The organism is Paenibacillus sp. sgz302190, assembly GCF_059820445.1.
This window is the reverse complement of record NZ_JBZYAO010000002.1, coordinates 288,358-377,286: the sequence shown is the minus strand read 5'-3', so window position 1 is coordinate 377,286 and position 88,929 is coordinate 288,358. Positions and strand designations below refer to the sequence as shown.

Below are 88,929 nucleotides of genomic sequence, written 5' to 3'. Positions count from 1 at the left end.
GGACATCGACTGCCTCCAGTGACTGGCGGACGAACGCCGGGTCCGGCATCGTCTCGAGAAAATTGCCGCCGGATTTGTAGAACATCCGGAGCTTGCGCTCCTGCTCCTCGGGCAGGAGCGCGTTCTCCAGGGTGACGCCGACGATGTCGCCCTGCCAATCCGGCAGCTCGAAGCCCCAGAGCTGCCCGATGCGCTTGCGGTCGGCGGCGCTGCTGAATTCGCCGCCGGGGAGGCTGAAGGGATCGGCGCCCATTTCGCCCGATCCCTGGACGCCGCTGTGGCCGCGGATGGGCATCAGCCCGCAGTGCGCGCGGCCGAGAAAACCCCGCAGGAGGGCGAGATTCGCCACCTGCGAGATGTTGTCCGTGCCGAAGCGGTGCTGTGTGAGCCCCATGCTCCACACGAATACCGCGCTCCCGGCACGGGCCAGCAGCTCCGCGAACTCGCGCATGCGCTCGCGGGAGAGCCCGGACGACTGCTCCAGCGTCGTCCAGTCCTGCTGCGCCGCATGGGCGCGCAGCTCTTCGAAGCCGTTCGTGTGCGCCTGCACGAACGCGTGGTCGATGGCGGAGCCCGGCTGGCGCTCCTCCATCTCGAACCAGTGCTTCATGACCCCGTTCATGAAGCCGATGTCGCCGCCGATGTTCACCTGGTACACATCGTCGGCCAGCTTCGTCCCGAACAGCGCCGATTCGGCAATGGAGGGAATCCAGTACTGCTCCATGGACGGCTCGTAGTACGGGTTAATGACAATGATTTTCGTCCCTTTGCGCTTGGCCGCATACATATACTTCGTCGAAACCGGCTGGTTGTTCGCGGCTACGCTGCCCCAGAATACAAGGACGTCCGTGCCGATCCAGTCCTTGTAATTGCAGGTCGAAGCGCCTACGCCGATGGAGCGCTTGAGCGCCGTCTTCGACGGCGAGTGACAGATGCGCGAGGCGTTGTCGATATTGTTCGTACCAAGGAATCTGGCCACCTTGGCCGCGGTATAATACGACTCGTTCGTGATCCCTCGGGCGGTCAGATAGAACGCCATCTGCTTCGGATCGATCGCCCGGATTTTGGCCGCGATTGTATCCAGTGCTTCATCCCACGTCGCGCGGCTGAACTTGCGCTCTCCGGCCCGCCGGATAAGCGGATACGGAATGCGGCCGAGCGCTCTGAGCGCGGTGCTGTCCATGCGCCGCAGCTCATCGATGTCGGCGTGCAGCACCTCCTCGCGGATCGCGGGCATCGTATTCAGCCGCAGCACGTTGAGCCGCGTTGTGCAAAGATGCGGTCCGTCGAGCGTCTGGTCGTACAGCCCGGATACTCCCAGCGCGCAGCCGTCGCAGACGCCCTGCGTCAGAATCCGGTACGCGTACGGCAGATTGTCCCTGTTCTGCCAGGCGATTTTTGCCGTCTCGCGGATATGTTGCGGTTTGATTTTACCGAGCCCGAACGGAACAGCGCTGACCCACAGCTTGGGATTCGGCATGGCAGGCAGCTTGATCGGCCCGGTATGTTTGGTTGTACCCATGTTCCTCTCTCCTCGTATAGTTATAGGGACCGGACTTTTCCTTCGGCGCAATTGCTGCTTTTTCACAAAAAAACCACCGCAAAACCGCCTATCTGGTTCTTAGGTGCAGATCCAAATAAGCAGCTTCACAGTGGTTAGTCTCCGGCAGGTTCGCTACCAAGCGCCAACAGCACTTTATGCATGTATATAATTGTTTTGGGGCTTTACTTGCAAAATTTCCGCTCGATGTCCTGATCGAACACAAAGACCGACATTCCCGTATCTTCCAGGATATCGATATCGACGAACAGCCGGACAAATTGGGCGCCCAGCAGTTCTTCCATTTCTACGGGCGGATGATCGCGGTACATTTCTTTGACCATTTCCGTGCGAGCCGTACGAAGCATCTGTCTGCCATCGTCGGTTTTCGCGATAAATTTTTCCACGGGGGACAAATTGCCCTCCATCTCGCAAATGGCCCAATGTTTGCAAAAGGTCGTCTTGATCCGTTCCGGCCCCTTGCCCATGTGCCGTTTGCGGTAAGCCTTCACGAGGTTGCTGAATTCCGCCTCGGTTCGGTTCATGAGTCAGCCACCTTCATTAATCTCTTCAGGGCGTCGCACCGCTTGCGCGCACATATTCATCTTAATGGAAGGAAGGCTTTTGTTCAATAAGAAATCGTTCGATTACCGGTCCCCGGCCACGATTTGCAGCAGCTCTCCGACTGTTTCCATCGCATACTGGGCTTGCCCGCAGGAACGGGCTTCCCCGACGGCAGCCGCCTTCATGCCCGCGCGCAAAGCTGCCTCCACTCCGGCTTCCGCATCTTCGACGACAAGACAATGCTCCGGGGCAATGCCCAGCATGTCCGCCGCCATCAGGAACACTTCCGGATGCGGCTTGCTTTGCGTAATGTTATTTCCGTCCGAAATTGCATGAAAGGAGCCGTCAAGTCCGGTTTTTCTCAATATGAGCGGAGCGTTCTTGCTGGAAGAGCCGATGGCGATTTTGATGCCCCGCTGTTTCAGCGCTTCCAACGTTTCTTTGACGCCCGGCAAAAGGTCCGCTTCCGTCAAAGCCTCAAGAAGTTCCTTGTACGCTTCGTTTTTTTGCTCCATGAGCTGCCGTTTCTCCTCTTCGGAATACATTCTTGACGCCCGTTCGAGGATGATGTTCAGGCTTTCCATGCGGCTTACGCCCCTCAGCCGGTGGTTGATCTCCCGGTTGAATTCGATATTTTCACGCTCGGCAATTTGCTTCCACGCTATGTAATGATAATGATCCGTAGACACGATTACGCCGTCCAAATCGAAAATAACTGCCTGATAGCGCATTGGAACCCTCCTTGCCGCTTCTTTTTATAGTTTGGCTTCCCAGTAATTGCAGTATGGATCGATCGGGTTCACGCCTTTGAAAGGGGTGCGGCCCAGCAGCTTGTCCACTACGGCGTCGACGACATACTCGCTGCTGGAATAAGCGTTGACGAACGTTTTGATCTGCGGCACATCCTGCAAATGGTACGGGCTTGCCAAAGAAATGAAAGCTGTCGGCACTTCGTGGATCAGGAACGGCATATCCAGGCCCATCGGCGGCGCCCAGGTGATGCGGACGACCGTCTGGTTGCTCGCGGTTTCGATGCTGGCGTAGTACAGGACGAGGTCGTAATTGTCTTTGTAGTCTTGAATCGGCGCAAACCTGTTCGCAACCGCAGTCGCCGGATCGAAAACCTCCACTTCGAAGCCTTCCCGCTTCAAACGGTTTACAAATGGAACGTGCGCCTGCTGGCTGCCGTAATTGCTCCCGTCTCCCGTCAGCACGAAACATAGAACGCGTCTGTGCCTTTGCGGATCGATCGGCAGCAGCGCCTGCGTATCCTTCACGAGGGTTACGGCTTCGTCCGCGCATTCGCACGCCCACTGTTCGTGCTCGCCGCATTTCAGCACCGTTAACGCTTCGGGCGCAGGCACGAGCGATCCTTCGGCTTGCTTTTTATGCAGCCCAAGCGAAGCCTTGAAGGCCAAAATGCGGGTGACCGCCTCGTCTACGCGCTCTGCAGTCAATATCCCGTTCTCCAATCCTTTGAGCATGAATTGGTAATCTTCGTACAGGTTCTTGTTGAACAAAAACATGTCGCAGCCGGCCGCGATAGCTTTGGGTACGGCAAGCTCCCGCTTCTCCGCCATCGTGAATCCGCCCATGTTCGTTGCATCCGTCACAATCATTCCGTTGAAGCCCAGCTTCCCGCGCAGCAGCGTTTGCAGCAGCTCCGGGGCAAGAGTAGCCGGCATCAGCTCTTCATCGCGGATTCCGGGCGCAAGCAGCCGGGAGTATTCCGGCAGCATGATATGGCCGATCATCACCGTATTGGCTCCGGCATCGATCATTCCTTGGTACACTTTGCCGAAAGTGGCATCCCACTCCTCGACCGTCAGGGAATTGATCGCAATATGCAGATGCTGATCGCGCTCGTCTACGCCATCGCCCGGAAAATGCTTGATCGATACCGCAACGCCGTTCTCCTGAATTCCGGTCATATATGCTTTGCTCATCGCAAGCACGCGATCCGGGTCGGAACCGTATGTCCGCGTATTGGTGATCGGGTTTCGGAAGTTCATGTCGATATCGATAACCGGCGCAAACGACCAGTTGCAGCCTACCGCCGCACCCTCACGCCCGGCAATGACGCCCAGCCTGCGGGCATGCTCGGCGTTGTCCGTCGCCGCTATTTGCATAGGGCGGCCGTAAAAGGTGCCGTCCGAGGCAATTCCGTTGCCACCTGCTTCCAGGTTGGCCGCGATGAGCATCGGGATCTTGGATTTTCCCTGCAAAAACCGGTGTACATCCTGATTGGCCAAGCCTTCATCCGGCCGGAACATGATGCCGCCGGGCTGAATGTCCTTCAGAATCGCCGTCAATTCCTCCCGGTCCTTCGTTCGGCCGACAGGGCAAAACAATTGACCGATTTTCTCCTTTATATCCATCCCGGCCAGCGTAGACTTCACCCATTCGATGTCTTCGTCTTCCAGGAAAAAAGGGTTCGCTTTTAAATTGATCATCTTATTCTTTGTCCCTCCATCATTGCTTACGTTAAAATAGCAGCCTTATCGGCCCCAACAACCCGCTGGGCTCCTGCTGGGCAAAACGCGAGAAGAAATCGCGCCTTTCCTTAACGAGCGTATTCGTCACCTCGATAGCCAGCTCATTGATTCCGGGGCGGACAAGCCCGCTAATATCGAGACGATAAGGCGGACATATGCGTACGCCGGCCGATTGCCCGTTCACCCAAACTTCCGCCGTTTCGTACACTTCCCCCAGGTCGAGCGCAACCGGGCCCTCGCCGGATTCCCATTCAAATTCCGTTTCGTAACGGAAGGTGCCCGAAAATCGGGGAAGTTTGTCCGGCCGGCTCATGCTGACCAATTGTTCCACCGTGCCCGCGGAGACGAACGAAGGATATTGCAGCGAAGTCGCCGTGGCCAGCTTCCAATTTCCTTTTATTTCAACGCTCTGAGTTGGCGGTGTCTGCGGCTGCAGGACCCCTTTCCCGGTTATTTCCTGCAAATCCACAGAGCTGCCAGTGTCTTTTCCTGCCAATAAAACGATCGTTTCATAAGGGCTAAGCCGCAAGGGTACAGCCGAGCCTTCCAGCGTCGCCTGACTGTCGACAGAGCTTATTCGGTTAAAAAGAGCGTCATACGCCAGGATGCTGCCGTTAACCGGCAATTGCACGTTCGTTTCAATAACTTCCGCCGGATGCTCGTTGAAAAATAAAAACACATCCAGCTCCTGCTGCTCGTAGCGGTAATAGCGCAAGTACGGCTGCTCCGTATCCGTTTCGATGTCGCCCAGGCCCATCTCGCGAATCCGCGGGGCCAAGCCGCTCAGCGGAACGATCTCCGCCCGCGGATGTGCGACGAGGGCTCCTAGCGCAGCGGAGGCATCCGTTCCTTCACTGGCGCGCTCGGGCCAGCCGCCCACGAACAGCAGCGGCAGTCCCCGATCCGCCATGCCGACCAGGCGGTCGAGCAGCTTCTGCGGCAGCGCCTCGGCATAAGGGACGATCAGGCAGCCGTAGTCCTCCGGACCGACCGTTAGCCGGCCCTCGGAGACGGATGCCGATTCCAGGAGCGCGTCGACCGGCAGCACGTCGCAATCGATCTGTTTGCGCGTCAGCTCCTTCACGGGCTTATGGAAATACATATAAGCGCCCGACCACTCGGCTTCCGCGTGATACAGCACAGCCGTCGGCGCGCGATGCCGCCCTCCCGACAGCAGATGGCTCATCCTGTTCGTATAGCGGTTAAGTATGCGGTAGTACCGGTACTGCGGATTATGTCCTCGCGCGTACAGATGAGGAGGACAGTCCGGGTCCGGGTACTCTTTTTGCGAAAAAGCATGCGGGATGAAATAGTTGACGCCGCGCACAAGCATGTGGTCCGTCAGCCATTTCATCAGTTTCAAACCCTCGGCCCATCCGTATGCGCCGAACACTTCGGCCAGCGTGCGCCCCTTTTTCTTCGGATCGATGTGTCCTGCCGAAGAAGCGAGCTTGGCCAAGCCGTAATGGAAAAATTCGCTGTCCACCGTTCCGGCGATCCAGGAGAAGTCGGCTTCGTCAAAGCCCGGCACGAGCTGCCACAAGACGACATCCACGCCGGACATATCCTGACCGGACACTGCCCTGAAGAAATGTCCCGGCCCGCAGCCTAAACGCGCGTGAACGTTGTTGTCTTCGATCACGTGGCCGATATACTCCACGCCGCGCTCGCGGCACCAGTCGCCGAGCTGCGCGGAGAAGTTTTGCGCGTACAGTCTGCTGACGACGTTCATATAGGAATAGCGCACAGCAGCCGTCAGCTGTTGTTCGTCCGATTCGTGCCAAAGCAAAGGCAGGTACTGCAGGCAGGACGAGCCGAACTCCCGCTCCAGCTGTGCCGGCAAATCGCCGGTCCACGGCAGAACCACGTCTTTTTTCCCGGGCTTGGACTCAAAGTTGTATATGGCCCGGTCGTTGTAAAAACCGGGTTCATCGGAGAAAAAGCCGGCGAACGTTGCGCCAAAATCATCCCGATAGCGTTCATAGTAAGCCTCGTACATCGTATCGATCAGTACGCGCACGGATTCGGCGGCCAGCGGATTCACATAGTCATCGTACTTTTCGGGCGCCCCCTTCGGCGTTCTGACAAGCATGTATATGCGCCAAAACCCGGCCGGAACGTCCCAGTACAGGACGCCGTCCCGTACCTCGGAAGAAAGCTCGGCATATTCGCCGATCAGCGTGCCCCGCTCCGCATCCCGGCGAACGGCGACAACGGCTTCCAGCGCCTCTCCCTCCGACAGCCAGGGGTCGATCAGGAAGGAAGCGTCCTTCATCGGGCCCCGGGCGTCGATGTGACGCTCAGCCAAATACAGCCTGCGCAGCTCCCCGGGGGCCTCCTTCAGCTTCCCGCCTGCGTGGCCGGTCGGAAAATGATCGTCGTCGAACACCCACACCCGCATGGAGCGGCTGCGCGCCTCCTCCATGATGACGTCCATGTCCGCCCACCAGCCCGGGCCCAGGAAGTCCGGATGAGGCCGCGACTCGATGCATACCGCCTTGATGCCGGCTTCGTCGATTCGGGCCATCTCTTCGCGGATGACCGCTTCCCCTTCACCCCGCTGCCACACCAAAGGCAAAATATAGTTGCCTTCTTTTCCTTCAAGCACATCTCTCAAGCGACTGTTCAAACGCCTTCAACCTCCGCTGTCAGTTTCGCGTACCGCCGGGGATCAGCCTTTAACGGCCCCGATCGTAATCCCTTTTACGAAATATTTCTGGAAGAACGGATAAGCGACAAGAATCGGAATCACCCCGATGACGGCAATCGCCATGCGGAACGTTGCGCTCGGCAAAGTCGCCAGCGCTTCGCTGGACTGCGAGCCCATGGAAGGGTCGCTGCTCAAAAACTGGATATCCGTCATAATCCGGTTCAATATGCTTTGCAAGCTGAAAAGCTTCGGATTCGTGATGTAGATCAAGCCATTGAACCAATCGTTCCAGTACGCGATCCCTTGAAACAGCCCGATCGTCGCCATTATCGGCATGGAAAGCGGCAGCACAATGCTGTAAAAAGTTTTGAACGCGCCCGCGCCGTCCATGCTCGCCGACTCCAGCACCGGAACCGGGATCGTAGTCTTGAAAAACGTCCGCATCAGGAGAACGTTGAAGCCGTTCATCAGCAGGCCGGGAATAATGAGCGCCTGAATCGTATTTTTGATTTCAAACACTTGCGTATAAATCAAATAGGTCGGAACGAGACCGCCGTTGAACAGCAGGGTGAAAAAGACGAAAAAAGCGAGCGGATTGACAAAAGGAAGATCCCGACGGGACAGCGGGTACGCCAGCAGCGACGTAATGATGAGGCTCGCCGTCGTTCCGATCGCAGTGACAAAAATCGTAATGCCGTACGCCCGGAATATATTCGCCGCTTCATTCCACAAATAAGCGTAGGCGCTAAAGCCGAACTTTTCCGGAAAGAAGGAATATCCGTTTTGCACGATGGTCTTTTCATCCGTAATCGAGGACATGAACAACAAGAGAAAAGGCAAAATACATGACGCTGCGTATATCCATAAGACTGTGTGTCCGATCCACTGCCATGTGCGGGTTTCTTTATTAACCATTGGGGGACCTCCTTAAAATAATGCATTCTCTTTGTTGATTTTACGGACGACATAATTCGATAAGAGCACCAGCACGAACCCTACCAACGATTGATACAAGCCCGCGGCGGAAGACATGCCGATATCGCCAAGCTGCATCAGGCCCCGGTATACGTAAGTATCGATAACGTTGGTCGTGTTGTAGAGCGATCCCGAATCCATCGGCACCTGGTAGAATAGACCGAAGTCCGAATAAAAAATGCGGCCGATCGCGAGCAGCGTCATCATGGTGATGACCGGAGCGATGAGCGGAATCGTAATGTTGCGGATTTGCTGCCATTTGGAGGCTCCGTCCAAAGTAGCGGCCTCGTAGTATTCCTGGTCGATACCGATAATCGCGGCCAAATAGACGATACACAGGTACCCGGCTCCCTTCCAGGTATGGATAAAGGTCAAAATGTACGGCCACACGCCTGGCTCGTTGTACCAGGAGACCGCATCCAGGCCCAGCATCGGAAGCACCGTTTTGTTCACGAATCCGTTATCCATGCTCAGCATGGCGAACACCAGATAGCTGACGATGACCGTAGAGATCAGGTACGGCAGCAAAATCACGCTTTGATAAAATTTGGACAAAAATTTGTTCTTGATTTCATTCAGCAAAATGGCGACTCCGACAGCCACAACCAGGTTGATAACAATAAAGACTGCATTGTATAAAATCGTGTTTCGCGTAATGATGTAGGCGTCCGCCGACTTGAACAAATATTCGAAGTTTTTCAGCCCTACCCAATCGCTGCCCCAAATTCCTTTGGCGAAATTGACTTCTTTAAAAGCAATGACCAGCCCGAACATCGGCATATAGTTGTTGATGATCAAATACACGATTCCCGGGATAATCATCAGATAATACGGGAAAAACTTTTTAAATGTTTTCCATGCCCGGCTGCTTGTCCGGGTATTGGCTGTTCGCTCGGCGCCCAGCGCATTCGCGTTTGATGGATTGTTCATGTCTCTTTCCCTTCTTTCTCTTTTCGTCTTTGCTGTACTTTAATAGTAAGAAATTCGCGGTCCCCTCACTATGTCGGACTCGACTTTTCATTAGCACATTTTCGACTTCGTTCGCGGCCGGACTTGGCCGGCTTCCAAGCAAAAAGGCCGCCCCCTCCGTCACTTCCGTGACTCGCGGGGCAGCCTCTGCCAATTGCCGGTTATTTGCTTTGTTTTGCCCATTCGTCGAGCTGTTTTTGTTTCTCTGCGATGATTTTGTCAATGCCCGAGGATTTCAATTTGGCAATGAATTCAGGCAGTATTTTATCCGGGTCTACGCTTCCCGTTTCAAGCGCCAATTTATATTGGTTGAGCACGTTCGTTACCGCTGCATACTCCGTTTTTACGGGGTCCGGACTGAAGGAGAAGCCAAGCGCTTTCGATTTGCCTGCTTGCTTGTTGAAGCTGTCCATCTTTTCCCAAATTTTTGGGTCATCTCCGGTAAACACATGGGACAAGAATTGGTTCCCGAACATCCAGCCTTGGTTTAGAGCGTAAGCTACCGATTTGGCGTCCATTCCGGCCGGATATTCAATTACGCCGCTGTTGTCAGCCTTTTTGACGTAATCTTTGCCTTCAATCCCCCAGTCAAGCAGGTTAACGATGTCTTTGTCGGAATACATCAAATTCAGGAACTGCATCGATTTGTCCGGTTTTTTCGCATTGATCGGGATGCCCCACATAATGGTTGCAACCGTCGACGTTGTCATTGTGGCCGGAGTCAGAGGAATCGTCGTTATCGGCGCCCCTACGCCCCGGCTATCCTGCATATCCATGCCCGGCTTTTGATTCGTCAGATAGGCGATGCCTTTGCCGGCTTTCAGCAGAGCGAAGCTGCCGTCCTTATTCGTCGCCGCATCCTGCATAATGTAGCCGGCCGTGTACCAGCTTCTCATTTTCTTCACGAATGCCGCATATTCGGGTGTTTCATAGAGATTGACAACTTTCAGGTTGTTGTCGTAATTCGGCAGGACGCCGATGGCGTCGCCCAAATTATCGAACCATCTGTAGCTGTCCAGGAAGGATAAGCCTGATGTCTGCGGAACAAGCGGCGTCAGATTCGGCTCGGCGCTTTTGATTGTTTTGAGCGCGCCCTCGAGGTCGTCCAATGTCTTGATGCTGTTCGCATCGATTTTGTATTTATCCAAATATTCTTTCTTTATATTCACGCCGTAATTTACGGCCAAATCCCGATTGCTCGGAATCGCGTACGTGCTGCCGTTCACTTTGGTCGCGCTGAGCGAGGCCGGATCAAATACTTTCTTGATATCCTGCCCGTATTGATCCAGCAGCGGGTCCAGCTTCATCAGCTGGCTTTTGGCTACGTAACTCGTATACGTTCTTCCGGAAACGAACATCAGATCCAATTTTTCATTGCTGGAGAGCATCAGGTTGGACTGCTGAGCCCAAGAGCCGACATTGATCGGAGTCAGTTTCACCGTAGCATTGATTTTCGGCAGCGTAATTTTATTGATAGCGTCCTGCACTTCCTGCATATTGGAAGGTATCGCATTGTACGCGGAGAAGGCCACGGTCAGTTCGTAAGGGGCCTCTTTGCCCCCTGCCGCGCCGGACGGCGAAGCCGAGGAATTGCCCGCGGCGTCCTTGCCCCCGCATGCCGTAAGCGTTATCATGCTTCCCGCTAATACAACGCCCAACAATTTGGTTGTTCTTTTCATTGTACTCCCCCATTTGAGTAAATTATGAAGCTACCTTGATTGTACGGCTGCACCGATGGATCTACTATGCTCATTTCGACTTTTCATTAACACGGATTCGACCTAAAAGTCACTTTTTGGCACGCTGCCTGTAGTCGCTCGGATTGAGGCCGGCGTGCTTGCGGAACACTTTCGTAAAATAGGAAAGGTTATTCATCCCCACATGCGTAGCCACATCGGTGACCGGCATATCCGTCTTGTTCAACAGCTCCTGCGCGATCCGCAGGCGCTCGTGGAGCAAATATTCCTTCATGGACATCCCGGTTTCCTTCTTCATCATACGATCCAAATAGTCCGGATGGAGAAAAAACTGATTGGCGATATGCTCCCGGCTCAAGTCCTGGTCATAATGCTTGGAAATATATTTCCCGACTTTGGAGGCTACCGAGTGCGTCGCTTCGATTTCGCGGATATGATCCATCGCCTTGGCGACCATATGCTGAATCCATTCCAGCATATCCATGACCGAGCGGCCGCTCCCCGCGGACAATTCGATGGACCTGCTGTCCTTGAACAGCTCGCGGGCCTGAATCCCCTTCTCCTTCAGGACGGAGTATACAATCTGCATAAAATCGTGATGGAACTGGTGCATGAAGGCTGCGTCCATCCCCGAATTTTGCACGGTTTTCGTCAAATAATGCTTAACCTCGGCCAGCACCTGATCTTGAGCGCCCTGCGCCAGCATGACCGACCATACTTTCATATCGGGCATCGCCGCCGAAACGGACGACTGCGGCTGCCAGCTGCGCAGGAACACCCGGTTGTAATAGGCGACATTATTTTTCTTAAGGCTGAGCAGTTGGCGCACCATCTCGGGCATTTCATGAATCAGAGACGCGTCCCCGACATAGCAGGAAAGGTCGCAATAAAAGTAGCGGTAGCACGATGAAATATACGCCTCCAGCTTGCTTTTCAACAGGTTGGCATCCAGCCGGGCATCTGCGGGCAGCAGGAGCACGGCAAGCATTTCGTTGCGATCCAAAGACATCAGCTGCGCGTCGATGCCCAGTTCGCGAATGACTTCCGCCGCGGCATTTTTCAAGCCGTATTCCAAAATTTTTTCATCCCGCAAAGTCAGCGTCTTATGCCATCTCTGCACATGAATCAGCACGGGCAGCACACGCATGTCTTTGGCGTACGTAATTTTCCGCTCATCCATCGCCTTACGGGCGGCATCCGGATTGGACGGAATAACCAAATTCACGATATCCAGCCAAAACCGTTCGATGAACAAAGGATGATGCTGGACCCAGGATTGGCTGATCTGCGCCAATTCGCTTTCTTTGCGCACCTTTCCGATCGCTTTGACCATCACATCCTCCAGATCTTCAGGCGTAATCGGCTTTAGCAAATAGTCCAGGCTGCCCAGTTGGATCGCTTTTCTGGCAAAAGCAAAGTCCGCGTGGCAGGTCAGGAACACGGTCTCGGTCGCGGGATAATGCTCTTTGACCCAGGACAGCAGCTTCAGCCCGTTCTCCTGCGGCATTTCAATGTCGCAAAGCATGATGTCGATGTGATGGTTGGCGAAAATCTCTTTGGCCTGTGCGGCGTTATAAGCTTCATAGATGGCGGAAACTCCGATTTTGTCCCAATTCACGACTGTCTTTACGCCTCTGACAGCAAGAGGTTCGTCATCGACGATGAGCAAATGAAACATATAGTTGGAACCTCCCATTCATTAGTGATCCGGCTGCAGGGGAAGCTCGATTCGGACTAGCGCTCCCGAAGGCGTACGGTTCGAGAACGAAATGCGGGCGCGGTTGCCGTACAGCAGCCTCAGCCGGTGCCACACATTCCAAATTCCGATATGCTCCCCCTGCTCATCTATAATCCGATTGCCTACCCTGAGCTCCTGCAAAACAGCCTCCGGAAATCCTCTGCCCGTATCGCCGATCTCGATCCGTATATGCGGGTCCGGCTGCGAATCCTCCATCTCGATTCGAATAAAGAGCGCAAGAGGAACATCCATCTGCGGCGCATGTTTGATCGAATTCTCGATGAACGTCTGTATGACCAGCGGAGGCACGTGAATTTTATGGAACGATTCAGGCGTCTCAATGCGGAAGTTCAACGTTTGCTGGAACCGCAGCTCCTGAATCCGGATGTAGTTGCGCACATGCTCCAGCTCATCGTTCAACGGGATGAACGTCAAATTGCTTTTTAACATATAGCGAAAATATTTGACCAGGCGCAGCGTCATTTCCTGGATCAGCTCATAGTCTTTGACCAAAGCCAGATTGTACAAAATGTTCAAGGAATTCAGGAAAAAATGCGGGTTGATCTGCAATTGCAAATACTGGAGCTCCGCCTTCTGCTTGCTGATTTGCTCCTCGTACACATGAATTTTCAATTCTTCGATCTGGCCGATCATCTTGTTGAAGGTCGTATGCAGCAGTTGGAACTCGTCGGAAGCAGGGTACGGCTGAATCCGCACTTTGACGCCTCCTTCCCCGATGCGCTTCATGGCCGACACAATCCGCATCAGCGGAATCAGCATCGTCTTGCGAAGGAACAGCAAAAACCCCGGCAGCAGCAGCAATCCCAAAAAAGAAACCACAAACACGATTCGATTCAAATAAGGCAAGTTTTGCAAAATCGTCTCATTCGGTATCATCGCAACGAGGCTGAAATTCGCTTTCTTGGACCGTTCGCCGACGATCAGGAATTGATTCTTGGCTCCGGTCAAATAATACTGCTGGAAGCTCCGGCTTAAATCAACGTCCTTGGCCGGCGCGCGCGCATCGTCGGTCATCGGCTCGCCGCGGTCCGTGACGAACATGGAAGCTCCCTTTTCCCCGATATGAATGAGCGTCAGCGGCAGCATTAACGTTTTGACATTGACCCAGGCGCCTACGTACATATTGCCCAGCTTGAGAATGCGAAACAAATAATAATCGCGGTTAATCTTTTTGACAAACCAGTTGCCCTGCAAGGACGGCCCGGATTCAGGCGCGCCCCCCAGTTCCGTCCGCAAATACTCCCTGACAAAATCCCTTTCGCCCGAATCGGACACCTGGTTTTTGACAACATCCAGCAAGTCTTTTTGCGCCGGCGAATATATAAAGTAGGAATCGACTTTATACATTAATATGTCATTCGAAAGCTTGTCCGACAGATGAATCTTGGCCAGCATATAATCATCCGGCGTAGGCGGGCTCCTCAGGATTTGCAGCTCAAAATTGGCCGACAGCAGAGAATTCAAGTATTTATCCGCCTCATCCAGCCCGCTGTCGATTTGCCCCATATACAGGGAGATCATATTTTTGTTGGACATCGCGACCTGCTCGCGGACTACGTGAATCGCGTAAAAATTATTATAAAAAAGCAGCCCCAGCAAAGGGATGGCGACAAGCAAAAAGCTGATGACCAACTTGAACCTGATCGAATTCCAGGGAATGTGCAGCTTGGGCAGGTTCATAGAGCCGCTCTCCTTTTTAAACCGGATTATTCTCACATATGATGTTACATCGCGATCTTAATACCCACATTAACGGTGCGTCGCTTTTTTTGCTATCCTGGATTCGACCTAACTACCCAACGAATTCGACTTTTTTAGCAAACAACCGGAAAAAACGCCAGGAACATGCGCCCCTGACGGTACGATCCTGCTATAAGTTCCACCGCTCCGTCGAATCCCGCCGGGTGTGCTGCAGCTCTGCATGGCGGCGGGCGACCTCTGCCGGCGGCGGCCGATGCGCCTGCTCACCTTCTAGTTTGCAGCATTATTCGACAAATATCCAGCACACTTCGAAGGGGTCTGTACAATGCGAAAATCCCTGCACTTTTGCAAGCTGCCCAGTAACCCATATGCCTGAACCTGACGCACAATTTGCCTGATTGCGTGAAGAAAACCTGCAAAAGTCAGGCTGTTGAAAAACCCCCGCGTCAGAGGCGATAGCCACAATCTGCCTGGCCGCGCAAAGAAAACCTGCAAAAATACATGAATTTGCGTCTTTAATCGCTGGCCACCGAGAATTCCTGCAAAAGTGCAGGCTTTTCAGCGAGGACATGGGCTCAGGTTCACTTTCAGCAAAAATTCCTGCACTTTTGCAGGTTTTTCGCCAAAATGAACCATGATTACAGAAAAAACCTGTACTTTCGCAGGCTTTTCCCTCTCGGGCCCCTTGTCCCAGAGGCCTGCATGTATGCCTGCCGCACCTTAGCACGCCCAACGAAAAAAACACCGCAAAAAAAACACCTCCCTTGCGTTCGCATTTCAGCGAGAAGGAAGGTGTTTTACTGTTTTAACGGAAGCCTTTGGGGACGCCTTCCCCATGGATGCCGCGCAGCAGCGCATGAAGAAGGGCGGCCAGCTCCTGTGCGGTGGCAGCGTCCGAGATGCCGCCTTCCGCACTCAGCTTCTTGTTCACGAAGGGCACGAGCATCGTTCCCCCTTCTACTATATGCGCTGTCAGCATGCGCAGAGTCAGCATTAGCGAGGCATGCGCCTGCCTGCCCCCTGTCGCCAGCGGGGACGCACTAATCGCAGCCGTAGGCTTGTTCAAAAACTCACCCGAAGATACGATCCAGTCGAGGGCGTTTTTCAAAACGCCCGGTACTCCGTTCGCATATTCGGGCGTACATAGAAGCACTCCGTCAGCCGCTTTCAGCCGAGCGCGAAAATCGTTGACCGCGGCAGGCGGCTCCTCCCCGTCCAGATCAGGGTTAAAATGCGGGAGCTCCCCGATCCCTCCATACAACGTAACCGTCATAGAGCCGGGGGCCAAAGCCGCCGCTGCGCGCAAAAGGATCGTATTCGACGAGCTTGCCCGAAGGCTGCCGGATATCGCCAAAATGTCCGCCGTTTTTCCATCCATCTCTTCCATTTCCTCCTTGTTCGTACAGCCATAGCGCTTCAAACCTATTCTAAGCCATGACATTAATGTAAGAGTCAAGGGATGAAAGAAACGTTGCGACTAGTGGCAGCCGCCTGATGATCGGCTCTAAAGGTTCGGCCTGGTTCCGATGACGACGGTGGCGTCCAGTTCGTCGGAACTCGCCACCTGCGGGATCAGCCCGCTGCGGGCAAAAATCTCGACGGTCTGCGGAGCCTGCCGCTCGCTCGTCTCGACCAGCAGGCGGCCGCCCGGCGCCAGCCAAAGAGGCGCCGCAGCGGCTACCCGCCGCTGGAGGTCGAGCCCGTCCGCGCCTCCGTCGAGCGCCACCCGCGCCTCATAAATGCGGGCCTCCGGCGGCAAAAGCCTGATCGCTTCCGTGGGCACGTAGGGCACATTAGCGATCAGGATATCGACCCGGCCGCGCAGAGCAGCCGGCAGCGGCTCGTAGAGGTCACCTTCGTACACGTGACCTCCGGCAGCAGCGACGTTGCGGCGAGCGCAGCGCACCGCAGCGGGATCGATGTCGACGGCGTGCAGCTCGACCCGGTCCAGACCGGCGGCCAGCGCGACGCCCAGCGCGCCCGTGCCGCAGCACAGGTCCGCCACTACGGCTCCGGCACGAGCGAAGGCGGCGGCCTGGCGGACAAGAAATCCGCTGCGTTGCCGGGGGACGAAAACTCCCGGGTCCACTTCTATCCGCAGACCGCAAAACTCCGCCCAGCCGATGACGTGCTCGAGGGGCAGGCCGGCAACCCGCCGGTCCACCATGCCGGCAAGGTCGGCCGGCGTCCGCGCCGCAGAAATGAGCAGCCGGGCCTCATCCTCGGCGAAAACACAACCGGCCGCCCGCAGCCTGGCCGCGATCCTTTTACACTCCTCCAAGTTCAAAACAGCGCCCCTTATGTTCATCAATCCCTCTCCTCTACGAAAGGTTACAAATTCATTATGAACATTTTATCCCCGTCTCAGCTTGCCGGACAGGTACAAATTCGTTATAAGGGACTTCCCCGCCCCTTAACCGCCAAAAAGACTGCCAATCCACGGCAGACCCGAATTCAATCCCTGGCTGCTTCGCTAAACGCAAGTAAAAAGAGACCTGCTATCGCCCCGAACAGGTCTCTTTTTGCATCCGCTTCCTTCCGCTCAAAACAAATCCAGCTGCCTCGGCGCCAGCCCCTCGTAGTCGAGCCCCAACATCTCCATCAGCTCTTTGGCGTTGCCCGCCGCATGTCCCCCCGAGTTGTTGTTGAAAATAACGCATATATCCTTCACCTGCTCCTGCAGCTGCAGCAGCCGCTCTTTCCATTCCAGCAGCTCCTGCCGGTTGTAATGATATAAATACCGGACATCGCGCCAGTTTGTCTCGCTGTTTTGCTTCCAACCGCTTACGTTGCGGCCGTGAAAACGAACGATGGTCATGTCCGGGTGCGTCGCCCGCAAAACCGTCGGCACCGAACCGATCCCCGCTTGCGGCTCATCGCAAATGCTGTGCATCCAGCCTTCCCGCTGCATAAAAGCCAGCGTCTTCTCCATCATCCCATCCGCAAACCAGCTCTGATGGCGAAACTCCAGCGCGGCCGGCAGGCTGCCCATCTTGGCCTTCGCATAGCGGAGCAAGTCGACATTCGCCTTGCTGCATTCAAACCATGGCGGATACTGAAACAGTACCGCCTTCAACCGGCCCGCCTCCTGTACCGGACGCACCGATGCCAAAAAAGCGTCAAACATCTGCTCCGTTCCGGCAAAAGGATTCTCGCCCCGCAAATGGCCCGTCATGCCCTGATATGCTTTAACAATAAAGCCGAACCCGCCCGGCGTTTCATCCAACCATTTGCGGTAATTGCGCTCCGGTTGAACGGCATAAAAGGAACTGTCCAGCTCCACAATCGGAAAATGCGCCCCGTATATTTGCAATTTTCCACGGCTGTTTTCGCCCAAATCATGGTCGCCCCATCCGCTTAATCCGATATAAATCAAAGGCTATCCCCTCACCGCGTTTTTCCTTCCATTGTAGCCAAGCGGATGTTCAAAAATCAAATCACACTTTCCCTAAAATACACCAGCTATACTTCCACCTCTTTATATTAATTACAAACTTTTTACTAAAATATTGAGGTGAAACAAAGGGGACTCTATCTGGAAATTTATATACTTCGTGCCGCAGCCATTCGTTCGATGGCCTGGCAGCAGCGGTAAAACCTGCAAAAATGCAGGCTTTTTCGATGAAAGCGGCTCGTTTTGGCGAAAAGCCTGCGATTGTGCAGGAATTTCCGGTTGAAATGGGTCTAAGCCCGGGGGCTAGATGAAATTGCTGCACTTTTGCAGGAATTTTTCGCTGCTGGCGCATTGACGAGCAAAAAACTGCACTTTTGCAGGTTTTCTTCTTCTCGCCTTATCCCCAGCACAGCAAATGAGCTTCTCAACAGTTTGAATAATACAGGCCATAACGCAAGCTTCTGTGCCGCGCCAGCTCCGGCGATGCACTAGCCCGGCTTCTCCAGCATCAGGGTCCATCCATGAGCCGAGCCGAAGCTTAACGGCGTCTTTGACGGCCCGTTGGCTTGTCACATCACATCGTCCCGGAAAAGCTCGTTGTAATACACGTATTTGCTGGCAGGGTACTTAAAGCCCAGAAACATGCCGGAATACGCGATCTCCAGGCTGATCAGCCGTTTCGTCCTGACGGTGCTGCGGATCAGCCGGCTGAGGAACGCTTTATTCCCCTGTTTGATCGCATGGGCCACGAGCGCGGCATATTGCGGATTGCGGGCGAGCTCCCGGTAAAGCGGGACGACCTCCCTGGCTATCGCCCGATGGATCGAGCCGTTAAAAGTGAATTGGGCCTGCCCCGGGCGGATCGATGTCGCATTGGTAATTGCATAGATCGGCTTCGGCAGCGGAAAATCGACGAAATAGCCGATGCCGTTCGAGGCAAGCGAGGATAGCGGCTCAGCGCCGATCACGGAGCGGAGCATCTTTTCCATGACCGCCAGATCCGCTTCGCGCACGGCTTTGGCCCATTTCTCGGCAAAAGAGCGGCTGGCAGCTATTTTGCAGTAGAAAGGAAGCATGATTGCTGCCGCTTTGCGCAGCGCGAGTGCGGGGAGAACGATTTTTTTGCGGTGACTTTGCAGCTTTACCGGTTTAATGAATACCCCTCCCTGAATGAATCTTCCGTATTACAGACTATTACATCAGGGAGCGATAGGTGCGCCGATTGCGTGCAGCACAATAAAACCCGGGGAGCTTTTGTCCCCGGGCTCGCTATAGCAACCGCATTTATGTTAATATTGCCCGGCCGCTGCGCCGGCTCGGTTTTGGCCATTTGGCCTTGAGGGCCGCTTGCACGTCAGCCCAGAGCTGCTCCTTGGTTTTGCCGTCGATGCTGATGCCAAGCTTATGCGCCCGCTTGAGCAGATTGCCGATTTTCTTTTGCTCCCGGGCCTGCCCGATCGCGGAGCGAAGCTGCTTCGCCGTCAATCCGTCCGTGCCGATGCCGAGTGTTCTCGCTGTTCCTTGCAGCTTTGCCAGCTCAGCCTCCTGAATCTCCGTCTTGAGCTCCTCCTGCGTTTTACCGGCCATAGTACCGATGCCCAGCTTCGCCGCCTTTGCCTGCAGCCTGGACAGCGCCCTGTCCTGCAGCAGCCGCTTGCCCGGATAAAAACCGGAGCTTATAGACGTTTCAGCCGCGGCCTCCAGCTCCGCTTCGGCCATCGTCGGAATGCCTGAAGCTATAAGCTCTGCCAGCGCGATTCCCATCAATTCTCTATGCATCATCATACACACTCCTCTATGTTCAAATACGGTTTTTTACTATATTACCCCCATCATAGCGGAAAAATATGTCATAAGTTTGACTTCGGCACTGGCGGCAGCTGAATCGAGAAAACTGTACCTCTGCCGGGCATGGACTCCACCCGAATCCAGCCTCCGTGCGCCTCTACGATGCTTCTGCAAATGGCGAGGCCGAGGCCCGCGCCGGTGCGGTTGCGGCTTTCGTCCACCTTGTAGAACCGGTCGAATATATATGGCAGCTTCTCCGCCGGAATGCCGGGGCCGTTATCCCATACCTCGATCCAGCGTTCGCCTCTTAGCTCCTTCAAGCGGATTCCGGCCGTGCTCCCCGGCGGGATATGCGCGATTGCGTTGTCCAGCAAATTGATGAACACTTGCTTGATCCGGTCCGGGTCCATATAAAGTACGAAAGGAGCTTCCTGCGCCTCGACCCACAGTCCGATGGCGTTAGCCTTCGCTTTCATCGTCAGCCCGGTCGCTACATCCTGCGCAAGCTCCGCAGCATCCGCCTCGACCCGGCTCAGCGTCACCCGCTTCTCGTCAAAGGACGAAAGCTGCAGCAAATCGTCCACCAGCTGGCTGAGACGCTTCGTCTCGGACAGGGACACCTGGATAAAGTCGCGGGCGTCCGCGGGATCGACGACTTCATCGACGATGCCTTGCAGAGATGCGCGGATCGTCGTAATCGGCGTCCGCAGCTCGTGCGAAATTTCCGAGAGGAAACGCTTGCGCCCCTCTTCGACTTTCTCAAGTTTGCCCGCCATCCGGTTGAGCGAACCTGCCAAAGAGGCGATTTCGTCTTTCCCGCGCACCGGCACCCGGCCGCTGAAATCCCCCGTCGCCAAAGCTTCCGCCGTTCGGCTCATAAGCTGTATCGGCTTCACAAAATGCCGCGAAACGGCGTACAGCACGATCCCCGCCATCAGCGCGATTAGAACGGCGGACATCATAATCGCCTGGTTGATCCCGCCGATCACCCCCTGGATGCTGCGCAGCGGGGTATACAGGAACAGACCGCCGGCAACCTTGTTATCCAGCAGGACCGGTTGTCCGACAATCAGCATATTCACTTTGCTGTTCTGGGTAAAGGGGCCTTTGACCGTAATTTGTTCGCCGTTAAGCACGCTCTGCACCCATTCATTGCGTTCCGGCACTTCCCCCAGCGGGATGATCTTTTCTTGATTGACACTGGGATGCCTGATGACGGAAACCCGCACTTCGGACGTTTTTTCCAGAGCGGTGATTTGTCTGCGAAACTCCTTTTGCGTGGTAGATCCGTCAAACAAGCCTTTGGCAAGTTCCTCGACCTGGCCGATCTTTTCCTGAAGCAGCTTCTCGCTGTGCTCGTACGTTTTCTGCCTCATGGTATAGCCGATCGTAGCCGCGATCGCGAGGATCGAGACGAGCGTAATAGCCATGTAAACAAACAGCAGCTTCCGGTAAAAAGAATTCAGCATGAGTCCGCTCCCTCGAATTTATAACCGATGCCCCATACGGTGCGGATATTCCACTCATTGTCTTTTTCCGTCATCGCCTTCAGCTTTTGCCGGATGCGCTTGATATAGACATCGACTACGCGGTCGTCGCCGTCAAAGTCCCAGCCCCATATTTTCGAAATCAAATCTTCTCTGGAGAACACCTGATTCGGAAAACGGGCGAAAAACAGCATGAGGTCATATTCCCGTTTCGGCAGCGATACTTCTTTGCCATCAACCGTGACTTCATGCGAGATGGCGTCGATGTGCAAACTGCCAAATTCGTAAACGTCCGTTTTGACGGGAGTTTCCAGCCGGGACGCTCTGCGCAAAATGCTCGTAATACGGGCGACAAGCTCGTTCGGATCGAACGGCTTGACCATATAATCGTCGGCTCCCATTTGCAGCCCTTCGATCCGTTCTTCCACCTGTCCTCTGGCGGTCAGCATCAGGATGGGCACGTCGCTTTTGGCGCGAATCTGATTGCAGACACTCCAGCCGTCCTGCTTCGGCAGCATCAAATCCAGCACCACAAAATCCGGATTCAACCGTTCGAACAGTTTCAGCGCGGCATCGCCGTCGTGCGCCGTTTCCACTTGAAAACCGCCCTTCTCCACATAGAGCTTGGTAATGCGGCAAATGTTCACGTCATCGTCAACGATCAAAACGGTTTTCTTCATCGTGCCCTCCTTGTCTCTCCGTCGCAACCTGTCTGGTTCCATTATACTTCGTTCAAACCCAAATTTCACGAATCGCGGGTCTGAACAAGAAACTGGACTTGCGACCGATTTCAAAGCCGTTTTCATGATTTATTTTCATAAAAGAGGGAGGCACGTTACAAAGTTGTGAACGATTTTGACCAAAACGGCGAAAAAAAGCTGCTCCCGCAGTCATCGGAGGATGACGGAGGAACAGCCTTGTGGTTTTATACTTCAAATGAACTTTTGAGCGAGACGATCAGGTTGAACACGAGACGGTCGACGGTCGTATGCTTCGGATCCACGTTGAAATAACCGTGACGGAAAAATTGGAACTTGTCATGCGCCTTCGCCTGCTTCATGTTGTCTTCGACGAAGCCTTGCACGATTTGCAGCGAGTTCGGGTTCAGCTTCTCCAGGAAGGAGGCGGCGTCATCGTCGTTATCGTCCAGAATAAGCGGCTCATACAAGCGGAATTCCGCAGGAACCGCGTGTTTGGCGTCCACCCAATGGATCGTGCCTTTCACTTTGCGGCCGGTAAATCCGCTTCCGCTCTTCGTTTCGGGATCGTATGTGCAGTGCAGCTCGACGACTTTGCCGTTCTCGTCCTTAATAAAATCGTTGCATTTGATGAAGTAAGCGTGCTTCAGACGCACTTCGTTGCCGGGAAATAGGCGGAAATATTTGTTCGGCGGATTTTCCATGAAATCGTCCTGCTCGATGTAGATTTCGCGGGAGAACGGAATTTGGCGGTGGCCCATTTCCGGATTTTCCGAATTGTTTTCCGCATCCAGCATTTCGGTCTGATCTTCCGGGTAGTTCGTAATCACGACTTTGAGCGGGTTCAGAATGCCCATCGTGCGCAGCGCCTTCAGCTTCAAATCCTCGCGGATGAAGTGCTCCAGCATTTTGCTGTCGACGACGCTGTAGCTTCTCGCTACGCCGATTTCACGCGCAAAATTGCGGATCGCTTCAGGCGTATAGCCTCTGCGGCGCAGCCCCGAGATCGTCGGCATCCGCGGGTCGTCCCAACCGTCAACCGCTTTCTCGTCGACGAGGAGCTTGAGCTTTCTTTTGCTCATGACGGTATTCGTCAGGTTGAGCCGTGCGAACTCGTACTGTCTCGGCACGTTCGGCATCTCGCATTCGCGGATCACCCAATCGTAAAACGGGCGCTGATCCTCGAACTCCAGCGTGCAAATGGAATGGGTCACGCCTTCGATCGCGTCTTCCAGCGGGTGGGCAAAGGCGTACATCGGGTAGATGCACCATTTGTCCCCTGTATTGTGGTGATGCGCGTGAACGACGCGGTAGATGACCGGATCGCGGAAGTTGATGTTCGGCGATGACATATCGATCTTGGCGCGGAGCACCTTTTCGCCATCCTTGAATTCGCCTGCGCGCATCCGTGCGAACAGGTCCAGATTCTCCTCCACGCTGCGGCCCCGGAACGGGCTTTCTTTGCCGGGCTCGGTCAGCGTTCCGCGGGATTCGCGGATTTGCTCGGCCGTTTGGTCGTCTACATAGGCAAGGCCCTTGCGGATCAAGACGAGCGCGCGGTTGTACATTTCCTCGAAGTAGTCGGAGGCAAAGAACAAGCCGTCCCATTGAAAGCCGAGCCAAGCCACGTCCTCTTTAATGGATTCTACATACTCCGTATCTTCCTTAACCGGATTCGTATCGTCAAAACGCAGGTTGGTCAAGCCTTTGAACTCGTCGGCCAGCTCAAAATTGAGGCAGATCGACTTCGCGTGCCCGATGTGAAGGTATCCGTTCGGCTCCGGGGGGAATCGGGTGACGATCTGGCTGACTTTGCCTGATTGCAAATCTTCGATTACAATGTTTTTAATGAAATTGGATGGAGTGCTCTTCGTTTCCATTGATGCCAGCCTTTCTCCCTCGGGGTTTAAAGTTTTATTTTCTATCATACACTAATTCTTAGCAAAATATAAAGGAGCCAGCGCCGATGGAGAATTTTGAGTCCAATTTGGATAAATATGCAGAGCTTGCCGTAAAGGTGGGCCTGAATGTACAGCAAGACCAGACGCTCGTTATCATGACGCCTATATCTTGCGCCGATTTTGTCCGTAAAGTAGCCAAGAAAGCTTATGAAGCGGGGGCAAAAGACGTCGTCGTCGATTGGGACGATGACGAAGTGAAGGCGATCCGCCTGAAGCACGCGCCCGAGTCATCCCTGCTGGAATACCCGATGTGGAGAGCGAACGGGCTGGAAGAACTGGCCAAAGGCGGCGCAGCCTTCCTCCAGATCTACGCGCCCAATTCGGACTTGCTCGCGGATATCGCCCCGGACCGCATCGCTACGTCCACCAAAACGGCCGCCGCAGCCCGGGAAGGCTTCCTGAAGTACCTGCGCAACAACCAGGTGAACTGGCTGCTCGTTTCCTTCCCGACGCCGGAGTGGTCGGCCAAGGTATTCCCCGGACTTGGCGAAGCCGAGCGGATCGAGAAGCTGTGGGAGCAGATTTTCACGCTCACCCGCGTCAATACTGCCGATCCTGTGGAGGCATGGAAGCGGCATTTGGCCGTGCTGACCGGCAAGCAGCAAATGCTGAATGCGAAGCGATTCAAGCAGCTGCACCTGCAGGCGCCGGGAACGGACCTCTACATCGAGCTCGCTTCCAAGCATGTGTGGGTTGCCGCAGGCAGCGACACCGAAAGCGGCATTCCGTTCGTCCCGAACATGCCGACGGAGGAAGTGTTTACGATGCCACGCCGGGACGGCACGAACGGAACCGTGCGCAGCACGCTGCCGCTGAGCTATCAGGGCTCGCTGATCGACGGATTTACTTTGACGTTCGAGAACGGCAAAGTTGTCAAGGCGACGGCGGAGAAAGGCCAGGAAGTGCTGAACAAGATACTGGACATAGACGAAGGAGCCCGGTACCTGGGCGAAGTCGCTTTGGTGCCGCATAATTCGCCGATCTCCCGCTCCGGCATTATTTTTTACAATACGCTATTCGATGAGAACGCGTCCTGCCACGTCGCGCTGGGCAATTCCTACCCGTTCACGATCGAGGGCGGATCGGCGATGAGCGCCGAAGAGCTGGCCGAGCACGGCTATAACAAAAGCTTGATCCACATAGACTTCATGATCGGCTCGGCCGAAATGGATATCGACGGCATTACGGAGGATGGAACCCGCGAACCCCTGTTCCGTAAGGGCAACTGGGTATAAGCGCTACAGCGATTTCTTCACCTTCGAAGAAACGAGCGCCCACTTGCCTTCCTTCCACTTCCAGATCGACAATGCATAACCTAGCGTATCGGCGTCAGCCATGCCTGCGATTCTTTGAACGCCTTTCAGTTCGCATACGCCGTCCTGATCGGCATCCATCGTCTGCAAGTCGCTGTACGGATTAACGCTAACGAGAAACGGTTTGACAAGCATGCCGTTTTTGTATACGCCGGACTGATCGTAATCCTGCTTTTTCTCCTTGAGGTCGATTTTGAAAGATTTGCCCGTTTCTTCGATTTTCAGCTTTACCACGTAGTTATGCTTGAACTTCGCCGTCACGCGAAGCGGCTCAGGGACCGGCAGGGCTGTGGGCACATTATTTTGCAGCGAATAGATGTGGGAACGGGACGCTCCGCCGCTGCCGCCGGTTTCTGCGGAGACATAAATTTCGGGCAGCTTGTCGCCGTTGAAATCGCAGAACCGCATGTTCGGGTTGTGGCCTCCCTGCAGCGGAATCACCACCTGATTCCGGCCTTGGCCGCCGGTTACGACAACGAACAGCCTGGAAAAATACGAGCCCGCAGCGTCCGCCTTCGTTCCGCCCAGCGCCACCAACTCCGGCTTGCCGTCGCCGGTCACATCGATTTCTCTCGTCTGCAGCAGCAGGCCTTGTTCCGCCCCCGCCCCCGCTCCCGGCCCCGGGGTTGACGGCTCCCGGCGCTCTTCCGCCGCTGCCGCGTTTATCCCCTGCAAGGCTAAGCCGCTTAATAACACTCCGACCGCCGCTGCATGCAGGGCGGTTTTCGCTATTTTTCTGAACAATGCGCTCCACTCTTTTCCTTTTGAATTCGTAGCGGTCTTATTTTTTCTAATTTTTCCATCAACTATTCGGAATAAGGATGGGCTTTGCAAATCTAATTTCCAAAAGGATTCGCCCATCCCCGAATCGAATTGATTGAGAACTAAAATTTTATGGATGAGGTGCGACCATTGAAGCTTGATCGTCTGCTTGCAATAACGATGCTGCTGCTGAACCGTAAACGAATCTGCGCCAAAGAGCTGTCGGAGCGCTTTGAGGTATCGCTGAGAACCGTATACCGCGATGTGGAAACGATCAATCAGGCGGGCATTCCGATCGCCTCTTATGCCGGCGCAAACGGCGGCTATGAAATTATGGACCAGTACCGGCTGGAGCGGCAGTTTCTCACGCTTGAGGAGCTGCAATCGATTATTACCGGGCTCAAAGGCATCCGCTCCAGCATCGGCGAGCAAGAAATCGGAGGCCTGCTGGACAAAGTAGGCGCGCTGGTCGCCAAGTCCGAGCAAAAGACGGTGTCCGAGCTGCACAATCACCTCGTCATCGATATGAATCCGTGGCACAGAAGCAGCGCCGAAAAAGAGAAGCTGCAGTCGCTGCGCCACGCAATACGCCAAACGAAGCTTATCCGCTTTCAATACACGACATCCCAAAGCGAGCTTTCCGAGCGCACCGTCGAGCCTATGGGCATCGTCATCAAAGGCTTCGGCTGGTATTTGCACGCCTACTGCCTGCTGCGGGGCGATTACCGCGTCTTCCGCTTATCGCGCATGAAGGACATCGCCATGCTTCCCGAGACGTTCGTGCGCAGGCCCGAGACGCTGGAGACGCTGTCCTATAAGATAGGCAAAAGGCCCGAGGCGTCCTACGTCAAACTCCTCCTGCACATGCAGCCGAATGTCCGCGCTCAGGTGGAAGACTACTTCCATCCCGAGCAAATTACGGCTCAGCCTGACGGCACGCTGCTCGTCACCGCGGTCCAGCCTGACGAGCCCTGGCTGTACGGCATGCTGCTCAGCTACGGCCCCAGCCTGCGCATTCTGGAGCCCGCGCACATCGCCGGCATCGTCAAAGAAAAAGCGCAGCAAGTCGCCGCGCTCTATTCCTAAAAAACACTGACAACCTGTTGTCAGGGAGGCTCCTTTATACTAAGGCTATTACGCATAACAAGGAGGCTTCTCCCCCATGATTACATCGATTCAAGCGTTTGCAGCCGAATGGAGCAACGAAACCAAAACCACACAGCGCGTGCTGGACGCACTCACCGACGCATCTCTGAGCCAGGGAAGCGAGTCGAACTTCCGTCCGCTGGGACAGATCGGCTGGCATATCGCCACGACGATCCACGAGATGCTTTCGCGGACAGGCCTGCAGTTCCAGGCTCCCGAAGGCGAAGAAAAAGCCCCCGCTTCCGCCGCGAAGATTGCCGATACTTACCGCGCCGCTTCGCAAGCGATGCTGGATGCCGTGCAGTCGCAGTGGACGGACGCCAAGCTCCACGAGTCCACCGACATGTATGGCGAACAGTGGCCGAACGGCCTGACGCTGCGCGTCTTTATTTCGCACGAAATCCATCATCGCGGCCAGATGATCGTACTGATGCGGCAGGCCGGACTGTCCGTGCCGGACATCTACGGACCGACCCGCGACAACTGGATCGAGTGGGGCAAGCAGCCGGTCCTGTAGGAGCCGTCCCCGAGCCGCCTCAGCGCGTTGATCGAGTCGCGACACATGGCCGACCGACCGCCGTCATGCAGCGCAACACCGCGCGCTGGGAGCTGCGCGCGGTGCGTTTGTGTGGGGCGCTGTTGCTGCTCTCGGTGCGTTTGGGCGGGGCGCTATTACTGCTCTCGGTACGTTTGTGCGGGCGCTGTTGCTGCTCTCGGTACGTTTGTGCGGGCGCTGTTGCTGCTCTCGGTGCGTTTGCGCGGGCACTGTTGCTGCTCTCGGTGCGTTTGTGCGGGGCGCTATTTTTGGGGGAACAGTCGCTTTTCCTGGGCGGGCAGCCGCTTGATAGGGGAAAAGCCTGCGAAAGTGCAGGTTTTTTCTGCGAAATTGGCTTATTTGGGCGAAAAGCCTGCAAAAGTGCAGGAATTTTCGCTGAAAGTGAACCTGAGCCCGTGTCCCCGCTGAAAAGCCTGCACTTTTGCAGGAATTCTTCATAGGCAGCGATCAGGGACGCAAATTCATGTATTTTTGCAGGTTTTCTTGATGCAGCCAGGCAGATTGGGGCTATCACCTCATGACGCAGGTTTTTTTTCAACAACCCGATGCGGTCCGGGAAATATTCCGGACCGCATCTTTTTTCAATTTTCACGAAAACGAATGAAAATGCTATCTTGAGTGCGAAAATGTAAGATTCGCATTTATGTAAACGCTATCTTTGGGTTTTGTGATATGCTGCCGGGTATTTAAAGCCAACTTCCAACCTTTACTTAAGTTCCTTTCAGGCGTATTATTCAAAACGTAGTTCATTTAGTACAATCATATGAATCCTTTATCGCTGAATTTCCTAAGGAAAACGGGGGAACCAATGAGGCATTCATTGCCTTTGGGGTGAATCGCGTACGGACGGCATCCGTGCGTGTAGGGCTACTCTCAGAGTCCGAATCCGACAGCTAACTTCGTAAGCGTACTATGGGAGAGGGATGAATCCGTGCTGCTTATTTCGTGAGCCACAGGGTCAAACCCTGTGGTTTTTTGCTGCCAAAAATAGCCCTGCGGCAGTCGCGGACAAGTGAAACTACTTAATTCAGGGGAACATACAGGAAAGCGCCGGTGGAGGGTAATTATGGTAAACAGATTAAAAAGAATGCTGATCGGGAGACCGATGAAATCCCACGAAATCGAGGACGAGAAGCTGACGAAAATCAAAGCGCTTGCCGTCCTGTCATCGGATGCGCTGTCTTCCGTCGCTTACGGCACCGAGCAAATTTTGCTCGTTTTGATGACCCTCGGCTTTGCCGCCGTTTGGTACTCCATCCCGATATCCATAGCCGTATTGGGGCTGCTGACCATTCTGGTCCTGTCCTACAGGCAGACCATATACGCCTATCCGTCGGGCGGGGGCGCGTACATCGTAGCCAAGGATAATCTTGGCGTAGGCACAGGGCTGGTCGCAGGCGGGTCGCTGCTGGTCGATTACATTTTGACGGTAGCCGTCAGCTCGTCCGCGGGCACGGATGCGATTACGTCCGCTTTTCCGGCACTGCACGATCATCGCGTGCTGATTTCTTTGGTCATGATTTTATTTCTTACGATCATGAATTTAAGAGGCATTGCCGAATCCGCATCGGTTCTCGCACTGCCGGTCTATTTGTTTGTCGCCGCCATTTTTCTTCTGATCGTATCGGGTCTGTTCAAGTACCTCACGGGCGGCATTCATGCGGAGGTTCCCGAGATCGGAAGCGTTGTGAGCAATGTGAGCTTATTTCTGCTGCTCAAAGCTTTCAGTTCCGGCTGCTCCGCGCTGACCGGGGTAGAGGCCGTGTCCAACGCGATACCGAACTTCAAAGCTCCTGCGGAGAAAAATGCGGCCAAAACATTGATCGCCATGGGCGCCATTCTGGGCAGCATGTTCATCGGCATCAGCCTGCTTGCCTACTGGTACGGCATCAAGCCGTCTCCGGAAGAAACGGTCGTTTCGAAAATCGCCGAAGCCACGTTCGGACGCGGGGTGCTGTACTACTGCATTCAGGGCGTGACAGCGCTCATTCTCTTCCTGGCGGCGAATACGGCTTACTCGGCTTTCCCGCTGCTGGCCTTCATGCTCGCCAAAGATAAGTTCATGCCGCACATGTTCAAAGTCCGCGGAGACCGTCTCGGCTTCTCCAACGGGATCATTATGCTGGGCGTACTGTCCGCTTTGCTGGTCATTCTCTTTCACGGGAATACGGAAAACCTGATCCCGCTTTATGCAGTCGGGGTGTTCATTCCGTTCACCTTATCCCAGTTCGGCATGATGGTTCGCTGGATCAAATTGAAGCCTGCCGCATGGATCGTCAAGTTCATCATCAATACGATCGGGATGATCACTACGCTCACGATTACCCTGATCTTTATTTTCACCAAATTCAGCCAGGTTTGGATGGTTTTCATCTTCCTTCCGATCGTCATTTTCCTGTTCTTCCGCATTCACAGCCACTACATGAACATCGCTAATGAATTGCGCGTAAATCTGGAAAAGGATAAGCCGGAAATCAAGGGAAGCACCATCGTCATTCCCGTTGCCGGCATTACCCGGGTCGTACTCAATTCCATCAGCTACGCCAAATCGTTAACCGATAATGTCGTTGCCGTCTACGTCGGCTTTGACGACGATGAAATTCACAAAATGGAAGAAAAATGGGAAGAGTGGAATCCCGGAGTCCGACTTATCGTGCTGCGTTCCCGCTACCGGAGCGTCGTGAAGCCTCTGATCAAATTTATCGAAACCGTGGAGTGGAAAACGGCGGAGACGGATCATATCACCATCCTGATTCCGCAATTTATTACAAAACATTGGTGGCAAAATCTGCTGCATAACCAAACGAGCCTGCTCATTCGGGCTTATCTGTACACGCAAAAAGATATCGTTATCGCTACGGTTCCTTTCCGCTTGCATCGTTAACCGTTCATGCACCACCGGGGCAGGTGTCGCTTCGGTCAATCTAACCCAAGCAGATTGGCCAGTGGTTTGAACAATGGCATAATCCAGGCGCTTGGCCCCGGCAGGTCCGGTTTGAACAAAAGAATAATGGATAATAGGCAGGCGGCCAAAGTAATACCTCCGGCCACCGCCTTCTCCTTCACGCCGATACCCGGCGCACCCGAAGACAAGCCGAAATAGACAATCAGAGCTACGCATACGATACCGGCTACTGCAAGGCTTTTCAGAAGCGTCCCTCCTTATTTCTTGCGGATTTTATCGGCGGGCATTCCTTGAGGCAAGTCCGATTTGCCGACTCGCGTAATTTCGGTCCGAATGCTGACGTCTACCGGCAGCTCCCTGAACATTTCAGCCCACTCCTGCTTGTTCTTTGCCCATTCCCGCGGATAATGGTTCCGGAATAGATCGGCGAAACCGAACGCATCGATTTGCAGCTTTTTTTGAGCGTTCGCCAGCGTGGACTCGACAGTTTCCGCGAGCTGCGCTTTCCACGCCTCCTTCGCTTTCCGGATGAACTCGATACTCATGTTGTTCGTATTCGTCGTGTTCAGAATCAAGTCCCCGGATATCTGAATATCGACGTTCATCCGCCACTCTCCGGCGGGAGTTATTTTTGGAGTGATGCGCGAGTTCGCTTGGATCAGATGAACCGCCACCACTCCTTCCACACCTTGCAAATCGAAGGAAAAGTTCATCGTCTCCAGCTCGTTGCGGAGAAGCAGCAGCCCGATCGTATCCGTCTTGCCCAGCATGCTCGCCAGCTTGTCCTTGCCGAACACCGCCACCCCGTTGATGGCGGTCGTCATCTGCATCGGTCTGTTCACCTGCTTCCATGAGATCGGATCGACAATCGTCAGCACGGCGGATTGGCTGTCCCCTTCCACCATCTGCGTCAGCCGCTTCAGCGTAACAAGCATGCCGAGCTTCATATTGCCCATCTCCCGAAGCTCCTCCGACGTGCTGCGCTCAAGAAGCGGCTGAAGATCCAGCACGGAAATGGCTGTTCCCGGTGTAACATACACATAAGCGTGTTCCCGGAACTGCAAATATCTGAGAAAAAAATCAAGATAGGGGCGGATTCCTTTCTCCGCCGCTTCTTTTCCGAACACGATCACCTCGCTGTGCCCCCAGAACAAATAGCGCGACAATTTGCGCTGCAGCTCGATCATTGCCTCGTCAATGCTCTTGCCGGTCCCTTTGCGCAAAAGCGTAGCCCCGGTTACATTACCGCCGCTCCCTCCCGTACTGCCTTGCGGGCCGCCTCCCGCTGCCCGGGGAATGAAGATTTGCGCCGACAGTTCGACCGCTCCGCTTGGAGTCACGTCCACTCCCGTGGCGAGCACGATGGCCAAATCATTGATTTCCTTCCTGTCCCAGCATCCCGGCAAAGCCAGCAGCAGGGAGAGGATCAGGACGACCCGGCCCCCTCGCTTCACGAACGATCGCCCGCTCTTCCTGCCCGTTCTCCAGACGCTCATTCGGGCGAAGGGGATCGGCTGTTCCGTATTGCCGCGACAAGCAGCAGAAGGCCGGGCAGCAGGATCAGAGCGATCATCGTGTACAAGTTGCCGACGGCGCTGAGCAGGCTGGCAATCTCGCTCTGATTGGATGCAACCCAGAACGAAAAGGCCACCGTCAGGAAAGCCAACGGGAACACCAGGGGCCGGTAGTCCTTCAGGTTCAGCAATTGGGCGACGGAGACGGAGTTCAAATAGAGAAATAAAGAAACTTTTATCAGTATCCCGGTAATCCAAATGGCAATGATCACGGCCTCCAGGTGCTGCAAAAAGTCCGCATAGCTAATATAACGGGCCGCTATCATAACCGGATAGGCGAGCCTGTCCGTTACGTCGCCGAACAGAAACAGACAGGAAATATTGACGGCCACCATCGTGAAGGTTGTCACACCCAGCGAGATCAGGGAAACCCGCCATACGCGGTCCCGGCCGGTAACGTAAGGAAGGAAAAAGCTGAGTAAAACGTATTCGCTCAGCCAACTGGCCGGAGCCACCGCGCCTTTGAAAATGGGCTTCAGCCCCTTTTCCGCAAACGGAAGCCATTCGTCGGTTTTCCACTCGGGAATCAGCAGCAGCAGAATAATGACCAGCAGGGCCGCCATCAGCGTCACGAGAATGACAGCGGACCGGCCCAGCACTTCGATGCCGCTGACAACATTGAGGGCGCAGACGAAAATAAGACTGCCCATAACGACAAAAAGCGGCGTCTGCGGAAGAATGGCGCTCAGAATAAACTCCCCGTATTCTCTCAGCACGGTTCCGTTCAGTTGAGCCAAGTAGAACACAAAAAACAGACCGAACAGTTTCCCCGGAACTTTGCCCAAAATCAGAACGCTCGATTCGATGGGAGACAGCTGAGGATGACGAACGTTCAGACGGTAGGCGATATAGATCGCCAGCAATCCTACGGTAGAAGCCAGCAAAGGCGTCATCCACATGTCGTGGCCCGCGTAGCCCATCGTTACGCTGGGGACGCTGAGAACTGCTGTCGCAAGGATGGTCGGGAACATGATCGCACTCATCTGCAGGGGGGTAATTCTACCTTGTTCCATCATCGCCCTCACCTCTTTTCAAATCGACATTCCCCCGACTGGGCTTCTCCGGCCACGGTCTGGCGCCCGACAGCTCGGGATTGCCCGTACCGCTCCAGACCGGAGAGCGCATGAACACGTCCTTGAATTCACGCAGCCGGGTCGGTGTGACCGGAGTTAAATACGGAAGCCCGAATGAGCGGAGCCTGCACAAATGAATGATCATAACGATAAAACCGAGCATGACACCAACGAGACCGAGCGTGCCGGCCAAAAACATGATCGGGAACCGGAGCAGCCGCGGCGGAATGCCGAGCGAGTAACGCGGAATCATAAAGGAAGAAATCCCCGTAATCGCAACGACGATAACCATGGGCGCGGATACGATCCCCGCCGATGTTGCCGCCTGCCCGATAACAAGCGCCCCGACGATGCTGACGGCCGAGCCGACCTGCTTCGGAAGCCGAACGCCCGCCTCCCGCAGAGCTTCGAACGTAATCTCCATAATCAACGCCTCAATCAGCGCCGGGAACGGAATTTCCTCCCTCGATTTGGAAATATTGAGCAGCAGCACGGTCGGAATCATCTCTTGGTGAAACGTAGTAATCGCTATATAGGCAGACGGCAAAAGCAGCGAAATGACAAAAAAAACGTAACGAAGCCAGCGAACAAACGTGCTTACCAGAATATTTTGATAATAGTCCTCGGGCGACTGCAGCAGCGAAAACAGGCCGATAGGCGCCACCAGCGCAAATGGGGTGCCGTCGATCAGAATGGCGACCCGCCCTTCCAGCAGGTTAGCACACACGACATCCGGTCGTTCCGTCGGCAGCAGTTGAGGAAACGGAGAGAACGGATTATCCGATATCCACTCCTCGATCATTTCGCTTTCCAAAATTCCCTTGGCCTGAATAAGTTCCAGGCGGCGGCGTATCTCCTTTACCAGTTCCGGATTGGCCAAATCTTTTATATACGCGATGATAATATCCGTCTTCGAATGGCTGCCGACGGATAGGTTCACCGTTTTCAAATTGGGCGTTTTGAGCCTCCTGCGAACGAGGGGCAGATTGACCCCGATTCCTTCGGTAAACCCTTCCCGCGGTCCCCGAATCGTCGATTCGGCAACAGGCTCCTGGACTTGGCGCTGATCCAGCCTTATAAGATCGAACGACCAGGCGGTCATAGAACCGTCCAAAAACAGGACTGGATAGCCTCCACAAATTTTGTTCACCGTTTCATTGATCCCGGTATGCTCCGAAAGCGACGCTGTATGAATGCGCTCCTGCAGAAATCCGTCGTATAATTCGAACTCCTCGTCAGCGAGCATGGCAAGCGGCGAAAGCACCTGCTTTTCCAACGCAAACTGGTCCGAATACCCCCGGACGTATACAACGCAGCAGCGGACGGAGTCCGATATGGAAAAGGAATGGAATACAATATCGTAGCAATCTTCAAAGACAGATTGAAGGTAGGATATATTGTCATCCAGCGATTCCGACAACTCCACATCGCAATCGTCGGCCAAGCTGGAAGGGGCGGAAGGAACGGCCTTGGGCATATCTGTTCATCTCCGATGTCTGGGAATGTATACTTGACTACCCCCATTATTCCCATTCGGCAGGGCTGTAAACGTTCGACAACTGCGGATGGGGAGAACGAACCGCGGCAAGCGTAACCTGAATAGAAGGACCAAAGGCTTTTTAGCATCGTTAGGGGATGCACCCGCAAAGGAAGGCGCTGCCGAAGCGATGTTTTAGAGGTCGATCGGATAACCGGACAGCCTAAGGCAACACCGGCTATGCACGGAAAAGTTGCAAAAACTCCCGTAATGCCGTGGACGTCACTCCACAGAATGAAAACTAATCAGGCCTACTGCGAAAACCCGCATGCTTCGAGGCAGCATACCTTTGGCAACGCGCGGAAAACCTGAACCCCCCATAACGCCGTGGACGTCATCCCACAGAATGAAAATACCAGGTCTACTGCAAAAAACTCGCATGCTTTGAGGCAGCGTACCTCTTGGCAACGCGCGGAAGACCTGAACCCCCCATAACGCCGTGATCGTCACTCCACAGAATGAAAATACCAGGTCTACTGCAAAAAACTCGCATGCTTTGAGGAAGCGTACCTCTTGGCAACACGCGGAAAACCTGCAAAAGTACATCTTTTTCCTCGTTGGTAGGCCTGCAGCGAAATATTCCTGCAAAACTGCAGTTTTTTGCGCTGAAATTCACGCTCAGACCCGTCTGGATCAAAAATTCCTGCACAATCGCAGGCTTTTCGCCAAAACGAACCACTTTCATGGAAAAAGCCTGCACTTTCGCAGGTTTTACGGACGTGTGGAGGGCGGCGGGCAGGTAGGTCACTGGTTTTGCAGGCCGATGGAGGGCAGCGAGCAGGTAGATCGCTGGTTTGGCGGGCCGATGGAGGGCAGCGAGCAGGTAGATCGCTGGTTTGGCGGGCCGATGGAGGGCGTCGGGCAGAAACGTCGCAGGTTTTACGGACGTGTGGAGGGCGGCGGGCAGTATGGTCGCGGGTTTTGCGGGCGGCCCCTTCCCCCAAAAAAAGGCCGTCCCTCGAAAGGGACGACCCGCGCTTTAAAGTACTTGCTCGCCATCGTATGTGGCGATTGTTTTGTACAGATCCGGACGTCTGTCGCGGAAAATGCCCCACTCGATGCGCTGCACTTCCAGCAGATCGAGGTCGAATTCGGCCACGAGCACCGTCTCTTCCGCACGGCCCGCCTCGGCGACCATGTTGCCGGCATTACCGGCAATAAAGGACGAGCCGTAGAACGTGATGCTGGAATCATCGTCCTCTTCCAGACCGACCCGATTCGAGGCAATGACCGGAACCAGATTGGACGCGGCGTGACCCCGCATGCACATCTGCCAGTGGTCCTTGGAGTCGATCGAGCCATCCTGCGGTTCCGATCCGATCGCCGTCGGGTAGAACAGCAGCTCCGCGCCCATCAGCGCCATGCATCTCGCCGCTTCCGGATACCACTGATCCCAGCATACGCCTACGCCAATTTTGGCATAGCGCGTTTTCCACACTTTAAAACCGGTATCCCCCGGGTTAAAATAAAATTTTTCTTCATATCCGGGACCGTCCGGAATGTGGCTTTTGCGGTACAGGCCCAGCACTTCGCCGTCCGCATCGATAACGGCAAGCGAATTGTACCTCGCGTTGTTCTTTTTCTCGTAAAAGCTGATCGGCAGCACCACCTGAAGCTCCTTGGCGATCGCCTTGAAATGATTGACCGCTTTATTCTCCTCAAGCTCGGTCGCGTAGCGGTAATAATCGGACTTCTCCTTTTGGCAGAAGTACGGCGTTTCAAAAAGCTCCTGAATCAAAATAATTTGTGCGCCTTGCGCCGCGGCTTGTCTAACCAGTGCTTCCGCTTTGCGGATATTGCCATCGATATTCCAGGAGCAGCTCATTTGTGTCGCCGCTACCGTCACTTTTCTCATGGGAGTCACCTCTTTCGTTTTCCACAATTACATTCTGCTGCTTGCAGGCATCTGCTGCGTGGTGCAATGCACATTGCCGCCCTCTTTAATAATCGCCATGCCGTTGATCGTGCGAATTTTCCGGTCCGGGAACGTTTGGCTCAGCACTTGAACAGCCTTGCGGTCCGTTTCTTCCGCAGCGCCGCCGAATATCGGCAAAATAATGCCGCCGTTGACAAAATAGAAGTTCAAATAACTCAGCGTCAGCCTGCTGTCCCCGAATACGGCTTTCGGAGGCTGCTCAATCGGAATCACTTCCAGCTTGCGGCCTTTGGCATCTACAGCCTCGCTCAAAATGCGCAAATTCTCCTGCGTAATCTCGTAGTTCTCATCCGCGGGATCGTGGCACACCTGCATAATGATTTTGCCCGGCGCCGCAAAACATGCGACATTATCCACATGACCGTCCGTCTCGTCGCCGCTTAGTCCGTTTTTCAGCCAGATGACCTTTTCAGCGGCGATAAAATCGGTTAAGTAAGCCTCAATCTGCTCTCTGCCGAGATCGGGATTGCGGTTCTCATTCAGCAGGCATTCCTCGGTCGTCAGAACCGTGCCTTCACCGTCCACATGAATCGAACCGCCCTCCAGCACCAAAGGCGCGTCGAAGCGCTTCACCCGGTAGTGCTCAAGAATTTGCGGAGCGACCGCGTCGTCCAGATCCCATGGAGAATATTTGCCTCCCCACGCATTAAAACGCCAGTTCACGCCGGCAATTTCCTGCTTATCGTTAAGAACGAATGTCGGTCCGTTATCCCTGAACCAGGCATCGTTATGTTCGATGGCAAGAAATTCGATCCGGGAATTGTCAAACAACGCCTTGACCCGCTCGGCTTCCACAGGGTTCACAATAACCGTAACCGGCTCAAATTCGGCAATCGCCCGCACCAATTCCGCATAACCTTCACTCACGGCAGCGTAGTCTTCCGGATAAACCATCGACGCCTCCACCGGCCACGAAATAAACGTCCGCTCATGGTTAACCCATTCCGCAGGCATCGTATAACTAAGTTCTTTTGGGTTCATTCCAGCCAACTCGCTTTATCATAAAATTTTGTATAGGACGCATACCGCACTGTCATTCATCATATAACAAAAGCTTCTCCGTCTCAATGAGGCGGGGAAGATTGGCATTCGGATCGCAGATCAAGGGCACCAAAATTTTCCTCCACAACTTCGATAAGTGATTCAGAAAAATACTAAAATGAGGCCTTGGTCGATATCCGAACCTTTTTGTATCATCAAATATTTAATACCTTTTAATTACTTATTTACCAAATTTATTGTATCATAAAAGTGACACCTATCATTTTAAGTAAGGTTTATTTCCTAATTTAAAATTCATTGGGAGGGTCATATGAATCCATGGTTTTACTTGTTACGCAGTCCAATAGACGATCAAGACCCAACAATTCAAGAGCAGGTTTATCGTTCCTTTTATCAATTTGTTTATCGGGATATTTATTTCATGGTTCGTGAGCATTCGCTGACAGAGGATATTATTCAAGATGCTTTTTTGAAAGCGATAACTAAAGGCCCCAAAATGCGATTCGATACGAATATCCCTGCTTGGGTAAAACAACTTACTCGGAATACTGCCTTGGATCATCTAAGAAAATTAAAACGGGAACGCCAGTTACTAGTGGAATCCTGCGTTAATATAAGCGATGCAACCCTCTATGAAATCAGCGCAGCTGTCGAAGTTGAAATTAAAGAAAGGAACGAGCTGCTTCTAAGGGCGCTTGCCGAATTAAAGTCGGATTATCGGGCGGTTCTGCGGCTCTTCTATATGGAAGAAAAGTCGTATCGGGAAATCTGCCTAGAACTTCAATTGGCAGAATCAGTTCTTACCCAACGTTTAGCAAGAGCTCGAAAAAAATTGCTCCAACACTTTTTAATAAAATGGACGGATGATGATAAAGAACCAGATTGAACAGGAACGGATTATTCAAGAAGCGTTATAGAACTACTTTGATGGCAGCGGGATTACGATTACGACTCTACCTTGCCCATTTATGTAAACAAAACTTTAATTTTCATCACTCTGATCGTATACTCAATGTAAATAAAACTTTACAGAAAGGGAACTTTCTATGATAACGAATAGCGTACTGGAACTTAGAAAAGAACACGATATTACTCAAGTTGATTTGGCCAAGAGCCTAAAAGTGACGAGACAGACAATCATTGCGATTGAAAACAACCGCTTTAATCCCAGTCTTGAGCTAGCTTTCAAGATATCCAAATTTTTCCATCGTTCTATTGAACAAATTTTTACCTATGAGGAGGAATTGTGATGTTTATTTCAGAGTATTTACTTTTTGCAACTGCTTTCTTAATCGCTGTTTTCGGGAGTCTGTATGTCAAACGCAGAAACCAAAAAAAATCCGGATTGCCGGAAGCAGACGAACGAACAATTCATCTTTTTCAAGTATACACTTTACGCATAACTTTAGTTTTTGGGGTTATCGGTGTCATTAGTCTGGCGGTCCTCACACTTCAAAAACATACCACCATAGATATCAATGCGGTTTGGTTGTACTTGCTTGTCTTTATGTTTGCTTTATCTGCGGGAGCGTTGCTTGTAAAACATAAATAGCGGAGGGATCGCTCCCTCCGTATGTCTTATTATGAGTACAGCCAACCTCAACAAAAAAGATCCATTGCCGAACTGCAGCCCCATGTGGCAATAGCAGCATACACAAGCGCACATCCGATTCCTGGCAATCCTCCGGCTAAAGCCGCAAGTGCACATAATTCAGCCATACCATACCCGGCCATTAAGCCGCACATAGTACCTACGTAGTCACGGCAAGAAGCAAGAACGGTTACCTCCCCGGCTGAAGATTTGTCGGTTAAATCACCTGTAATTTGTGCAGAAGCCAGACTGTTTAAATCATTAAAATCAATTTTCTTATTGTTTGTTAAATCAAATAAACCATCCGAAGTAATACTGAATTTTTGTTCTTTTTGCGATGTTGTGATAGTCAGTATTTGCTCGTTTTCGCTAACTTTTTCGAAAGCAAAATCAACGTGTGCAAATACCGCTTCTTTCGTCTGATCGACTCCGTAAATGGATAATGTTCTTTGATCCGTATTCTTGGCGATGGCAAACCCTAAGTCAGGGCTGGATTTAAGAACAAGAAATTCAGTTGTAGTTGCTTCGCCTGCCAAATTAGCAGTTACTTTTGCACTCGATTTTTCACTTTGAATGACGTCGCGAATTTTTTTCTCCTGTTCAGCGTTCGCCTCCTGATGTTCATTATTTTTTTTCCCTTGGCAAGCAAGACACGTTTCATTTTTCGATTGGGCTTTTGCTGAATAGATGTAATCAGTAGAGCAACAGCAACCATCAAATTGACATACCGATTAATCAAATTTTCCATCACAATCAGGGAAAATCCGGTAATCAACCTTTCAAATAGTGATCACACATCTTTGTAGATAAAAAAAGCTTCCCCAACACCGGTTTCCCGGTGCGGGGAAGCTTTTTCTGTCTTATTCCTCCAGCGGCTGCACGGCGTCATGGAGCAGCCGCTCCAGCTCCGCGGTGCGGGCCTCCGTCAGCGCTTCGCTCCAGCCGAAGCGCTCCGCCATGAAGGCGATGACCGGCGCCTTCCACTGCTTTGCCCACGCGATGTCGAAGAAGAGGGCGCCCGTGCGGCGGACGAAAAAATCCGCCGGCGTCACCGCCATCTCGCGCTCGATCGCGTACACGAGCGCAGCGAGCACCGCGGCGGGCATGCCCCGCTCCGCCGCTTCGGCCTTGTGCTGCTCCAGCAGCCCGAATACGGCGTCCACATTGGAGCCGTATCGGCGCGCGAGCAGCGCGGCCTCGGCCTCGGTCAGCCCCAGGCGCATGCCCTGGCTGACCGAGGCCGCAACAAACGGCGCCAGCTGCGCCGGGCCGCCCACATCGCCGCCGGAGATCGGCAGCGTGCGGGTGCGGCTCGGCGGCACGGCCGCCGCGCGCCCTTCCGTCGCCAGCATGGCGGCGACGCGGTCCATGACCGTCTCCGCCATCTTGCGGTAGCCGGTCAGCTTGCCTCCGGCCATCGAGATGAGGCCGGAGGCCGAGACGAAGATTTCGTCGCGGCGCGAAATCTCCGAAGGGTCTTTGCCCTCTTGGTGGATCAGAGGGCGCAGCCCGGTCCAGCTCGATTCGACGTCTTCCGCCGTCAAACCGAGGGACGGGAACATCCCGCCGACCGCCTGCAGCAAATAGCTGCGGTCGGCCGCCGTCATGCGGGGATGAGCCGTATCCCCGCTGTAGTTCGTATCCGTCGTCCCGACGTAGGTTTTGCCGTCCCGCGGGATGGCAAACACCATCCGTCCGTCCGGCGTATCAAAATAAACCGCCTGCCGCAGCGGAAAGCGGCGCTGGTCGAACACCAGATGCACCCCTTTGGTCAGGTGCAGCGTCTTGCCTTTTTTCGATCCGTCCATCTCTCTCAGCTCATCGACCCACGGGCCGGCGGCATTGATGACTTTTGCCGCATAGATCCGGTAGGAGCCGTTCTGCGCGCCGTCTGCCGCCTGATCGACGACGCGCACGCCGGCCACCTTGCCGTCGCGGACGATCAGTTCTTCCACTTTCGCGTAATTTACCGCTAAAGCTCCGAGTTCCACGGCTTTTTTCAGCACCTCGATCGTCAGCCGCGCATCGTCCGTGCGGTATTCGACGTAGTAGCCGCCGCCCTTGAGCCCTTTTTTGCCCAGCAGCGGCTCGTGAGCAAGCGTCTCCTCCCTGCCAAGCATCCGCCGCCGTTCGCTCCGCTTGACCCCTGCGAGATAATCGTAGACGCGCAGCCCTAACGAGGTCGAGAATTTGCCGAATGTCCCTCCCTGATAAAGCGGCAGCAGCATCCACTCCGGCGTCGTCACATGCGGCCCGTTCTCGTACACGATAGCCCGCTCTTTGCCTACCTCCGCAACCACCTTTACATCAAACTGCTTCAGATAGCGCAGACCGCCATGCACCAGCTTCGTAGAGCGGCTCGACGTGCCCGCGGCGAAGTCCTGCATCTCGACCAGCGCCGTCCGCAGTCCGCGGCTTTGCGCGTCCAAAGCGATGCCCGCGCCGGTTATGCCTCCTCCGATGACGATCAAATCAAATTCCCGCTCCGCCATGGCGTTCAAAACGCCGAGTCTTTCCAGACCCGAAAATTCGCCGGTAAGTTTAATCCTCTCCGTACCCATTGTCATGATGGTCTCCCTCCCAAGGTCCCCAAGCAAAAAAACCACAACATACCTGTTACGCATACACGTACAGGCTGCTGTGGTTTCTCCTGGTCTCCAACCGTTTATTAACTTGTCATTACTATACCACGTTTCGCGATTATTTAAAAGCGATTGCCGCCTGCACCGCTTTTTTCCATCCCCCGTACAGCTTCTCCCGGACTGCCGGCTCCATCTGCTGTTCAAATGTCCGGTCCACCTGCCACTGAGCGGCGATTTCGGCCTGATCCCGCCAGTAGCCGACGGCCAGACCGGCCAAATAAGCCGCGCCGAGGGCAGTCGTTTCACGGACGCGCGGCCTCTCGACGGCAACGCCCAGCAGATCGCTTTGGAACTGCATGAGGAAGCTGTTGGCCACGGCCCCTCCGTCGACGCGCAGCTTGGTCAGGGCAATTCCCGAATCGCTTTCCATCGCTTTCAGCACATCTTTGCTCTGAAAAGCAAGCGATTCCAGCGTCGCCCGCACAAAATGCTCTTTCGAAGTGCCTCTCGTAAGGCCGAATACGGCCCCGCGCACCTCGCTATCCCAATATGGAGTGCCCAACCCGACAAAAGCCGGCACCACGTAGACGCCCTCGGTCGAAGCGACGCGTGTCGCATACTCCTCCGTATCTTTCGCCGACTCGATCAGCCGCAGACCGTCCCGCAGCCATTGAATCGCCGAGCCGGCCACAAAAATGCTGCCTTCCAGCGCATACTCCACTTTGCCGTTCAAGCCCCAGGCGATGGTCGTCAGCAGCCCGCTGCGCGGCGGAATCCGCCGCGCGCCCGTATTCATCAGCATGAAGCAGCCCGTGCCGTAAGTGTTTTTGGCCATCCCCTGCTCAAAGCAAGCCTGCCCGAACAAAGCCGCCTGCTGATCGCCCGCCGCGCCCGCTATCGGTATCGAAGCGCCGAAAAAGTGGCTCTCCTCCGTATATCCGTACACTTCGGAGGAAGAGCGCACCTCCGGCAGAAGCGCCGCCGGAATGTTGAGCAGAGCGAGCAGTTCCTCATCCCACTTCAGCTCGCTAATGTTGAACAGCATCGTCCGGGAGGCGTTGGAATAGTCCGTGACGTGAACCTTCCCTCCCGTAAGCCGCCAAATCAGCCACGTATCGATCGTGCCGAACAGCAGATCGCCGCGCTCCGCAGCCGCTCTCGCTCCTTCCACATGATCCAGAATCCATTTGATCTTGGTCGCGGAAAAATAAGCGTCCACCAGCAGCCCTGTCCGCTCCTTGATCATGTCCTCCAGCCCCTGCGCTTTCAGCTCGTCGCAAATGGCCGCCGTTTGGCGCGATTGCCAGACAATCGCCCGGTACACCGGCATGCCGGTTTGGCGCTCCCATACGACGGCCGTTTCCCGCTGATTCGTAATGCCGATTCCGGCAATCTGCTCCGGCCGGACGCCCGACTCGGCGAGCACCGTCGCAATGACGCCCAGAACGGACAGCCATATTTCGTTCGCATCATGCTCCACCCAGCCCGGCTGCGGGAAATATTGCCGAAACTCCAACTGCGCGGAATGCGCTATATTTCCTTGCTTATCAAATAAAATCGCTCTTGAACTCGTCGTCCCCTGATCCAGGGACAATATATAGGTTGTATCCACTTATACAGCCTCCATGTCATTTAAATACGTGCGCGGCCCCCAAGGGCTCGCTGCCTTTTGCCTGCCTACTGTGCCGGTGCTGCAAAATGCTTCCACAACTCGTGTTGTGATGTCGTGACGGCGGCGGCGCCGGCTTCAATCGCCTGCTCGACATCTCGAACCGAGCGGATCAGCCCGCCGGCAAAAATCGGAATGCCCGTGCGCTCCTTCACCTCTGCGATCACGTGCGGTATCACGCCCGGCAGAACCTCGATAAAGTCCGGCTGCGTCCGCTCCAGAAGCGCGTAGCTCTTTTCAAGAGCGCTGCTGTCGAGCAAAAATAGCCGTTGAATGGCCAGCAGACCGTTTTGCTTTGTTTTTGCAATTACGCTGGCCCGCGTCGAGATCAGCCCGGCCGGGCGAATATTTTGGCATAAAAATTCAGCCGCATACTCGTCGTTTTTCAACCCTTCGATCAAATCGGCATGAAGCAGCAACTGCTTGCCGTGCGCTTTGGCCAAGTCTACGACGCTCTTGAGCTGTCCGATATGATTATCGAGCAAAACCAGGTAGGAATACGGGGATTTCAGCAGCTTCTCCAGATCTTTCATCTTGCGTACAGCCGGCAAAATCGTTTGCTGTTGAAACGACATCGAACGCGCTCCGTTCCGGTTAGTTTAACATGCTATTTCTCAAGATCAACGTTATCATATGCAGAACGTTATTCACATTCTTATTTTAAAACAATATGAATACGCTTACAAATTCATTCTTTCCGTGCGGCTCTTTTGCTTCATACTCGGCTCCGTTTTTTCGAAAACATAAAAACTCACATACACTGCCGCACCGTTTTAAGATGAGCAACCGATGTGAGTCTCCTGTTCTCCGTCACTTGTATGAACTTGTTTTTTATTTTAACGGCGTTGCTTCCGTGTGTCAATCTGTGCCCTCTGGATAATTAGTCCAAAAAACCTGGAACTTTTAACTCCCCGGCACGTAAGAAAATACGGGCATTTATTATAAACCTTTTTAGGAGGAATTATTCAACAATGGACCCTGACCCGGAACGAAGCGAGTTTTGGAGTTTACTCAAGAAAGGCAACATGTCTTCAGCAACAGCAGCAATAGGCAACACGTTAATCGCAATCGCCAAAGGAGTCGCCGCCGCAGTAACCGGTAACGGTGCAATGTTCGCATCGACCATGCACTCCGTGGCGGACGCGGTGAATCAGGCTTTCGTATTTGTGGGCAGCGTGCTTTCGGAAAAAAAGCCCACGCGCCGTTTCCCGGCCGGATTTGGCCGAGTCATTAACATTTTTTGTATGATCGCCGTTATCGTTGTAACGGTTATGGCTTACGAGACGATCAAAGAAGGCTATCACTTAATTCTGCACCCTGTGCAAACTTCCGGTTTTATACTGAATCTTCTCGTGCTTCTGCTCTCCATCGCGGTCGATGGGTACGTATTGATCAAAGCCATGAAGGAAGTCGTTCGCGAATCCCGTGTCGACGCCAAAGGTTTCGCCGTCGTCATGGCCGCATTCCGCAATGTCAAACGTGCCGCCCCGCCGACACGCCTCGTTTTTTATGAGGATCTGGTCGCCACATCAGGCGCGCTCCTGGCTCTGGTCGGAGTCGCCGTTACCGCTTTGGTGGACTTTGCCGTTTTGGACGGCGTTGTCACGATTATGATCGGTCTTTTGATGGTCGCTGTCGCATTCAGAGTCGGTTATGACAATATGGTAGGTCTGATCGGCGTGGCCGCCCCTCCCGATATCGAGGACAAAGTCGCCAAAATCATCCTTTCCGAAACAAATGTGATGGACATTTACCAAATGCGCGTGCTTCAGGAAGGCCGCTATTACCATGTTGACGGTTTGATTGAGCTAAGCCGGGGCTTATCGCTCGCCGATGCGGACGACATCAAGTTCAAAATTCGCGACAGATTGCTGCAAGACCCGGACATTACCGACGTTACGCTTGGAATTATAGAAGATAACGGGGTCCGCGACTGGATTCCGGTTGAACATAGATAAAGACGGAGAGGCCGTCCCGAAGCAGATTTTTCGCTTGTGGGGACGGTCTCTTTTTGGCGTTTTTCCAGGAAGATATTAACAATCTTTGGATATTCTCCGATATACATAACTGAGATATTTTTCAATTTTTATACATTTGCGATCTTCATGAAAGGGATTGTATGCAAGTGAAGGGAGATTTGCCATGAATATTGTCATTCGTCCGAACCATGGTTTGCTTGCCGCGAACCTGGAAAATCAATCGTCGACAGAGCTTTCATTTCAAGCCGGGGGCAAGCAAAGAACAGCGGGACAAGACAAGCTGTCGATCAGCAAACAAGCCCAAAATATGTGGAATCAAAACGGCGCCAAGAACACCTTCTTGCAGCAGTTAATGGAACAAAAGCAGCAAATCGCGGAGCGGCGCTCCCAGTACATCTCGCATGCCTTGGAAAAAGGGATAAGCCCGGATGTAATGAAAGAGAAGCTGGCGGAGATCGATGCTCAGATCAGAGAAATTGAGACTCAGATCCGCGAATTGGCGCAAGAAGAACAGCGCAAAGCGATGGGTTTGGATCAAGAAGAACAACAAAACAAGGCCGGCCAAAGCCAGCGCCGCGAAACTGCAGATTCGGAGCATGAAAAGACCCCGCCTATGCCGAACACAATGAACGCACTGGTATCGGCGGGCAATCGGATGAAGCATGCCGGCACTTTGAAGATGGTGCAAAATACTTTAAAAGCCGAAGCCAAAAGCTGGGAGCATAGCGATCCCGCGAGGTCCGCCGCGCTACTAGGAAAAGCGGAAGGATTGAATGGCAAGCTGCTGGAAATTTCCGGGGAGGTCAACAAGGAGCTCAATCACGCTGCCGAGAAAGACAAACATGCGAGCTCTCATCGTCATCAAATTGAAAGCAAGGACAGCGATATCACATTAGCGGCGGATGCTGTCCATGAAGCGAGATCCCTAGAATAACGGTTTCAGAGCCGTCGGTTTCATAACTCCCGGCCGCGCATGAATCCCTTTGCGACAGCCCCATGTGGTCGACCGATCGCCGTCATGCAGGGCAACACCGCTCGCTCGGAGCTGCGCGCGATGCGGTGCCCTTTATCCGCGCGGCTTGCAGCTCAAAGTGCGGCGCGCAAGCCGCACAGGTACGTAGTCAGCAGCAGATTTAAGCTCATATCGCGGTCAAGGTCCATCTGGAAGCCGTTTCTGAGTTCCAGCGAAGCGAACCCGTGGACCATACTGCGGAAGCCCCGTACAACGTGCAGCGCTTTTTCCTTGCCGAAATTGTAATCCTCCAGTATGCGGAGAATAATCCCGACAACTTGGCCGCCCGCTTCGCTGAGTTCAGGGTCCATCAAATCCTGCGACGCGGTAATCGCGTCGTACAGCCCCGGCTGCTTCCTCGCAAAATTGACATAAGCGAAGCCTGCGGCCAGCAGCGCATCATCCCCGGACTTGCCGAGGATCGACTCGATCAGCGCCTCTTTGATGCGGATCAGGCCCAGCAGGGACAACTGCTTTTTCAAGCCGGGCAGGCCTTTGATATGGTTGTATAAAGAAGGCGTCTTCACATTCAGCTTGCCGGCCAGCGCAGCCAATGTCACCTGCTCGATCCCTTCGCGGTCCGCAATTTCAATTGCAGCCTGTAAAACGGCGTCCGTATCCAATCCTTGTCGATAAGCCATTCCATATTCCCCATCTCTTCATCCATTTCTTTACAGTATAAATCTTTTTGCCGCAGCTTCCAAAGCCTGCTCCATCGCAGCATGCGGGTTCGCAAGCATGCGTCCGTGCCCGACGGCGAGCAAAGCGGGCTTCAGCTCCGCAAGCTTTCTCGCGCTTGCCAACGAAGTCTGCTTGCTCCAGGTCGCCATCGCCGGAAACGGAAACCATGGCTTCAACACACCGGACACGGCCATGCCACCGCGCAGCTGGAAAGCGTCCCCCGCGATCAAAGCGCGGCTGCGCAAATCCAAAAAGGCCATCAAACCCGGCGTATGGCCCGGAGCGGAGACCGCCTGGAGCGAGCCGATCCGGTCGCCTTCCTCCAAAAGCGCGTCAGGCTTCGTTTGGACCGATTTCGGCACGTCGCCTTTGATCGGCTGATTCGGCTCGCCTTCCTCCAGCTCCGTGCTGCCTGCCAGCAGCTTCGCGTCGCGGCGGGAGATCGAGACCTTGGCCTGCGGCAGCGCCCGCTTCAAGGCGTCCAGAGCCCCGACGTGATCTCCATGGGCATGGGTGAGCACGATGTTCGTAATCGGCTTCCCGATACGTTCGGCGGCCTGCAAAATCCCCTTGACGCTGTAAGGCAGCGCCGCATCGACCAGCGTCAGCTCCTTCTCTTCCTCGACCAAATAGCAATTGACCGGAAAAATCATCGGCAGAAAGGCCAACTGATACAAAAAACCGTTTTTCGTTATTTCCATAAAATAAACGCCTCCCAAAAACTAATTATATTAGTATAATAACTAATTATATTAGTTTAGTCAAGAGGGGCTTTGTCCTCCTCTTCCGTGCCCCGCGCACTTACCACCCTTACCCCCGATTCGCCGGAAATACGGCTCCCCGCTCTCTTACATCGTTCTCCCCGATCTCCCCAACATACAAGCATTCAGCGATTCCGTATGATAAAATGAAGCTCGTGCTTGAACGTTTTTGTCCATATATTTTTGAAAAGAGGGATTCCACCATGAATGCAGATACACTGGCATTATTCCGAACTTTGACCGAAATGCCGGCCGCGCCCGGTTTCGAGCGCGAGATTCGCAAATATGTACGAAGTCAGCTGGAAGCTTACACGAATGAAATCGTGCTTGACGGGCTGGGCAGCATTTTCGGCGTGATGCGCGGCGACGAAAACGGCCCGCGCATCATGGTTGCCGGCCATCTTGACGAGGTCGGCTTTCTCGTGAACGGCATCACCGAGCATGGCACGGTGAAGTTCCAGCCGCTCGGCGGCTGGTTCAGTCAAGTGCTGCCCGCCCAGCGCGTGCAGATTATGACCGGGCGAGGGCCGATCCTCGGCGTGATCGGCTCGACGCCCGTGCACTTGCTGGACGAGGCCGCGCGCGCCAAGCCCGTAGACATCAAGTCGATGTACATTGACATCGGCGCCGACAACCGCGCCGATGCCGAGGCCATCGGCGTAGCTATCGGGCAGCAGGTCGTGCCGGTCTGCCCGTTCACCCCTTTAGCCAATCCGAAGCGGATATTGGCTAAAGCCTGGGACAATCGCTACGGCGTCGGCCTGGCGATTGAGCTGCTCAAGGAGCTTCGCGCAGCGGATGCGAAGCTCCCGAACGTCCTGTACGCCGGCGCGACCGTACAGGAGGAGCTTGGCGCCCGCGGCGCGCGGACCGCCGCGAACCTCATCCAGCCCGACTTGTTCTACGCGCTGGATGTGAGCGCCGCCGGCGATTCGTCCGGCGACCGGCAGGCCTTCGGCCAGCTCGGCCGCGGCGCGCTGCTGCGCGTCTATGACCCCACCATGCTCACCCACCGGGGGATAGTCGAATTCATTCTCGATACGGCGGAGACTCACAAAATCCCGTATCAATACTACATCTCGGCCGGCGGCACGGACGCCGGACAAGTGCATCTGCAGGGCCGAGGCATCCCCTCTGCCGTGATTGGCGTCTGCGCGCGCTATATTCATACGGCCGGCTCCATTTTGCACGTCGACGATTATGCCGCCGCCAAGGAGCTGCTCATCAAGCTCGTGCAAAAAAGCGACCGCACGACGCTGAACACAATCCACGCCCAAGCCTGATCCGCCTCAGGCGGCAGCGTTCCGCCCTTGGAGGCGGAATCGGATTGTTGACAGAGCGACGGGGTAGAGGAACCGCCGCTTCTCCTCCCTACCGCCTAACCTGTAGGGATTGCGGATTGCTGAAGCAGAGGGGCACAAAGCAGCTTAGTAGGGGAAAACCTGCGAAAGTCAGGCTGTTGAGAAAGTCTAACGGGTTTCCTCTCAGATCAATTTTTATGTGGGGGCACTCATCTCGAAGAGAAAAAATTGATTTAAAACGATCTGAGAGGGGTGTTTGGCTTATACCTTTGGTGCTTTTTTTGAGCATCCAGGAAAAAAGGGGGTTTCTCAACAGCCTGGAAAGTTTTTTTCGTGAAAATAGTTCATTTTGGCGAAAAGCCTGCACAATTGCAGGCTGTTGCCCCCCCTGCGTCATAAGCGATAGCCACAATCTGCCTGGCTGCACGAAAAAACCTGCAAAAATACATGAATTTTGCGTCCTTGATCGCTGGCTGCGAAGAATTCCTGCAATTGTGCAGGCTTTTTACCGAACACATGGACTCAGATCCACTTTCCGTGAAAATTCCTGCACTTTTGCAGGTTTTTCGCCAAAATGGGCCTTTTTCACAGAGAAAACCTGCACATTCGCAGGCTTTTTCTCCAATTAAACCGCCTCATCCCCCCTTACTGTACAACGCCATAACCTGCGCTGGAGAGGCGCATAGGGAAAGATCGGCCGCCCCCCAAATTAACTCCCCTCTGGTTCCCCCAACCCGTAACTTTTTAACAATTGCAGGAATATTTTGTTTCAGGCATATCCATTGAGCAAAAACTGCACTTTATACGAAAATAGAACGCAGTAGACCTGATTATTTTCATTCTGTGGGGTGACGTCCACGGCGTCATGGGGGCTTTTGCAGGTTTCTTTTGCAGGTTTTCTCCGCATTTCCAGATAGTTTGTTCGACCGGGCTCCAGCGTGTGGGGGCTGGGCGGCTTCGTTCCGTCTTTCGGGGCGGAATTTTCTTTTTTTCAATATGAAATGTAGAACTAATGTTCCATTTTATGGTAATCTTAGTATAGGCACATCGCCATTTCAGAGAAGAAAGAAGGACACTAATGGATTATGTTATTCGCAATGCCGCTTCGGAAGATTCCCAGGAATTAAGCATGCTGATGTCTCAGCTGACCGGCAAGGTCATCTCCCCGCTCCACATTGAAAACCGGCTCCACTTTATTCGGACCAGCCCGTTCGACTCCTTGTATGTTTGTTTGGAGGACGGCCGGATTCGGGGGACTCTCGGCTTTCGAATTCGCGAGAATATCGAGGATGTCTCCAGATACGGCGAGGTTTCGGTGATTGTCGTGAACGAGGAGGCGAGGAACAGAGGTTTCGGCCGGATTTTGATGGATTACGCGGAGCAGCTCGCCGTCGAGCATAACTGCGTGGGCTTGTGGCTCGTTTCCGGTTTTCAAAGGGCCGAGGAAGCCCACAATTTTTACAAACAGTTGGGATTTGAAGAGACGGGTTACCGTTTTGTAAAAAAATTTTTGTAGCATGCGGCGTTTTGGCATGTAGGGAGGTGCGGGGTATGCAGATTGGTCTTATGGGGGGCCCGCCGACAGGCATGCTCGTTTTTGGCGGAATCGTTATCTTTTTAGTGGCGGCCATCATGATTGTCACAATCGTCAAAGGACTCGCAACATGGGCATCCAATAACGCGTCCCCCATCGAAAATCGCAGCTGTACCGCAGTAAGCAAAAGAACCCAAGTGTGGGGCGGTTCCGGCGACTCAAGCGCGAGTACGAATTATTACGTTACGTTTGAATTCGAGGACCGCAGCCGTCTGGAGCTGCATGTAAGCGCCAAAGTTTACGGCCTTATCGTGGAAGGAGATCGGGGGACCTTGACGCATCAGGGCACAAGGTTTAAAAACTTTGTCAGGCACATTTAGCCTGGGGTTAGTCTGCTTCATTGCCTGACTGCTGGCAGGCGTGATCTAAACGCGCGTTTGCAGTTTCCTGCCACCGGCAAATCCCCGGCGTCCGGAAGGACCCGCTCCCGATTGAAACGCAAAAAAGCACCCGCTGCCGCTCAGATAGCGACAGACGGGTGCTTTTTTATGCCGCCCCTATACAGGCTGCAGCGTTTCGTCGCGCACCTCGGCTTGCTGCCGGGCTTGCGCCTGCTGTTTGTCCGCCGCCTTGTCGGTACGCTTATCGGCGGCATTGCTGTAAGGCTCTGCGGCAAGCTCGTAGGGCAGACAAAGGGGCACGCCGGTACGCGGGTCGGCGACCAGATCGGCCTCGATGCCGAACACTTCGCGCAGCACATCTTTGGTCATAACTTCCACAGGCGTTCCTTCGCTGACTACGGTTCCGCTTTTAATTGCGACCATGTGTTGAGCGTAACGTGTCGCGTGGTTGAGGTCATGCACGACCATGATGACGGTGCGGCCTTCTTCCTCATTCAGTTTCTCCAGCAGCTTCAATACTTCCAGTTGATGCGCCATATCCAGGAACGTCGTCGGCTCGTCGAGGAACAAAATGTCCGTCTGCTGCGCAAGCGCCATCGCGATCCACGCGCGCTGTCTTTGGCCTCCCGACAATTGGTCGACAGGACGGTCGTAGAACGGGGTCATTCCCGTTACCTGAATCGCCCACTGGATAATGTCTTTATCTTCTTTCGTTAACGAACCGAACCCTTTTTGATGCGGAAAGCGGCCATAGCCGACCAGTTCCGACACGGTCAAGCCTTCCGGAGCTATCGGATTTTGCGGCAAAATGGCGAGCTGTTTGGCCACTTCCTTCGTAGATTGCCGGTGGATGGACTGGCCGTCCAAATATACGCCCCCGCCCTTCGGCTTCATAATCCGCGCCATCGTCTTCAAGATGGTTGATTTTCCCGATCCGTTCGCGCCTACCAGCGCTGTGATTTTGCCTGACGGAATCGATACGTTCAAATCTTTGACAATTAAGCGGTCCTCGTACGCGATATCCAGTTGTTTGGTCATTAAACGGTCCATATAAACTCTCCTTCACTTCCGGTTTTTTATGCTTTAGCTTTTGCCAATAAGTATAAGAAGTAGGGTGCTCCGATGACGGCAACAACGATACCGGTCGGGATTTCCGAAGGCTGCAAAATCCATCTGCCGACTGTATCCGCGACAATGAGCAGCAGCCCGCCTGCAAGTCCGGCCGCCGGAAGCAGGTATTGATGTTTCGCTCCGACCAATTTCCGCGCCAGATGCGGTCCGATCAGTCCGACAAAGGAGATCCCTCCGCCGACGGCAACGCAAGATCCCGCTAAGGCGACGGCTGCGCCGAGCAAAACAAGTCTTTCTCTTTCAACGGAGGTGCCGATGCCGATAGCTATGGGGTCACCGAGATTCAGCGCGTTCAGCGCTCTGGCTTTGTAGAGCACAAAGGGCACCAGTACAAGCATCCACGGCAGCAGCGCCAGAACGAATTTCCAGTTGGTTCCCCAAATGCTGCCCGCCAGCCAGACCGATACGAACTGAAAATCATTCGGGTCCATCCGAATGGTCAATACGATCATCCCTGCGTGAATGGCCGCAGCGACGGCTATTCCGACCAAGACGAGCCTCGTGGGCGAAAGACCCTCTTTTTTCTTGTAAGCCAGCAAGTAAATGACCGCTGCGGCCAGCCCTGCGCCGACCAGAGCCAGAAAAGGCATAATGAACACGGGAGCAGCCGCGTTCACTTTGTAAAAGGATACGAACAGCACGACAGCGAGCCCTGCGCCTGCATTGATTCCCAGTATCCCGGGGTCGGCCAGCGCGTTGCGCGATATGCCCTGCAGAACAGCTCCCGAGATGGCCAGACCGCCGCCCACCAGCACCGATATGATGATGCGGGGGAGTCGGAATTCGAACAGGATCAGCGCCTGCTTTTGCGTCCCGGCACCGAATAAGGTTGTGAACACCTCGATCGGCGAAAGCCGTGTGTAACCGATATTCATGCTTATGATAAAGGCAAGTATAATAAATATTCCCAGCAAGGCCGTTACGCCAACAGCGCGAAGCGCTTTTCTCCGGCTCAAGCTTTCCACCTGCGTGTGCATTCCGCTACATCTCCCTTCTGTTTTTGCGTGCCAGATAGAGGAAGAACGGAACCCCGATCAGCGCGATAATCGCTCCGATGGGCACTTCATACGGCGGATTGATCATTCTGGCGCAGATATCGGCTATGACCATCAGCAAGCTGCCCAAAATGGCCGAACATGGGATGACCCATTTGTAATCCACTCCGACCAAATACCGGGCGACATGCGGGATGATCAGTCCGGCAAAGCCGATCACACCGACGGCGGATACCGCCGCGCCGGCAAGAACCAGCACAAGAATCGCGCCGGCCAGCTTCACAAGGCCGATGCGCTGCCCGAGTCCGGCCGCAACTTCTTCACCCAGGCTGAGCAAAGTAATGGAACGGGAGATTGCCATGGCGCCGATCAGTCCGCCCAAGATCCAGGGGAACATGATTTTGATCTGCAGCCATTTGGTCCCGGCGACGCCTCCGGCGTACCAGAACGCAATATCCTGCCCGATGCGGAAGTACAGGGCGATTCCTTCGCTAAGCGCTACCAGCAGCGCGCTGACGGCCGCCCCGGCCAGTACCAGCCTTACGGGAGTAAGACCTCCCTTGGCCATAGAGCCAATGCCGTATACGAGCGCCGTACCAACCGCAGCCCCCAGAAACGAGAACAAGATTAAATAATGGAACGGCATGCCGGGGAAAAATGCAAAGCACGCCGCCAGCACGAATCCCGCACCGGCATTGATGCCGAGCAGACCGGGATCGGCCAGCGGGTTGCGGGTCATTCCCTGCATGAGCGCCCCCGCTACCGAAAAGCAGGCGCCGACCATAGCGCCGGCAAGCGCGCGGGGCAGGCGAAGCTCCTGAATAATCTGGTGCGAGGTCAAATCCGGGTTGAAACGAAACACGGCAGTCCACACCGTCGACAGCGAAATATCCGCCGCACCTACGGAAATGGAAAGCGCCAGTCCTAACAACAAAGCCGCCGTTCCTCCGATTAAAATCAAAGTAGCGACGTACGGGCGTGTACTTAGGGATAACTCTTCCTTTTGTCCTGCCAGCATAACTAGCCATAGCCTCCAAAAAACAAGTATGCAAGGATGTCAACGGGGACGAAATGAAGTCAACACCTCAAATGGTGATAATGATTATCAGTTTCATTTTTTATTCAATGATAGAGTCTGCGGACTGCTTTGTCAACTACTTTTCTCACTGCTTTCTCGGTCTCGCAGCTTCTATGCTGCAGGCAGCCCAGTAGTTTGAAGAGTTTCATGTTGACCGGCGCCTGTTATTTTGCGATAATGATAATCATTATCAACAAAATTCAGCTTAAAAGCGATATTTTTTCCCATGCGAGGTGTGCGACAGCGTGAAACATAGCTTTGCTGCAAGTTCAAATTTGCCTGCGGATTGCCCCGGCTCCAATCTCCGCAAAGTGCACAGGCATCTGGAGTATTCGAGCCATGCCTCTATCTCCGTCGCCGGTGTGTTCTACGGAAGCATGCAAGAGGGCGAAGCCGTGCGCAATTACCGGACCCCCGCGGCCGGGTTTGTCATGGTTACCAAGGGCGCCGGCACATTCATATGCAATGGCGCTCCTTACACGGCGGTGCCTCACAAAATTATTCATGTCGGCAAGGATATGATTCTCCATGTTGCGGTCGAGGAAGCGCCTTTGGAATACTTCTTCGTCATGTACCATGCCGAACTGCCGGAAGCGGCGCAAAGCGAGTTCACCTGGCAGCATCCCGCGGATTCCCCTTCCGAGATGCATTATGATTTGATGCTCAGCTCGGAAGCGATCCTGCGCGGGACGTTCGAGCAAATGCTGCAGGCCTGGGTATCCCCCGGCATACCGGAAAAGCTACATACCAAGAAGCTGTTTTACGAGCTTATTTATCACATGTTCCGCCAGCTTCAGGAGCAGCTGCGCGCTGCGAAAACCGAAGACGCCGTCACGCGTGCGATACAATACATGAACGACCGGTTCATGGAACCTCTGACCGCCGATTCGCTTGCCGCATATGTGGGCTACAGCACCGGTTATTTGTCCCAGCTGTTCAAAACCCAGACCGGCTACAGCCCGATCGACTATTTAATCCGGGTTCGAATCAACCGCGCCAAGGAGCTGATGGCCTTTTCCAACTGCTCCATGAGGGAGGTGGCCGCGCTCGTAGGTTATGCCGATGCGAGCTATTTCAGCCGTATTTTCAAAAAAGTCGAGGGCGTGTCTCCCCATAGGTACAAATTTCTTAAGGCGAGCAGGTAATCCGACGATTCTACTAACCGCGGGCAGCAATGTTGGTAATTTGGTCGCTTTTGTCTAGTTCCAAACGATCAATTAGTTATCTGAATATTTACAATATTTTAATAATAGGCTAATATGATAGTAGATTCAATGAAAGGGGATAGTCCAATGAAGCCGGTTAGCGAAGCATGCCCTCCCTTTTAAAAATCCATGAAGGAAAGAGGTGCGAGGCTTTCTCTTACTTTTCTTGATTCATGGGGCATGCGGGATCTCAGGGATGTGGAAAAGCGGTAAAGGTCGTGAACCAGCAGTTGAATGTTTGGAATGTGCAATGCGAGTCGGTTGATAGGAGCGTGTCTTTTTACAATTGAATACGATAAGTGAAATATAGGGATTCCGGTTATCATGGATAAGCGGGATCCCTATTTGCCGTGCGTATCGTTATTTCGTCAAGGGCAGCGTAATCATGAATTCGGCGCCTTCGCCCAGCTTGCTTGCAACGGCGATGCTTCCGTGATGCATGTCTATAATTTTTTTGACGATGGAGAGTCCCAGCCCGCTCCCTCCTGCAACGCGATTCCGCGATTTATCGGCCTTGTAAAAACGCTCGAAAATGTGCGCTTGGTCCTCCTCGGCGATGCCGATGCCTGTATCGCTGATCCGGACTAGTGCCCGGTCGTCCCGGTATTCGAGCCGGATTCCGATCGTTCCGCCAACGGGAGTAAATTTGATCGCATTATAAACGAGGTTGCTCCACGCCTGGCTCAGCAGCTCCTCATCGGCCGTTATATGACCCGTTGCCAGTTCGATATCCAGCTCGATCTCTTTCTCCTGCCACTGCGGTTCGCAGGCTAATATGACGCTCCGCAGCTGCTTGTCGAGCCGGAAGCTTTTCGGTTCGAAAGGGTGATGCTGCGATTCCAGGGAAGTCAGCTTCATCAGGTTGTCGCTCAGCTTGGACAGACGCCTGCTCTCCGCCTCGATGATCTCCAGATAATGCCGGCGCTCTTCCGGTGTCGTGTCGCCGCTTTGCAGAGCGCGGGAGAATCCGCTGATCGACGTTAGCGGCGACTGGATTTCATGGGAAACGTTCGAGATGAACTCCTGCCGCATCTGCTCCATTTGGCCGAGCTCGACCGCCATGTCATTGATGCTGTCCACCAGCTCGACAAACTCGACGAATCGCCCGTCGTTTGGGTCCTGCTCAATGGATACGTTAAAATCGCCTTTAGATATTCGGCGGATCGCCCCGATCATAGCCTGGAAAAACTGCATTTGCTGTGAATGGAAGTACCTGCTTATCAGCAACATCGTGAAGCCCCAGAGCACCATGCCCCCGATAGAGTTGATCAATTGCCGGAACAGTTCCCGAGGCTGCGTCCCCAGGTAACCGTACAACCAGGCTGTTCCAAAATAAAGCCCTGTCCAGTAGATCACTATGACGGCAAAAATGGCTGTGGGAAAAAGGAAGCCGCGAAGGCGCTGCATCCGCTCCGCCTTGCTTCTTTTTTTCACGGACGAAGCACCTCCATGCGGTAGCCGAGCCCGCGGATCGTGCTGATCCGGAAGGCGTACCGCTCCTCGGGAAACCTTTCGCGCAGCCGGTTGATGTGGACGTCGACCGTCCGCTCGTTGCCCTCGTAATCGAAGCCCCAGATCTGCTCGATCAGTTGGTCGCGCGAAAAGGTTTTGCCGGGATAGCTCGCCAGCTTGTAGAGCAGCTCGAATTCCTTCAGCGGAAGCGTCACGCTCTCGGAATCGGCCGTCACTTCGAACGTTTTGCGGTTGATCGTCAGGTTGCCGGCCTGGACGGTCTGCGAAGCCGCGATTTTGTATCGTTTGAGCAGCGCCTTCACCCGCATGGCGAGCTCCATCGGCTCGAACGGCTTGACGAGATAATCGTCAGTGCCCAGCTCGAAGCCTTTGACCTTCTGCGAAGTTTCGCCTTTGGCGGTGAGCATCAGAAGAGGGTAATCGTAATGATTCCTCAGCTCTTTGCACAGCTCCCAGCCGTCCATATTGGGCATCATGATGTCCAATATGACCATATCGACCTGCACGGTCTCCAAAAGGGCCAGCGCCTCTCTGCCGTCGGAAGCTTCGACGACGTCGAAGCCCTCTTTTTGCATAAACACGCGAACCAGTTCGCGGATAAAAGGATCGTCGTCAACGATCATAATATGGGCCATGTCAGCCAGCCTCATTTCTCTATAATTCGGTAGTGTCTCTACCAGCATACCTCAGAATACCCGTCCGGACGAATTCCGGAGAAAATTTGGAGAAATCCCGACGAAATCAGCATAAACCGTTTTTATAAACTGAATATAAACCGCGCAGGGGCATGGATCGGGTGAAACCGCTTTTTTTCAATTGTAAATTGTGTTACATTTTGGATGAGAATTTTCATTTGCCTTCAATTTACAGATCAAGGTGGTTAAATGAATCGATGCTAACGACCCTATTTGAGGAATTTGAAAAAACAGCCTCGACGGAAGAAATCACGGCGTTTCGCGACAGTGTGACAGAGCGGGGCTTTTCCTGCTTTCGCCTGCTGCTGGACCGCTTTACGGAGCAATTAAAATCCGCCTCGGACGAGGACATGGGCCGCATCGAGGGGCTGCTTGCGAAGGCCGAGCGCATGTTTCCCGAACCGGTCCGGTTCAGCCCTTCCTGGGAGCGGATCTGGCAGGAGCTTCACAGCATTGCCGCTTACAAGAAGCACGTGCTGCAAACGATCCCGCACTCGGGCCGGTCGGGCGAGTGGCAGGTCATTCTCGATAACCCCCAAGCGGTGCAGGAGGTCGTCTGCTATCCGGGGCTTACTTTTGCCGATGCGGCTTATTTATATGCATACTTCCGCCCGCGGCTGGAAAAGTCAGAGTACATCCGGCTGCAAAAAATTCAAACCCTCATACAGGACACCGGTGGGTAAAGCGGGGCCGGCCCGGGCGCTGTCAGGCCGTTGGGCAGGCACAGCAAAGCGCGAAGAAAGCCTGCACTTCTGCAGGCTTTTCCGCTGTGCTGCCAAGTGCCAAGTGCCAAGTCATTCTCTCGCTCTTACTTCAGCTCTTAGCTGCCCCAAAAACAAGCTTTCCCGAATCCCCTAGTCCTAACTGGTGGTTGATACAAGAAGCATCAAGCGCCACGATGCTTTTTCATATTCGGCGGCGGGCTAAAGCCCCGCTGCTCAGCCTACCGGCGTCGCCTGAAGCCGGGACATGCGCCGAGAATCGCTTCGCTGATAATCACCGGCTCCGACTCGGTGACGATTATCCCATCTCCGTCGAAATATCATCTGGGCGATAAACGCCCCGTGGGGCGCACCCAGACCGTTAGGCGGGCACATATACTTGGCTGTGTGAAGAAAGCCTGCAAAAGTGCAGGCTTTTACTCGTCGATGCGCCGGCAGCAGGAAATTCCTGCAAATGTGCAGTAATTTCAGCGAACACATGGGCTCTGGCTCGTTTTATCCGAAAATTCCTGCACAATCGCAGGTTTTTCGCCAAAACGAGCCACTTTCGTAGAAAAAGCCTGCACTTTCGCAGGCTTTTTTCAGCACGCGCGAAACCCAGGCCTGCGATGCTGCGTTACATGTTCGGACAACGCCTGCGCTTCTTTGGCGAGCTTGCTTCAACTCCTCACGATCTAACGGGCTTCCACGACGCCTACGTTCTAGCGGACTTGTCACGGCGCCTCACGTTCTGGCGGGCTTGCCGCCCGCTTCGCAAACGGCTGCGCCATCCGCCTTTGGAGTGGCGAAAAAATCGCCCCCCGGCGAACAGCCCAAAAGCAGCTGCTCGCACAGAGAGCGATCCCCACACACATGGCGTTATTGCTTGGACAGCAGGTTCAACAGCAATTGCATGCTTTCGGCGCGGGTGATGTTTTCGCGAGGCGCAAGCCTATGGTTTTCCCGGCCTTGCAGAAGGCCTTCCTGCACGGCGGCTGCGACATATGCCTCGGCCCATGCGCTTGCTTCGGCGGCGTTGCTCAAGTCCGCAGCCGCGGGACGTGGAGTAGCGGCCCCCTTCGACTTTTCGTGTGCGCGGACTGTCATTGCCGCCGCTTCCTCGCGCGTGACCGGCTCCGTCGGCGCGAACCGGGTATCCGACCGGCCGCTAATGATGCCGGCCTCGGTCAGCGCCGCTACAGAACCGGCATACCCGCTTCCTGCTTCGACGTCTGCGAAATTAGCGTCTTTGGGAGCCGTCCATCCAAGCGTACGGGCCAGGAAAGCAGCGAACTGCCCGCGGGTTACGTCTCTTTCGGGCTCAAAGACCGTCCCAGTGACGCCTTCGGCAATTTGCTTCGCCGCCATCCTTTTGATCGTTAGCGAAGCCCAGTGGCTATCCGGGACGTCAGAGAACGATTTGTCGTATTCCAACACGGCATATCGGCCGGCATTCCAGACCGCGGCGGTAAAATAACCGTCAGCGTACTGACCCGGCACGTACTCCAAAGCTCCGTCGTCAGCGATAGCATAGACGTTTTGCAAATGCCGCCCGCCGCTTCCGCTGACGCCGGCTTTCAGCTTCAGCACAACTCCTTCGGCAAACCGGCTGATCGTCACAGGCCGACTATCGCCGATGGCGATTTGCAGACGGAGTTCGACGATGGCGCCGGCTGGCCGCACTTCAGTGCCCGCCGGCTTTTTCAACAGCTCCGCCGAGGCTCCGGTGACTTGCTCCATGCCGACGAGGATGTTCGTCTTCGGCTTGTCGGCATCGGCTATCTGACTGAGCCACTTGTCCATCAACGTTTTCGGCAGCCGGACGGAAACGCCGGCTTTTTTCAGTTCCAAAGACGACCCCGACAAGCTGCGCAGGACGTTCACCGGAATCGACACCTGCTTGGCCACTTTAGCGATGCTTACGGAAACCGCGCCATCTGCGCCTTTGATAAACGAGGCTTCGCTCACTACGGCCTGTTCTTCCGCGATGCCGCTTGAACTGCCGTCTGCCCCACCGCCGGAAGTACCGCCCGTACCACTGCTGCTGCCACTGCCGCTTCCGTTATCCATCGCGGGCTGTACCGGATGATTCATCCGCTCCTGAATTTCCTGCGCGGTCAGCGCTTTTCTTAAAATTTCCACATCGTCCAGAGAACCGTTAAAAGTCGGATCGGGGAACCGGCTCTTCCCTATAAAGTTGGAATCCGCGAGCAGTTCCTGCGGATTGATCGTCATATTCGGATTCACGGCAACCGCCTGTCCGTCTACATACAACGTACCGGTGTGATCCTCAATCGTAACGGCGACATGCGTCCATGTATCTTTGGGAAGTGCGGAGCCCCCCATCAAAGTCTGATCCGTGCCTTTGTAAATCGTGTAGTACAGCTTCTCTTCCCCGCCTTTGGAAGGAGTCAGAAACATGAAACCGCCTGTGCCGCCAAAATCAAAAATCCGCTGCCACGCGCCGCCTCCGCCCCATTTGACCCAAGCCATGAACGTAAAATCCGCGGTATCGGTGACACTGTTCGGCAGCTTGAGGTATCCGTCCGTCCCATTCAGCTTGACCGCGCCGCCGGCTTTGCCATAAGCGTCATAGGTAACGCCGCCGAACGCCGTCGGATTCTCATGGTTCACAGAACTGTCAGCCAGCAGATTCCCGCTATCGTTAAATGAATACTTGGCAATGACTTCATGCGGCGCCGGCAGCACTGTGACTTGAAACGTTTTGACAGCGCTCGCCGCGCCTTTGACAATCGTGGCCGTAAGCGTCACTTGGACATTGCCGGAGCCAAAAGGCGGGTGATTCACTTTGCCGCTCGCCGCGACGACATCCGGATTGCTCGAATTCCAGCGGATGCTCGTATTGCGGACGCCTGTAACCGGCAGTGCCAGGTCGCCTTTCACCGCTGTCACGTCTCCGATGGACAAGTTTTCTTTGGCCGATGCCACGCTGCCTTCATCCGACAGCTCGCCGAGCTTTTTGCCCCAGACCGCAGTACCGGACTGGTTCAGGCCTGTGAATACAAGGGTCGGAGCCCACTTGACCCAATCCCAGGCCGGAGCGATTTTCACCGTGTCGATCCAGTAACCGCCCGGGGCCGCATCCGGCGCGTACCAGTGAAGCGTAAGCGTATTACCGCCGCTTAGCTGCCAAAAATTGCGGCTGTCGCGCGAGCCGATCGCGCCACCGGCCAGCAGCGTGATGACGGACGATTTGCGCTTGCCGTCGTCGTTGCGGTCGAGAACGATTTGCTCCCATTCGCCTGCAATCTGCGCTTTATATACGGCTTGTTCCTGTTCCCCCGCGTAGCGCTCCGGGGATGCTGCAGGCCAGCCGTCGTCCGTCCATAAAACTTTGCGTATATACAGCTCGGACCAGAGCGGCTCTTCGCCGACACGCGCATTATGCGCAATGTAGTAGTTGTTCCCGTCCTTCAGCCACGCATCGTGGCCTGTACCGGCCCACCCGGCGTCCTCTTCGAACGCGTAGGAGTTGATGATTTTCGTGCCGGTTTCCTTCGATCCTGTCGTATCGATCATGTCATGTCCGTTATAATCGACGTAAGGGCCGTCGACGGACCGGGATCTTGCCACACGAACGTTGTACGTATCGCCCAGCGATTCATAACTGACCGTCAAATAGTAGTACCCCGTATCCGGATTGTAAATGATGTTGGGGCCTTCGATGCCAGGACCGGGGATTCCGGTATCGCCCTGACGCTTGGCAATCAGCTTGCCTCTATTGCCCGGTTGGACCAGTTTGCCGGTCTGCGGGTCGATCTTGGCGATGTAAATGCCGCCGAAAAACGAGCCGAACGCCATCCAGGGGCTGCCGTCCGCATCGAATACAATGTTCGGATCAATGGCGTTCACTTGCTGGTCATCAGCGCTTTTGGTCTTGAAAACCGCCCCTTCATCATGCCACGGCCCTTCGATCGTCTCGCTTGTCGCCAGCCCGATATAAGAATTCCGCGTACCGAAACCGGAAACGGAATAATACAAATAAAATTTGCCGTTCATCTGCACAACTTCAGGCGCCCAAAATTCCGTATTTCCGGACCAGAGCCGCGCTTCGTCCGATACGCGGTCAAAGACGCGACCCGCAAATTGCCAATGCACGAGATCCGGCGATTTGCGAATTTGGATGCCCGGCTTCACGACGCCGTCGGGGTAATATTTTTTATCGGCTCCCGTAAACAGAAAGTCTGTCGAAAATGCGTAATAAGTGCCGTTCACTTTGATAAGCTCGGCGTCATGGGTATTGTTGCTCGTCCACTTGTTCTCGTCTTGTACGATGCCCAGATCCATTTTGGGAAGCTTATTCGCCGCAGGCGCGGGAGCATTCCTGATCAATGCGCCTATAATTTCATTCTCGCTCCAGGCCCGGTTCGCTATATACACCTCATCGATGCTGCCGCTGAAATTCGAATCCGCCGGAGCGAAACGGCTCTTGCCCAACCAGTTCGCATCCGCGTTCAAAGCGTCCGGATTGTAGGTCATGGCATTGTTGGTCGCTTGCAATTCTCCGTTCACATACAGCTTGCCGACATCGCCTTCCAACGTTACCGCAACATGAGTCCACTCGTTCACCGGAAATGCAGCGCCCGTCAAGGTCTGATCCGTACCCTGGTAAATACTGAAATAAATCTTGTCGCCTGCGCCTCTGGGAGTCAGATACATAAAGCCGCCAGGCCCCCCGAAGTCAAAAATGCGGGTCCAGCCGCCGCCGGTTCCGTCCCATTTGACCCATGCCGCAAACGTAAAATCGGCCGAACGGGTCACATTGCCGGGAAGCTCGATGTATCCGTCCGTTCCGTTTAATACCGCGGCACCGCCCATTTTCCCGGCTGCGTCCCATGTCACGCCTCCATGAGCTGCCGCGTCGTTGTGGTTGACAGTGCTGTCCGCGATGACGTATGTAGTGCCCGTAACCGTTGTAAAATCCCGATCGAAGGGATAATCCGCAACCGGACCGGCTCCCGGCGGCACGGCATCGGCAAAAGCGAGGTTAGGCAGCACTGTCCCAAGAACGATAAATAAGCAAAGCATGCGAATGCAAAATTTCTTCAACTGAATCCTCCTTTTCGGCTGTTATAAAGCGTTTTTTCGAAATCGCTTTCAAAAATCGACTTCGCCTCTTGGCCGCCGACCACCCCCTTTGTTTTATTTTATATAAATATGAAATAATAGAGATTCAACTATAATATAGATCGATATGTATGCGCTGTCAACATGGATATTTTCAATATTTTATAAAATAAAAGAATAACCTCTCTAGCAAAGAGGCTATTCCCCGTCCAACCTTATACCCCCCCTTCCAATCTCAAGTGTGCAGCGGAAATGTCATGATAAAGGCAGTGCCCTTGCCTTCGGTGGAAAACGCATTCATCTTTCCTTTGTGACGCTCGACAATGCTCAGACATACCGGGAGGCCGAGGCCGGTTCCATTTTCCTTGGATGTGTAAAAAGGTTCGAAAATCCGCTGCAGCTTCTCTTCGGAAATACCCGATCCGGTATCCGTAATGGCTACTTCCACCTGCTCGTCCGCCACATGCGTTTCAAGCTTAATGACACCCTTGCCGTCCATAGCTTCCAAACCGTTGCGCACCAAATTGAGAATCAGCTGTTTAATCTCCTTCTCGTTCAGCAGCATATCCGGCACATCATGGTCCAGCCGCATATCGACTTCGATCCCCCGCAAGTTGGCGTCCGCCACAATCATCGGATACAGAGATCTGATGACTCTGTTCATATTATCCGATTCCATCGGTACGACCCGGTTTTTGGCCAACGATAAAAAGTCGTTGATGATCTCGTTGGTCCGATCCAATTCCTCAAGGATAATGGCGAAATATTCCTGAAGATCGGGACTTGTACGCTCTTTGATCAGTTGAATAAATCCTCTGATCACCGCCATCGGGTTACGGATTTCATGAGTGATGCTGGCCGCCATTTGTCCGACAAGACTGAGCCTTTCCATTTGGCTTCGCTCATGCTTCAGCATTTCGACCTCCGTAATCTCCTGAAAGACGCCCACTGCGCCGATTACATGCCCATTCTCCGTCACCGGGTAAGCATAGCTCAAAAAGATTCTCCCGTTCAGCTCAATCTCCTGCGCAACCGTCCGGTATCCTTGCAGCGCTTGGATTAGAGCCATTTCTTCAAAATTGCCTCCCTGCCGCGCGACAAAACTCCGGAAGCACGTTCCGATCAAACTGCCCCGGCTGCAGCACGGAAAATAGCCCAGGAACGCTTCGTTCACGATCGTAATCCGCTCATCCTTGTCCACAGCGAGTACCATAAGCGGCAGAAGATCAAGCAGCGTCTGAAGATGAACGGCATCTCCGAGCACGCTGTCATTAAACTCCTTGGCTTGATTGGCCGCAGCCGCGGCAGCCGATACATCCTGCATGTGCATCATGGCACCGGCAATTTGCCTTGTATGCGGGTCGATAATGGGAGCGGCGTTGAACAATAGCGACTTTTCCTGTACAGTAATCCGCTTTTTGCTGCAGTTCTCCCCGCTGCGGATCATCCCGAGAATACCGCGGATTTCTTCCTGAATGCCCGCCTGCGCAAACAGTTCGCTGACATCAACCCCGATCGCCGTTTGATCCCGGTTTGTCAATGACCGGATAAGCTCAAGGGCGCCTTCGCTCGCAAAATCCACCCTATTGCGGCTGTCGACAGACAGAAAGCCCCCGGGAATTTGGCCGATCATCCAGGCAATCGTATTTTGTTTGTGCGCCAGCTTGATCGACAACCGCCGATAGATGACATACAGCATGCCGATGGCTGCCAGCCAAATGAATACAGTCAGAACGGCAACGATGTGCGGTTCCTTCCTTGAGCCGTACAAACCGATCATCAACGCCATCACGGCCGACAGGCCCACACAGCTTATCAAGAGTTCCCTGTTTGCTTGTACTTGCACAATAAAATTTCCACCTCCACCCATACTTTCAAAAATAAGTATTCGACATCGAACGGTTTCCTCCTGCGCTGCACAAAAAAGGCATCTCCCCCAAAATGGCGCTGGGCAGAGATGCCTTTTCCTAGCTTAGTGAAATTCGGCTTCCGTTTGCAGCTGCGGACTCGCCGGATGCTGGAGCTGCTGCTCCGCGAACTCGCGGTACAGCTCATGCGACTCAAGCAGCTGCTGATGGGTACCGCTGCCGGTAATAACGCCTTTCTCCAAAAAAATGATGCGATCGGCGTCAACGACCGTGGATAAACGATGGGCGATGACCAGCGTCGTCCGGCCCTGCATAAGGTTGTTCAGCGCCTGCTGCACCACGACTTCGGATTTGCTGTCCAGGCTTGAGGTCGCTTCGTCGAGCATCAAAATTTTCGGATTCCGCAGCAGCGCCCGGGCAATCGCGATCCGCTGGCGCTGCCCGCCGGACAGCTTGATGCCGCGCTCCCCGACTTCCGTCTCGTATTTCATCGGCAGCTCGTCAATGAACGCATCGGCGTACGCCATCCGGGATGCGCGTTCGAGCTCTTCGAGCGTGACCTCCCGTTCCATTCCGTAGCAAATGTTGTCGCGGATCGTACCGGCAATCAGCGGGCTTTCCTGCGACACATAACCGATCTGGCTCCTCCATGAATGCAGGGAGAACCGCTCGATGGAGTCACCGCCGATCGTGATGTTTCCGGCCTGCGGGGTGTAGAACCGCTCCAGAAGCGAGAACAGCGTCGTTTTACCGCTGCCGCTCGGACCGACGATGGCGGTCACCTTGCCCGACTCCATCGTAAAGCTTACATTTTTGAGCACAGGCTCCTCATTCTTGTAGTTGAACGTTACATGCTCCAACCGGATCGGCTGTGCCGGGTCCGTCACCGGATCTCCGGAATACAGGTCCTCTTCCTCGTGGTCTAACACTTGCAGAATCGTGTCTGTAGCTCCCAGCGACTTCTGCGCCTGATTGAAAAATTGCGTAATCTGCGTAATCGGCATCACGATCTGGAACAAATACAGCATGAAAGCGACTAACTGCCCCGCGGAAATAGCTCCCGAGGATACCCGCATTCCCCCGTACCCGAAGAGCACGACAAGCAGCATCAACATGACGAAAGAGACGAGCGGCGCCATCAGCGCTTGAATTTTGCCCTCTTTCAGCCCGTATTGGAACAGCTTCCGGATGCCGGAAGCCCCTTCCCGGTACTCGCCCGGCTCGGCGTTCGCCGCTTTCACGAGACGAATTTCCGACAGCACCCGATTCAAAACGGATGTGAAGCTTGCCGTTTCGGCCTGCATGTCTTTGGACACTTTGTACATTTGTCTGCCGAGCGGAAACAGGATAACGAACGCGATCGGGAATACGCCGAACATGATCAGCGTCATTTTCCAATCCATGTAAAGCAGCACGATAATAGAGCCGACAATCGAAATGATGCCTGTGACGAAACCTGTCATATGTTCGGTAATAAGGCCCTTAATAACAGACGTATCGTTCGTCATCCGGCTGATCGTGTCCCCAGTCTGGCGGCTGTCGTAAAAGTGAACCGGCAGGACGAGCAGCTTTTTCCACAGACGGTCCCGAATCCCCGCAACAACACGGTTCCCCGCATAGGCCAGCAAGTAGACCGAAACCCCGGAGGCCAAAGCCTGCGCGACAAAAGCTCCCGCCATCCCGAGAATCTGCCCCTGGCTGAGCGAACTGACGGAGAAGCTGTCGACCACATTTTTGGTAAACAGCGGAATGACAAGCCCCACAAGTGTGGAAATGACGCTTAAGCCTAATGCTATGCCGAGCACAAGCTTCGGAGGATTCGTCTGCATCAGAAGCCGAAAGAACGCTCTCCAATCGGTACGAGCGGTTGAATTCGCCTGTTTTGTTTTCATACTCTCTACTCCCTTTTGCGTGATTTACAAGTTGGAGTATATAAGCGTTTTATTAACTGAATATAAACGAATGAAAGTTGGGAGCCCTGCATACATTTTCCAGGGAAATGCGAAGCAGCCTGATACAACCGCGCGAACGGAACGATACCAGGCTTTCAAGTATGGTTTTCAATATTTTTGCGGGAATCCGCCGCTCTCTTCCTGAACTCTTCCTCGACTTCTTTGATAACCGGGAGCAATTTGTTGTACATAGCGGCAATTGGCGAGAATCGTTGTTTAAAGCGCAGAAGCTCGTTCTGTTGATCCGGATCGGAGGTTGCAACCGAAGATATTTCGTTGACCGTTTTGTCGGCCCAAGTCTGGAACATTTCCAGATCGTAAATAATGCGCTGGGCGTGTTTCAAAATATAAGTCTCCGACATATAGTAATAATCTCTTCGGTCATTACTTGAGGGCATCTTCCGGCACATGCCGAGCCTTTCCATATGGCGGATCTGAATGCTTACCGCAGCTTTGGTAACACCCGTTTCTTCAACCAAATCCTGTAAACTGAGCGGTTCCGTAGCGAACAAAAGCTGGGTAAATATTTTCCCAACCAGCGGACTATACCCCTTGCGTTCGTAGCTTAACGACAAAAAATCACTTATATTTTGCTTCCATTCGCAGAAAGAGTGATCATGAGTATCCATTCTTTACGCTCCTACTGTTCGCATTTTTCGAGTATGTTTGCCACTATCATAGACAAAAGCAACATGCCAGTCAACCATGAGAAAAATATTTTATTGTATTTTCAATTTGTGAACATTTTGCGACATTCCATTTTTAGGAATTGACGCAGGATAAATTTAGTATTATTATTCACGTTAACAACGTAGTTAACGATAAATACATTATCGACTACTTAAGCTTCATTTCACAGAGAAAAAGGAGAGAGCCTTTTATGAGAAAATCACTAAAAATTTTAACATCCAGCACTCTTGCCGCTGTTCTGTTATTGTCGGGAACTGCCGCATCCGCCGGTAAAGCTTTTGCCGCCGAAACCACTGCTTCTGCTTCCGCTTCAACCCTTCAAGCGGATTCCTTCGCCAGCCAGCTTATTAGCTACAGACTTTCCACTTTGGTAGGGGATACGGCTTACGTTTCCGGAAAAAAAGAGAGCGACATCTATTCCTCCCTTGCGAGCGGACAAAGCTTGACTCAGGCATCCGGTCTTAGCAGCTCCGACATTTTGAAAAGATTGAGCGATATCGTTAACGCCGATCTGCAGGAAGCTGTGGGCTTCGGAATCATTCCGAAAGACCAATTACAAGCCGGGGAAACAGCCGCAAGCAAAAAATTAAGCCAAGTTGTCGATACGCAAGGATATCAGGTCGCATCCGCTGACGGCCAGGCCGTTCTGGCCCATATCGTTTTGAATCGTTTGGATCGCATTATTCTGGATTCCGCTGTGCTTTCGGATAAAGATGAGAAAGACGTCCGGAACGATCTGCGCGGAGGTAAAACACTGGTCGCTTCTTCGCCTTTGGATCCGGGCGAACTGAGCAAAAAATTGTTGGATGCCGTTTATCAAGAAATCCAATACCAGGTTTCTGCGAACGCCGCCACTCAAGCAGATGCCAGCAAGTACTATGCTATTGCTTCCGAAAAAATTTCGAACATCATCAATACGCCAGGCTACCAACCCGAAGCTGCCAAGTCTGCTTCCAGCGATCTGGAACAAATCGTAACGAACCGGATTGGCAACATTATTTCAACTACCGCCAATTTCGCGGATAAAGATGATGCCGACGTGCTGAACGATCTGCGCTCAGGCAAGTCCCTCGTAGCCTCGGCTTCTTTGGAGCCCGGCAAACTGTCCGAGAAACTGCTGGACTTGTTGAAGCAGGACCTTCAGTTTGAAGTGTCGCAAAATCGCGCTACTCAAGCCGATGCCGATAAATACTACGCCGAAGGCGCTGCGAAAATTTCGGACGTCATCAATACGCCAGGGTATCAACCAGATGTAGCCAAGCCCGCTCCTTCCGATTTGGAGCAAATTGTGACAAGTCGCATCAGCAGAATTATTACGGATACCGCTACTTTTGCCGATAAAGATGAAAAAGACGTCATAAACGACTTGCGTGAGGGCAAATCTCTCGTAGCCTCGGCTGCCTTGGAATCCGGCAAGCTGTATGAAAAGCTGACGGATCTTGCGAAACAGGACTTTCAATACGAAGTGTCCCAGAACCGTGCTTCCCAAGCCGATGCCGACAAGTACTATGCTGAAGCCGCCGCCAAAATTTCGGACGTTATCAATACTCCGGGATATCAGCCTGAAACTGCCAAACCCGCTCCTTCCGATCTGGAAAAAATCGTCACTAACCGCGTCAGCAAAGTGATTATTGATACGGCCAATTTTGCCGATAAAGATTTCGCAGACGTATTAAGCGACTTGCGCGAGGGCAAATCCCTCGAAGCTTCAGCCGCCTTGGAGCCCGGCAAACTGTATGAGAAGCTGACGGATCTCGCGAAACAGGATCTTCAATACGAAGTGTCCCAGAACCGCGCTTCCCAAGCCGATGCCGACAAATATTACGCTGAAGCCGCTTCGAAGATCGCGGACGCCATCAGCACCCCTGGTTATCAAGTGCAAAAGTAAACCTTAGAAAAAGCGGCCTTGCCCAGCAGTTACATACTGCCGGATAAGGCCGCTTTTTTATTTGGGCAGGTTGGATGACAGCCCCGCCTGATTGACCAACTGTTGGCTTTCCGGATTTAAGCCGGTAATCGCGACAGTTTTGCCAAGTTGCTCGTACTTCTGTATCACCTTCGAAATCGCCGTCACGGCCGATTGATCCCATACGTGGGAAGCGCGCAAATCGATGATCACATGCTGAGGATCCCCGTGCGCATCGAACAAATCGACAAAATGGCTCATTGTACCGAAAAACAGCTGCCCCGAAATTTCATAAACTTTATGTTCTCTACTATTAGAATGCGAAACCGCCCGAAGCCTCGCCATTTTCCAGCCAAAATTCAGCGCGCTGAGGATCACGCCACTTACGACGCCAATCGCTAGGTCGGATGTCACTACGACGATGATCACCGTAAGCACCATGACGACGGCGTCGCCGCGGGGGATTTTGTGCAAAGTGCGGAGCGAATTCCAGTCAAAAGTACCCAGCGAAACCATGAACATGACGCCGACCAGAGCCGCCATCGGAATTTGCCGGACGACCGGCGCCAGCACTAGGATCAGGAAAAGCAGAAACACCCCTGCTACAAAAGTCGAAAGTCGCGTCCGTCCGCCTGACTTGACGTTAATGACCGTCTGCCCGATCATTGCACAGCCGGCCATCCCGCCGAAAAATCCGGTCAGCACGTTGGCGATGCCCTGCCCTCTGACCTCCCTGTTCTTGTCGCTCTTGGTTTCCGTCATTTCGTCCACGATGGTAGCCGTAAGCAGCGACTCGGTCATCCCGACTACGGCAAGCGCCAGCGAATATGGCAAAATATGCAGGAACATCCCCCATGAAAGCTCGATTTGCGGAAGATGCAACATGGGCAGCGCCTGCTTGATCGTCCCCATATCGCCTACAGTACGTACATCGATATGAAATACTACGGCGATTATCGTCATGACAATGATGGCAACGAGCGCCGAAGGTACGGCTTTCGTCAACCGCGGCAGCCCGTAAATAATGAGCAGCGTACCCGCTACGAGTGTATACATCGGCCACGACTCCCCGGCAAAGTTAGGCAGTTGGGCCATAAAAATAATAATGGCCAGCGCGTTCACAAAACCGATAATGACCGAATGCGGCACAAACGTAATAAATCTTCCGAACTTGGCGGCGCCCATCGCCCATTGCAGTACACCGGTCAAAATGCTGGCGGCATATAAATACTCAATCCCGTACCGGGCCACAAGAGGGCCCATTAATGAAGCCATCGCTCCCGTCGCCGCAGAAATCATCCCCGGCCGGCCCCCGACGAAAGAAATGGTAACCGCGATAATAAAAGACGCGTAAAGCCCGACCATGGGGTCAACCCCCGCCATAATCGAAAACGCGATCGCTTCCGGAATTAACGCAAAAGCGACGGTTAACCCGGACAACAGATCTTGGCGAACGTTGCCGAAGAAACCTTGTCGAAACCACTGCAGCAAGATCATCTCTCCCTATATGATGTTGTCGTTGACGCTCCACTCTCAGGATTGTCGGGTCCGATATTCGCTGTCTTCGATTATACTTGCAGGTCTAAACATTTTCAGTGATAGATAAGCTCATGTAAGCGCTTATATTAATGAATTTCTCAATGATTCTACGATTATCGTCTTTTTTCTACTACGTATATTTTCCCGGATAATTGAAGGTCACAATTAACGTCAAGGTTAATATATGTGATCGAAACTGAAATGTTTTATAATGATCTCAATCCGATTTTCGCGATGAATCTGAGATGTCTTGCACGATTTTAGGAGGTAAACCAAATGGCCCAGCAGACCGGGAAAACCAACACTATGTTTGCAGTACTTGGCATTTTAACTTTAGGTCCCCATACGGGTTACGATATTAAACAGCATATGGAGAAAAGCACCGGTTATTTTTGGAATGAAAACTATGGTCAAATTTATCCCAGCCTTGCCGAGCTGCTGAAACGCAAAGATATTACCGTGGATGTGAAACGACAAAAAGGAAAGCCGGATAAAAAAGTGTATAGCATTACAGAACAGGGAAAACTTACACTATCCGACTGGTTGTCTCAACCGATGGAGCATATGGTGATGCTAAAAAAGAATGAACTGCTATTAAGGGTATTTTTTGGCAGCAACGCCCCGCCTGAAGCTATCATTCAACATATCCGGGAACATAAAAGCAAGTTGGAAGAAAACCTGCATATTTTTGAAGAACTCGAAAATTGGCTTCGCAACGAGCAATCGGAAGATCAAAACTATAAATACTGGCTTATCACCATTAATTATGGGAAAAGCCAATTCCGCAGTTTAATTCATTGGTGCGACGAAAGCATTGAAGTCTTAAAGTCTTGATAAGATCGTTAGACGCCCGGATATACGCAAAAAGAGGGGCTGCACGCCCCTCTTCATTACTGTGCGTTTGTTGTTATGTCCCGCAAAAGGTTTGGTAAGGACAGTCGGATGGCTCAGGCAATGTGGAGTACTCGGCCTGTTCGGCAGAGTACGCGTAAGGGCTCGAAAGCACATCAAGAAGCCGCTCCATCACGCTGTAATCCCCCTCTGTCACCGCGGCTTCCAGCGCCTCTTCGACCCGATGGTTGCGCGGGATTACCGCGGGGTTGCTGCTGCGCATCAACTGGTGCGAGTCGGCTTTTGATTCCTGCCGCCTGCCTAGTCTCGCCTGCCACAGCTCCCGCCACGAAGCAAATTCCGGGGTGCCGAACAGCCCCGTATCCTCCAGTTGATCCATCGTAAATGCGCGGAAGGTATTAGTGTAGTCAGCACGATACTTCTGCATTATGTTGAGGAGATCTTTGATAAGGGCCTCATCCTGCGGCTCTTCGCCAAAGATCCCCAGCTTCGCCCTCATTCCCGCGAGCCAATGGCTTTGAAACAACCCGGTAAAACCGGAAATCGCGTCCTCGGCCAGTTTAATAGCCTGCTCTTCATTGTCATGAAGCAGCGGCAGCAGAGCTTCGGCAATTCTCGCAAGATTCCATGCGGCGATATACGGTTGATTGCCATAAGCATATCGGCCGTGCATATCAATGGAACTGAATACCGTTGCCGGGTCATAGGCATCCATGAAGGCGCACGGGCCATAATCGATGGTTTCCCCGCTAATGGCCATATTATCGGTGTTCATCACCCCGTGAATAAAACCCACAAGCTGCCATTTGGCAATCAGCGCGGCCTGACGCTTAATCACTTCCTGGAGAAGGGCAAGATAACGGTTCTCACCAGGATCAACCTCAGGAAAATGTCTTTGCAATGTGTAATCGGCCAGAGTCCGGAGATCCTGGATAGTCCCCCGTGTTGAAACGTATTGAAAGGTCCCGACGCGCAGATGACTGGCAGCCACGCGGGTCAAAATCGCACCAGGCAGTTCAGTTTCGCGGATGATGGACTCTCCGGTCGTCACCACAGCCAGACTGCGGGTGGTAGCAATACCAAGCGCATGCATGGCTTCGCTGATCACGTATTCGCGCAGCATCGGCCCCAGCGCCGCTCGCCCGTCGCCTCGCCGGGAGTATGGCGTTCGCCCCGAACCCTTAAGCTGAATGTCAAACCGTTCGCCCCGCGGAGTGATTTGTTCGCCAAGCAGCAGAGCCCGGCCGTCTCCCAGCATCGTAAAATGCCCGAATTGATGCCCGGCGTAAGCTTGGGCAAGCGGCGACGCCCCTTCAGGAACTCTGTTGCCGGAAAGCACCGCTACGCCTTCTCTGCTTTGCAGCGCTTGAACGTTTAACCCTAATGACGCTGCCAAAGGATTATTAAGAATGATCAACTTCGACGAGCGCACAGGAGTTGGGTTCGACCCGGAAAAAAACAACTCCGGCAGACGGGCATAACTGTTATCGAAGTTCCATCCGGTATCTATGACTGCTATTTTTTCTGTCATCGCAGCACCTTTTTTCGTTTGATTTCTTGAACTTATACAAGGTAATCCCCTTTAGGATTTTCTTCCTCCGCTTTATTATACCTTTCTTTACAAACGATTGGTGCTATTAAAAATTTTAAGCCGCAGCTCAAGCCGCCCGAGATGAACGATTATTTGAACGATCAGCTGAAAAGCCGGGGCATGGGAACCGGTTGAATACATGTGGTCGGGTCATCAATAAAATATCGTTCAGCATGTGTCCTGTCTTCTCATTTATAAAATTCGTTATCGCCTGATCGTCGCGGTTAACCAACCCGACAACCTGCGGATGTCGGTTGCGGGCGCGTGCCTTAGCGCAAAGACGATGCCGGATTTGCCGGCGGCGAGGGCGACTTTCCTTCCTGCAACGGACTCTGAGAGATCCGGTGCCATTGGATGCGGGATTTGGCGATCAGCACCTGCTGCCTGATCAATCCCCCTAACCGGATGGCGAACTGCCTCTCTTCTTGCGACCACACCGCCTGGCGGAATTCCAACATCCCTCCGCACCAGGCAATAACGGGAAGCAGCAGCGTGCACCGGCTCCATGCGGTCGCAACTCAGATTGAATCTTCATCCGTGACCCATGAGCTTCTTTACCAGCGATTTTTAAAATTGGAACATAAAAACTTCCCTCAAGGCCCGTTTGGAACTGAACGTGATTTGTAACTGAACCGTATTTTTTCATTGACAACCCGTCAAAGAGGATTTATATTAGTGACGATGATAATCATTATCATTTATGATGAAAGGCCCAAAAGTTAAAATCGCATCCCCTTGCTGCTGATCCTCATGGTCGCGATCAGAGCTGAGGGAAAAACTCTGGAACGTTTTCACCGGGAAGCTGAAGGGCGTCGAAGACGTGCCGGAAGACAATCTCGAGAAAATCATCGGGCAAGATCTCGACTTTACAGATCATGCTAAGGAAGGGTATGTAAATGATTGCAAAACGAAAACTCTCATTAAGAACATTCATAATTTCGGCTGTGCTTATGATCCCCCTAGTTGGTTGTTCAAGCCAGCAATCAAGCTCAACACCTGCTCCGACTGTGAATGCTTCGGCAAGTACCGAAACGCCTAAAACAGAAACGCCCGCTCCCCAAGATGCAAATTCTAAATATCCGATCGTGATCAAGCATGCTTTTGGCGAAACTGTAATTGCAAGCAAGCCTAAACGAGTTGTTACAATTCAATGGGCTAATCATGATGTTGTTCTCGCTCTCAGAGTCGTACCTGTAGGCTTCTCGGCGGCGAATTTCGGCGTTCAGGACGGCAGCGGACTTTTGCCTTGGACAGCTAAAAAGCTCAAGGAACTCGGCGTAAAGGACCCGAATGTTTTCCAGGATACGGACGGCCTTGATTTTGAGGCTATTTCAAATGCAAACCCGGATGTCATTCTTGCAGCTTACTCCGGTATCACTAAGGAAGACTACGGTATTCTTAGTAAAATCGCTCCGGTTGTGGCATATCCGACCGCTCCTTGGTCAACCACGTGGCGTGAGCAAGTCATTTTGAACGCAACCGGTATGGGCATGAAAGCGGAAGGCGAACAACTTATTAAGGACACCGAGAACATGGTTAAAGCAAAGCTAAGCGAATATCCTCAGATTAAAGGCAAGAAAGTCGTTTGGGTCAACTTCTCGGCTAAAGATATGTCTCAACTGCATATTTATACACCTGTAGACTCTCGCGTCTCTTTCCTGCATGAGCTGGGAATGGTTTATCCTGAAAGGGTTACGAAACAGATTACGGACCCTACCAGCTACTCCTTGAAATTAAGCGCTGAGAATGCCGAGGCCCTTTATGATGCAGATTTATTAATTGGATATGGCAATGCCGAATTGTATCAAGCCGTTAAAGCCGATTCCCTGCTAGGCAAAATTCCTGCGATCAAGAGAGGATCTGTCGTGTTTATTGATAGCGATACGCCTTTAGTAGCTGCCGGAACCCCGAATCCGCTTTCGATAGCTTATACCATTGATGAGTACCTGAAATTAATCGGAGGAGCTATTAATAAGATCAATGAATAGTTCTTCGGTTTCAAAAAACAAACAGCTAAGCTCGCATATGCCGAAAAACTTTACGAAAGTTCTGGTAATTTGTATTGTCTTGCTCGGCGTGTGCGTGATTGCGTCTCTCGTCTTAGGCTCTCGGCTGGTGAGGTTTCATGAACTGATAGACGGTATATTTCACCATGACATAGACTCTTACGGGGCAAACGTGGTTCGCAAAAGGTTTTCCCGAACCGTGTTCGGTTTATTTTGCGGTGCGGCACTCGGAGTTTCCGGAGCGCTTATGCAATCGGTCACTCGCAACCCGATTGCAGACCCGAGTATACTGGGAGTTAACACAGGCGCATCCTTGTTTGTGGTTTGCGGGATTGCGTTTTTGAACATAAGCACCGCAAATCATTACATATGGCTGGCTTTAGCCGGGGCTGCGATTACTGCAGTTTTTGTATTCGGAATCGGTTCTATGGGGCGTGGCGGCGCTACGCCCATTAAGCTTGTTTTGGCGGGAGCCGCTACAAGCGCCGCCCTCTCTTCTCTGGTCACCGCCATCATGATTCCACGCTCTTATGTCATGGATCAATTCAGGTTTTGGCAAGTGGGAAGCGTCGGCTCGGCAACCTGGAGCGCTATTGCCACTTTCGTCCCGTTTCTGATCGTCGGCATACTGATCGCTATTAGTGCTGCCCCGGCATTAAATGCACTGGCACTGGGAGACGATGTTGCGACCGGAATGGGCGTTCGAACAGGAGTGCTGAGGCTGGTCTCGGCTCTTGCAGGTGTTATTTTGTGCGGCGCGGCTACTGCGCTGGCAGGGCCTATTGGTTTTGTCGGGCTTTTATCCACTCACGTCATGCGCCTTATTTTCGGCCCCGACTTGCGTTTTGTTATACCCATGTCAGCGATTTCGGGAGCAATCATTTTGACGATATCAGATGTAAGCGGCAGGCTTATCGGCAGCCCCGGCGAGCTTGAAGTCGGCGTAGTTACAGCGTTTATAGGAGCTCCGTTACTAATATTTCTAGCTATGAGATCGAAAGTGCGTTCATTATGAATAATGAATCTGTAAAATTGATTATGTCGGGCAGACGTCAGAGACGCCGCCGATGGATACTTGTCACCGGCTGCCTTGCAGTACTTGCATGCATTCTTTGCTGCGCCATGCTTTTGCTGGGGAGCGCCATTTATCCGGTTAAAGATGTCATCCGGGCGCTTTCGGGAGAGCAAATTAAAGGTGTGTCTTTTGCGGTTAATACCATACGTCTGCCGAGAATGCTGGCAGGTCTTTTCGCCGGATTTGCTTTCGGTCTTGCCGGATACACCTTCCAGACCATGCTGCGTAACCCCCTTGCGAACCCGAATGTCATCGGTATTACCTCCGGTTCGAGCGCGGCGGCTGTTTTTTGTATAACCATACTTCATACAAGCAGAGCCGTTGTTTCCGTTGCTTCAGTAGTCGCTGGTCTTACTACAGGGATAGTCATGTATATATTATCCAGGGGAAAGTCATTTTCGATCGGGCGATTAATCCTTATCGGAATAGGCATACAGGCCATGCTGGACGCGGTAATATCCTATCTTCTGCTGGTTGGCGCACAACAAGATATTCCCGCAGCGCTCAGATGGCTCGGCGGCAGCCTCAACGGCTCTCAAATGAACGAGCTTCCGCCTCTTGTTATAACGGTTTTAATCTTTGCGCCTATCGTTATCGTGCTGGGCAAACATCTAAGTCTATTGGAGCTTGGAGAACAATCGGCTTCTTCTCTCGGGGTGGACACGGACAAGACAAGAATTGCGCTAATTTTGAGTTCCGTCTGCATGATTGCTCTTGCTACCGCTACCACGGGTCCAATAGCCTTTGTCTCCTTCCTTTCGGGACCGATTGCAAAAAGACTAGTCGGAGTTGGCTTCTCAAACGTAATTCCGGCGGGTCTTGTTGGCGTTAATTTGGTTTTGGCGGCAGATCTAATCGGACAATTTGCTTTCGAGGTCAGATTCCCTGTGGGTATCATAACCGGATTGCTCGGAGCGCCGTATCTGATCTTCCTGCTAATCCGAATGAATCGAAAGGGAGAATTATAATGAAACCGACACATCTTTTTCAAGCCGAACAACTGGTAGCCGGCTATGATCAAAAAACGGTTATCCAAGGCGTAGACCTTGTTATCCCTAGTAATAAAATCAGCGTTATTATTGGAGCAAACGGCTGCGGAAAGTCTACGCTGCTTAAAACACTGGCAAGGCTTATAAAGCCTATATCCGGAAAAATCGCTATTGACGGAAGGCCAATCGGCAAAATACCGCCCAAACAGTTGGCCCGAGTTATAGGACTGCTGCCGCAATCCCCCATTGTTCCGGAAGGAATTTCCGTGGCGGATTTGGTTGGACGAGGAAGATTTCCACACCAATCCTTGCTCAGCGGATGGACAAAAAAGGATTATGAGGCAGTTGCCGAAGCTATGAGAATTATGGATATAACGGAGTTTGCAAATTATAATATCGACGAGCTTTCGGGCGGTCAAAGACAGCGTGTCTGGATTGCAATGGCTCTAGCACAACAAACCGACATTTTATTTCTCGATGAACCGACAACCTTTTTAGATATCACCTATCAAATCGAAATTCTTGACCTGCTCACAGACCTTAACCGCAAACACGGAACTACGATTGTTATGGTGCTTCATGATATTAACTTGTCCGCGCGTTATGCGGACCATATTTTCGCGCTTTACAAAGGAAAGCTTGTTGCCGAGGGCGAACCATCGAAGGTTATTACAAGCACATTGGTCAAAGACATTTTCGGGCTTGATTGCACGGTGATCAAGGACCCCATTTCGGGCTCTCCTTTGGTGGTGCCAAAAGGCCGGCATCATGTCAATAGCCTTAGCCGCTGACACCGCCCAGGAAGAAGCCGCAGACGCTTGAGGAGCCAGCGTCACAGACACACGTAGATAAAGCCCGTTTGGGCTTGCCTGCACAGTGATTTTCCCCAAGGTTGACCAATCCCAATCCCCCTCGGGGGCAACTTTTCGCTTTAGCATCGCCGCATCAACACTCACAGTCCAGCGAGTTGTCTATAGCGGCAAGTTTTAAGGCCATCCTTGTTGGGATGGCCCTTTCTTTGTACAAAATATAACTTCTTTATCCAATCACATCACTTCTTCTCTTTCTTGCCCCATCTCGTTCGTCTCTTTCCGTAGATATCCCCCATATTCCTGGGTCCACGTCCACATGGCGGCAAAAATAGGCTGCAGAGCCTGCCCGGACTCGGTAAGTTCATATTCGACATGCAGCGGTATGCCAGGGTAAAGAGTGCGAGAAATGATTCCTTTCTCTTCTAACAGCCTCAAGCGGTCTGTCAAAGTTTTCGGACTAATGGGATGCAGCTTGCGGCGTAATTCCCCGAAACGTCGGGTCCCGTTAAACAGTTCGAACAAGAGAAGAAGCATCCATTTGCCATCCAAGATCTCCAAGATAGGTTCAACGGTACCAGGACAGGACCGATCCATCATCACTATCACTCCATAGTTCATTTTTTGAAACTATTGCACTTTAATGTAACTACTTTTCAAATGTACCACAGTTCATTTACTATGTAAATCAAGGGGAAGAGAAAATTACTAAAGAGTCACAGAGAGGAGGAACCATCTTTGGATAGACCGTTTGAATTAGATCTGATGGAGTATCCGTTCACTGATCGCTGGCTGCCTTACCGTGACGGTTACATCCATTACCTCGATGAAGGGAAGGGCCCGACGGTTCTTCTCCTACATGGGAACCCTACGTGGTCATATCTTTATCGGAACGTTATCAAAGAGCTTCGAGAAGAATTCCGTCTTATCGTTCCGGATTACCCCGGATTCGGTATGTCGAAGGCACCCAGCGGCTACCGCTTTACGCCACAAGAGCAATCGGAAGCCGTTCACGAACTGATTCGCCGTTTGAATCTAAAGGATTTTATATTAGTAGTTCAGGATTGGGGAGGTCCGATCGGCTTGAACTACGCAGTACGGCATCGAGACAATTTGCGCGGCATCGTCATCATGAATACGTGGGCCTGGCCTGCGGAAATTTTGCCGATGAAATTGTTCTCGCTCGCCATGGGGGGCTGGCCAATCGGGTATTGGCTTCAGACTAGGCTCAATTTTTTCGCCAAAGTCATTGTTCCTCACGGGATATATCATGCCGAAAAAGTCACGGATAGCTTGCGCAAAGCTTATACCGACCCGTTCCCGACCCCGAAATCCAGAATACCGACATGGATATTTCCCAGGCAGATCCGCAGGGCGCGAACATGGCTCGCCGACATTGAATCGAAATTGCCGAATTTGTCCGATTTGCCTGCGCAAATTTTGTGGGGAACGAAAGACAGTGCCGGCTTCCCGCTCGAACAGATGGCCAAATGGCAAACATATTTGCCAATGAACGAAACCGAAATCCTTGAAGATGCCTCACACTATGTGCAAGAGGATCGTCCGGATCGGGTAGCAGCATCAATCCGAAACATACGGAATAGAACATGAGGAGGAATATTATTATTATGAAAACTATTTTATGGGCAACTTTAACCGCTAACGGCAATTATGCGCAATCCGGCCCCGAGAACCCACCGAGAAAAGAAGCGTTGGACGACTTCGCGACACAGGCCAAAGCTGCAGGAAATTTCATTGTCGGGCGTCGTACTTTCGAAGCTATGCGCGGAAATGGCGGCGGGGGTCCCTTTGCCGAAATCGATATCGTCGTCGTTTCGCAGAACGCCTCAGAAATCCCGGGCGTAACGGTTGTAAGCTCGCCGCAGGCAGCCTTGGACTACCTGCAGCAAATCGGTCATCAGACCGCTCTCATTAGCGGCGGTGCGGATCTCCACAACTCGTTTCTAGGTCAAGGGCTTGTAGACGAAGTGATTTTCAATGTTGCGCCTGTATTGGAAGGTAAAGGGTTAAATCTTTTAATCGACAAAGATAACTACCAATATAGGCATGTGCAATTGCTAGACTGTAAACTCCTCGGCGGTGGAGTCGTTCAATTACGCTATTCAATTGATCGGTAAATGGCTTAAACCTTCATTAAACAAACCCATCAGTAATCACGCGCTGCATCGAACCAGTGTTGAGCCATCTCTTCTGGTATAAGCTGGCCGATCAGGTGGTCAGACCGGCTTAGTTGCCATACCGCTTCACCAAGGTCTTCACGTTCGGTAGTTTCGATGCCTTTGAGGGTATTGAAGCGTACGGTGAAGGCGGTAATGGCTGCCTCGGCATCGGCAAAGCTGCGGGCCTGGGCCAAGGCTGCCTGTGCAACGTCGTAAGCTTCGTTAGCCAGCTTGGCCAGACGTTTAGGCCAGGACGAGAACGGACGGCCAAACTCGGTCGTCCACCACTCAGGCTTTCGCAATTGGCTCACTGAAGCATGACCGGTCCACGAGCGGGTATTAGCGCGTGCTTTCATTTGCTGCTTTAGGCGCTTGCCCGCGGTCTCTTCCACGTTGTAGGCGATAAAGCCTTCAAGCAGCGGCCACGCGCTCAAGGGCGGCAAGTCACCCAGATCGGGCATAAAGCGCAGCTCCAGATACGTTAACCGGGCATGATGGGCCAGCAAGTCCAAGTCGCAGAAGTTCCCCCACAAACTCAGGGAGCTAAGGTTTGGGAATCGGTTCAGACACTCCAGCGAGATAGGCTGTCCCAGCGGCGCGTTCCGGAGCGTCAGGCTCGTGACCTGGTGCAATTCACCCATGTCGGGCAGCAAGAAGGGGGCATCACTCTTGCGTCGGCCGGTGCTCGGCGCCAGTGTCAGAGAATATGGCAAATCGCCAGTGGCCGAGAAGCGTGATAGATCGCCGGCCACACTCAGGCGGAAATATTCAAAGACCTGCCGCTTCGGAAGCTTCAGGTGCAAACGGCTACCGGACTGGTCCAGTTCGATATACAAGCCATGCAAAATGGACTGGCCGGCGTCCGCCACCGTGTCTGCAGACAGGATCGGAACCCATGCCATTTCTTCAATGGGGCGTTTCTGCGCCCAGTCAAAAAAGCCCGCGTCGCTGCCCGTGTAGCGCAGAAATCGCGGCCAGGGCGAGCCGGCCGGCGTGGCAAAGGCATTGAATGCGGTCCAATCGACTTGCGCATCAGGCGGGACGTGAAGGTCTGCCTTTTTGCCCAATTGCGACGGTCCAATGGAGAGGCTGCCCACACCGGGCTCAATGACAAGCGTGTGACTGCGAGAACCCGTCAGGTCGATAGGATAACGGCCATCTCCTCTAATAGTACCAACAGGAGGACAAGCCTGATTATTATTTGGCATTTCTATCGTCCTTTCTTCATAGTCGTCTTGCAAGCTTGCCAAACACAAAACACCGCTTCGTTCGGTAAAGTGAGTGGGTCGAAGTCACACGCTACCACACAGAAGAGTTATCATCCATATGTTAGAACATCAATTTGACCTGAATCAACTGCCAAATGAACTAAAGTTCGCGTTCACGGGTCTCTTTTTTTAAACAACGAATAAAAACGTGATGATTCCCTACCTTGTGAAGGGATCAGCACGTTTTTTTGTACCTAGGAGGTTCGGTTCGTCTCCAGGCTTCTCTGAATCCGCAAATGCAGCGCCGTTTAGTTGCTCAGTCAACAAAAATTTTGTTGATCGCGCAACTAAATTGATTTATATTGTTTTTAGCGAATGGAGGATGGACGATGGCAAGGTTATCGGAAAAAGAGTTGACTGCTTGGCGGTTGTTTATTAAAGCACATGCCAAAATCATAGAATGCATTGAGCGGGATTTGGCAGCACAGAAGAAAGTCCCGCTAACCACGTACGACGTTTTGATCGCTTTGTTTGAGGCACCCGATCGCAAGCTTCGCTTTTCAGAATTAAATCGGAAGGTGGTCTTGAGTAAAAGCGGCTTAACAAGGATGATCGACCGGCTGGAGCGCGAAGGATTGATTCAAAGAGAAAAAAGCGAAGAGGACCGACGGGGAGCATATGCTGTTCTCACGGATGAAGGGGAAAGACAGCTGCGGAAAGCTTGGCCTATATATGCAAGGGGGATCAAGCAGTATTTTGCGGACTCTTTATCCGATGAGGAAGTGGAGTTTCTGATACGTTCTTTTGGCTTGATCTATAAAGAGCTGCAATCTTCGCAGGAAAAGGAGGGAGATTAAAATGGGGGAAAGTGGTGCTGCAGTTGAAAGAGTAATGGTGGCTGAAGACCCGGCAACATTCGTTACTCGCCCCGTTTCATATATTCAGATTGAATTAGGAGGGATTCCGGGAGATCGTCATTATGGCTTGTTGCGTCCTGCGGATTCCAGGCAAAAAATTTATCCTCGCGGTGTACTGATTGCGAACAGACGTCAAATCAGCATCGTTTCGAAAGAGGAATGTGAACGCATCGCCAATCGGTTGGATCTCCCTGAGATAAAGCCTGAATGGCTGGGGGCCAACATTATCATTAGCGGATTTGAGAAGCTTACAGAACTGCAGCAAGGGGCTAGGTTGATTTTTCCGGATGGTACGGGATTGATTTGTGAAGGGGAAAACCTGCCCTGCATTGGACCCGGAAGGGTGATTGAACAAATGTATAATCAAAGCGGACTTAGTCAGAAATTTGTGCCTGCCGCTAAAAAGTTGAGAGGTATCGTTTGTTCCGTGGAAAGGGAAGGCCGGATTTCGGAAGGCGATACGATTGTATTTCTTTAACACGCTGAGCTCGACACAGCAAAAAGCCGCAGCTGCGAAGCGCGTTTTCTCACGCTTCATTAGGCCACGGCTTTTTATTACCGGCAGGCAGTGCCGCCTACCGCTGTTTCGACAATTGAACGAGCACAATCCAGATTAGTACGAACCCGGCGATCTGCGCGGCGGTCACAGGCTGGTGGAACACCACCCAGTTGATCAGCAGGCCGACTGCGGGGAAAAACAGCTCCGCAAGCGTAGCGTAGGAAGCTTTGGTTCCGGCTAAGCCGCGGTAATATAGAAGCAGGCTGAGCAGGCCCGGGAGGAACGCTTGCAGCAGCAAGTTCCCCAGCACCGGCCCCCAGTCGCCCGCCTCGGCGAGCGGCTGAAGCCTGCTGCCATCCAGCGAAGTGATGGCGGCGAGCAGTGGCAGCGCGCACGCGAAGCGCAGCGCGGTGACGGTCTCGAACTGCATTTTGCCCAGCAGCAGTCGGCCCATCACCGTCGAGCCGCCCCATAAGGCGGCGGCGCCAATCGACAGCAGGCCGGCCGTTGCGGCCACGCCGGACAGGCTGGCAAGCGGGCTGGCCAAGCCGAAGGTCAGCAAATACGTGCCGGCCAGCGCCATGACCAGCAGCAGCGCAAACCGCGCCGGCAGCGACTCTTTCAAAATCATTCGCGCCATCAGAATGGCGAACAGCGGCTGCAGCTTTTGCAGCAGCAGCACTGCATTCGGATTGCCGTGGGCGAATGCCGAAGTAAACATAATGGTGGCGATCGCCGACCCGCCCCATGAAATGAACAGCAAGGCCAGCACATGGCTCGCCTTGAGGCCACGCAGTTCGCTGCGATGCAGCCATAAGACCGGCACAGCATAAAGCATAAGCAGCAAATGCTCGAAGAGCACAATCTGCGAGGAAGTAAAGTATTTCAGCAGCAGAATGCGGAACAGCGGGTCAATCCCCCATAGCGCCGCTCCCACAGCCACCAGCCATATGCCGCTGCGCGTGCTGCTGCCCGCATGTTCCAGCGTCACGGGCCGTCCAATCGTGATTCCTTTTTCCATCGTTCAAAACCTCCTGTGAAATATGCGAAGGAAAGTCGAGTCTGCCCCCGCAAGCTGAGAATTGGGTTTTGAATAGGACGCTTCGAAAGAAGAACACCCCGTTATCAAAAATCGATAACGGGGCATCTTAAAGAGGCTGGGACCTGATCATTTTTTTGCAAAAATGAACGGCGCCCTGCCTGCTTATAACCTTCTCCCATCCGGACTGTACCGTCGGCCTTGGAATTTCACCAAGTCAGTCGCTTGCTGCACTTGAAGCAATAAGCGAGTCGCGGGCTCAGGTTCAAACGGTGAACCTTTACCGCCGGTCGGGAATTTCACCCTGCCCCGAAGGTCCGTATTCTATTAGGTGGATTATACAACATAATGACTTAATCCGACAAGGGTCATCGGAAAAAAAGCTCCTCTGAAGCGAGGCAGTCCGAACTGCCATCGCCGCAAATGTCCGGATTTCCACGATTTCGCCGGCATGCTCCAAGTCCAGTATATCGTCCGGAATGCGGATTGAACACGGTGCGGATCGGTCAGTTACTGTTTGAAAAAGCCGTCCACTTCCGCATAGCCCGTCATATGTTCCTTAAGGACCGGCTCCAGCTCTTCAAAAAAGACCGGCTGCTTGCCCACCTCAAGGTTGTCCGTATCCAGCGCATAAACAACCAGTCTGTACAAATGGTCTCCTGAATACCGCGGAGGCTCCATGCCGTAGTAGCTGTTAAGCTCTTTCCCTTCTTTCAGAGAGCCCGCCGCCCCTTCTTCCAGTTTTTGCACGGACGCCGGAATATTGAGCACGCTCCAGTGAATGAAATTGTCCGCAATCGGATGCAGATCATACACCACAACGGCAAAAGATTTCGTACCTTCCGGCACATGGCTCCAGCTTACCGGCAAGCTTATATTTTGCCCGCCCGCTACGCCTCCATGGGCATATTTGACCGGAATGTTCCCGTACTCCTGAAAAGCGTCCGTCTGCGCCTGCAGCCCTCCCGCTCCGCGCTGAGCGGACACAGAAAGCGTACGGCTGCCGGATTCCCAATGCAGCGATACGTTTAGCGCCAAAGGAAGAATCCGCTCCGATACCATCATCGCGCCGTCCATGATGACCGCTTCGTGATCAAGCTCATAGCTCACTCCGTTTACGACCGCTTTCTTCTCCCCCAGCTTTATCGCGACGTCGGTGGAGCCGCCGGTAACATGAGCGGTTTGACCCGCTTCGTCCCATGCAACGCTCCGGCCGTCGGCTTCGAATACGGCTCGCAATGGCACTAGAATTTCCGTATTGATCATCGCCCCCTGCACCGGAAGCGCCTTGTCTTCCAGTTTAATGGAAACCGGTGTATTCCACTGCAAGTAACTGCTGACATTGCTCATAACGTCTTTCTTGACCGCCGTTTCGGCATTTGCTTGAACAGGTGCAGCACACGCTGCCACCATAGTCCCGATCAGGATCATCCGTCTTGCTTGAAATGTCTTTCTCATTTTCCCCACTCCCATTCATCATTTTTTTGCGCCTATTCCGCTCCTTTTTGCGGTACAATAGCAAGGAACAGATAAAACGACGACGTTTTATAACTATTTTCATAACGTTCGTGTGAATTTATGTTATAAAAAATTATGGCCTGTGTCAATAAGGGACGTGAGGTTAATTTTGCTATCCATCGAAAAACAGCTGCTCTACTTAATGTCGCGCGCGGATCGTCTGGAGGCGCAGGAATTCGTTCGCATTTATGAAAATCGCGGCTATTCGGCTCCCTACATCCGCAACAGCCTATCCCGGCTCAAAAAAGAAGGCTACGCCGTCACTCCGTCCCGCTCCAGTTATCAAATTACGGACACGGGGCGATCCATGGTCCAATTTATCAATCAAAAACCGCAGCTGTACCGAAAAAAATGGGATCAATGCTGGCACCTGGTCATGCTGGAAATCCCGGAAACGGAACGCAAAAAGCGGGATCAGTTCCGCTCCGACATTTTGCAAACCGGCTTCGGACTGCTGTATAACAGCGTCTATATTTCCCCATGGCCGTATAAAAGCGAAGTTGAACAGCTTATACAAAAATATGGCCTGAACGGGCAGGTCACCTTATTCCAGGGCTCTATGCAATACCGGACTCTTACCCCTGAAGACGCTATATCGATATGGCAGCTGGAGCCGGTGGCCGAGAAATACCGGGAGAAGCTTCAATGGTTCTCATCGCAATTTGAACCGGTTATGCAGCAAGCATTGGACAAACGTTCGGAGCCTCTGGAGGTATTTATTTGCTATTTGCATATGGGCGAAGTCATCAGCGAATTGTATTTGGCCGACCCGATGCTGCCTGCTGAGCTTTTGCCTGAAGATTGGCAAGGTTACGCGATCCTTCAGTCTTTTCAAACTCATTTGGACAAACTTGCAAAAGCCGTATCGGCCGGCTCGGTGTACGCCCAATTCGTCAGGAGTTGAGGGTGGCGGGTGCCGCCGCGGGCTGCGGGATCTGTCGGGTTTGCCAGGTCAGGTCTGCCAACTCCCCCCCTGCTCAGCCAAGATCGTCAAACTCGCAGTTTCACCCCTCCCGCCGGCCTGCCGCATTTTGTTTTTTGCCGCAAGTTGGCTACAATGAAAGAGGTAGCTGAATTTAACAAAGGAGGATGTTCTCATGAACAACTTTGTCTTTCATAATCCTACGACACTATATTTCGGACGCAACCAGTTGGAGCAACTGACGAAAGAGGTGCCAAAATACGGAAAAAACGTACTTCTCGTCTATGGCGGCGGAAGCATTAAGCAGAACGGCCTTTATGACCGCGTGATCAAGCTGCTTGCCGAGGTTGGAGCTGCAGTCACCGAATTAAGCGGCGTAGAGCCGAATCCGCGGCTGACAACGGTACATAAAGGCGTGGAACTGTGCCGCAGCCACCAGATCGATTTGATTCTCGCCGTCGGCGGAGGCAGTGTCATCGATTGCGCCAAAGGAATCGCCGTCGGGGCGAAATACGAAGGCGATTTCTGGGATATCGTCACCCGCAAAGCCGCCGCGACGGGCGCGCTGCCGCTCGGCACCGTACTGACGATTGCCGCGACAGGCTCCGAGATGAACTCAGGTTCGGTCATCACCAACTGGGAGACGAAAGAGAAGCTCGGCTGGGGAAGCCCTTATTCGTTCCCGCAGTTCTCCATTCTCGATCCGGTACATACGCAATCCCTCCCGGCGAATCAAACCGTCTACGGCATGGTCGATATCATGTCGCACGTATTCGAGCAGTATTTCCATCATGATGCCAATACTCCCGTCCAGGACGGATTTTGCGAGGCCATTTTGCGCACCGTCATTGAGACGGCGCCAAGGCTGTTGAAGGATCTGAACAGCTACGAAGACCGGTCGACGATTCTTTACTCCGGGACTATGGCGCTGAACGGAGTTTTGAGCATGGGCGTTCGCGGCGACTGGGCGACTCACAATCTGGAGCACGCCGTGTCCGCCGTGCACGATATCCCTCACGGGGGAGGGCTCGCGATTTTGTTCCCGAACTGGATGACCTATACGCTTGACGCCAACGTGGCGAAGTACAAACAGTTCGCGGAGCGCGTCTTTGGCGTAGATGCCGCCGGCAAAACCGACCGGCAAATAGCCGAAGAGGGCATCGCGGCGCTGCGGCAGTTCTTTAACTCAATCGGCGCGCCAAGCCGTCTGGCCGATTACGATATCGACGACTCGACGATCGAGCTCATGGCCGACAAAGCCATGGTGTACGGAGAGTTCGGCTATTTCAAGAAGTTGAACCGCGACGATGTGCTGAACATCTACCGCATGTCGCTGTAAAACGCAAAGGGCTATCCCATAAGCGGCTTTGGCTGCCGGCGGGATAGTCCCTTTTTTTTAAAGACCCATGTTCTGCAAATCGGCAGCCTCCGGCATACATCTTCAATATCGTAATATAGTAGGATTAAATGATAGTTACCGTCCTTTACATATTTCCATTTTTTATTATAATTCAAAACAAAGGATACGCAGACTTGCGGGAAGCCAGTGATTTCGCCAGTATTCGTTCACCTCGTATTGTAACCGCTTACTTCAGGCGCTTTGTTGCGAGACCTATTTCGGGAAGGGGGCTATTCATGAAAAAAACCAGGGTCAACCTGCTGGCCAAAATGCTGATTTCCTATATATTGGTGCTGCTGTTTCCCGTCATCGTTATTTTGGTCTACTATTACCCTTATTCGACGGAAGTTGTGAAGCAAAAGGAAATGGACTGGAACGCCCATATCACCGAGCAGGTCATGAATTCGATGGATATTTTCACCCGTTATGTGTACAACCTTCCGTCCGAACTGGTGAACAATAAGGAAATCAAGCTGTACCTGGCCGGGGACGACGATTATCAAAGAATTGTCATTGCGAATGAAATGCGGAAATACAATGCGACGGATGCGTTCATCGACAACACCTTTTTGTATGTCAAAAACATCGGTTTTCTGTTTGCCAAAACAGGC

The 88,929-nt window shown here is 53.2% G+C and carries 74 protein-coding genes and 2 riboswitches (1 of these 76 only partly in view); of the genes, 27 read left to right on the top strand and 47 right to left on the bottom strand.

The window, feature by feature from the left end; translation table 11 throughout:
- The 18 genes from AC6RNO_RS05145 to AC6RNO_RS05060 all read right to left on the bottom strand — a co-directional run.
- Positions 1-1,522: FdhF/YdeP family oxidoreductase (locus AC6RNO_RS05145; protein WP_497104828.1), on the bottom strand; the 1,522-nt coding region annotated here is incomplete at its 3' end.
- Positions 1,523-1,725: 203 nt separating this feature from the next.
- Positions 1,726-2,085, bottom strand: coding sequence for a Na-translocating system protein MpsC family protein (locus AC6RNO_RS05140; protein ID WP_474685009.1), 360 nt, complete (start codon positions 2,083-2,085; stop codon positions 1,726-1,728).
- 102 nt (positions 2,086-2,187) lie between these two features.
- Positions 2,188-2,835, bottom strand: coding sequence for a beta-phosphoglucomutase (gene pgmB / locus AC6RNO_RS05135; protein ID WP_474685008.1), 648 nt, complete (start codon positions 2,833-2,835; stop codon positions 2,188-2,190).
- A gap of 24 nt (positions 2,836-2,859) precedes the next feature.
- Positions 2,860-4,557 carry a glycoside hydrolase family 3 N-terminal domain-containing protein gene (locus AC6RNO_RS05130; protein ID WP_497104827.1) on the bottom strand — a complete coding sequence of 566 codons (1,698 nt, stop codon included), beginning with the start codon at positions 4,555-4,557 and terminating at the stop codon, positions 2,860-2,862.
- 31 nt (positions 4,558-4,588) lie between these two features.
- Positions 4,589-7,228, bottom strand: coding sequence for a glycosylhydrolase-like jelly roll fold domain-containing protein (locus AC6RNO_RS05125; protein ID WP_497104826.1), 2,640 nt, complete (start codon positions 7,226-7,228; stop codon positions 4,589-4,591).
- A gap of 42 nt (positions 7,229-7,270) precedes the next feature.
- Entirely contained in the window at positions 7,271-8,164 is an 894-nt protein-coding gene (locus tag AC6RNO_RS05120) for an ABC transporter permease subunit (RefSeq protein WP_497104825.1), read from the bottom strand.
- A 12-nt stretch (positions 8,165-8,176) separates the two neighbouring features.
- Positions 8,177-9,046, bottom strand: coding sequence for an ABC transporter permease (locus tag AC6RNO_RS05115; protein ID WP_474685077.1), 870 nt, complete (start codon positions 9,044-9,046; stop codon positions 8,177-8,179).
- 308 nt (positions 9,047-9,354) lie between these two features.
- The gene (locus tag AC6RNO_RS05110; protein ID WP_474685004.1) at positions 9,355-10,872 is read right to left on the bottom strand and encodes an ABC transporter substrate-binding protein; all 1,518 of its coding nucleotides are present in this window, start codon (positions 10,870-10,872) and stop codon (positions 9,355-9,357) included.
- 109 nt (positions 10,873-10,981) lie between these two features.
- The gene (locus AC6RNO_RS05105) at positions 10,982-12,568 is read right to left on the bottom strand and encodes a response regulator (RefSeq protein ID WP_497104824.1); all 1,587 of its coding nucleotides are present in this window, start codon (positions 12,566-12,568) and stop codon (positions 10,982-10,984) included.
- 21 nt (positions 12,569-12,589) lie between these two features.
- Positions 12,590-14,329 carry a sensor histidine kinase gene (locus AC6RNO_RS05100; protein WP_474685002.1) on the bottom strand — a complete coding sequence of 580 codons (1,740 nt, stop codon included), beginning with the start codon at positions 14,327-14,329 and terminating at the stop codon, positions 12,590-12,592.
- Between the two features lie 826 nt (positions 14,330-15,155).
- Positions 15,156-15,728 (bottom strand): NAD(P)H-dependent oxidoreductase, encoded by a 573-nt coding sequence (locus tag AC6RNO_RS05095; protein WP_497104823.1) that lies wholly within the window; start codon positions 15,726-15,728, stop codon positions 15,156-15,158.
- A 126-nt stretch (positions 15,729-15,854) separates the two neighbouring features.
- A complete protein-coding gene (locus tag AC6RNO_RS05090) occupies positions 15,855-16,658 on the bottom strand; it encodes a putative protein N(5)-glutamine methyltransferase (protein WP_497104822.1) in 804 nt (267 codons plus the stop codon).
- A 234-nt stretch (positions 16,659-16,892) separates the two neighbouring features.
- The gene (locus tag AC6RNO_RS05085; protein WP_474684999.1) at positions 16,893-17,726 is read right to left on the bottom strand and encodes a DUF72 domain-containing protein; all 834 of its coding nucleotides are present in this window, start codon (positions 17,724-17,726) and stop codon (positions 16,893-16,895) included.
- 587 nt (positions 17,727-18,313) lie between these two features.
- Entirely contained in the window at positions 18,314-18,820 is a 507-nt protein-coding gene (locus AC6RNO_RS05080) for a hypothetical protein (protein WP_497104821.1), read from the bottom strand.
- Positions 18,821-19,028: 208 nt separating this feature from the next.
- Positions 19,029-19,529, bottom strand: a complete 501-nt coding sequence (locus AC6RNO_RS05075) for a hypothetical protein (RefSeq protein WP_497104820.1) — start codon at positions 19,527-19,529, stop codon at positions 19,029-19,031.
- A gap of 65 nt (positions 19,530-19,594) precedes the next feature.
- A complete protein-coding gene (locus AC6RNO_RS05070; protein ID WP_497104819.1) occupies positions 19,595-21,001 on the bottom strand; it encodes an ATP-binding protein in 1,407 nt (468 codons plus the stop codon).
- Positions 20,995-21,699: a response regulator gene (locus tag AC6RNO_RS05065; protein WP_497104818.1), complete on the bottom strand. Its 705-nt coding sequence runs from the start codon at positions 21,697-21,699 to the stop codon at positions 20,995-20,997. Before AC6RNO_RS05065 ends, AC6RNO_RS05070 begins: the two co-directional genes overlap by 7 nt.
- Before the next feature lie 245 nt (positions 21,700-21,944).
- Positions 21,945-23,597, bottom strand: a complete 1,653-nt coding sequence (locus AC6RNO_RS05060) for a glutamine--tRNA ligase/YqeY domain fusion protein (RefSeq protein ID WP_474684993.1) — start codon at positions 23,595-23,597, stop codon at positions 21,945-21,947.
- Positions 23,598-23,683: 86 nt separating this feature from the next.
- Here AC6RNO_RS05060 and AC6RNO_RS05055 point away from each other — a divergent pair, with 86 nt between their 5' ends.
- Positions 23,684-24,913: an aminopeptidase gene (locus tag AC6RNO_RS05055; RefSeq protein WP_497104817.1), complete on the top strand. Its 1,230-nt coding sequence runs from the start codon at positions 23,684-23,686 to the stop codon at positions 24,911-24,913.
- Between the two features lie 3 nt (positions 24,914-24,916).
- Here AC6RNO_RS05055 and AC6RNO_RS05050 read toward each other — a convergent pair whose 3' ends face one another.
- Positions 24,917-25,735, bottom strand: coding sequence for a YybI family spore inner coat protein (locus tag AC6RNO_RS05050; protein ID WP_474684991.1), 819 nt, complete (start codon positions 25,733-25,735; stop codon positions 24,917-24,919).
- Between the two features lie 168 nt (positions 25,736-25,903).
- On the opposite strand from AC6RNO_RS05050, the gene AC6RNO_RS05045 reads away from it, so the two are divergent.
- The 3 genes from AC6RNO_RS05045 (at position 25,904) to kimA (ending at position 30,339) form a co-directional block, all read left to right on the top strand.
- Positions 25,904-26,839 carry a helix-turn-helix transcriptional regulator gene (locus AC6RNO_RS05045; RefSeq protein WP_474684990.1) on the top strand — a complete coding sequence of 312 codons (936 nt, stop codon included), beginning with the start codon at positions 25,904-25,906 and terminating at the stop codon, positions 26,837-26,839.
- Between the two features lie 76 nt (positions 26,840-26,915).
- Positions 26,916-27,416: a DinB family protein gene (locus AC6RNO_RS05040; RefSeq protein ID WP_497104816.1), complete on the top strand. Its 501-nt coding sequence runs from the start codon at positions 26,916-26,918 to the stop codon at positions 27,414-27,416.
- Between the two features lie 805 nt (positions 27,417-28,221).
- A riboswitch (cyclic di-AMP (ydaO/yuaA leader) is annotated at positions 28,222-28,379 on the top strand.
- A 142-nt stretch (positions 28,380-28,521) separates the two neighbouring features.
- The gene (kimA, locus tag AC6RNO_RS05035) at positions 28,522-30,339 is read left to right on the top strand and encodes a potassium transporter KimA (protein ID WP_497104815.1); all 1,818 of its coding nucleotides are present in this window, start codon (positions 28,522-28,524) and stop codon (positions 30,337-30,339) included.
- 278 nt (positions 30,340-30,617) lie between these two features.
- Here kimA and AC6RNO_RS05030 read toward each other — a convergent pair whose 3' ends face one another.
- The 6 genes from AC6RNO_RS05030 to AC6RNO_RS05005 form a co-directional block, all read right to left on the bottom strand.
- Positions 30,618-31,814, bottom strand: coding sequence for a Ger(x)C family spore germination protein (locus tag AC6RNO_RS05030; protein WP_497104814.1), 1,197 nt, complete (start codon positions 31,812-31,814; stop codon positions 30,618-30,620).
- 38 nt (positions 31,815-31,852) lie between these two features.
- Complete coding sequence (locus tag AC6RNO_RS05025; protein WP_497104813.1) at positions 31,853-32,950, bottom strand: endospore germination permease; 1,098 nt, start codon at positions 32,948-32,950, stop codon at positions 31,853-31,855.
- Positions 32,934-34,484 (bottom strand): spore germination protein, encoded by a 1,551-nt coding sequence (locus tag AC6RNO_RS05020; protein WP_497104812.1) that lies wholly within the window; start codon positions 34,482-34,484, stop codon positions 32,934-32,936. The genes AC6RNO_RS05025 and AC6RNO_RS05020 overlap by 17 nt, the downstream gene beginning before the upstream one ends.
- A gap of 421 nt (positions 34,485-34,905) precedes the next feature.
- Complete coding sequence (locus tag AC6RNO_RS05015; protein ID WP_488435013.1) at positions 34,906-35,229, bottom strand: hypothetical protein; 324 nt, start codon at positions 35,227-35,229, stop codon at positions 34,906-34,908.
- Between the two features lie 294 nt (positions 35,230-35,523).
- Positions 35,524-36,399, bottom strand: a complete 876-nt coding sequence (aguB, locus tag AC6RNO_RS05010; protein ID WP_497104811.1) for an N-carbamoylputrescine amidase — start codon at positions 36,397-36,399, stop codon at positions 35,524-35,526.
- A gap of 27 nt (positions 36,400-36,426) precedes the next feature.
- A complete protein-coding gene (locus AC6RNO_RS05005; protein ID WP_497104810.1) occupies positions 36,427-37,461 on the bottom strand; it encodes an agmatine deiminase family protein in 1,035 nt (344 codons plus the stop codon).
- 331 nt (positions 37,462-37,792) lie between these two features.
- Between AC6RNO_RS05005 and AC6RNO_RS05000 the strand changes: the two genes are divergently transcribed.
- The 3 genes from AC6RNO_RS05000 (at position 37,793) to AC6RNO_RS04990 (ending at position 39,034) form a co-directional block, all read left to right on the top strand.
- Positions 37,793-38,368 carry a sigma-70 family RNA polymerase sigma factor gene (locus tag AC6RNO_RS05000; RefSeq protein ID WP_497104809.1) on the top strand — a complete coding sequence of 192 codons (576 nt, stop codon included), beginning with the start codon at positions 37,793-37,795 and terminating at the stop codon, positions 38,366-38,368.
- A 160-nt stretch (positions 38,369-38,528) separates the two neighbouring features.
- A complete protein-coding gene (locus tag AC6RNO_RS04995; protein ID WP_497104808.1) occupies positions 38,529-38,732 on the top strand; it encodes a helix-turn-helix domain-containing protein in 204 nt (67 codons plus the stop codon).
- Positions 38,732-39,034 (top strand): hypothetical protein, encoded by a 303-nt coding sequence (locus AC6RNO_RS04990; RefSeq protein ID WP_497104807.1) that lies wholly within the window; start codon positions 38,732-38,734, stop codon positions 39,032-39,034. The genes AC6RNO_RS04995 and AC6RNO_RS04990 overlap by 1 nt, the downstream gene beginning before the upstream one ends.
- A 47-nt stretch (positions 39,035-39,081) precedes the next feature.
- Here AC6RNO_RS04990 and AC6RNO_RS04985 read toward each other — a convergent pair whose 3' ends face one another.
- The 4 genes from AC6RNO_RS04985 to AC6RNO_RS04970 all read right to left on the bottom strand — a co-directional run bounded on the left by AC6RNO_RS04985 (position 39,082) and on the right by AC6RNO_RS04970 (position 43,899).
- Positions 39,082-39,609 carry a hypothetical protein gene (locus AC6RNO_RS04985; protein WP_497104806.1) on the bottom strand — a complete coding sequence of 176 codons (528 nt, stop codon included), beginning with the start codon at positions 39,607-39,609 and terminating at the stop codon, positions 39,082-39,084.
- 324 nt (positions 39,610-39,933) lie between these two features.
- Entirely contained in the window at positions 39,934-41,640 is a 1,707-nt protein-coding gene (locus AC6RNO_RS04980; RefSeq protein WP_497104805.1) for an FAD-dependent oxidoreductase, read from the bottom strand.
- Positions 41,641-41,773: 133 nt separating this feature from the next.
- On the bottom strand, positions 41,774-43,267 hold the full coding sequence (gene glpK / locus AC6RNO_RS04975) for a glycerol kinase GlpK (protein WP_497104804.1): 1,494 nt from the start codon (positions 43,265-43,267) through the stop codon (positions 41,774-41,776).
- 65 nt (positions 43,268-43,332) lie between these two features.
- Positions 43,333-43,899 (bottom strand): glycerol-3-phosphate responsive antiterminator, encoded by a 567-nt coding sequence (locus tag AC6RNO_RS04970; RefSeq protein WP_497104803.1) that lies wholly within the window; start codon positions 43,897-43,899, stop codon positions 43,333-43,335.
- A gap of 396 nt (positions 43,900-44,295) precedes the next feature.
- Here AC6RNO_RS04970 and AC6RNO_RS04965 point away from each other — a divergent pair, with 396 nt between their 5' ends.
- Positions 44,296-45,282 carry a cation diffusion facilitator family transporter gene (locus AC6RNO_RS04965; RefSeq protein ID WP_474682539.1) on the top strand — a complete coding sequence of 329 codons (987 nt, stop codon included), beginning with the start codon at positions 44,296-44,298 and terminating at the stop codon, positions 45,280-45,282.
- A gap of 184 nt (positions 45,283-45,466) precedes the next feature.
- Positions 45,467-46,237 carry a muscle M-line assembly protein unc-89 Uncoordinated protein 89 gene (locus tag AC6RNO_RS04960; protein WP_497104802.1) on the top strand — a complete coding sequence of 257 codons (771 nt, stop codon included), beginning with the start codon at positions 45,467-45,469 and terminating at the stop codon, positions 46,235-46,237.
- A 152-nt stretch (positions 46,238-46,389) separates the two neighbouring features.
- Here AC6RNO_RS04960 and AC6RNO_RS04955 read toward each other — a convergent pair whose 3' ends face one another.
- Positions 46,390-46,956, bottom strand: coding sequence for a WHG domain-containing protein (locus AC6RNO_RS04955; RefSeq protein WP_497104801.1), 567 nt, complete (start codon positions 46,954-46,956; stop codon positions 46,390-46,392).
- Positions 46,957-46,986: 30 nt separating this feature from the next.
- Positions 46,987-47,697 (bottom strand): MBL fold metallo-hydrolase, encoded by a 711-nt coding sequence (locus AC6RNO_RS04950; protein ID WP_497104800.1) that lies wholly within the window; start codon positions 47,695-47,697, stop codon positions 46,987-46,989.
- A gap of 263 nt (positions 47,698-47,960) precedes the next feature.
- On the opposite strand from AC6RNO_RS04950, the gene AC6RNO_RS04945 reads away from it, so the two are divergent.
- The 3 genes from AC6RNO_RS04945 (at position 47,961) to AC6RNO_RS04935 (ending at position 50,972) form a co-directional block, all read left to right on the top strand.
- Positions 47,961-49,040 (top strand): M20/M25/M40 family metallo-hydrolase, encoded by a 1,080-nt coding sequence (locus tag AC6RNO_RS04945; RefSeq protein ID WP_497104799.1) that lies wholly within the window; start codon positions 47,961-47,963, stop codon positions 49,038-49,040.
- 1,096 nt (positions 49,041-50,136) lie between these two features.
- Positions 50,137-50,574: a GNAT family N-acetyltransferase gene (locus tag AC6RNO_RS04940; RefSeq protein ID WP_474682535.1), complete on the top strand. Its 438-nt coding sequence runs from the start codon at positions 50,137-50,139 to the stop codon at positions 50,572-50,574.
- Positions 50,575-50,609: 35 nt separating this feature from the next.
- Positions 50,610-50,972: a DUF2500 family protein gene (locus AC6RNO_RS04935; RefSeq protein WP_497104798.1), complete on the top strand. Its 363-nt coding sequence runs from the start codon at positions 50,610-50,612 to the stop codon at positions 50,970-50,972.
- 177 nt (positions 50,973-51,149) lie between these two features.
- On the opposite strand, the gene AC6RNO_RS04930 is transcribed toward AC6RNO_RS04935, so the two are convergent.
- From AC6RNO_RS04930 to AC6RNO_RS04920, 3 genes are read right to left on the bottom strand one after another with little or no spacing between them, the layout of a single operon-like run.
- A complete protein-coding gene (locus AC6RNO_RS04930; RefSeq protein WP_497104797.1) occupies positions 51,150-52,043 on the bottom strand; it encodes an ATP-binding cassette domain-containing protein in 894 nt (297 codons plus the stop codon).
- 26 nt (positions 52,044-52,069) lie between these two features.
- Positions 52,070-53,101, bottom strand: a complete 1,032-nt coding sequence (locus AC6RNO_RS04925) for an iron chelate uptake ABC transporter family permease subunit (RefSeq protein WP_497104796.1) — start codon at positions 53,099-53,101, stop codon at positions 52,070-52,072.
- A gap of 4 nt (positions 53,102-53,105) precedes the next feature.
- On the bottom strand, positions 53,106-54,137 hold the full coding sequence (locus tag AC6RNO_RS04920; RefSeq protein ID WP_474682531.1) for a FecCD family ABC transporter permease: 1,032 nt from the start codon (positions 54,135-54,137) through the stop codon (positions 53,106-53,108).
- Between the two features lie 305 nt (positions 54,138-54,442).
- On the opposite strand from AC6RNO_RS04920, the gene AC6RNO_RS04915 reads away from it, so the two are divergent.
- Entirely contained in the window at positions 54,443-55,342 is a 900-nt protein-coding gene (locus AC6RNO_RS04915; protein WP_497104795.1) for a helix-turn-helix domain-containing protein, read from the top strand.
- A gap of 420 nt (positions 55,343-55,762) precedes the next feature.
- Here AC6RNO_RS04915 and AC6RNO_RS04910 read toward each other — a convergent pair whose 3' ends face one another.
- Positions 55,763-56,809, bottom strand: coding sequence for an ATP-binding protein (locus AC6RNO_RS04910; protein ID WP_497104845.1), 1,047 nt, complete (start codon positions 56,807-56,809; stop codon positions 55,763-55,765).
- Positions 56,810-56,832: 23 nt separating this feature from the next.
- Entirely contained in the window at positions 56,833-57,510 is a 678-nt protein-coding gene (locus AC6RNO_RS04905) for a response regulator (RefSeq protein ID WP_497104794.1), read from the bottom strand.
- A 257-nt stretch (positions 57,511-57,767) separates the two neighbouring features.
- Here AC6RNO_RS04905 and AC6RNO_RS04900 point away from each other — a divergent pair, with 257 nt between their 5' ends.
- A complete protein-coding gene (locus AC6RNO_RS04900) occupies positions 57,768-58,253 on the top strand; it encodes a hypothetical protein (RefSeq protein WP_474682528.1) in 486 nt (161 codons plus the stop codon).
- An 897-nt stretch (positions 58,254-59,150) separates the two neighbouring features.
- On the opposite strand, the gene AC6RNO_RS04895 is transcribed toward AC6RNO_RS04900, so the two are convergent.
- The 4 genes from AC6RNO_RS04895 to AC6RNO_RS04880 all read right to left on the bottom strand — a co-directional run bounded on the left by AC6RNO_RS04895 (position 59,151) and on the right by AC6RNO_RS04880 (position 67,808).
- On the bottom strand, positions 59,151-63,341 hold the full coding sequence (locus AC6RNO_RS04895; RefSeq protein ID WP_497104793.1) for a LamG-like jellyroll fold domain-containing protein: 4,191 nt from the start codon (positions 63,339-63,341) through the stop codon (positions 59,151-59,153).
- A gap of 253 nt (positions 63,342-63,594) precedes the next feature.
- A complete protein-coding gene (locus tag AC6RNO_RS04890; RefSeq protein WP_497104792.1) occupies positions 63,595-65,205 on the bottom strand; it encodes an ATP-binding protein in 1,611 nt (536 codons plus the stop codon).
- Positions 65,206-65,331: 126 nt separating this feature from the next.
- Complete coding sequence (locus tag AC6RNO_RS04885; protein ID WP_497104791.1) at positions 65,332-67,119, bottom strand: ABC transporter transmembrane domain-containing protein; 1,788 nt, start codon at positions 67,117-67,119, stop codon at positions 65,332-65,334.
- 155 nt (positions 67,120-67,274) lie between these two features.
- A complete protein-coding gene (locus AC6RNO_RS04880; RefSeq protein WP_474682524.1) occupies positions 67,275-67,808 on the bottom strand; it encodes a GbsR/MarR family transcriptional regulator in 534 nt (177 codons plus the stop codon).
- Positions 67,809-68,059: 251 nt separating this feature from the next.
- Between AC6RNO_RS04880 and AC6RNO_RS04875 the strand changes: the two genes are divergently transcribed.
- A complete protein-coding gene (locus AC6RNO_RS04875; protein WP_497104790.1) occupies positions 68,060-69,757 on the top strand; it encodes a hypothetical protein in 1,698 nt (565 codons plus the stop codon).
- A gap of 57 nt (positions 69,758-69,814) precedes the next feature.
- Here the strand turns inward: AC6RNO_RS04875 and AC6RNO_RS04870 are convergent, their stop codons facing one another.
- Complete coding sequence (locus tag AC6RNO_RS04870; RefSeq protein ID WP_497104789.1) at positions 69,815-71,272, bottom strand: SulP family inorganic anion transporter; 1,458 nt, start codon at positions 71,270-71,272, stop codon at positions 69,815-69,817.
- 318 nt (positions 71,273-71,590) lie between these two features.
- Between AC6RNO_RS04870 and AC6RNO_RS04865 the strand changes: the two genes are divergently transcribed.
- Positions 71,591-72,148, top strand: a complete 558-nt coding sequence (locus tag AC6RNO_RS04865) for a helix-turn-helix transcriptional regulator (protein ID WP_497104788.1) — start codon at positions 71,591-71,593, stop codon at positions 72,146-72,148.
- Positions 72,149-72,221: 73 nt separating this feature from the next.
- On the opposite strand, the gene AC6RNO_RS04860 is transcribed toward AC6RNO_RS04865, so the two are convergent.
- Together AC6RNO_RS04860 and AC6RNO_RS04855 are read right to left on the bottom strand one after the other, a co-directional pair.
- Positions 72,222-73,697, bottom strand: coding sequence for a protein adenylyltransferase SelO family protein (locus AC6RNO_RS04860; RefSeq protein ID WP_497104787.1), 1,476 nt, complete (start codon positions 73,695-73,697; stop codon positions 72,222-72,224).
- A 329-nt stretch (positions 73,698-74,026) separates the two neighbouring features.
- Positions 74,027-74,245 (bottom strand): PH domain-containing protein, encoded by a 219-nt coding sequence (locus AC6RNO_RS04855; protein ID WP_497104844.1) that lies wholly within the window; start codon positions 74,243-74,245, stop codon positions 74,027-74,029.
- Positions 74,246-74,653: 408 nt separating this feature from the next.
- Between AC6RNO_RS04855 and AC6RNO_RS04850 the strand changes: the two genes are divergently transcribed.
- Genes AC6RNO_RS04850 through AC6RNO_RS04835 form a run of 4 tightly spaced genes read left to right on the top strand, consistent with a single transcriptional unit; the run spans position 74,654 to position 78,618 of the window.
- Entirely contained in the window at positions 74,654-75,745 is a 1,092-nt protein-coding gene (locus AC6RNO_RS04850; RefSeq protein WP_497104786.1) for an ABC transporter substrate-binding protein, read from the top strand.
- The gene (locus tag AC6RNO_RS04845; protein ID WP_497104785.1) at positions 75,738-76,778 is read left to right on the top strand and encodes an iron chelate uptake ABC transporter family permease subunit; all 1,041 of its coding nucleotides are present in this window, start codon (positions 75,738-75,740) and stop codon (positions 76,776-76,778) included. The genes AC6RNO_RS04850 and AC6RNO_RS04845 overlap by 8 nt, the downstream gene beginning before the upstream one ends.
- A complete protein-coding gene (locus tag AC6RNO_RS04840; RefSeq protein WP_497104784.1) occupies positions 76,775-77,806 on the top strand; it encodes an iron chelate uptake ABC transporter family permease subunit in 1,032 nt (343 codons plus the stop codon). The genes AC6RNO_RS04845 and AC6RNO_RS04840 overlap by 4 nt, the downstream gene beginning before the upstream one ends.
- Positions 77,806-78,618: an ATP-binding cassette domain-containing protein gene (locus AC6RNO_RS04835; RefSeq protein ID WP_497104783.1), complete on the top strand. Its 813-nt coding sequence runs from the start codon at positions 77,806-77,808 to the stop codon at positions 78,616-78,618. The genes AC6RNO_RS04840 and AC6RNO_RS04835 overlap by 1 nt, the downstream gene beginning before the upstream one ends.
- A 255-nt stretch (positions 78,619-78,873) precedes the next feature.
- Here AC6RNO_RS04835 and AC6RNO_RS04830 read toward each other — a convergent pair whose 3' ends face one another.
- Positions 78,874-79,236 (bottom strand): winged helix-turn-helix transcriptional regulator, encoded by a 363-nt coding sequence (locus tag AC6RNO_RS04830; RefSeq protein WP_497104782.1) that lies wholly within the window; start codon positions 79,234-79,236, stop codon positions 78,874-78,876.
- Positions 79,237-79,374: 138 nt separating this feature from the next.
- Between AC6RNO_RS04830 and AC6RNO_RS04825 the strand changes: the two genes are divergently transcribed.
- Together AC6RNO_RS04825 and AC6RNO_RS04820 are read left to right on the top strand one after the other, a co-directional pair.
- A complete protein-coding gene (locus AC6RNO_RS04825) occupies positions 79,375-80,247 on the top strand; it encodes an alpha/beta fold hydrolase (protein ID WP_474682510.1) in 873 nt (290 codons plus the stop codon).
- Between the two features lie 17 nt (positions 80,248-80,264).
- Complete coding sequence (locus tag AC6RNO_RS04820) at positions 80,265-80,774, top strand: dihydrofolate reductase family protein (RefSeq protein WP_474682509.1); 510 nt, start codon at positions 80,265-80,267, stop codon at positions 80,772-80,774.
- Between the two features lie 29 nt (positions 80,775-80,803).
- On the opposite strand, the gene AC6RNO_RS04815 is transcribed toward AC6RNO_RS04820, so the two are convergent.
- Positions 80,804-82,024, bottom strand: a complete 1,221-nt coding sequence (locus AC6RNO_RS04815) for a hypothetical protein (RefSeq protein WP_497104843.1) — start codon at positions 82,022-82,024, stop codon at positions 80,804-80,806.
- 389 nt (positions 82,025-82,413) lie between these two features.
- Between AC6RNO_RS04815 and AC6RNO_RS04810 the strand changes: the two genes are divergently transcribed.
- The gene (locus AC6RNO_RS04810) at positions 82,414-82,881 is read left to right on the top strand and encodes a MarR family winged helix-turn-helix transcriptional regulator (RefSeq protein WP_488435031.1); all 468 of its coding nucleotides are present in this window, start codon (positions 82,414-82,416) and stop codon (positions 82,879-82,881) included.
- A gap of 1 nt (position 82,882) precedes the next feature.
- Positions 82,883-83,419: an MOSC domain-containing protein gene (locus AC6RNO_RS04805; protein WP_488435032.1), complete on the top strand. Its 537-nt coding sequence runs from the start codon at positions 82,883-82,885 to the stop codon at positions 83,417-83,419.
- Between the two features lie 97 nt (positions 83,420-83,516).
- Here the strand turns inward: AC6RNO_RS04805 and AC6RNO_RS04800 are convergent, their stop codons facing one another.
- Positions 83,517-84,461 carry an EamA family transporter gene (locus tag AC6RNO_RS04800; RefSeq protein ID WP_497104781.1) on the bottom strand — a complete coding sequence of 315 codons (945 nt, stop codon included), beginning with the start codon at positions 84,459-84,461 and terminating at the stop codon, positions 83,517-83,519.
- 184 nt (positions 84,462-84,645) lie between these two features.
- A riboswitch (FMN riboswitch) is annotated at positions 84,646-84,800 on the bottom strand.
- Positions 84,801-84,989: 189 nt separating this feature from the next.
- Entirely contained in the window at positions 84,990-85,937 is a 948-nt protein-coding gene (locus AC6RNO_RS04795; RefSeq protein ID WP_488435033.1) for a YbhB/YbcL family Raf kinase inhibitor-like protein, read from the bottom strand.
- A gap of 169 nt (positions 85,938-86,106) precedes the next feature.
- Here AC6RNO_RS04795 and AC6RNO_RS04790 point away from each other — a divergent pair, with 169 nt between their 5' ends.
- The 3 genes from AC6RNO_RS04790 to AC6RNO_RS04780 all read left to right on the top strand — a co-directional run.
- Positions 86,107-86,901 carry a PaaX family transcriptional regulator C-terminal domain-containing protein gene (locus AC6RNO_RS04790; RefSeq protein WP_488435034.1) on the top strand — a complete coding sequence of 265 codons (795 nt, stop codon included), beginning with the start codon at positions 86,107-86,109 and terminating at the stop codon, positions 86,899-86,901.
- 193 nt (positions 86,902-87,094) lie between these two features.
- On the top strand, positions 87,095-88,258 hold the full coding sequence (locus AC6RNO_RS04785; protein ID WP_488435035.1) for an iron-containing alcohol dehydrogenase: 1,164 nt from the start codon (positions 87,095-87,097) through the stop codon (positions 88,256-88,258).
- A 296-nt stretch (positions 88,259-88,554) separates the two neighbouring features.
- Positions 88,555-88,929: the 5' portion of a helix-turn-helix domain-containing protein gene (locus AC6RNO_RS04780; RefSeq protein WP_488435036.1), read on the top strand. Its footprint extends 1,920 nt past the window's final position; only the first 375 of its 2,295 coding nucleotides appear in the window; it begins with the start codon at positions 88,555-88,557; its stop codon lies beyond the right edge, outside the window.

What these genes read in the sequence shown, in the direction of transcription:
- AC6RNO_RS04885 (WP_497104791.1), bottom strand. Translation starts at nt 67,119, where the DNA reads ATGAAAACAAAACAGGCGAATTCAACCGCTCGTACCGATTGGAGAGCG.
- AC6RNO_RS04940 (WP_474682535.1), top strand. Translation starts at nt 50,137, where the DNA reads ATGGATTATGTTATTCGCAATGCCGCTTCGGAAGATTCCCAGGAATTA.
- AC6RNO_RS05105 (WP_497104824.1), bottom strand. Translation starts at nt 12,568, where the DNA reads ATGTTTCATTTGCTCATCGTCGATGACGAACCTCTTGCTGTCAGAGGC.
- AC6RNO_RS05070 (WP_497104819.1), bottom strand. Translation starts at nt 21,001, where the DNA reads ATGCTGAATTCTTTTTACCGGAAGCTGCTGTTTGTTTACATGGCTATT.
- AC6RNO_RS04970 (WP_497104803.1), bottom strand. Translation starts at nt 43,899, where the DNA reads ATGTCGTTTCAACAGCAAACGATTTTGCCGGCTGTACGCAAGATGAAA.
- AC6RNO_RS04835 (WP_497104783.1), top strand. Translation starts at nt 77,806, where the DNA reads ATGAAACCGACACATCTTTTTCAAGCCGAACAACTGGTAGCCGGCTAT.
- AC6RNO_RS04850 (WP_497104786.1), top strand. Translation starts at nt 74,654, where the DNA reads ATGATTGCAAAACGAAAACTCTCATTAAGAACATTCATAATTTCGGCT.
- AC6RNO_RS04785 (WP_488435035.1), top strand. Translation starts at nt 87,095, where the DNA reads ATGAACAACTTTGTCTTTCATAATCCTACGACACTATATTTCGGACGC.
- AC6RNO_RS04980 (WP_497104805.1), bottom strand. Translation starts at nt 41,640, where the DNA reads ATGACAATGGGTACGGAGAGGATTAAACTTACCGGCGAATTTTCGGGT.
- AC6RNO_RS04860 (WP_497104787.1), bottom strand. Translation starts at nt 73,697, where the DNA reads ATGACAGAAAAAATAGCAGTCATAGATACCGGATGGAACTTCGATAAC.
- AC6RNO_RS05040 (WP_497104816.1), top strand. Translation starts at nt 26,916, where the DNA reads ATGATTACATCGATTCAAGCGTTTGCAGCCGAATGGAGCAACGAAACC.
- AC6RNO_RS05060 (WP_474684993.1), bottom strand. Translation starts at nt 23,597, where the DNA reads ATGGAAACGAAGAGCACTCCATCCAATTTCATTAAAAACATTGTAATC.
- AC6RNO_RS04840 (WP_497104784.1), top strand. Translation starts at nt 76,775, where the DNA reads ATGAATAATGAATCTGTAAAATTGATTATGTCGGGCAGACGTCAGAGA.
- AC6RNO_RS04910 (WP_497104845.1), bottom strand. Translation starts at nt 56,809, where the DNA reads ATGCAGCGCCTTCGCGGCTTCCTTTTTCCCACAGCCATTTTTGCCGTC.
- AC6RNO_RS04995 (WP_497104808.1), top strand. Translation starts at nt 38,529, where the DNA reads ATGATAACGAATAGCGTACTGGAACTTAGAAAAGAACACGATATTACT.
- AC6RNO_RS05090 (WP_497104822.1), bottom strand. Translation starts at nt 16,658, where the DNA reads ATGAACATAAGGGGCGCTGTTTTGAACTTGGAGGAGTGTAAAAGGATC.
- AC6RNO_RS04880 (WP_474682524.1), bottom strand. Translation starts at nt 67,808, where the DNA reads ATGGATACTCATGATCACTCTTTCTGCGAATGGAAGCAAAATATAAGT.
- AC6RNO_RS04990 (WP_497104807.1), top strand. Translation starts at nt 38,732, where the DNA reads ATGTTTATTTCAGAGTATTTACTTTTTGCAACTGCTTTCTTAATCGCT.
- AC6RNO_RS04960 (WP_497104802.1), top strand. Translation starts at nt 45,467, where the DNA reads ATGAATATTGTCATTCGTCCGAACCATGGTTTGCTTGCCGCGAACCTG.
- AC6RNO_RS04925 (WP_497104796.1), bottom strand. Translation starts at nt 53,101, where the DNA reads ATGCACACGCAGGTGGAAAGCTTGAGCCGGAGAAAAGCGCTTCGCGCT.
- AC6RNO_RS05115 (WP_474685077.1), bottom strand. Translation starts at nt 9,046, where the DNA reads ATGATTATCCCGGGAATCGTGTATTTGATCATCAACAACTATATGCCG.
- AC6RNO_RS05005 (WP_497104810.1), bottom strand. Translation starts at nt 37,461, where the DNA reads ATGAACCCAAAAGAACTTAGTTATACGATGCCTGCGGAATGGGTTAAC.
- AC6RNO_RS05100 (WP_474685002.1), bottom strand. Translation starts at nt 14,329, where the DNA reads ATGAACCTGCCCAAGCTGCACATTCCCTGGAATTCGATCAGGTTCAAG.
- AC6RNO_RS04830 (WP_497104782.1), bottom strand. Translation starts at nt 79,236, where the DNA reads ATGATGGATCGGTCCTGTCCTGGTACCGTTGAACCTATCTTGGAGATC.
- AC6RNO_RS05000 (WP_497104809.1), top strand. Translation starts at nt 37,793, where the DNA reads ATGAATCCATGGTTTTACTTGTTACGCAGTCCAATAGACGATCAAGAC.
- AC6RNO_RS04805 (WP_488435032.1), top strand. Translation starts at nt 82,883, where the DNA reads ATGGGGGAAAGTGGTGCTGCAGTTGAAAGAGTAATGGTGGCTGAAGAC.
- AC6RNO_RS05020 (WP_497104812.1), bottom strand. Translation starts at nt 34,484, where the DNA reads ATGCCCAAGGCCGTTCCTTCCGCCCCTTCCAGCTTGGCCGACGATTGC.
- AC6RNO_RS04920 (WP_474682531.1), bottom strand. Translation starts at nt 54,137, where the DNA reads ATGCTGGCAGGACAAAAGGAAGAGTTATCCCTAAGTACACGCCCGTAC.
- AC6RNO_RS04905 (WP_497104794.1), bottom strand. Translation starts at nt 57,510, where the DNA reads ATGGCCCATATTATGATCGTTGACGACGATCCTTTTATCCGCGAACTG.
- AC6RNO_RS05025 (WP_497104813.1), bottom strand. Translation starts at nt 32,950, where the DNA reads ATGATGGAACAAGGTAGAATTACCCCCCTGCAGATGAGTGCGATCATG.
- AC6RNO_RS04935 (WP_497104798.1), top strand. Translation starts at nt 50,610, where the DNA reads ATGCAGATTGGTCTTATGGGGGGCCCGCCGACAGGCATGCTCGTTTTT.
- AC6RNO_RS04800 (WP_497104781.1), bottom strand. Translation starts at nt 84,461, where the DNA reads ATGGAAAAAGGAATCACGATTGGACGGCCCGTGACGCTGGAACATGCG.
- AC6RNO_RS05130 (WP_497104827.1), bottom strand. Translation starts at nt 4,557, where the DNA reads ATGATCAATTTAAAAGCGAACCCTTTTTTCCTGGAAGACGAAGACATC.
- AC6RNO_RS05015 (WP_488435013.1), bottom strand. Translation starts at nt 35,229, where the DNA reads ATGAAAGTGGTTCGTTTTGGCGAAAAGCCTGCGATTGTGCAGGAATTT.
- AC6RNO_RS04845 (WP_497104785.1), top strand. Translation starts at nt 75,738, where the DNA reads ATGAATAGTTCTTCGGTTTCAAAAAACAAACAGCTAAGCTCGCATATG.
- AC6RNO_RS04865 (WP_497104788.1), top strand. Translation starts at nt 71,591, where the DNA reads ATGGCCCAGCAGACCGGGAAAACCAACACTATGTTTGCAGTACTTGGC.
- AC6RNO_RS05140 (WP_474685009.1), bottom strand. Translation starts at nt 2,085, where the DNA reads ATGAACCGAACCGAGGCGGAATTCAGCAACCTCGTGAAGGCTTACCGC.
- AC6RNO_RS04870 (WP_497104789.1), bottom strand. Translation starts at nt 71,272, where the DNA reads ATGATCTTGCTGCAGTGGTTTCGACAAGGTTTCTTCGGCAACGTTCGC.
- kimA (WP_497104815.1), top strand. Translation starts at nt 28,522, where the DNA reads ATGGTAAACAGATTAAAAAGAATGCTGATCGGGAGACCGATGAAATCC.
- AC6RNO_RS05080 (WP_497104821.1), bottom strand. Translation starts at nt 18,820, where the DNA reads ATGCTTCCTTTCTACTGCAAAATAGCTGCCAGCCGCTCTTTTGCCGAG.
- AC6RNO_RS04810 (WP_488435031.1), top strand. Translation starts at nt 82,414, where the DNA reads ATGGCAAGGTTATCGGAAAAAGAGTTGACTGCTTGGCGGTTGTTTATT.
- pgmB (WP_474685008.1), bottom strand. Translation starts at nt 2,835, where the DNA reads ATGCGCTATCAGGCAGTTATTTTCGATTTGGACGGCGTAATCGTGTCT.
- AC6RNO_RS04950 (WP_497104800.1), bottom strand. Translation starts at nt 47,697, where the DNA reads ATGGAAATAACGAAAAACGGTTTTTTGTATCAGTTGGCCTTTCTGCCG.
- AC6RNO_RS04965 (WP_474682539.1), top strand. Translation starts at nt 44,296, where the DNA reads ATGGACCCTGACCCGGAACGAAGCGAGTTTTGGAGTTTACTCAAGAAA.
- aguB (WP_497104811.1), bottom strand. Translation starts at nt 36,399, where the DNA reads ATGAGAAAAGTGACGGTAGCGGCGACACAAATGAGCTGCTCCTGGAAT.
- AC6RNO_RS04820 (WP_474682509.1), top strand. Translation starts at nt 80,265, where the DNA reads ATGAAAACTATTTTATGGGCAACTTTAACCGCTAACGGCAATTATGCG.
- AC6RNO_RS04900 (WP_474682528.1), top strand. Translation starts at nt 57,768, where the DNA reads ATGCTAACGACCCTATTTGAGGAATTTGAAAAAACAGCCTCGACGGAA.
- AC6RNO_RS05075 (WP_497104820.1), bottom strand. Translation starts at nt 19,529, where the DNA reads ATGATGATGCATAGAGAATTGATGGGAATCGCGCTGGCAGAGCTTATA.
- AC6RNO_RS04955 (WP_497104801.1), bottom strand. Translation starts at nt 46,956, where the DNA reads ATGGCTTATCGACAAGGATTGGATACGGACGCCGTTTTACAGGCTGCA.
- AC6RNO_RS04815 (WP_497104843.1), bottom strand. Translation starts at nt 82,024, where the DNA reads ATGCCAAATAATAATCAGGCTTGTCCTCCTGTTGGTACTATTAGAGGA.
- AC6RNO_RS04875 (WP_497104790.1), top strand. Translation starts at nt 68,060, where the DNA reads ATGAGAAAATCACTAAAAATTTTAACATCCAGCACTCTTGCCGCTGTT.
- AC6RNO_RS04945 (WP_497104799.1), top strand. Translation starts at nt 47,961, where the DNA reads ATGAATGCAGATACACTGGCATTATTCCGAACTTTGACCGAAATGCCG.
- AC6RNO_RS04795 (WP_488435033.1), bottom strand. Translation starts at nt 85,937, where the DNA reads ATGAGAAAGACATTTCAAGCAAGACGGATGATCCTGATCGGGACTATG.
- AC6RNO_RS05055 (WP_497104817.1), top strand. Translation starts at nt 23,684, where the DNA reads ATGGAGAATTTTGAGTCCAATTTGGATAAATATGCAGAGCTTGCCGTA.
- AC6RNO_RS05120 (WP_497104825.1), bottom strand. Translation starts at nt 8,164, where the DNA reads ATGGTTAATAAAGAAACCCGCACATGGCAGTGGATCGGACACACAGTC.
- AC6RNO_RS05065 (WP_497104818.1), bottom strand. Translation starts at nt 21,699, where the DNA reads ATGAAGAAAACCGTTTTGATCGTTGACGATGACGTGAACATTTGCCGC.
- AC6RNO_RS05095 (WP_497104823.1), bottom strand. Translation starts at nt 15,728, where the DNA reads ATGGATGGAAAAACGGCGGACATTTTGGCGATATCCGGCAGCCTTCGG.
- AC6RNO_RS04930 (WP_497104797.1), bottom strand. Translation starts at nt 52,043, where the DNA reads ATGGACCGTTTAATGACCAAACAACTGGATATCGCGTACGAGGACCGC.
- AC6RNO_RS05110 (WP_474685004.1), bottom strand. Translation starts at nt 10,872, where the DNA reads ATGAAAAGAACAACCAAATTGTTGGGCGTTGTATTAGCGGGAAGCATG.